This is a genomic window from Streptomyces sp. NPDC047022 (genome assembly GCF_040644155.1).
Taxonomy (GTDB): Bacteria; Actinomycetota; Actinomycetes; order Streptomycetales; family Streptomycetaceae; genus Streptomyces.
Genome location: NZ_JBEYVV010000001.1, coordinates 632,669 through 748,011 on the forward strand (window position 1 = coordinate 632,669; position 115,343 = coordinate 748,011).

Sequence of the window (115,343 nt, forward strand, 5' to 3'; positions counted from 1 at the left end):
AACGACTGGGGGCTGGGATTCGAGATCCGCGGCTCCAAGTCACCGCACTGGACGGGGAGTTCGTCCTCCCTTCGGACCTTCGGGCACTTCGGGCAGTCCGGCACCTTCCTGTGGATCGATCCGGACGCGGGGGTGGCATGCGTCGCCCTGACGGACCGGGCGTTCGGGCCGTGGGCGGTGGAGGCCTGGACGCCGTTCGCTGACGCGGTGCTGGCGGAGTTGGGGTAGCGCCCCTGGAGAGCGCGCTACGCGCGCATCTCCTGCGGCCTCAGGCGTACAGGGAGCTCGGGGTGTGGTTCATGCCATTTCCCAGAGCAGTAGCTCCGCCGGGGTGAAGGCCACCGCCTCCAGGTCCCTTCCGTTCGTGATCCGGACCGCGTCGCCCGGGCCCAGGTCCCTGTCCGCGAGCCGTACGTCTCCCCGTACCACGTGGAGGTAGACCCGCGGAGCGTCCGGGACCGCCGTGCGTTCGCCCCGGGCCAGGCGGCGTACGTGGAGCATCGCGCCCGCGTGCGGGAGTGCGTACGGGGTGGCGTCGGCGATGCCTCTGACCACCGCGTAGTCCGGGGCGCCGCCCGGTTTCCGGGGGGACAGCCACATCTGGACGAAGACCAGGGGGACGTCGGCCTCGTTGCGTTCCACATGGCGGACGCCGGCCGCCGCGCTCAGGTGCTGGACGTCTCCGGGACCGATCACCGATGTATGGCCCGCCGAGTCGCGGTGGGTCAGTTCGCCCCGCACCACCCAGGTGACGATCTCCGTGTGGCTGTGCGGGTGCTCATCGAAGCCGGCGCCGGGGGCGAGCCGCTCTTCGTTGCACGCGATGACCGCGCCGAAGCGGAGGTTGTCAGGGTCGTAATGCGGGCCGAAGCTGAAAGCGTGCAGGGATTCGATCCCAGCCTCCGGGTCCCCTCCGCGGTAGCGCTCTCCCGCGCGCCGTACGTCCATCACAGCCCCCACGGTAGCCCGCTGAACCCCTCCCTCCGGGACCCCGTCCGCACGGTCCCGGCCCGATAAGGCAGTCTTGTCCCCGTGCCCGAACCCGAAGTCAGCCACGCCGAACACGCAGCGCATTCCGTCCATCCACACGCCGCGACCCTGAAGCGGCTGGAGAAATCCTCCGGAAGTCTCGCCGCGCAGGCCATCGCGCGCATGGACGAGACGCTGACGTGGTACCGGGCGATGCCACCGGAGAACCGCTCATGGATCGGTCTGGTGGCCCAGGCCGGCATCGCCGCGTTCACCGAGTGGTTCCGCCACCCGGACTCGCCCCAGGCCATCTCCACCGACGTCTTCGGCACCGCGCCCCGCGAGCTGACACGGGCCATCACGCTGCGGCAGACCGTGGAGATGGTGCGGACCACCATCGAGGTCATGGAGTCCGCCATCGACGAGGTGGCGGCCCCCGGTGACGAGTCCGTGCTGCGCGAGGCGCTCCTCGTGTACGCCCGTGAGATCGCCTTCGCCACCGCGCAGGTCTACGCACAGGCCGCCGAGGCACGAGGCGCCTGGGACGCGCGCCTCGAGTCGCTCGTCGTCAACGCCGTGCTGAGCGGGGAGGCCGACGAGGGCGCCGTCAGCCGGGCCGCCGCGCTGGGCTGGAACTCTCCCGAACATGTATGCGTGGTGCTGGGTACGGCGCCCGACGGTGACAGCGAGCTGACGGTCGAGGCCATCCGGCGGGCCGCCCGGCACGCCAAGCTCCAGGTCCTCACCGGGGTGCTCGGGGACCGGCTCGTGGTGATCGCCGGGGGCAGCGACAACCCGATCGCCGTCGCCAAGTCGCTGATCGGTCCGTTCGCCGCGGGTCCCGTCGTCGCCGGGCCCGTCGTGCCCGATCTCCTCGCCGCGACCCGCTCCGCGCAGGCCGCCGCCGCGGGGCTCAAGGCGTGTTCCGCCTGGCAGGACGCACCGCGGCCGGTGCTGGCGGACGATCTGCTTCCGGAGCGCGCGATCGCCTCCGACCCGAGTGCGCGCGAACAGCTGGTGGAGGAGATCTACAGACCACTGGAGGAAGCGGGATCCGCCCTCCTGGAAACCCTCAGCGTGTATCTGGAACAGGCGTCCAGTCTCGAAGGGGCGGCGCGAATGTTGTTCGTTCACCCGAACACCGTGCGCTACCGGCTCCGACGTGTGACTGACGTCACCGGCTGGTCACCCTCTGATGTACGCTCCGCGTTCACCTTGCGGATTGCGCTCATTCTGGGTCGGCTGACCGAGGGGGATCCTCAGGCATAGGCTTTTGTCGAGGGTCCACAAAACCCCTTGCCGTTCTTCGTCCCTGTCCCCACGGGCGGCCCAGGCCGCCCTCAAGAGAGAGTGTGAGAGTGCTCGTACTCGTCGCTCCCGGCCAGGGCGCTCAGACGCCTGGCTTCCTGACTCCCTGGCTGGACCTGCCCGGTGCCGCCGACCGCATCGCCTCCTGGTCGGACGCCATCGGGCTCGACCTGGCTCACTACGGCACGCACGCGGACGCCGACGCCATCCGGGACACCGCCGTGGCCCAGCCGCTGCTGGTCGCCGCAGGTCTGCTGTCCGCCTCGGCACTCGGTACGGGACCGCTTGCCGCTGACGCGGCGGGTGCCCCGGGCGCCGTCGCCGGTCACAGCGTCGGTGAGATCACCGCCGCCGCCTTCGCGGGCGTCCTCGACGACACCTCCGCGCTGACGCTGGTCCGCCGCCGGGGACTTGCGATGGCCGACGCCGCCGCCATCACGCCCACGGGCATGTCGGCGCTGCTCGGCGGCGACCCCGAGACGACGATCCCGCATCTGGAGAAGCTGGGCCTGACCCCGGCGAATGTGAACGGTGCCGGGCAGATCGTCGCGGCCGGCACCCTGGAGCAGCTCGCCGCCCTGGCGGAGGACAAGCCGGAGGGTGTGCGCAAGGTCGTCGCGCTCAAGGTCGCCGGTGCCTTCCACACGCGCCACATGGCCCCCGCGGTCGACGCCCTCGCGCAGGCCGCCGAGGCGCTGACGCCCGCCGACCCCCGTCTCACCTACGTCTCGAACAAGGACGGGAAGGCCGTCGAGACCGGCGCCGAGGTGCTCCAGCGCCTGGTCGGCCAGGTCGCCAACCCGGTCCGCTGGGACCTGTGCATGGAGACTTTCGAGAAGCTCGGGGTGACCGCGCTGCTCGAGGTGTGCCCCGGCGGCACCCTCACCGGCCTCGCCAAGCGCGCGCTGCCCGGAGTCAAGACCCTTGCCCTGAAGACCCCTGACGACCTCGACGCCGCTCGCGCGCTCATCGCCGAGCACGGCGCCTGATAAGGAGCCCGTGAGCATCGTGAGCATGTCGAAGATCAAGGCGCACAAGGGCGCGCCGTACGCGCGCATCATCGGCGTGGGCGGCTACCGCCCGGTCCGGGTGGTGCCCAACGACGTGATCCTGGAGAAGATCGACTCCTCCGACGAGTGGATCCGCTCCCGCTCGGGCATCGAGACGCGGCACTGGGCGAACGACGAGGAGACCGTCGCCGCCATGTCCGTCGAGGCGGCGGGCAAGGCGCTCGCCGACGCGGGCATCGGCGCCGAGCGGATCGGCGCGGTGGTCGTCTCCACCGTCTCGCACTTCGCCCAGACCCCAGCCGTCGCCACCGAGATCGCCGACAAACTCGGCACGGACAAGGCCGCCGCCTTCGACATCTCGGCCGGCTGCGCGGGCTTCGGCTACGGCCTCACGCTCGCCAAGGGCATGGTCGTGGAGGGCTCCGCCGAGTACGTCCTCGTCATCGGCGTGGAGCGGCTGTCGGACCTGACGGACCTCGAGGACCGGGCCACCGCCTTCCTGTTCGGCGACGGCGCCGGTGCGGTCGTGGTCGGCCCGGCGCACGAGCCGCACATCGGCCCGACCGTGTGGGGCTCGGAGGGCGACAAGTCGGAGACGATCAAGCAGACGCTGCCCTGGAACGCGTACCGGGTCGGTGATCTCTCCGCGCTCCCGGTGGACGACGAGGGCAACCTCAAGTTCCCCGCGATCACCCAGGAGGGCCAGGCGGTGTTCCGCTGGGCCGTGTTCGAGATGGCGAAGGTCGCCCAGCAGGCGCTGGACGCGGCCGGGATCAGCGCGGACGACCTGGACGTCTTCATCCCGCACCAGGCCAATGTGCGGATCATCGACTCGATGGTGAAGACACTCAAGCTGCCGGAGCACGTCACGGTCGCGCGTGACATCCGTACCACCGGCAACACCTCGGCCGCCTCGATCCCGCTCGCGATGGAGCGGCTCCTGGCGACCGGCGAGGCGAAGAGCGGCGACACCGCGCTCGTCATCGGCTTCGGGGCGGGTCTCGCGTACGCCGCGACGGTCGTTACCCTCCCCTAGGCACTCCGCACCGGGATGCTGTGATCCGGTGCGGAAACCGCAGACACCCTGCCGCTCACGCGGCGGGCGCACACCCTCTGGATAGCTACGAAGGAGCGCCTGACATGGCCTTCACTCAGGAAGAGATCGTCGCCGGTCTCGCCGAGATCGTCAACGAGATCGCCGGCATCCCCACCGAGGACGTCCAGCTGGACAAGTCCTTCACCGACGACCTGGACGTCGACTCGCTGTCCATGGTCGAGGTGGTCGTCGCCGCCGAGGAGCGCTTCGACGTGAAGATCCCGGACGACGACGTCAAGAACCTCAAGACCGTCGGCGACGCCGCCGAGTACATCCTCAAGCACCAGGCCTGATCGACCGATCACCTGGGCGGACAGCCAGAGCAGTCAGCCCGGTGATCAGGCCGTTGCCCCGCCACCCGGCGGTGGCGCCGCTTAATCCTCGCATCCGTTGGAGAAAGAATTCCCGTGAGCTCGACCAATCGCACCGTGGTCGTCACCGGTATCGGCGCAACCACACCGCTGGGTGGCGACGCAGCCTCTACCTGGGAGGGTCTGGTCGCCGGCAAGTCCGGTGTCGGCCCCCTGGAGCAGGAGTGGGCCGCTGAGCAGGCAGTCCGTATCGCCGCGCAGATCGCCGTGGAGCCGACCGAGGTCATTCCGCGGCCCCAGGCGCGCAAGCTGGACCGCTCCGCGCAGTTCGCGCTGATCGCGGCCAAGGAAGCCTGGGCGGACGCCGGTTTCACCGACCGGGCGGGCGAGGACCCGAACGTCGACCCCGACCGTCTCGGCGCCGTGATCGCCTCCGGCATCGGCGGTGTGACCACCCTGCTCGACCAGTACGACATCCTGCGGGAGAAGGGCGTACGCCGCGTCTCCCCGCACACCGTACCGATGCTGATGCCGAACGGCCCCTCCGCCAACGTGGGTCTGACCGTGGGCGCCCGCGCCGGTGTGCACACCCCGGTCTCCGCCTGCGCGTCGGGCGCCGAGGCCATCGGCTACGCCATCGAGATGATCCGTACGGGCCGCGCCGACGTCGTCGTCGCCGGTGGTACGGAGGCGGCGATCCACCCGCTGCCGATCGCCGCGTTCGGCAACATGATGGCGATGTCCAAGAACAACGACGACCCGCAGGGCGCCTCGCGTCCCTACGACGTCGACCGCGACGGCTTCGTCCTCGGCGAGGGCGCGGGCGTCCTGGTCCTGGAGTCGGCCGAGCACGCCGCACGGCGCGGCGCCCGCGTCTACGCGGAGGCGGTCGGCCAGGGCATCTCCGCCGACGCGCACGACATCGTGCAGCCGGAGCCCGAGGGCCGCGGCATCTCGCACGCCCTGCAGAACCTGCTGCACAACACCGGCCTGAACCCGGCGGAGATCGTGCACGTGAACGCGCACGCCACCTCGACGCCGGCCGGTGACGTGGCCGAACTGAAGGCACTGCGCAAGGTGTTCGGCGATGACGCGGACCACATGGCGGTCTCCGCGACCAAGTCGATGACCGGTCACCTGCTCGGTGGCGCGGGCGGCGTGGAGTCGGTCGCGACCGTCCTCGCGCTGTACCACCGTGTCGCCCCGCCGACGATCAACGTGGAGAACCTCGACCCGGAGGCCGAGGCCTGCGCCGACGTCGTCCGCGGTGAGGCCCGCAAGCTGCCGGTCGAGGGCCGGATCGCCGCGCTGAACGACTCCTTCGGCTTCGGCGGCCACAACGTCGTGCTGGCGTTCCGCTCGGTCTGACCCGGACCCGAAGACCCGAAGACTCACACGAACTGGTGAAGGGCCCCACCACCCGGTGGGGCCCTTCACCTGTTGTTGTCCGGGGGCCTTCAGACGACCTGGTGCAGCCACCTCACCGGCGCGCCCTCGCCCGCGTACCGGAACGGCTCCAGCTCGTCGTCCCACGGCTTGCCCAGGAGCCGGGCGAGTTCGCCCTCCAGGTCCGTCTCGCCCTGCTGGGAGCGGACCAGGGCGGCGCGCAGCCGGTCCTCCGGGATCAGGATGTCGCCGTGGATGCCGGTGACCGCGTGGAAGATGCCGAGGTCGGGGGTGCAGCTGTAGCGCTCGCCCTCGGCGCTCGGGCAGGGTTCCGCGGTGACCTCGAAGCGCAGCAGCTGCCAGCCGCGCAGCGCCGAGGCCAGCTTGGAGGCGGTGGCGGGCTCGCCCTGCCAGGAGAACTCGGATCTCCAGGTGCCGGGGGCGGCGGGCTGCCGGATCCAGTCGAGGTTGACGCGCGTGCCCAGCACGCCCGCCACGGCCCACTCGACGTGCGGGCACAGTGCGCGTGGCGCGGAGTGTACGTACAGGACTCCACGTGTCGTCACCTGAACCTCCGGACAGAGCGCCGCTTCTTGTAACTTTACGGAACGGGCGTGGCAGGGCGGCCACGGGGCGAGGCTACCGTGCGGCGGCGCAAGGAGTGTGACGTACCGTCGGTCCGGACGGCACTCCACTCCGAGGTTTCACCCAAGGGGACGCGGGACGGGCCCGCCTTGTTCGAAATGCCGTCGAACGAAGGGGATCACGGATGCGGAAGCCACGCCACCGGTCACGGACGGTCATCGCCGCGCTCGCGGCGGCGGCCGTCGTGGGGCTCGCGGGGTGCGACGCCTCCGGTGGCGACAAGGCCGCCCCGCACACCACCGCGCGCCCGTCCCCCAAGCCGCTGTGGAACAGCTCGCCCCGTTCGGTCGCCGCGGTCGGCGACTCCATCACGCGCGGCTTCGACGCCTGCACGGTGCTGTCCGACTGCCCCGAGGTGTCATGGGCGACGGGCAGTGACACGACGGTCGACAGCCTCGCGGTACGGCTGCTCGGACCGGCCGGGGCCGCGGCGCACAGCTGGAACTACGCGGTGACCGGGGCCCGGATGTCCGATCTGCCGGGGCAGATGGCGCAGGCCGCGCGACGCGGGCCGGAACTGGTAACGGTGATGGCGGGCGCCAACGACGCCTGCCGCTCCTCCCTGTCCGCGATGACCCCGGTCGACGACTTCCGAACCCAGTTCCAGGAGGCGATGGCCGACCTGCGCAAGGCATCGCCGAAGACGCAGGTGTACGTCTCCAGCGTGCCGAACCTCAAGCGGCTGTGGTCGCAGGGGCGCAGCAGCGCGCTCGGCAAGGAGGTGTGGAAGCTGGGCATCTGCCCCTCGATGCTGAGCGACGCGGATGCCGTGGACAGCGCGGCCACGCAGCGGCGCGACGATGTGCAGGCTCGTGTGGAGGCGTACAACCGGGTCCTGAAGGAGGTCTGCGCCAAGGACCGGCGGTGCCGCTTCGACGGCAACGCGGTCTTCGACTTCCGCTTCGGTACGGACCAGTTGAGTCACTGGGACTGGTTCCATCCGAGCAGGAACGGTCAGGCTCGGCTTGCGGAGATCGCGTATCGCGCGGTTACGGCGAAGGAGCCGGTTGCCTAGCGGCTGCGGTGGGGGGGTTGCGCAGTTCCCCGCGCCCCTGATCAGGTGCGTTGGCGGGTGCGGGTGCGATGGGGGATTTGCGCAGTTCCCCGCGCCCCTGATCGGGGGTCAGGCTCTGTTGGGTTCGTTCTCTATGGGTTCTGTGGTCTCGTTCGTCTGCTCTCCCTGCAACTCCCGCGCCAGCAGCGTCGCCCCCGCCACCGCTCCCGGCATCAGGAACACGGCCACGAACGGGATCAGGAACGCGAGTCCGAGAGGGGTGCCGAATCCCCACACCAGCAATTTGCGTGAGCGCAACAGGGCGAGACGTTCCGGGAGTTCGACACCCCGGCGCTGGAGCGCGATCGCGGTCAGCTCCTCCGTGAGGAAGAAACCGGTGACGAAGAACCCGATGACCGGCACCACGGACTGGCCCACCACCGGAATGAACCCGGCCGCGAAGAGCAGGACCCCCCACACCGCGGCGCGCACGAGGATGCGGACGCTGTCCCGGACCGAGATCCACAGTTCGCGGTGCAGGGGCAGGTCCGAGCGCGGGGCCGTGCCGTCCGGCGAGACGTCGCGGTCGACCTGCTCCGAGAGGCTCTCGTAGAAGGGCTGGCCGACGAGCAGCGTGACGGCGGTGAAGGTGAGGACGGCCAGGAGGAGGGCGAGGGCGAAGAGGACCACGGTGAGGAAGCCGCGGAAAAGGCCCGGCCAAGGGCTCGGCCAGCCGTCCGCGAAGGGGGTGGCCCAGGCCACGGCGTCCTCGCCCCACACGGCCAGGGCGACCAGCGCCGCCGCGTACAGGACGAGAGTGATGAGCCCCGGAAGGAGGCCCGTCCCGTACTGCTTGCCGTGCCGAGCCACCCACCGCTGGCCGCCCAGAAGGTGGCCGAATCCCGCCCCGAGATCACGCATGGGAAGCACCCTACCCAGGCGGTCCATGCGCACGTTCGGGTGGTCTGCGGGCCAACTCCTCCCCACAGATGACGACATATCGGGCTCATCGTTACCTTGGCCGCCGTATCCCCACCCGATCCGAACGGTGATGAGTGAGAAGTTCGTGGACAGGCGTCGGCACCAGCCGTCGGCGCGGTCCTGACCCCGGTCAGGCGCTCAAGCTGCCCGCACACGACAAGAACACCGAGACCCCAGCCAGGTAGTCCCAGATGACGTCGACCGCGACGCCCGCGACACCCAGGTTCTCCGTCTTCACTCCGAGCCACCGGCCGCGATTCCTGGACGAGTGCCTGGCGACGCTCCAGGCGCAGTCCTGCCCGGACTGGGAGTGGATCGTCCTGCTCAACAACGGCGCCAGATGGCGGCCCGAGCATCCTGACGAGCGGGTCCGCGTGGAGATCGCCGACGAGGTGCGGGGCGTGGGCGCGGCGAAGCGCAGGGCCTGGGAACTCGCCCGCAGCGAGATCCTCGTGGAACTGGACCACGACGACCTGCTGACACGCGACTGCCTGGCCGAGGTCGGGAAGGCGTTCGACGAGCACCCGGACGTCGTCTTCGTCTACAGCAACACCGCCCAGATCACGGAGGACGGCGGGCGGGACGACTCCCGGTTCAACGAGACGCACGGCTGGCAGTACGAGGAGGTGCTCGTCGACGGCCGACGGCTGCTGGCCGCCAAGTCGATGGCGCCGACGCCGCACAACGTCTCCTACATCTGGTACGCCCCCAACCACGTGCGCGCGTTCCGCAGAGACGCTTACACGAAGGTCGGCGGCTACGACGCCACGCGCGCCGTTCTGGACGACCAGGACATGATGTGCCGCCTCTTCCAGGCGGGCGACTTCCACCACATCGAGCGCTGCCTCTACCTCCAGCGCATGCACTCGGAAAACACGCAGCGTGACGCGGAGATCAACGCACACATCCAGCGCGAGACGGTCGCCCTCTACGACAAGTACATCGAGGCGAACGCCCGGGCCTGGACCCGGCGCCACGGGCTGAAGGCGCTGGACCTCGGCGCGGCCCACCGGAAGCCGCCGGGCTACCTGGGCGTGGACCAGTACCCGGGAGACAGCGTGGACATCGTGGCGACGCTGCCCGACAGGCTGGACCTGCCGGACGGCTCGGTCGGCCTGATCCGGGCGGTGGACTTCCTGGAGCATGTGACCGCGAAGGTGCCGCTGATCAACGAGCTGTACCGGCTGCTGGCCCCCGGCGGCATGCTGCTGACCATGACGCCCAGCTCGGACGGGCGCGGCGCCTACCAGGACCCCACTCACGTCGCGTTCTACAACGAGAACTCGTTCTGGTACTACACCGACGACCAGTACCGGACGTTCGTCCCCGAGATCGAGGCGCGCTTCCAGAGCTCCCGTCCGGTGACGTACTTCCCGACGGAGTGGCACTCCACGAACAACATCTCCTACGTGGTGGCGAACCTCATCGCCATGAAGGAGGGCGCGACGCGCTGCGGCGGACCGCTGCTGGTCTGAGGTCCGCGCCGTGGCCCGGCCCTCACCCTGAGACGAGGGCCGGGGTGCGGGCGGCTGCGGCAAGTTCCGCGAAGCGGGACGTCTCCAGGGCCGCCGCGAGCTGGACCTGCCAGGCCGCCTGGCAGGGGACGCCGGTGCGCCGCCAGCGCCCGTGTCCCAGCACCCCGTACGCCGGCCGGGCGGCGGGCCTCGGGAACGCCTCCGAGCCGACGGGCCGGATCCGCTCGGGGTCGAGCCCGCTGAGCCGGTACGTCTCCCGGGCCAGCCCGTACCAGGTCGTGTGGCCGGCCGCCGTGCCGTGGTAAACGCCCGGCGGGGCCTGCCCGGCCAGCGCCGCGCGGCCGAGCGCGGCCAGTTGCCGGGCGAGCGCCCTCGACCAGGTCGGCTGGCCGTGCTGGTCCGCGACCACGTCCAATGTCTCGCGCCGACGGGCGAGGTCGAGCACGGTGGCGACGAAGTTGCGCCCGTGCGTGCCGTAGAGCCAGGCCGTGCGCACGGTGCAGCCGGTGTGCGGCAGCAGTTCGGCCACCGCCCGCTCCCCGAACAGTTTGCCGCGGCCGTAGGCGTTGAGCGGCCCGGTCGGCGCGTCCTCGGCGTAGGGGCGCCCGGCGTCGCCGGGGAACACGTAGTCGGTGGAGACGTGCAGCAGGACGGCCCCCGTCTCGGCGCAGGCGCGCGCGAGATGCCGTACGCCCGTGCCGTTGACGGCGGTCGCCGCCTCCTCGTCCGACTCGGCGCCGTCCACGTCCGTCCAGGCGGCGCAGTTGACGACCACGCGGTGCCCGGCGACGGTGGCGCGCACGGCCCGAGGGTCGGTGATGTCGAGTCCGGCGCGTGTCCGCCCGGTCACCTCGGCGTCCGGATCGGCGGCCAGCTCCGCCAGTACGTCCCGGCCGAGCATCCCGCCCGCGCCGGTCACCAGCCACGTGGTCATCCGAGCTCCGCCCTGGCCTTGAGCGGTTCCCACCAGCCGCGGTTGTCCCGGTACCAGGCGACCGTGGCCGCGAGCCCCTCCGCGAACGGGATCTTCGGCGCGTAGCCGAGCTGTTCACGGATCTTGCTGTCGTCCAGCGAGTAGCGCAGGTCGTGGCCCTTGCGGTCGGCCACATGCGTCACCTGGTCCCATCCGGCGCCTACGGCGTCCAGGAGCAGCCCGGTGAGCTTGTGATTGCTGACCTCGGTCCCGCCACCGATGTGGTAGGTCTCCCCGGGCCGCCCGCCGCGCAGGACGAGTTCGATGCCATGGCAGTGGTCCGAGACGTGCAACCAGTCGCGGATGTTGCGGCCGTCGCCGTAGAGGGGGACGCTCTTCCCTTCGATCAGGTGGGTGATGAACAGCGGGATGACCTTCTCGGGGAACTGGTAGGGCCCGTAGTTGTTGGTGCACCGGGTGATCACGACGTCCATGCGGTGAGTGCGGTGGTAGGCGCGTACGAGGAGGTCGGCGGCGCTTTTCGTCGCGGAGTACGGGGAGTTGGGCGCGAGCGGCCACTCCTCGGTCCACGAGCCCTCGCTGATCGAGCCGTACACCTCGTCCGTCGAGACCTGGAGGAACCGGCCCACGCGGTGGCGCAGTGCCGCGTCCAGCAGCACCTGGGTGCCGACGACGTTCGTCCGGACGAACGGCCCGGCTCCCCCGATCGACCGGTCCACATGCGACTCGGCCGCGAAGTGCACCACGGCGTCCTGGCCCGCCATCACCTGGTCGACCATGTCGGGATCGCAGATGTCGCCGCGGACGAAGCGGTATCCGGGGTGGTGCGCGACGGGCGCGAGATTCTCCTCCACCCCGGAATAAGTGAGTTTGTCGAGGACCGTGACATGTGCCGCCGGATCGGCATTCAGCCATCTGCGGACGAATTCCGAACCGATGAAGCCGGCCCCGCCGGTCACAAGGACACGCATGATTCTCCCTGAATTCCGACCGGCAGACCCCGCCGATGGCCGGTGCAGTCCTCGTAGGAGGGCAGCAGGCCCAGCAGCTCGGCTTCCGCCAGCGTGGGTGCCGCGGCGTCCTTCTCGGAGAGTTCCGGAGTGAGGTCCTCGGGCCATTCGATCGCCAGCATCGGGTCCAGCGGGTGAATCCCGAACTCCCTTTGCGGCGCGTATCCTTCGGAACAGAGGTAGACCACGGTGGAGCCGCCCTCCAATGCCATGAAGGCGTGGCCGAGCCCCTCCGAGAGGTAGACGGCCCGGTGCTCCCGGTCATCGAGGCGTACGGACTCCCAGGTTCCGAAGGTCGGGGAGCCGGTGCGGATGTCCACCACCACATCCAGCACCGCTCCGCTGACGCACGTCACGTATTTGGCCTGGCCCGGCGGGACCGTGGCGTAGTGGACGCCTCTCAGGGCGCCGCGCACGGACCGGGAGCAGTTCGCCTGCTCCAGCCGCAGTGCGTGACCGGTCATCTCGCGGAACCGGCCGGCCTTGAACCACTCGTGGAAGCGGCCCCTGCTGTCCGTGAACACCCGGGGGGTGTCCACCCAGACCCCGTCGATGCCAAGCGGTCTCACGTGTCGCGTCTTCCTTCCCTCACAAGACTTCTCTCACAAGGCCTTCCGCACAGCGCTTCCCTCACAGGGCCGCTACGGGCTGAGTCCGCGGTCCGCCGCCGCGCTGCGGTACGACGGTGCGTCGGCCGTCGTTGCCCTCGTTGCCGTCGCCCAGCAGGCCCAGCAGGTACTGCCCGTATCCGCTCCTGAGGAGCGGCTGAGCCAGGGCGCGCAGCCGGTCGTCGTCGATCAGGCCGAGCCGCCAGACCGCCTCCTCCACACAGCCGATCTTGAGGCCCTGGCGTTCCTCGATCACCCGGACGAACTCCGACGCCTGGACCATGGACGCGAAGGTGCCCGTGTCCAGCCAGGCGGTGCCCCGGTCGAGCCGGGTCACGCGGAGCTCACCGGTTTCCAGATAGGCGCGGTTGAGGTCGGTGATCTCCAGCTCGCCGCGTGCGCTGGGCCGCAGCCCGCGGGCGATCTCCACGACACGATTGTCGTAGAAGTACATTCCGGGCACGGCGTACCGGGACCTGGGCCGGGCCGGCTTCTCCTCGATGGACAGAGCCCTGCCCTGGTCGTCGAACTCGACCACGCCGTAGGCGGAGGGGTTCGCGACCTGGTACGCGAAGACATGGCCGCCGCGCATCGGATCCTCCTGCGCCAACCGGGCGCTGAGACCTGAGCCGTGGAAGATGTTGTCGCCGAGGATCAGCGCGACGGATTCGTCCCCGATGAACCTGGAGCCGAGCAGGAATGCCTGAGCGATGCCTTCCGGGCGATTCTGCGTGACGTAGTCGACGCGCAGACCCAACTGGCGGCCGTCGCCGAGGAGTGAGCGGAATTGCGCCTGATCCCCAGGGGTCGTGATGACGAGGATTTCGCTCACCCCCGCCAACACCAGCGTGGAAAGCGGGTAATAGACCATCGGCTTGTCGAACACGGGCAGAAGCTGTTTGGACACGGCGCGCGTCAGCGGCCAGAGCCGCGAACCAGTGCCGCCGGCCAGCAGAATTCCACGCATGGCGCCACCATAGAGGAATCGATCATGGCCCTTATGAGCTGACACGCAGCACAACTCGCGGTCGATCGAGGCTTTATGAAGGCCACTGCCTCTTCGGTTTGCCTACATTCTGCGCGAAGACCTTCAGGGCACCCGACCGGACAGCCGGAAGGCCGCACACCACGTCGAGGAGGGGTGCGGCCTTCGGCCCTGCGCGGTCGCGGTCGCCGTCAGAGCTTGACGATCATCTTCCCGATATTGTCGCCGCGCAGAACGCCGAAGAAGGCCTCGAGGTTGTTCTCGATGCCCTCGACCACGGTCTCGCGGTACTTCAGCTCGCCGGAGCGGACCCACGGCCCGACCTCCTGGACGAACTGCGGCTGGAGGTCGTAGTGGTCGGTGACGATGAAGCCCTCCATACGGCCACGGGTCTGGATGAGCCGGGTCAGGTTCTTCGGGCCGGGCGCGGGCTCGGTGTTGTTGTAGACGGAGATCATGCCGCAGACGGCGATACGACCGTTGTTGTTGAGGGAGCCGAGGGCGGCCTCCAGGTGCTCGCCGCCGACGTTCTCGAAGTACACGTCGATGCCGTCAGGCGCGGCTTCGCGCAGCTGCCGGCTCACGGGGCCGTTCTTGTAGTTGAAGGCCGCGTCGAAACCGTACTCCTCGACCAGCAGCTTGACCTTCTCGTCGGAGCCCGCGGAGCCGATGACCCGCGAGGCGCCCTTGAGTTTGGCGATCTGGCCGACCTGGCTGCCGACCGCTCCGGCGGCGCCCGACACGAAGACGGAGTCGCCCTCCTTGAAGGAGGCGACGCGCAGCAGACCGGCGTAGGCCGTGAGCCCCGTCATACCGAGCACGCCCAGGTACGTGGACAGCGGCGCGAGCTCGGGGTCCACCTTGACGACGTGCTTGGCGTCCAGCGCCACGTACTCGCGCCAGCCGAGGGGGTGCAGGACATGGTCCCCGGGCTCGATGCCCTCGGCGTTGGAGACGAGGACCTCGCCGACCGCGCCGCCCTGCATCGGCTGGTTCAGCTCGAACGGAGGGACGTAGGACTTGGCGTCGCTCATACGGCCGCGCATGTACGGATCGACCGAGACATACTCGTTCCGCACCAGCACCTGGCCCTCACCCGGCTGCGGTACCTCCGCCTCGACGAGGCTGAAGTCCTCGGGCTTGGGCCAGCCGACCGGGCGGCTGAGAAGGTGCCATTCACGGCTGACGGCGGGGAGGGTGGGGGTGTCGGACATGGACCTTTCCTCACGTGTGGCGGCAGGAAACTTCAGTACCTGAAACAACCATGCGCCTGAATATTTCAGGATGTCAAGTAAACGGGTACCCTGGGGCCCATGGCCACCCCAGAGAAGATCCGCCGCCCCGACCCGCTGACCGTCGAGATCGTCGACCTCATCGGGGATGTCGTGGCCCGGTTCTACGCGGACTACGAGGACGCGGCGGCGGAGCAGGCGCTCACGGGCGCGCAGGCGCGGCTGCTGAGCCTGCTGTCGCTGGAGCCACTGCCCATGCGGCGGCTGGCGCAGCGACTGAAGTGCGAGCCCTCCAATGTCACCGGGATCGTGGACCGCCTGGAGGCGCGCGGGCTGGTGGAACGGCGCCCGGACCCGGCGGACCGGAGGGTGAAGGTGGCGGCTGCGACGGAGGAGGGGCTCGGGGTGGCCGCGTCTTTGCGGGACTCCCTGAACTTCGCCCGCGAGCCCCTGGCCGGGTTGTCCCAGGACGAACGCCTGTCCCTGCGGGATCTGTTGCTGCGGATGCTGGAGGTCGCGCGATAACACCGCCGTCCCCCTGCGGGCGCTTCGGGGTTTTGCGCAGTTCCCCGCGCCCCCTGATCAGGTGCGCTGTCATCTGCGGGTGCGTTGTGGCTGGTCGCGCAGTTCCCCGCGCCCCTGAAGAGCGCGCTCCGCGCGCATCCCGACACAGGGGGGCGCCCCGATAGGGGCGCGGGGAACTGCGCGAGGAACCACAACGTGCCCGCACATGCCGACGCACGGAAGGTGCCCGACAGGGGCGCGGGGAACTGCGCGAAAACCCCCGAAGCGCCCGCAGGGGGACCGCGCGTGGTCAGGGGCGTGAGCCGCGGGCTAGCTGCACCACCACAAGAACCGTTTGCAGGTCTGCGTCGGCGACGGACGCGGTGTCGGGTTGGCCGACGGAGGGTTCGTCGAAGGGTGCGCGCTCGGGGCCGCCGGCGGCGGAGCCGTACGGGCCGGGGTCGCCCGCCCCGAGAGACTGGTCACCGTCACCGACGGGGTGGCCTTGTCCTTCTTGTCCTCGGACTTCTTCTTCGCGGAGGCCGACGCGGACGGAGACTCGGAGGCCGAAGCCGACACCCGCGCCCCACCGGCGGCACCCGTTCCCCCGGAGGGATCCGCCGACGGCGTGGACGCGTCCACCGCCTCTCCCCCGTCGGCGGCGGCCTTCGGCGCGACCCCCGGCGCCTCGATGCCGAGTTCGGCCACGGTCAGCGCACCGGCCGCCAGCAGCAGCCCGGCCCCCACGAGGAACACCCGGCGCCGGCGGCGCCGATGCGCGGCGGCCCTGCGGTTGCGCCGCGCGGACCGCGTCCCGGGCCGGTACTCGTCAGCCTCGCCCGCGTCGCCCGTGTCGTCCGCGTCGTCGTGACTCTCCTGCGTCTCCCGCCCGCCGAAGCCGTCGCCATCGGAACCCGCGTCCACAGGCGCGGGCACGCGTATCTCTTCGACCGGTGTGCCGCACCCCGGGCAGGCAAGCGCGCCGTTGAGGTGCCTGTGGCACGGGAGGCAGTAGTCCATGACGCCGGAAGACTAAATTCCTCGCGGGTAACGTTCCTAGGACCTGCTGTGAAAGTTGTGTGTTGAACCGTCTAACTCGGCGCGGCGCGTTGGGCGCGTCAGGGTTGAACGCTTCCCCTCCACCCTCCGTATGACTGTGCGGCCCGCGCTCCCCTGGCGGGCCACCCAGACCACGGAGGTTCCATGGCCGACAACGTCACCTCGCTGTTCCGCAGCGCGGCGGGGCACAGCCCCTCGATGGCCGCGCTGATCCGGCAGGGCGGCGACGGGACGGGCCCGGTGGACTTCTGCATTCCGTGCAACCCGTACTTCCCCACGCCCGCCATGTTCGAGGAGATGGCGGGCAGGCTGCGCGAGATCGCCACGTACTACCCGAGCAGCGCCGACACGATCACGGCGGAACTGTGCGGCCTGCTCCAGCTCCCCCCGCAGTGCGTGGCGATGGGCAACGGTTCGACCGAGCTGATCACCTGGATCGATCATCTCCTCGTCCGCGAGTCCCTCGCCATCCCCGTCCCCACCTTCGGCCGCTGGACCGACCAGCCCATGGAGACCGGCAAGCGGGTCGACATGTTCCCGCTCCAGGAATCCAGCGGCTTCGCGCTCGACCTGAACCAGTACGCCGAGTTCATCCGTAAACGCGGCACCCGCGTCGCCGTCATCTGCAACCCGAACAACCCCGACGGCGGCTTCGTGCACCGGCAGGCGCTCGTGCAGTTCATGGACGCGATGGCGGACCTGGACCTGATCGTGATCGACGAGTCCTTTCTGGAGTTCGCCGACGCGGAGGACGAGCCGAGCGTCGTCCAGGACGCGCTGCTGCGGCCGAACGTGATCGTGCTGCGCAGCCTCGGCAAGAACTTCGGCCTGCACGGCATCCGCTTCGGCTACCTGGTCGCCAACCCCTCCCTTGCGGGCCACGTACGCGCGATGCTGCCGAAGTGGAACCTGAACTCCTTCGCGGAGCACGTGGTGTTCATGCTGAAGGAGCACGGCGCCGAGTACCAGGAGAGCCTGCACCAGATCCGCCGGGACCGACTGGACATGGCGCGGCAGCTCTCCCATCTCCCCGGCCTGACGGTCTACCCCTCGCAGGGCAATTTCCTCTTCGTGCGCCTTCCCGTGGGCGCCGAAGGCACCGTGGTGCGCGACCGGCTGCTGTCCGAGCACCGGATCCTGGTCCGCGACTGCGGCAACAAGATCGGTTCATCCAGCCGCTTCCTGCGACTCGTGGTGCGCCCCGAGGTGGACGTGCGTCGCCTGGTGTCCGCCATGGAGCAGGTGTTCTACGGGACCAGGAGGGGAGCCGCCGTGCCCGAGCCGAGCACAGGGACCAGCTACAGCTCGGGCACGGCGGCCGTGGACCGCCTGATGAACGAGAGCAACGGGGCGGGGGTCGCCGGACTCGCCGCCCAGACCGCGGCGATGCCGTCCCTGACTCCTGGCTCCACACCGGCACCCGCGCCCGCCCCGGCCCCGATGCCGGTTCCGCTCCCCGCCGCCGCGCCCGCCCCGATGCCGGCACCGGCACCCGCACTCACCCCGTCACCTTTCCCGGCCCCCGTACCGGCACCCGCGCCCCTGCCCGTACCGGCACCCGCACCCGCCCTCCCCGCCGCGCCCGCCTTCGTCCCCGCCCCCGCCGCGGGCCTCCAGGCCGTCCCCCAGACCGGTGTGCCGGGGCTCGCCCCCGTGCCGCCTCAGTACCGCCCCGGTGTGCCCGCTGCGGGCGGCCTCACGGCGGCCCAGGTCCGTGGCCGCACCCAGCCGGAGCCGGCGATGCCCGAGCCCACCGCCTGGCCGGCCGCGGGCGGGATGTACAACCAGGTCGGCTGACGGCCCGACACCCCCTCGACACCTTCCCGACACCTCCGCGACACCCATGCACTATGTCCGGAATTGGGTTGAAAACGAATACTTAAATGTCCGTTTTGATACGTTAAATCCGGAAGTATTCCAAAGTCACCCTTTAAAGCATTAGGTGGCGTGACGCAAAACGCGTGATGCACCTCACTTACGAAGCACCCTAGTGCTTTAGATGTCCCTTACGCGCCCGATTGGCGCGACTCGTGCCGTCGGCGCGACCGGGAGAACAACTAGCCCGCTTAGTAAATAGGGGAATTGTCGATTTATTCCCCGCGGCTAACAATGACTTCGCCGCAGGACACCGCATTCCGAAATGCGATGCCGTTTGCCGATGGGAACCGGCGACTGCGGGTCATGTATTCCCCGGAAAAGGACCGCACCATGCCCCTTCATGCCGCCAAGAGCACGTCCCTGACGCGCCGTATCTCCGCCGGTGGCGCTGTCACCGTCGGCGCGTTCGCCCTGGCCTGCACGGTCGCACTGGGTACGGCCCAAGCCGCCAGCGCCGCTCCCGCCGCAGCCCCCACCACGACCAAGCCCGCCGCAGCCCCCACGGCGACCAAGCCCGCCGCCGCCGCTCCCGCCACGTACACCGTCGTACGGGGCGACCACCTGGCCTCGATCGCCCGCGCCCTCAAGGTGCAGGGCGGCTGGCCGGCCATCGCCGCGGCGAACGGCCTCTCCGCCCCCTACACGATCTACCCCGGCCAGGTCCTGACCCTGCCGGGCGGCACCAAGCCGGTCGCCGCCGCTCCGGTCAAGCCCACGACCCCGACGGCCCCCGCCACCACGGCGGCCATCACGACCGCCCTCAACGGCGGCTACGCCAACAACCTCGACGGCTGGATCAAGACCTCCCTCGCGGTCATGGCGAAGCGCGGCATCCCGGGCTCCTACAACGGCATCTACCGCAACGTGATCCGTGAGTCCTCCGGCAACCCCAAGGCGATCAACCTCTGGGACTCCAACGCCGCCGCCGGCATCCCGTCCAAGGGCCTGCTCCAGGTGATCGACCCCACCTTCAAGGCGTACCACGTGACGGGCACGTCCTGGGACATCTACGAGCCGGTCGCCAACCTCACGGCCGCGTGCAACTACGCGTACCACCGCTACGGCTCGATCGACAACGTGAACGGTCCTTACTGACGAGGTCCGTGACGCGATGCGGGGTGGTGACGGCGCTGTGCCGTCACCACCCCGCCTTTGTCTTTGCTCAAGGGAATTGATCAGCGAATGACCCGCTGATCAATTCCCTTTTTCATGACTGCCGACGACGACAAATCCGTTCCCGTCGTCGTCCAGAGCGCCCGGCCGCCGTACCTCGCCCGCCCTGCGGGTGCGGCGGACTGCCCTCTCAGCCCGTGCAGTTCATGACCGGCCGCGGGCTCGGCAGACAGTGCTCACGGGTTCTCCCAGGCCGCCGGTTCCTCCGCCAGTTCCCGCACCGGTGCCGGGAGCGTGCCGGACGCGATGTCCGCGAGGGTGACGCCCTCCAGGATCCGGCGGACGTTCGCGCGCACCGCCACCCACAGCGGCAGCAGCGGCTCGGCGGAGCCGGTGTAGGTGAGCTGGGTCGGACGTTCGCCGCGTACGGACACGATCGGGCCGTCCACCGCGCGGATGACGTCCGCGACGGTGATCTCGCCGGCCGGCCGGCCGAGCCGGTAGCCGCCGTTGCCGCCGCGCCTGCTGTCCACGAGGCCGGCCCGGCGCAGATCGCCGAGGATCCCCTCCAGGAACTTGTGCGGAATGCCCTGCGCCGCTGCGACCGTCTCCGCCTTCACGGGGGCGCCGTCACCCCGGACGGTCAGCTCCAGTGCCGCCCGTACCGCGTAATCCGCCCGTGCCGAGATCCTCATATGCCTATTGTCCGCGCCGCGGGCGGTGACAATGGCCGCACCCCGCCGCTCCCGGAGGAGACTCCCTTGGTGTTGAGCAGACGTACCTTCAGCACGATCGTCGGCACCACCGCGATCGGCCTCTCACTCGCGGGAAGCGGTGAACGGTGCGCCGCCGCCCCCACCGCCCCGACCGGGGCCGCCCCCGCGCCGCCGACGGCGGACGGGCGCGGGCACACGGTGGGCTTCGACCGGTACTCGATGCTCGTCGACGGCAAGCGGGTGGTGCTGTGGTCCGGCGAGATGCATCCGTTCCGGCTGCCGAGCCGGTCGCTGTGGCGGGACGTGCTCCAGAAGATGCGCGCCCACGGCTACAACACCGTCAGCGTCTATGTCGCCTGGAACTACCACTCCCCCGCCCCGGGCTCGTACGACTTCACGGGCGTCCGCGACCTGAGCCTGTTCCTGCGCATCGCCGCCGAGACGGGACTGTATGTGATCCTGCGCCCGGGGCCGTACATCAACGCCGAGGTCGACGCGGGCGGCTTTCCCGGCTGGCTGACCGCGACCAAGGGGACGGCCCGCACCGCCGACCCGACGTACCTCGAGCACGTGGACGAGTGGCTGACCGCCGTGAACCGGATCGCGGCACGGCATCTGTACACCAAGGGCACGGGCACGATCGTGCTCTACCAGCTGGAGAACGAGTACGCGAACCACGTCACCCAGGCGACGGGCCGCTCCTACATGGCCCACCTGTACCGGAAGGTACGGGCGGACGGCGTGGACGTGCCGCTGTTCCACAACGACAAGGGCAGCAACGGTGATTGGGCACCAGGAACCTTCGACACCGGTGCCGAGCGGGGGCGTTGGCTGTATGGCTTCGACGGCTATCCGTCGCCGTCCGACACGCCGCCGGACTGGGGGTACTTCGGGCCGGGCGGAGTGAAGGGCGGTTCGACCGCCAGCCCCGGGACCCCGGGATTTCTGGCGGAGTTCGGGGGCGGGTGGTTCGATCCGTGGGGCGGGGCCGAGTTCGGCGGGAAGGGGTACGAGGAATCTCGCCGGACGCGGGACGCGGCGTACGAGCGGCGTTTCTGCCTGACCAATCTCGCCAACGGGATCAAGATCCACAACGTCTATATGACCTTCGGCGGCACCTCGTGGGGCTGGCTGCCCGCGCCGGTCGTCTACACGTCGTACGACTACGGGGCGGCGATCGACGAGGCGCGGCAGCCGACGGCCAAGCTGGTGCCGATGCGTCAGCTCGGTTATCTGGTGCAGAGCGTGCCGGATCTGGCGAAGCTGGAGAGGGCGGAGGATGCCGGGGTCGGTTCGGGACTGAGGGCGTACCACCTGCTGAACCCGGACACGAAGGCACACGTGTACGTGGTGCGGAACGACACGGACGGCGAACTGACCGCCGAGGTACCGCTCGGGGGAACGGTGCGCGTGCCGGTCGGCGGCCGGGACGCGCGGCTGCTGGCGGCCGGGATCTCGCTCGGGGGCCGTACGCTGCGGTATTCGTCCGCCCAGCCCATGCTGCGGGTGGCCGTCGGGCGGCAGGACGTCGCCGTGTTCACCGGGCGGTCGGGGGAGACGACGGAGACCGTCGTCGAGTGCGCCGGGAAGCCGGGTGTGACCGTGCTGGAGGGGGACGCCGGCAGCGAGTACCGGGACGGTGTGCTGCGGGTGACGGCGCGGCTGGGCGGGCTGACTCGGGTGCTGGTGGAGGGCGGAGGTGTCGAGCGTCCGCTGCTCGTGCTGCTCGCGGATGACGAGACGTCCCTACGGCTGTGGTGGCTGGAGACGCCGTCGGGGGCGGTGGTGGTGTACGGGCCCGCGCTGGTGCGGGGCGCCGAGGTGCGGGGCACGGCCCTGCGTCTGGCCGGTGACACGGTCGGGGAGGCGGAGCTGGAGGTGTGGGGGCCGCGGGGGGCGACGGAGGTCTTCTGGAACGAACGGGCGATCCAGACACGGGCCACCGCCTCGGGCGGCCTGCGGGCGGCTGCGCGGCTGCCGGGGGTGGGGGACGTCGTACTGCCCACGCTGACTGCGTGGCGCCGCAAGGCGGAGAACCCGGAGTCGGCCGCGGGCTTCGATGACTCGGGATGGCGCAAGGCGGACCGGACGTCGACGTACAGCACGACGAAGGTGCCGGCCGGGGAGCCGGTGCTGCTGGCGGACGACTACGGATTCCACTACGGGGACGTCTGGTACCGGGGCCGCTTCTCGACGGATGCGGCGGGGGCGGGTGCCGTGTCGTTCTCTTATGTGACCGGCACACAGGGCCTGTTGATGGCTTGGCTGGACGGCAGGCCGCTCGGGACGCATCGGATGCCGGTGCCGGACGAGAAGACGGTGCGCAAAGGTACGTGGTCGGCGAAGGCGAGGTTCCCGGTGGAGGCGGGTGCGGGCAAGGGCCCGCATGTGCTGTCGGTCCTGGTGCGCCGGATGCAGCACGACATGGACGGCCGGGCGAACGACACGCACAAGGCGGGGCGTGGGCTGGTGTCCGTCTCCTTCGACGGGGCCTCGCCGAAGGTGGAGTGGCGCATCCAGGGCGAGGGGGCACCTGATCCGGTGCGGGGCCCGCTCAACAACGGAGGGCTGTACGGGGAGCGGCACGGGTGGCATCTGCCGGAGTTCGCGGACGACGGGTGGAAGCCGACGGGTCCCCCGAGTGAGGAGCGGCGGCAGGGGGTGGTCTGGTACCGGACGCGGTTCCGGCTGGGGGTCGGTCCCGGGACGGACGCGTCGCTCGGGCTGACGCTGACGGACGATCCTGCTCGCGCGTACCGGGCGCAGATCTTCCTCAACGGCTGGAACATGGGGCAGTACGTGAACGACGTGGGCCCGCAGCACACATTTGTCCTGCCGAACGGGGTGCTGGACCCTCACGGGGACAACACGCTGGCGCTGGCGGTCCTTTCGGACGGCACGACCGCGGCGGGTCCGGACAAGGCGGAACTCACGCTGCTGGGGCGGGCGGCGGGGGGTGTGCGGTGACCGGCGGGTGCGTGGCGGGTTTCCCGCCCGTCACGGCGCCGCCCGAGGTCAGTCGTCGCGTGCGTTCTCGCCGCGGCCACGGCCGAGGCCCAGCCGTTCGGCGAGCAGCCCCACCACGACGCCGACAGTGGCCACGGCCGGCGCGGGCATCATCGAGTGGGCGTGCACTCCCGGTGTCCACGCCAGCAGCATCAGACCGACGACGAAGTACGTCACCCAGCTGAAAGCCGCGTCCATGGCATTGCCGATGGCGGGTGAAAAGCTGAATGCCCCGCGCACGAGGCGCCGCATGGGCACCGTGATCGCCATGGCGATGACCGAGCACGGAGCGAGAAGCAGCAGCGCCCAGAAAACGGGGGCCATGCCTTCGAGTTCTATCGCACCGGGGAAAAGGGCAGCGGTGACGAGCAGTACCAGGAGGAACATCAGGCCGACGGGCAGCACCGCGAACAGCAGCACCCCGCCGAGGGCGGTCCGGGCCAGTAGTTTTTCCCCGGAGGTCATCGGCTCGTCGTCGTCACCGCTGCTTTTGATGTCATCGGTGTCATCCGCAGGCAGGGATCGCTTGTCCATGCAGGATTCCGCTTCCGCATTCTCTGTGGGGGGCCGGGACGGCCCAGGACACGGCCACTTCGCACGGCCGTGTCCTGGGACCCCGAAAGGTGCTGGAACGCCTGACGCCAGTGCCGCGGCGCTAGAACGCGACGAGCATGATGGCGACGGCCAGGTCGTGCGCCACGTCAGTGGGGACTCCCGCCCTGACCAGAGCGATGGCCAGGGCATGCTCGCTCCAGCCCTCCACGCTCTCGATGGTGTCGGCGATCTTGGACGCGTGCTTGCCCAGGAACTTGGCCGCCTTCGGCGACAGCTTCTTGAGGACCTTGCTGGCCCATACGCCGCCGTGCCTGATGCCGGCCACGATCAGCTTCCGCATGATGGTTCCCTGGCCGAGGAACGAACTGCCGGGCGTTCCGGCTTCCAGGGAATGCGCGTAAGCCTCGAACTGCGCGATATCGGCCTGATTCGCGCCGTCGGCCTTCATCTGCTTGATGAGATCGCGCACGTCGGCCGCGGTGAAGTCCAGTTCGGACGACTTGGCCAAAGCGACCGCGGGAGCGGCCTGGGACACTGCCGGACCCGCGTCCCGCGACTCCGCCGCCTCCGCGAGTGGAGCCATGGCCCCCAGCGCCATGGCCACGGTGGCCGCCACGGCGGCCGTACGCAGTCCACCCATGCGGCCCGGCTTCGACACCGGACCCTGCTTGGCTATGGACAGCCTCATATTGTTTTTCCCCTTTGTGCTTTTGTCCACCGTTGGTCAGACAGGCAGACGTCACCACGACCTCACAGAAGTCGCAGAAGGTTGATCTGTGTATTCGATCTACAGCGCCGTTGCGGACATACCGCGGTGACGAGTGGCCACGTCGGCTCGAAATGAGAGCGATGGCGCGCATCGATACATGTGAATTTCCCCCGTGAACATTGAGCGGCTCCTGGTCAGGGAGCAGCAGGCGCGCACCCGGCTTTTCTCGCGAGCCGAGCCGCGCTCTCATTATTTGTACATGCTGTGGATCTTGTGATGCAAGCGAAGGTGGCGTGAATGCGCTTTGAAGGCCCCATATCTGAGGTCTACTTGAGCATTCGTCTATCGGGCACGGCCCAAGGTGCCCCGTAAGCGCTGGGCCCGCAGGACCAGTTCCAGTTCGAAGCGGTGGTCGGGGTTGTCGATGGTGTCGCCCCAGAGTTCTCTGATCTGGCGGAGGCGGTAGCGGACCGTCTGGGGATGCACGCCCAGGCGTGCCGCCACCTCTGGGGCTCCGCCCCGGGTCTCCAGCCAGGCCAGAAGGGTTTCGGCCAGGCGTCGGGCGTGGGTCGGGCCGCACTGGGTCAGGGGGGCCAGGCAGCGCAGGGCCAGGTCGTCCATCAGTTCTTCCGGCTGCAACAGGACCAGGGCCTGCGTGTGTTCGGTGCAGTGGAGGACCTCGCCGGCGGGCAGCAGGGCGCGTTCCATCAGCCGTACCGCCGCCTCCGCCCAGCGCAGCGACTTCGCCGCCTCGGCCAGCGGTACCGGCGGCCCGATCGCCCCGGACCAGCCGGACAGCGCCCTGTGCAGCAGTTCGGGGCGGCCCGCCGCGTGCGGGTCCGGAACCACCATGCGCGGCTGCTCGCACTCCATGTCCAGCAGGACGTCGTGCGCGACCGGCGGTGCCATCGCCTCCCGTGCCGGGCGCAGCAGGACCCCGACCGCCACCCGGTCCGGCAGCGGCCATCCCACGCGTGTGGCGCGTTCGGCGAACGCGTCGGCGGGGTCGGTTCTGTGATGTTCGGTCAGGAGCAGTTCCATCAGCCGTCGTTGGAGTCGTAAGCGTTCGCCCGCCTGCCGGGCGGCGGCTTCGGCGTATCCGCGCACCGACTGCTCCACCAGGCCGTCCAGGTACTCGTAGCCCGCGTCCACGAGTTCGTACATCGCCGGGGGCGGGATCTCCACGCGCTGGCCGATGTCCGCCAGTCGCCGCCATGCCAGCCGGACGCCGAGGCGGTAGATGGCCTGGAGCGAGTTGAGGCTGCGACCGTGCAGGCCCTGGCCCCGCCCGAATTCCTGGAAGACCTCGGGGTGCATCCGGGGGCGGCTCTCCGAGGACTCCAGCTGCTGGATGAAGACCTCGATCGCCCGGCGGATGCCGACCAGGGCGATCGGTTCGCCGGAGTCGTCGAGCACGACGGGAAGTCGTGGGTACTCCGCGCGGATGTCCCGCAGGATCTCCTCGGCGAGGGCCGGTGCCTCGGCGAGCGCCAGCGCGACGAAGCGCCGTACCTGGACGCGGGGCACGTCACGCCAGGCCGAGCGGGACGTGACGGTCACCGGGCGCGTGGACACCGGTCAGCGCCCCTGGCCGGTGTTCTCGTGGTTCTCGTACGTGACCATCGGCGTGTTCGGCTGATTCGGGGACGCCTCCAGCGCCGCGACGATGCCGAGCGCCGCGCCGACGGCGAGCGCGGCGGAGACCAGCACGGTGAGCAGTGATGCCAGGGTTCTGGGCATCGCGGTTGCGGACATCACGGGTCAGCCTCTCTGTCGAGGTCGTCCCCCAGTTCCCGGCGGCCCTAGCCAGCAAGTGCCCAGTGTCTGCGCGACATTGACAGTCCGTCAAGAGGCGCCTACGGTTCCCGGCCCAGATCGCACGCGCACGTTCTCCCCACCCCTGGAGTGCCCGGATGCGCCGTAAAGTCTCGCCGTTCGCCCTGGTCCTGCTGGGTCTCGGCACCTTCCTTCTGGTCCTGGCCCCGCTGCTCACGTGGTACGTGACGCCACGGGCCGCCGTCACTCCCGTCGGGCTCGACACCACCGCCGTCTACACCGGAACCGGCAGTGTCTTCGACACCACGAAGCTCAAGGCCGTACCCGGGCAGCGGATCACCGTGACCCAGCATGTGCGCGGCGACGTCGCCGACAGCGAGCGCAGCGGGGACGCGGTGTGGGACGTGGCCCTCGCCGTGGACACGGGCACGCCCCCGTCCGTGTCCATCGACCCGCACACCGCGCTGGACTTCACCTCGGAGCGCTGGGTCACCGACCGCAGGACCAACCGGCCGGTGCACTGCTGTCACGAACAGCCGTACCACGAGGGCGACGCCTATCTGAAGTTCCCCTTCGACGTGCGCAAACAGTCCTACCAGTGGTGGGACAGCACGCTGCGCTCGACCGTCACCCTGCGCTACGGCGGCACCCGGAAGGTCCAGGGCTACACCGGCTACCTCTTCACCGGCAGGGCCGAACCGGCCAGGACAGGCACACGGCTGGTGCCCGGAACCCTGGTCGGCCGGCCGGCCGCCGGTCAGGTGGCGGCCGAGGAGTGGTACTCCGACCACGGCATCGAGCTGGTCGTGGACCAGCGCACCGGCCGGGTGCTCTACGCCCAGCTCGGCCCGCGCCGCACCCTGCGCGCCCCCGGCTCCACGAAGGACGCGGTGGTCCTCCTCGACAGCCAGAAGATCGCGTTCACCGCGGCCACCCAGAAGCAGCAGGTCAAGCTGGCGAAGCGGGAGAGCGGACTGCTGCGGCTGACCGGGCGGACGCTGCCGGTGGGTGCCGCGGCGGCCGGAAGCGTGCTCGCGGCGGCGGGAGCGGTGTGGGTGGTTCGGGGGCGTCGGGATGGTCCCCGTACGTCTGGATCGTCCGAGGCGTCACTCACGATGTGACGATACGTCAGACTTATGCGGCGCTCATTTTGTCATCCCGGTGAGTAGCCGCAGGCGTACTGGTGGGCGAAAACTGTCCATCTCGCGACCCTGAGCAACCCCCGACGCCCACGTCCCGAGCCCCGACGCCCACGTTCCAGGTCGCCGACGCCCACGTTCCAAGTCGCCAGCACGACAGCTCGTCTCCACCCCACCCCCCACCGTGAGTCTCTCCACCCCCACCGTGAGTCTCCGCACCCTGAGAACGAGTTGGAGCGCACATGCCCCAGCACGTACCGTCCCCGCCGCGCGCCCACCCCCCACGCGCGGTCCAGTCGCCGCAGGCACTCCCCAGGGGCCCCCGCCACATCGTCTTTCTCGCCCGCCGTGATCTCGGCAATCCCGCCGCGGGCGGTTCGGAACTGCTGGTCGACCGGCTCGCCGACGGTCTCACCCGCCTGGGCCACCAGGTCACCCTGCTGTGCGGCGGCCCCGCCTGCTACCGGGACTACCGGGTCGTCTCGGCGGGCGGCGACCTCGCCCACTACCTGCGTGCCCGGACCGCCTTGCAGCACCGGGTCGGCGACTGCGACCTCCTGGTCGAGGTCTGCAACGGCATGCCCTACCTCGCCCCGCTGTGGCACCGCGGCCCGACCCTGTGCCTGGTCAACCATGTGCACACGGATCTGTGGCAGATGCGGTTCGCGGGGCCTCTCGCGCCCGCCGCGCGGATCGGCCGGAGGCTCGAGCACTGGGCCCTGGCCGGGGCGCAGCGCCGCAACCTGATGGTGGCCGTCTCCCCGTCCACCGCGCACGCGCTGTCCGCCCTCGGCGTCGAGCGCGAGCGGATCCGGGTCGTGCACAACGGCGTCGAGGAGCCGGGGCCCCTCGCCGAGAAGTCGCCGACGCCGCTGTTCGTGGCGATGGGTCGGCTTGTCGAGTACAAGCGGATCGATCTTCTGCTGCGGCTGTGGGAGCGGGTCCGTCCGGTCACCGGCGGACGCCTGGTCATCGTCGGCGACGGGCCGCAGCGACGCCGGCTGGAGCGACTCGCCGGCCCCGATGTCCAGTTCACGGGCCATGTCCCTGAGAGCGAGAAGCACCGGCTGCTGTGCGCCTCCTGGATTCTGCTGCATCCCTCGGCGGTCGAGGGGTGGGGGCTGGTGGTGACGGAGGCGGCGGTGCGCGGCACCCCGGCCGTCGCGTTCGACGTGCCCGGGCTCCGGGACTCCGTCGCCGACGGGCAGACAGGTGTGCTGGCGCGCGGCGAGTCGTCCTTCGCGGCGGCCTGGTGCACCCTCACGCTGAGCGACGAGCGGCGCCGGCTCATGGGCAAGGCGGCGGCCGAGCTCGCCGCCCGGTACCGCTGGGACCGTACCGTCCACCGGTTCCAGGCGGTGGCGGCGGAGGCGGCCAAGGGCTGGGCGCGTTGACCACGCCTGCGCGGGAGCCGGTCCCGGACTCCACGACAGCGCCCCGGGCCCGGCCCCTGAAGGAGTCGTCCCTCAAGGATCCGTCCCTGCGGCGTTCCCTCGCCCTCTTCCGTGCCTTCCGGCACGAGCAGGACGACCCCGTCACGTGCTACTCGCTCCTCGCCCGCGACGCCGCCGACCAGGTGGAGGCGTACGGCGGCCCGGTCGGGGGCCGCACGGTCGTGGACGTCGGCGGCGGGGGCGGGTACTTCACCGCCGAGTTCCGGCGGCGCGGCGCACACGCGTACCTCTTCGAACCGGACGTACGGGAACTGGGCCCGCGGCCTCCCTCCGGCGCGGTGGTCGCGGACGGCTATCTGCTGCCTCTGGCGGAGGGGTCCGCGGACGTCACCTTCTCCTCCAACGTCCTTGAGCACGTGGCCGATCCGGGGACCTTCCTCAGCGAGCTGGTGCGGGTGACCCGCCCCGGCGGGCTGATCTACGTCTCGTTCACCAACTGGTACTCCCCGTGGGGCGGTCACGAGTGGGCGCCCTGGCACTACCTGGGCGCCGAACGGGCCGCGGCCCGCTACCGCCGCCGTACGGGGAGGCCCGCCAAGCACACCCTCGGCGAGAACCTCTTCGCCGTGCACATAGGACCCACCCTGCGGCAGGTGCGTGCCCGCGACGACGTCACGGTCGTCGCGGCACGTTCCCGCTACTGGCCGTTCCTCGCCTCCGCCGTCGCGAAAGTGCCGGGGCTGCGCGAGGTCGCCACCTGGAACCTCCTCCTCATCCTCCGGCGGTGTCCCCCATGACCAGCAGCACGGTCCAGGCTCCTCCTCCGGCAGCCGTCCGCACCACCGTCGCGTCCGGGGGTCCGCCGCCGCGCCCCCGGTCGCGGCGCTGGCTGCTGGGGTTCTGGGCCGTGATGCTCGTGCTGTTCCTGGCGGTGCGGCCGGGGCGGCAGACCTTCGACACCAAGCTCGGGGTCACCGTGGACCCGTGGCAATTCCTCGCCGACCTGGGCCAGTTGTGGCACGACCGGGGCGGGTTCGGCGGTATCCAGGACCAGTACGCGGGCTATCTGTGGCCGATGCTGCCGTACTACGGCCTGGCGAAGCTGGTCCATCTGCCGGTGTGGCTCGCGGAACGGCTGTGGATGTCGCTCATCGTGTCCGTCGCCTTCTGGGGCTGCCTGCGGCTGGCCGAACGGCTGCGCGTCGGGGGCCCCGCCTCCCGGCTGCTCGGCGCGACGGCGTACGCGCTGTGGCCGGTGTTCACCGTCGTCATCGGCTCGACGTCCGCCGCCGCGCTGCCCGGCGCGTTCCTTCCCTGGGTGCTGCTGCCGCTGGCCGACGAACGCCACAGCGCCCGGGTCGCCGCCTTCCGCTCGGCCCTGCTCGTGGCGTTCATGGGCGGCGTCAACGCGGCCTCCACCCTGGCCTCCCTGCTCCCCGTGGGTCTCTTTCTCCTCACCCGGCCGCGCGGGCCACGGCGGCGCAAGCTGATCGGCTGGTGGGTGCTCGGCGTGGTCCTCGCGACCGCGTGGTGGGTGGTCCCGCTGCTGTTGCTCGGCGTCTACGGCGAGAACTTCCTCCCCTACGTGGAGAGCGCGCGGACGACCACGGACACCATGTCGGCGGTCGAGTCGCTGCGCGGCGCCGGGAACTGGGTGGCGTACCTCCACTTCGGTGAGGCCTGGCTGCCGGCCGGCTGGACCGTGGCCTCGTCCGTGGCCGTGATCGTGTGCTCCGCGCTCGCCGCCGGGCTGGGGCTCGCGGGCCTGGCCCGGCGCGATCTGCCCGAGCGACGCTGGCTGGTGCTGACGGTGATGCTGGTCGCGCTGCTCACCCTCGCCGGGTACGGCGGCGCGTTCGGCGCGCCCTTCCACGGCCTGGTGCGCAGCTGGCTGGACGGCGGGCTCGCGCCCTTCCGCAACATCTACAAGTTCCAGACGGGTTCGGCGCTCGCCCTGGCTCTCGGGCTCATGCATCTCGTGGGCGTCGCAGCCGAGCCGCGCGGGGCCCGGCCGGTCGCGGGCCGCCGGTTCGTCCCGCTGATCGCGGCGGTGCTCGTGCTGCCCGGGCTCGCCCTCCCGTACCTCAACGGCTCGATCCTCCAGCCCGGTTCCTTCCAGCGGCTCCCGGCCTACTGGAGCACCACGGCCGGCTGGCTCGGGAAGCACTCCCCCGACTCCCGCGCCCTTGTCGTCCCGGCGACCGCGCACGGCCTCTACACCTGGGGTTCGCCCATCGACGAGCCCCTCGACGTGCTCGCCGAATCCCCGTGGGCGGAAAGGGACTTCGTGCCCTTCGGGACGCCCGGCAACCGGCGTGCGATGGACGCGGTGGAGCAGGCGCTGGAGACCGGGAGCCAGGTCCCGGGGCTGGCCGACTACCTGGCCCGGGCCGGGCTGTACTACGTCGTGGTCCGCAACGACCTGGACCCCGACCAGCTCGGCTACGTGCCCACGACCACCGTCAGGCGGACGCTGGAGCAGTCCGGCTACCGGCAAGTGACCGGATTCGGGCCGCTGATGACCGGGGGCCGGATCGCGCACGGCACGCCCCTCCAGGTCGAGGGTCTGTACGCGCGCCGGCGGGCGGTGGAGATCTACGCGCCGGCGAGCGAATCCGGGACCGGGACCGGGGTGGTGACCCGGCCGGGTCAGGCCCGGCTGCTGCCGGTCGCCGGCACCGCCGTCGTCTCCGGCGGCCCGGAGGCACTGCTGCCGCTCGCCGCCGACCCGGCGCTGCGGGACCGTGCCGCCGTCCTCACCGGCGACAACACCCCCGGGCTCGGCACGGCGGCGGTCCAGGTGGTGGGTGACGGGCTGCGCCGCGCGGACACCCGTTTCGGCCTGGTCGACGCCAACACGTCGTACACGTACACGGGCGACGAGAGGAATGCCTCCGGTGCCGTGCAGGACCCGGGGGCGCAGCCGCACCAGATCCTGCCGTCGAAGGGCGAGGACCATCAGACCGTCGCGGAGTTGCGGGGCGCCCGTTCGGTGACCGCGTCCTCCAGCGGCAACTGGCTGTTCCACCTGCCGCAGTACGACCCGGTGAACGCCTTCGACGGCGATCCGGACACGGCCTGGGCGGAGGGTGCGCCCGGGTCGGCGGACGGACAGTGGCTGCGGATCGGGTTCACGAGGTCCGTCGACGTACCGCCGTCGTTCACGGTGACGCCGCTGCCGCAGGACGGGGTGCGGTCGGCCGCCACGCGGATCCGGGTGGAGACCGCCAAGGGCTCGGTGACGGATTTCCTGCGGCCGGACGGCTCGACGCAGAGCGTCACATCGCCTGCGGGAGCCACGAGCTGGCTGAAGATCACGATCGTCGACTCGGTGGAGCGGAAGACGGGGCTGACCGGTGCGGGATTCTCGGAGGTCAGGATTCCGGGTGTGCAGGTGACCCGTCTGCTCCGGCTGCCGACGGACGCCGTCCGGTCCGGGGCCGATGCGAGCGCGAGCGCCGAGATCGTCTCGCTGCACCGCGCCGCCGACCCCACCGGGCTCTCCGCGACGGGCACGGAGGCGGGCCTGCACCGGGTGTTCTCGGTCTCGTCGGCGGGGACGTACGAGGTGCGGGCGAGCGCGGTGCCGGTCGCGGGCCAGGCGCTGGACAAGCTGCTGTACCAGGTGGCGCCCGAGCAGGCGAACCGCGTCACCGCGACAGCCGACTCCACGGCGGCCATGGGACCGGATCTGTCCGCCCGCAATCTCACGGACGGCGATCTGACCACGGCGTGGATCGCCGGGGACAAACCGACCATCCACCTTCGCTGGAACGGCAGACAGCCGGTGAGCTCGCTCGTGCTGGCAGCCGCCGGGGGACTCTCGAGCCGCCCCACGAAGGTGGAGATCAGCTCACCGGACGGCGCGGCGATCGCGGGCGTGGACGACAACGGCTGGGTCCGCTTCGACCCGATCACCACCGACCGGCTCGACATCACGGTCACCGGGACGGCCCCTGTCACTGTCAACAACCCGGTCGCGAACGACGACCTGCGGCTGCCGGTCGGGCTCACGGAGGCATACATCCCGGCGCTGGAGGCCCTCCGCACCCCGCAGCCGCCCGCCGCACTGGAATTCTCCCTGCCGTGCGGGCAGGGGCCGGAGCTGGCCATCGACGGGACGCTGTACGCGACCGGCGTGCGAGGGGCCGTGCGGGACCTGGTGCAGCGCCGGGAGGTCGAGCTGACGCTGTGTCAACAGGGAGGTTCGGCGGTGAGTCTCGGCGCCGGTTCGCACCGCGTCGAGGCGGCGGGCGACGCCGGTCCGCTGGCGGTGACGGACGTGACGCTGACGCGGGGCACGATCGGGGCCGTCGACGGGGGCGCCGGGCGCGCACTGCGGGTGGTCGACTGGGCGGGCGACCACCGCTCGGTGACGGTCGGCTCGGGCACGGCGTCGTACCTGACGACGTACGAGAACTACAACGAGGGCTGGCAGGCCACCCTGAACGGCAGGAAGCTCACCCCGGTACGGCTGGACGGCTGGCAGCAGGGCTGGCGGATCCCGGCCGGGGCGGGCGGCACGGTCGAGCTGTCGTACGGTCCCGCGACGACGTACGAAGCCGGTCTGATCGGCGGCGGGGCGGCAATCGCGGTGCTCGCGTTCTTCGTGGTGTGGCGACGCCGCTCGCCGAACCCGGACGGGGCCTCTCCTGCGCCTGCGGGGGCTGGGCCGTGGCTGGGCACGGTGGCGCTGACGCTGGTCGGCGTCGTGATCGCGGGGCCGCTGGCACTGCTGGTTCCGCTGCTGGCGGCCGTCGCGTGGAGGCGGCACGCGCTGCTCGTCCCGATCGCGTTCGCCGCGCTTGCGGGGGCGGGGGTCGCGGCGGCGGTGCCGGTCGGCGGGAGGTCGGGGGCGTTCGGTCCCCTGCCTCAAGTCCTGGCGCTGCTGGGGCTGTTCGCGGCGCTGGTGAGCGTGCGGGAGCGGGGGCCCGCGGGCACGGGCCCGGAATCGTACGAGAGCGGGAGCGGGAACGAGGGCGGCGGCAAGAACGGCCTCCGGGGGGAGAGCGCATGACAGCGTTGGAGCGGCCTCGCGCCGAGGAACCCGTACGGCGGCCCGTGCGCATCCCGTTCCCCGTGGTGGACGAGGTGTCCCGGCACTGTGCGCAGGAGGAGGAGCCGGAGACGGTCCACATCGAGGTCCACCTCCCCGGCCAACTCGCCTCCGGCCGGCTGCGCACGGCGTTCACCGAGGCCCTGCGCCGCCACCCGCGCATCCTGATGCGTGAGACGCCGCGCCACTGGTACAGCCGCCGCTACGAATGGGAGCTCACGCCCGGCCCCGAGGCGGAGGTGGTGACCTTCCCGCCGCCGGGCAAGGACGCACTGCGGGACGCGAGGGCACGGGCGCTGTCCAGGGTGCCGCCGCTGACCCTGTCCCCGCCGGTGCGGCTGGAGGTGGTGAGAGGCGCGGCCCCGGACACCGGCACCGTCCTGTTGCTCACCATCAACCACACCGCGCTGGACGGCCCGGCCTGCCTGCGCGTCCTGGCCACGGCAGCGGAGCTGTACGGCGGCAAGGACAACTCCCCCGCCGCACCCCCCGTACGCTCGCCCGAACCCGTCCGCGACCCTCCGGACGTGCCCTCGCCCTGGACCCCGCCCGCCCGTGTGGCGCCGGGCGCCCCCGAGTCCTCCCCGGGCAACGGCCTTCTCGTCACCGAACTGCCCCTCCCCCACCGCCCCAAGGGCTCGCCCTACACGGTCAACGACCAGCTGATGGCCGCCACCGCGCTCACCGTGGCCCACTGGAACGCCGAACAGGGCGCGCGCCCACGCCCGTTGCGCATCACGATGCCGGTGGACGACCGGCCCCGGGACGCCACGATGCCCATCGGAAACGGGACCCGGCTGGTCGACGTCACCTTCATGCCCGAGGAGTTGAATCAGGAGCTGTCCGTCCTGCTGCGGCGCACCGCTCACCGGACCCGGGCCCTCAAGTCCATGCCACGCCCCCAACTCGGCCACGGCGCCGCGCTGCTCACGGCGCCCGTGCTCCCGGTCGCCTGGCGGGCCGCCGCCACACGTGCCCTGCGACGCGCCGCCACCCCCTGGACCTCGACCACTCTGCTCAGCAACATCGGCCGCATCCCGTACGCCCTGGACTTCGGTGAGGAGGCCGGACGCGCCCACGCCGTCTGGTTCTCGGCGCCGGCGCGCATGCCGCGCGGCCTCACCGTCACCACCGCCTCCACCGCCGGCCGGCTCCATCTCGCCCTGCGCTGGTCCCGCGCCCTGCTCGGCCACGGGGACGGCGCCCATCTCCGCGACCTCTTCGAGCACTACCTGCACTCGACCGAGGAGGGCCACCAGTGACCACTACGACCACGACGACCACCGCTGTCCGCCGAGGACTGCGCGACTTCTACGAGGACCCGTCCGTCCCCGTCGCCTCCGGCGCCGGCCGCAGCCTGCGCCAGGCCCGGATGCTCGCCGAAGCCCTGGGACCGGCCACCAAGGGCGCGCGGACCGTCCTCGACATCGGCTGCGGCGACGGCAGCGCGGCAGCCACCGCCGCGCCCTGTCTGTCCGGTCACAGGATCGTCGGCGTCGACTGGTCGCAGGACGCCCTCAGACGGGCGCGCACCAGACTTCCGTACACGGTGCGCGGCGAACTCACCGACGGCGGACTGCCGTTCCGTACCGCTGCGGCGGACGCGGTTTTGTTCAGCGAGGTCATCGAGCACCTCGTGGACCCGGACTCGGCCCTGGACGAGATCCGCCGGGTGCTGCGCCCCGGGGGCCACTTGATGCTGTCCACCCCGAACCTCGCCGCCTGGTACAACCGCGCCCTGCTGCTGGCCGGGGTCCAGCCCGTCTTCACGGAGGTGAGCCTGCGCGCGGTCCACGGCCGCCCGGGGTCACAGGTCGTCGGGCATCTGCGGCTGGCGACCGCCCGCGCGCTGCGGGAGTTCGTGACAGCGGCGGGCTTCGAGGTCGTACGCGTCAAGGGGGCGCCGTTCCACGGCGTTCCGCGCCCGCTGCGGGGCCTGGACCGCCTGGCCTGCCGTGTGCCCTCGACGGCTTCCATCCTCCTCCTGCACGCGCGAAGGACGTAGGCGTGATGTGGTGGGGAGTGGCCGCGGCCCTGCTGGCGAACCTGCTGTACAGCTGCGGGTTCGTGCTGGAGAAGAAGGCGCTCGCGGCGCTGCCGGAGGTGAACTTCCGCCGTCCGGTCAGGCTGCTGCGCCTGGTCCTCGGCAGCCCGCTGTGGATCGGCGGCTCGCTGGCGCTGGCCGCCGGTTTCGGGGCACAGCTCGCCGTCTACCGGACCCTGCCGATAGCCGCCGCGCAGGGCATTTTCGTATCGGGACTGGTGCTGCTGGTGCTGCTGTCGGCGCGGCTGCTGGGCGAGGAGACGACGGGCCGGGAGCGATACGCGCTCGGGGCCATCGTCCTCGCCCTGCTGATGGTGGTGCTGTCGCTGGACGAGCACGCCGACAGGGTCAGCCGGGGCGCCCCCTACGCACTGATCCTCACGGTGTGCCTGCCGTCGCTGGCGCTGGCCGTGCGGCTGTACGGGGCCGCCGAGCGCCGCACCCGGCGCCGGCACCGGCCGCCGACGACGGGAGTGGAGTACGGGGTGGCGGTGGGGCTGCTGTACGGCGTCAGCTCGCTGGCCATCAAGGGCGTCTCCGGCTATCTGACGGCGGGCGGACTCGGCAGCGCGGTGACCGGACTGCTGCGCTCCCCCTATCCGTATCTGCTCCTGTTCACCGGCGGCTTCGGCCTGGTCATGTCGCAGGCGGCCCTGCAGCGCTGCCGAGCCTCACTGATCGTCCCGGTGTGCACGACGGTGACCTCCTTGTTCACGGCGGTACTGGGCACCCTGGCCTTCGGCGAGGCACTGCCGCACCAGCCGCTGCGGCTCGCGCTGCGCCTGGCGGGCACGGCGCTGGCGGTGACGGTGCTGCTGCTGATGCCGAGACACGACACGACAGACCCCGAACCCGACCTTTCCGCAGAGGAGTTGCGCGTCCATGCCTCCGACCTCCGACGACCCGCTCATGGAGATGCTGAAGATCCTGGCCTGCCCCCTGGACAAGGGCCCGTTGCACCTGATCCGCACGGAGACCGCACCCGAGGGCGCGGCTGAAGGCGCACCGGAGGCCCTCTACAACCCCCGGCTGCACCGCCGTTACCCGATCACCGACGGAATCCCCCAGTTACTGCCCACCTCCGGTGAGCAGGTGGGCGAGGACGAACACGAACGTCTGCTGAAGCGCATCACCCCATGACCACGTTCGCCGAAAACATGAGTACGGATACTCAGTCCCCGTGGTGACTGACGCCGATACGGTACGGCGATCTTCCGGCTACGGTATGAGTCGATCACCGCATTGCGGTACTGCGGACACGGGGGAGGAAACACTCATGGCGTGGGATGAGTGGGAGCAGCTCAAGACTGCCGCGGCCAACGGGCACGGCGCGCAAATGCAGTTGAACCATGTGCCGTCGGACCCGGGTGGACCCGGCACTCTGGTGTCCAACAAACCGGCCTGGTCCAAGGCAGGCCAGGCCGTCGGCTCGCTCAGCGGCTCCATCACCACGGCGCTCGGAAAGCTGACCGACGGGCAGAAGGGCTTTGTCACGGAACCCGGCTGCCAGACGTCCGGGGCTCAGAAGGAAGTCCACGACTCGTGGGATCGCTACGTCAAGGCCGTGAGCGGGCGCTGCGGAAGGCTCTCCGACCTGCTGGAGAAGGCCGGTAACGACCAGTTGAAGACCGATGAGTCCATCAAGGCGGAGATCGGCAACCTCAAGGTGGACTACGCGGATACGCCGGCGGTCGGCGGCCAGGACAAGGGGCGGTAACCAGAAGTCATGGACCTCGCAACCCTGAAGGCGCTCGACCCCAAAGAGTTTCTGGACGCGGCCGACGGATACCGCAGCACCGGTGACATGGCAAGCGCGGCCAAGGACCGCATCGAGAACGAGATCTCCGTGGCCATGAGGAACTCCCTCAACAGCGAGGCCGCGACCGCGGCGATCGGCCAGCTGTCGGAGCTGGGCAAGAACTTCCACTACATCCAGATCGAATGCGGACTCGTCAGTACGGCTCTCCAGGCGTTCTCGTACGAGATCGAAGCGGCCAAGAAGAAGCTCCAGGCGGCCCTCGACGGCGCACAGGCGGCGAAGCTCACCGTGAACGCCGACGGCTCGGTCACCTATCCGGCGGGCGGGGAGAAGAGCACGGACGGAAAGGTTCCCGAGGGCGGCACGGTCAGCGGCACGACGGGCGGCCTGTTCGAAGGCGTAGTCGAGGCAGTGAGCCGTCAGTCGGCCAACCTGGACCCCAACCCCAACCACCGCCTCGCACTGGACTACGCGGATGAGATCGCCGGCGCCGTCAAGGAGGCGACGGAGTCCGACGAGAAGTGGGCTCCGAAGCTGCGGGCACTGAAGGCGGACGACGATCTGACCGTCTCCGACAAGGACCTTGCCGACGCGTCCTCGGACACCAGCGGCGTGCGCGACGCGGGCAAGGAGTACCTCGACTCGCTGCCCCAGCCGCCCAAGAACGGCGAACCGACGGACAACGCGAAATGGTGGAAGGGGCTCAGCCCGGAGGAGCAGGCCGCGTGGATCTCCATGCGTCCCGACTCCGTCGGCGCGCTCGACGGGCTCCCTGCCACGGTTCGGGACGAGGCCAACCGGACAGTTCTCTCCGAGGCGCACGGTGTCGCGCAGGTCAGATACGACGACTGGCTGAAGAGCCACCCGGAGCCTCCGCGTTACCAGGACCACATCAACCTGCACACCGGGAGGAAGGAGGGCAAGGAAGAACTCCCGGCGTGGGAGGAGTGGGAGGAGGAGCGCAAGAAGATGCACAAGGGGATCGACGGCATGAACGCGATTCAGGGCCGTTTCGACGCGACGGGTAGTTCCGACGCGACGGGCGCCAACAAACTGCCCGAGGCATACCTGCTCGGCTTCAGCGAGGCAGGAGACGGTCGCGCGATCATCGCCAACGGTAACCCGGACACCGCGGATCACCAGGCGGTCTATGTGCCGGGTACGACTTCGGACTTGGACAGCATCGGGGGGAACATCAACCGGATGACCAGTCTCTGGCAGACAGCCCACCCTGTATCTGATGGAAAATCCGTCTCCACGATCACCTGGCTCGGCTACGACGCACCTAACGACGTCGTAAAAGACGCGACTTTCACCCACTACGCATACGATGGCGCACCGGCCTTCGATAAATTCCTCGATGGACTCGACGCATCGCATTCCGGCGACTCGGCACCGCACCGAACCGTGATCGGCCACTCGTACGGATCGAGCCTCGTGGGTGCCGCGGCCCAGACCGGGGATCTCCACACCAACGACATCGTCTTCGCGGGCAGTCCTGGCGTGGAGGTTTCCCGCGCCGATCAGCTGGACGTTCCGAAGGGGCATGTGTGGAACGAGACGCCGACGGTGACCCGGTTCCAGAGCTCGGCCGCATGATCCATGGCGGAGGTTTCGGGCGCGAAATTCCCGCCGATTCAGGCTTCGGCGCCAACCAGATGGCCACGGACACCCAGGGGCACGGCGGTTACTGGAACGCGGGCTCCGAGAGCCTGAAAAACCAGGCCCTGGTGGTCGTCGGCAAATACGACGACGTGAAGGCGGCACCTGAGCCGACCAGACCGTATACACCGCACGCAGGGTGGGAAAGATAGGAACGCCCACATAGAGGTGCCGGTACGCAGGCGATGAGACGATGACCGACCCACAGCCCAGTCCGACGGAATAAGGCTCCCTGCCATGAAGGAAAAGCTGAGCACTCTTGTGCTCGCCGCGCCCCTTGCAATCATTACTCTCACGGGATGCAGTATGTCTGACCAGAGCTCCGATGAAACCAAGTCCGCCGGCACGAGCACCACAAGGGATGCCTCTGATGCGCTGCTGAAGGTATCCAGCGGCATATACGACTTGATCGGCGTCAAGGGAAAGGCGTCCGACGGTTCCGCAGGGGTCCAGGAATGCCCGGGAAAGGATCCGAAAAAATACTTCCAGATCTTTCACCCGTGGAGTTTGCACCCCGCCTCGGCGAGTGATGTCGAAAAGGCGATGGAGAATCTCAGGACGGAACTGCCGAAACATGGCTGGAAGATCGTCGAATACGGTCCGGACACCAGCAAGAACAAGAACATCAATCTGACCGCCGACAATGACGAGAAGAAGGCCGGCGTAAACGTCGTTCAGATGTTGAAGGACAACCCGCCGATGCTGAGCCTGACCGTCGTGTCCGGCTGCTACAAGGTCCCGGACGGCCAGAAGGTCGAGTACTACTGAGGGCGGCTGGTACGAGCGCCTCAAGGGACGGCTCCGAGGCAACCGTCCCCGCCGTACGCCAGGATGGACCGCATGCCGCCCGCGAAGCGCCCCACCGGCCCCTTCACGCCCCTCGACTTCCAGCTGGTCCTGCTGCGCCGCATGGCCGACCACAACCCGGAGCTCGTCGAGACCGCGCGTCACGAGCTGGGCGTCTCCGTCGCCGGGATGCGTGAGGCGAACCGCCGCTGGCAGGCCATGCTGCACTCCCCGCACGCCCGCGCCGCCGCCTCCCGGTACCGCTCGATCCTGGGCGAGCCCGAGTCGGCGCAGGCCCGACGGATCGGCGACCTGGACTGTCAGGCGCTGCTGTGGCCCGTCCCGCTCTGGCCGGACCTGCGTTTCGAGATCCTGCTCGCGCCGGACGGGGCGGTGTGGAACGAGTGGCTCGTACGGGCCCCTGGGGCGCCCGCGCCCCGGCTGGAGACCCTGGAGGACCTGACTCCCTGGTCCGCCACGGTCGACGAGGTGGCTCGCGCCTTCGCCCCCGCCCGCCCCCTGGAGGGCACGGCCCCCACCCGCTGGGGCCTGGCCTTCACCGCCCCGGACGCCTCGGGCGAACGGCACGCGTGCGCCGCGGAGTTCACCTGGGGGCTGCTGCAGCGGACGGGCGTCAGCGGGCGGCAGCCCTGAGGATCGCCTCCGCCACCGCGGGCACCGAGTCCGGGTGCAGGGAGAGGAAGAGGTTCGGCTCGACCAGTTCCAGTTCCATCACGCACGGCAGGCCGTCCGGCCCGTCCACGAGGTCGACGCGGGCGTACAGGAGGTCCGGCGTGCCCGGTACGGCGTTCAGGGCCCGTTCGGCGACGGCCGTCTCCACCGCCGTGGGCTTCCATGCCTCCAGGCGCGGGTGGGCCACCTTCGCCTCGTCGTACACCGTGCCGGGCGTGAGGACGGCGCCTTTGCGGCTGGCATGCACGAGCCGCCCGCCGACGTACTGAAGGGCGCGCTCCCCGCTGATGTCTATGCCGCTCAGATACGGCTGCACCATCGCCGTCAGCCCCTCGGCGTGCATCCGCTCGATGTGCGCCGCGGCGGTCTCACGCTCCGCGGGCGTGTAACGGGCGGCATAGCGGGCGCCCGCCCCCGAGGTGGGCTTGATGACGTACTCATGGTCCGTGGGCAGGTCCGCAGGGTCGCCCGGGACCCGGTAGCGCGTGGGGACGGTCGGGACGCCCGCGGCGGCGAGGTCTCCGAGGTAGCGCTTGTCGGTGTTCCAGCGGACGACGTCCGCCGGGTTGGCCAGCCGTGTGGCCTTCCCGCACCGCTCGGCCCAGGCGGTGAACTCCGCCGCCCGCCAGCTGTAGTCCCAGGTGGAGCGGATCACAGCGAGGTCGTACGCCGCCCAGTCGGCGTCCGGCTCGTCCCAGTACTCGGCGGTGGCGTCCGCCCCCGCCGCCCTCAACTCGGCGACCAGGCCCGGCAGGTCGCCGTCGGCCGCGACGTCCGGACCGGGACGGCAGGTCACGAGCGCGATTCGGGGGGCTGCGGTGCGGGACACGTCCGGGGACTCCTGTCATGGGTGGCCTTTGCGCGCAGGCTAACAACGGGGACTGCGGCGGCCGGGGGCGAGGGTGAGTTCCATGAGGTCCGCGTCACTTCGTGGGCGGGTTTTCGGGCGGCGTGAGGTAGGAACGGTCCTTGAGTCGGTACGTCGTACGTCCTCTTCGACGCAAGGAGCAGCCGCGTGTCCTCCCTCTTTCCGGCCCTGACCGAGCCCTCGGCCGGGCGGCGGCCCGCCCTGGGCTTTGGTGAGCGGTCCCTGACCTACGCCGAGCTGGCCGCGGCGGCGGGCGCGCTCGCCGAGCGGATCGCGGGGGCGGGGAGGGTCGCCTTGTGGGCCACACCCTCCCTGGAGACCGCCGTCGGGGTGGTCGCCGCGCTTACCGCCGGCGTGCCCGTCGTCCCGCTGAATCCGAAGTCCGGGGAGAGCGAACTGGGGCACATCCTGGGTGACAGCGCTCCGGCGGTGGTGCTCGCCGCCCCTGGGGACCATCTTCCGGCAGCGGTGAGCGCGCTGGAGCGCCTCGACGTCGACGTGCGCGCCGCGGGCGTGTTCGCCCCCGCCGCCGTGGACGACGAGAGCCCCGCGCTCGTCGTCTACACCTCCGGGACCACCGGCCCGCCCAAGGGTGCCCTCATCCCCCGCCGGGCCCTGGCCGTCACGCTCGACGCGCTCGCGGACGCCTGGCAGTGGACCGGGGAGGACGTCCTCGTGCACGGGCTGCCGCTGTTCCATGTGCACGGACTGGTGCTGGGCACCCTGGGCCCGCTGCGGCGCGGCGGATCCGTACGGCACCTGGGGCGCTTCAGCACGGACGGTGTGTCGCGGGAGCTGGGCACGGGGGCCACCATGCTGTTCGGCGTCCCCACGATGTACCACCGCATCGCCGAGGCCCTGCCCTCCGACCCGGAACTAGCCAAGGCGCTGGCCGGGGCCCGGCTGCTGGTCTCCGGTTCCGCCGCGCTCCCGGTGCACGACCACGAGCGGATCGCCGCGGCGACCGGCCGCCGGGTCATCGAGCGGTACGGGATGACCGAGACGCTGATGAACACGAGCGTGCGGGCGGACGGGGAGCCGCGCCCGGGCACGGTCGGTGTGCCGCTGCCCGGGGTCGAGCTGCGGCTCGTGGAGGAGGACGGTTCGCCGATCGCGTCGTACGACGGTGAGACGGTCGGCGAGATCCAGGTGCGCGGCCCGAACCTGTTCACCGGGTATCTGAACCGGCCCGACGCAACCGCCGCCGCGTTCACCGACGACGGCTGGTTCCGCACGGGCGACATGGCGGTGCGGGAGAGCGACGGGTACGTGCGCATCGTGGGACGCAAGGCCACCGACCTCATCAAGAGCGGCGGCTACAAGATCGGGGCGGGCGAGATCGAGAACGCGCTGCTCGAACACCCGGGGGTGCGGGAGGCCGCCGTCACCGGGGAACCGGACGAGGATCTGGGCGAACGGATCGTCGCCTGGGTGGTGCCGGCCGACCCCGACGCCCCGCCCGGCACGGACGAACTCGCCGACCATGTGGCCCGCCGGCTCGCCCCGCACAAGCGTCCGCGCGTCGTACGGCACCTCGCCGCGCTGCCCCGCAACGACATGGGGAAGATCATGAAGCGGGCGCTGGGCGATCAGCGGACTCCGGGCGACGCACGGGCGACGGGCGACGAGCGGACTCAGGGCGATGACTGAGCGCGCCACGGCACGGGAGGCACTCGCCCTCGTCACCGACGACTTCCGTGAACTTCCTCATCCGGCCGGGGAGTCCGCATCCGATGGCCCACTGGGCTGGTCCGGCTACGACGCCTCGCGTGCCCGCGCCGCCGCGCGTACCGGCGAGGACGAGTCCGTCGTCTGCGGTCGCGCGAGCGTCGGCGGCACCCCGGCGGTGCTGATCGCTTTCGAGTTCGGTTTCCTCGGCGGCTCGCTCGGCGAGCGCACCGGGGACCGGATCGAGACGGCGCACAGGTACGCCCGCGCGAACCGGCTGCCGGTCGTGTCGCTGGTGGCTACCGGAGGCAGCCGGATGCAGGAGGGCATGCTCGCGCTCACCCAACTCCAGCGTGTGGCCCGGCAGTCGGCGCTCACCCGCGCGGCCGGGCTGCCGCAGATCGCGGTCCTGCGCGACCCGACGACCGGCGGCGGCTGGGCCACGCTGGGCGCCGGAGCGGATGTGGTGCTGGCGCTGCCGGGTGTCCAGGTCGGGTTCGCGGGCTCCCGGGTACGGCCGGCCGACGCGGATCCGGAGGCGTACACCGCGGAGGCCCAGCTGGCCGCGGGAACCATCGACGTGGTGGTTCCCGCCGGGGACCTGCGCGAGCAACTCGGCCTGTGGCTCGCACTGCTGACCGCGCCGTCGGCCGAACCGGCCCCCGTACCCGCGGCGTTGGGCACCGCCGACCTCCCGGCCACCGGCTGGGACGCCGTACTCGGCGCCCGCGCCCCGGAGCGCCCCCGCGCGGGGGCCTACCTGGACGCGTACTTCACCCGCCGCACCACCCTCAGCGGCGACCGCTGCGGGGGCACCGACGAGGGCATGCTGTGCGGTTTCGGCAGCCATGACGGCCGTACGGTCGCCTACGCGGCCCAGACCGGCACCCCGACCCGCCCCGCGGGGTACCGCACGGCCGCGCGTCTTGTCCGGCTGGCCGACGCCCTTTCCATCCCCGTGCTGACGCTGGTGGACACCCCGGGTGCGGCCAATGACGCCGAGGCGGAACGGCAGGGCGCGGGCGCCGCGATCGCGGACCTGTTCGCCGCGGTCGCCACCGCCCGTACGCCCCTGACCACCCTGGTGATCGGCGAGGGCGGCTCCGGCGGGGCACTCGCCCTGGCCGCTCCAGGCAACACCTGGGCCACCCCGGACAGTTACTTCTCGGTCATAGCCCCCGAGCTGGCCGCCGCGATCCTCAAGCGCCCGCCCGGGCAGATCCGGGCAACGGCGGACCAGCTGCGCGTACGGCCCCAGGACCTGGTGGAGCTGGGAGCCGTACAAGGAGTCGTATGACGGTCGCGCGAGGAGCCGTACGGCGATGCCGCGGCGGCGGTGCGACGCACAAACCGTCACCCGAACGGCCCACCCCTCCCGGCCCACCTCGACAGGCGCGGCCCTTCTTCTCGGCACACGATGGGGGAGGAAGGGCCCGCCGACCGGCGGTCCCCCTGCGGTCTGTCCTCGGAAGGTACCGCCATGACCGTCAGACTGGACCAGCTGCGCCGCTGCCACTTCGCCGTTGATCTGGGAGCGGCCCGGACCCGTGTCTACGTCAAGGGCGCCGGGCTCGTCGTCGACCAGCCCAGCGCAGCCGCCGTGAACACCAGGACCGGTGCGCTGATAGCGGTCGGGGAGCTCGCCGAGAAGATGACGGGACGCACGCCCTCGTACATCCGTGTGACCCGGCCCGTGTCCGGAGGCACCGTCGTGGACATCGAGATGGCCCAGCGCATGCTGCGCCAGCTCCTCGGGGAGAAGCTGCGCCGCCGGCTGCGCCGCAAGCCCCGGCTGCGGGCCGCCGCCTGCACACCGCACGACGCCGATCCGCTGGCCCAGCGCGCGGCCATCGAGACCCTGGTCGGGCTCGGGGCGCGGCGGGTGGAGCTGGTCGACACGCTCGTGGCCGCCGCCGTGGGGTGCGGTCTGCCGGTCGAGCAGCCCGAGGCCTCGATGATCATGGTGTGCGGGGCAGCCGCCACCCAGATCGCCGTACTGTCGCTGGGCAACATCGTAACCGCCGAACGGGTCCCCGTGGGTGGCGAGGCGGTCGACCACGCGATCGTGCAGCATCTGCGCCACGCGCACGCGTTGATGCTGCCGAGCCAGTCCGTACGGCCTCTGCAGATCGCCCTCTCCGGCAACGGGCTCACCTCGCACGGCCCCGCCTCCACCGAAATCCTGGGCAGGGACGTGGCGACCGGGCTCGCGCGCTCCGTGCGGGTCGACACGGCCGCCGTACGGGACGCCATCCAGACCCCGCTCACCGCCGTGCTCGACGGTATCGGCAGAGTACTGCGGGACTGCCCGCCGGATCTGGTGGCCGACCTCGCCGACCGCGGCGTCATGATGGTGGGCGGAAGCGCGCTGCTGCCGGGCCTGGACCAGATGCTCCGCCAGGCGACCGGTATGCCGGTGCACATCGCCGAGCGGCCCGACATCTGCGCCGTGCAGGGGCTGGGGGAGATGCTGGAGGGGAGGATCCAGCCGCTGGTTCTCAACCCCTTGGCCGCCTGACGGAATCCATTACGGTGAAGGGACAGTGAAGGCGTCGGCCACATACGGGGGGCGTGATGGTCGTGTCTCAGAACGACGTCATCGGCGTGACCGGCGTCATCGGCGTCACCGGACACCGTCACCTTCCCCCGGACGTCCTGCCCGCAGTCCGCCACGGCATGACCGCCGAGCTGTGCGCGGCCACGACGGCCGGGGCGCTCAGCTGCCTGGCGGCCGGCGCCGACCAGCTCTTCGCCGGGCTCGCCCTGGACCGCGGCGTCCCGGTGACCGCGGTGATCCCCGGCATGGACTACGAGGCCCATCTCGGCGACGAGGACATACGGGCGTCGTACCGCCGGCTGCTCACGTCCTGCGCCGCGCGCGTCGACCTGCCGAGGGAGCCCACGCACGAGGAGGCGTACTACGCGGCGGGCCGCTGGATCGTCGACCACGCGGACCGCCTGCTCGCCGTATGGGACGGGCGCCCGGCACGCGGACTGGGCGGCACCGCCGACGTGGTCGCGTACGCGCGCCGCACGGGAGTGCCGGTCACGGTGCTGTGGAGCCCCGGGGCGACCCGGGAGTGAAGCGCCCCGCCACTCAGGACCCGAAGCGCACCAGCCAGTCCGTGTGCTGCGGGCTCACCAGCCGCTCCGCCTCCGCCACCGCCTCCGCCCACCCCTCCTCGGTGACCGTGGTGCCCATGGCCACCCGCAGGGTGTCCAGGTCCTGCTCGATGAGCGAGTGCGCGTACGTCAGCGGACGGTGCCTGCGCACCTCCTGCCAGGCGACGGCCGCCGCGGCGCCCGCGCTCAGCAGTCCCGCGACGTCCCAGTTGCCGATCACTCCCGCGGCCCTGAGCGCCGCCGCGAGCAGCGCGAGGGACGTCAGCGAGGCCGTGACGGAGGACCAGCGGACCGAGGAGCGATGGGCCTGGGAGGCACGGTTGCCGTACCAGACCAGCTGTTCGAGCACCCGGTCCCGCAGATAGATGTCCCGCCGCGCGGCGAACGACTTGGCCCGCACCGCGCGCATCCCGGGCGTGATCTGCCCGACGACGCCCGTGCCCGCGCCGTCCCGGGATTCCCGGGAGTCCTCCCAGCCCACCTTCCTCAGCTCCCGCAGCCGCTCCTCGAGGCGGTCCGCGAACATGCCGTCGGGGTTGCGGACCCGGGAGTGGAAGGGCCCGCCGTGCACCATGTACTGCCACGCGAGCGACTTGAGGGTCTCCGCGGCGGCCCGGTGCGCCTGCCAGTGGGCGCGGGCGCGGCGGCGGGAGGTGTGGAGCCCGATGGCGGTCGTCAGGGCGTACAGGACGGCGGCGCCCGCCGACGCGAGGTGACTGCGCATGTGTTCGGCCAGCGCCGCCGCGGCGGTGGCGAGCATCAGAAAGGTCAGCTGGGTGCGGACGGCGCGGATCGATTCACTCTGCCGGGCCAGCGCACGGCGGTCGTTGTAGACATACAGGGGCGGTAATTCCGCATCACCTATGGTCGTGCTCGGTCCCGTTACGGTCACGTTGGCACCTCGCGTGGTCGAGGGCCTCCATCTTGCGGGTCCGGCCGGAGTAGTTCCAGGGCCTGAAGGGACTTACGAGCGGCCGGTTCGCGTCGCCTGGTGTATGTTTCGCTATCAGACCCGGCATAGGTTTCGCAATCACCCCTGCTCGGGTCGGGCTGTCTCAAGCGCCACACGTCGAACCAACCCGCAGCACCCACTGTGTGGCAGCGACCTCTGTGACAGAGGCCGCCCATTCACCTCCGCGAGTTCGACGACAGACCAGAACGAGGCCGTCATGATCCTTCAGGTTAAGACGAGCGGTATGGCCCCCTCCCACCGGGAGCCGAAGCAGCACGCGCCGCTCTCCCCCGCAGCCCGTCACCACGCCCCGGCCCAGTCGGCGCGCCCTCAGGCCCCCGTCAACGCCACCTTCAACTCCTCGATCTGAGTACGCACACCACGTACGCAGAGCGCGCACCGCGTACTCGGACCGAGTACACAACTGAAGAGCTGGGCCCACTCCCCCCGGTGCGCCGGCGCACATCCGCGCCACCGAACGAGTGATCAACAAACCTTGTATACTGGCGAGTTGCCTCGGCCCAGCCCTTCATACCGACTAAAGTGGGGGCAGTGACGACTGCGCCCGCGCTACAGCAACTGGTCCTCAAGGTGCACTCCCGGTGCGATCTGGCATGCGATCACTGCTATGTCTACGAGCACGCCGACCAGAGCTGGAGCCGACGGCCGAAGATCATCTCGCAGGACACCGTGGACCAGGTCGCCTACCGGCTGGCGACATACGCCAAGGAGCGTGAGCTCCCCTCCGTCTCGGTGATCCTCCACGGCGGCGAGCCCCTCCTCGCCGGACCCCTGCGCCTGCGCGCCATCTGCGAGGCGCTCACGACCGCCCTCGCCCCGGTGACGACCCTCGATCTGCGCATCCACACCAACGGCGTGCAGTTGAGCCCGCGCCATCTCGATGTGTTCCGGGACTTCGGCGTCAAGGTCGGAATCAGCCTGGACGGTGACCGCGCGGCGAACGACCGCCATCGCCTGGACCGCAGGGGCCGCAGCAGCTACGACCGGGTACTGCGGGCGGTGGAACGACTGCGGGCACCGCGCAACCGCCATCTCTTCGCGGGACTGCTGTGCACCGTGGACGTGGCGAACGACCCGGTCGCCGTCCACGACGCGCTGACCGCCCTTGAGCCCCCGCGCATCGACTATCTGCTGCCCCACTCCACCTGGGACAGCCCGCCGCCCAGGCCGGAGGGGTCCCGGGTGCCCTACGCCGACTGGCTGCTGGCGGTGTACGACCGCTGGGCGCAGCAGGGGCGGAGCGTGCCGGTGCGGATCTTCGAGTCGGTGCACAGCACGCTGAACGGCGGCCCCAGCCTGACCGAGGCGCTCGGGCTCGCGCCGTCCGATCTCGCGGTGGTGGAGACCGACGGCACGTTCGAGCAGGCGGACTCGCTCAAGACCGCGTTCGACGGTGCCGCCGAGACCGGCTACGACGTCCTCCGGCACAGCTTCGCGGAGCTCGCCGAACACCCCGGGGTGCGGGCCCGGCAGCTCGGCATCGACGGGGTCAGCGAGACCTGCCGCGCCTGCCCGGTCGTCGAGTCCTGCGGGGGCGGGCTCTACGCGCACCGCTACAGCGGCACACGCGGCTTCGACAACCCGAGCGTCTTCTGCGAGGACCTGCGCACGTTCATCGAGGGCGTGGCGGAACGGGAACGGGCCAGAGGGCGCACCCACTCCCCCCAGGAGGGCGTATCCAGCCCCCAGGAGCGCACACCCACACCGCACGAACAGGCGCCCGCACCCCGCTCACGCGACGAACTGTACTTCTCACACGTCGAGTTGGCCCGTCGTCTGATCACCACTCAGTTCCACCGGCTCGTCGCACAGCCCGGCGGCAAGGACGCATGGCGCCTGCTGGAGGAGTTGGACGCCGACGACCGGAGCCGCCGGCACGTCAACGCGGTCCTCGGCCACCCGTATCTGCTGCCCGTGCTCAGCAGTCTGGGGCTGCTCCCCGGCGGGAGCGCGCTGTTCATGGCGATCGTGGCCGCCTGCGCCGTACGCGCGGGGGCAACCGCGACGCTCTCCTGGGACCAGCCGCACCCGGACCTCCACCTCCCCACCCTGGGCACCGTGACGCTGCCCGGCCCGGGGCCCGTCGAGGTCACGGTCGCCGAGGACGGGTTCCAGATCCGCAGCGGGCCGGACACGGCGGCGGGATCCTGGCGCCCGCTGGCGAGCGCCGTCCTCACCGACGGCACGACCGTGCTCGTGGACGACGCCGATCCGCTGCGCCGCGACTCCTACCCCGTACCCGTCTCCGCCCCGCTGACCGCCGACGCGCTGGACGCCTTCCGTGAGCGCCTGCTGGCCGCGTACTCCCTGCTGGAGACCCGGACGCCCGACTGGCGAGACGGGCCCGACGCACTGGACGTCACCACCGTCACCCCCCTGCCGCCTGGCTCGGGGCTGCACCTGGGCAGCCACGGGTACGGGGCGCTGGGCCTGGCCGTCGACTTCGCGCCGGAGGAGTTCACTCGCGAACTGCCCCGCCTGGGGCGGCGGGTGGGACAGCCGGCCACCCCGGTCCCGCCGGAAGGCGCGGGCACCCATGACTGACTTACATGCGCTCGCCGGGTTGGGGATCCGCCGAGGCGGCGTCCTCGTGGTCCACTCCTCGCTCAGCGGCACCCGTCTGCGGGCAACCGTCGTGCGGGACAAGCTCCTTGACGTGCTCGGCCCGCACGGCACGCTCGTGGTGCCCGCCTTCACGCCCGAGAACTCGACCACCTCGACCGCGCATCTGGAGCGTGTCGCGCGTATGCCGGACCGTGAAGTGGCCGAATTCCGCGCGAAGATGCCGCCCTTCGAACCGGACACCACCCCCTGCCCGTCGATGGGCATGCTCGCCGAGTGCGTAAGGATCACGCCCGGCGCCGTGCGCAGCGCACACCCCCAGACCTCCTTCGCGGCGCTCGGCCCGCGCGCCGCCGAGCTGATGGACGGCCACCACCCCCACTGCCACCTCGGCGAGCACTCGCCCCTGGCCAGGCTGTACGAGGCTGACGCCCAAGTCCTGCTGCTGCGCGTGGGGTTCGGGGTCTGTACGGCCTTCCATCTGGCCGAGTACCGGAGCGTCCCGCCCCCACCGCGACGTCCGTACCACTGCGTCATGGGGGCCATCGGGAACTGGATCACCTATGAGGATCTCGCCCTGGACGACAGCGATTTCACCGAGATCGGGGCGTCGTTCCCGCCCGGGCTGCTCACCGCCGCCGACGTTGCCGGGCGGCCTGCCACACTGTTCGGTTTGAGGGCCGCGGTCGACCACGCGCGACGCACAATGACTGAAATCAGACGATGAATGGCCCGAAAAATGCCCGGTGTTACGGCACCTCGTCGGGCACATTTGATTACTCCCGGCGGGGGGTGCGTGCACCCCTCACCGGACGGGTGACGTGCCGCGGGTGCGCGTACCGGTCGTCGGGCGGGGGGTCGTGTGGATTACCCAGGACAGGGATGGTTGTCCGACACCAGGCCCTACTTCTTCCTGAGTTACGCGCACACACCTACCTGGGGTTCGACCCGCGGCGACCCCGACCACTGGGTGCATGTGCTGTACAAGGACCTGTGCGACAACATCATGCACCTCACCGACCTGCCCGCCGGCGCCTCCGCGGGCTTCATGGACCGTGAGATGCACTCCGGCGACGGCTGGCCCGAAACGCTCGCCGAACACCTGTCGATCTGCCGGGTGTTCGTGCCGCTGTTCTCCCCGCGCTACTTCACGAGCGAGATGTGCGGGCGCGAGTGGTACGCCTTCAACGAGCGGATCCTGCGCGCCCGGGCCGCCGGCGCGGGCAGCCTCCCCGCCATCGTCCCGGCGCTGTGGGCACATGTGGACTACGAACAGCTCCCCGAATCCGTACGGCACATCCACGTGGACCACGCCGCGTTCGGGGCTCGTTACGCGGACGAGGGGATCTTCAGCCTCATCAAGCTGAACCGGCTGCGCGACGAGTACGAGGAGACCGTGATGCAGCTGGCCCGGCGCATCGTCCAGGTCGCCCACGACTCCCCCCTGCCCCCCAGCCAGCCGCGCCGCTACGAGAACACACCCAGCGCGTTCAAGCCGCGCGGCCAGAGCACACGCAGCATCCACCTCACCATCGCCGCGCCCACCCGCCACTCCATTCCGGAGCACCGCGACCCCCGTCCCTACGGCGAGCACGCCCACGACTGGAACCCCTATCCGCAGGAGGCCGCGCGCTCCCTGCCCTCGCTCGCCGAGGAACTGATCCGCTCCCTGGACTACCGGGTCACCGTCGCCTCCTTCGACGACGAGGACACGGGGCCCGAACCGCTCGGCCCTGCCGAGGACGACAAGCCGCCGGGGCGGCCCGGCATCCTCCTGATCGACCCGTGGGCGCTCAGAGACGACGAACGGTGCCGCAGGCTCTCGGTGTTCGACACCAACACCCGTCCCTGGATCAACGCCATCGTCCCCTGGGACCGCAGCGACCGGCAGTGCCAGAGCGAGGAGGGCAAGCAGCTCACCGCGAAGCTGGAGAGGACGCTTCCGCTGATCCTGGACCGGGGCCGCCGTACGGACTGCCGTATCGCCGTCAACGGCGTACCCACGCTCACGGCCTTCACGGATGTGCTGCCCAAGGTCGTGGCGCACGCCACCAAGCAGTTCTTCAAGCACGCGACACCTCACCCGGTGGCCGGACCGCATGTCCCGAGGCCCCGTCTGACGGGTCCTACGCCCTCGACACTCCCGCCCGCGCGGGACACCACGATGGAGGAGAAGCATGACGGCGGCTCCTGACGGACGCATCATCACCTTCTACTCGTACAAGGGCGGGACCGGTCGCACCATGGCCCTGGCCAACACGGCGTGGATCCTCGCCGCCAACGGCAAGCGTGTGCTCGCCGTGGACTGGGACCTGGAGGCACCCGGACTGCACCGCTTCTTCCACCCGTTCCTGGACGCGGACGTCCTGGCCTCCACCACCGGTGTCATCGACATCATCACCGAGTTCCACTGGGCCGCCACGACCGGTGCGCCGCGCAGCGGAGACTGGCACCGGGCCTACGCGCGCGTCCAGCGGCACGCCGTGTCCCTGCACCCCGAACGGCTCGGCTGGATCTTTCCCGACGGCGGCACTCTCGACTTCCTGTCGGCCGGACGCCAGGACCGCGCGTACTCGGCGACCGTGTCCTCCTTCGAGTGGGACAACTTCTACGAGCGCCTGGGCGGCGGGCAGTTCCTTGACGCGCTGCGCGACGACATGAAGGCGAACTACGACTACGTCCTCATCGACAGCCGCACCGGACTGTCCGACAACGCGGACATCTGCACCATGCAGATGCCCGACGTCCTGGTCGACTGCTTCACTCTCAGCGACCAGTCGATGGAGGGCGCCGCCGCCGTGGCGCGCAGTGTCGAGGAGGGCTACCACCCGCACGAGATCAGAGTCCTGCCCGTTCCCATGCGGATCGACGAGGGCGAGAAGGAGAAGGTCGACGCGGGCCGCGCGCTGGCCCGGCTCAAGTTCGACGGGCTGCCCAAGGGGCTCGCGGGCGAGGAGCTGACCAGGTACTGGGGTGCCGTGGAAATCCCTTACAGGCCTTATTACGCATATGAAGAGACCCTTGCCACCGTCAGCGACGAGAAAGGCCTTGCCAACTCCCTGCTGTCCGCGTTCGAGCGGCTCACCGGCGTGGTGTCGGACGGTGAGATCACCCAGCTCCCGACCGTTCCCGAGTCGGTGCGGCTGCGCTGCAAGGACGCCTATGTGCGGCGGCGGCCGATGGCGAAGGTGGCCGAGGTCGTCATCGCTTATGTGGCGGAGAACCGTATGTGGGCCGAGTGGATGGAGTCGGTCCTCATCCGCTCCGGATGCAGCGTCGTGCTGCGCGATGTGTCGACCGCCGCGATGGAACGGCCGGGACCCGGCACCCGGACCCTGGTCCTGCTGTCCACTCCGTTCCTCAACTCCCGTCACGCTCAGGACACCTGGCGTGCCCTCGCGGACGCGTCGGCGGCCGGGGCACCCGTCCAGTTCGTACCGCTGCGGGTGGACGACGCCCGGCTGCACTCCTCCCACCTGGAGTACAACCCGGTCGATCTGCACCGCCTGGACGAGGCGCACTGCATCGCCGGAGTGCTGCGTGCCCTCGAACTGCCCGTCCAGCCGCTGGACGCCGGAGCGGCGGCTCCCCGCTTCCCGGGCAGCGTGCCGCGGATCTGGAACGCCCCGCAGCGCAACGTCACCTTCACCGGCCGCAGCCTGGTCCTGGAGAGGCTGCGCGACCAGCTCGGCGGCGGCAGCATGTCCGTCGTCCTGCCGCTGCCCCAGTCGCAGGCCCTGTTCGGGCTCGGCGGCGTAGGCAAGACGCAGCTCGCCAACGAGTACGTACACCGCTTCATGGCCGACTACGACCTGGTGTGGTGGATCTCCGCCGAGCACAGCGACAACGTTGTGGCCTCCCTCGCCGAACTCGCCGCCCGGCTCGGCGCGCCCGTCGGCGACGACATCTCCATGGCCTGCCAGGAAGCCCTCCAGCGGCTCGGGCGGGGCATACCGGGCCGCTGGATCCTCGTCTTCGACAACGCCGACGACCCCGAGGACCTCAAGCCGTACTTCCCCCGGGGAGGCGGCGGCCACATCCTCATCACCTCCCGCAACCAGACCTGGGCCCAGCAGGGACCCTCGCTGCCCATCGACGTCTTCCTGCGCGAGGAGAGCGTCGAGCACCTGATGCGCCGCGCCAGGAGCCTCGGCCCCGAGGACGCCGACCGGGTGGCGACCGCCGTGGGCGACCTGCCGCTGGCCGTCGCGCAGGCCGCGGCGTGGCTCGCCGAGACCGCCATGCCCATCGACGACTACCTGGAGCAGCTCGACCGTCAGACCACCGACGTCCTCGCCCTCAACCAGCCCGCCGACTACCCGCAGCCCGTCGCCGCTACCTGGAACATCTCCATCGCACGCCTGCGGGAGCGTTCACCCGCCTCGGTGCGCCTGCTCGAACTGTGCGCTTTCATGGCCGCCGAGCCGATCGCGGCCCAGCTGCTGTACAGCAAGGAGATGATCGACGCGCTCAAGCCGTACGACCCCGCGTTGCAGGAGAAGCTCGTCCTCGGGCGGGTCATCCGGGAGATCGGCCGGTTCGCCCTCGCCAAGATCGACTCGATGGGCACCAGCATCCAGGTGCACCGTCTGGTGCAGGCCGTCATCCGCTCCCAGCTCTCCGAGGAGCAGCAGGAGGAGACCCGCCGGGTCGTGCACACCGTGCTCGCCGGTGCCCGCCCCGACGAGGACGAGCCGATCGACGACCCGGCGACCTGGCCCCGGTTCGACCTCATCTGGCCCCACCTGGACGCCTCGGACGCCCGGGGCAGTACGGAGCCCGAGACCCGGCGGCTGATGATCGACCGCGTGCGCTACCGCTGGAAGCGCGGCGACTTCGCGCGCGCCATGCAGCTCGCCGAGGAACTCCTCGCCGACTGGAAGGATCTGCTGGGCGAGGACGACGTGCAGTATCTGTATCTGCGCTGTCAGCTCGCCAACATCCAGCGCTCGCAGGGGCGTTACGTCGAGGCGCGGGCGATCGACGAGGAACTCCTCGAACGGCAGCGGACCGTGCTCGGCGACGACCACCCGCACACGTACGTCACCACCTCCAGCCTCTCCAGCGACCTGGCCGCGCTCGGCGACTACCGCAACGCCGTGGAACTGGCCCGCGAGGCGCACGAGGGCTTCAGCCAGATCTTCCACGAGTCCCATCCGCGCACGCTCAACGCCGCCAACAACCTCGCCCTCGCCCTGCGCATGGTCGGCCGCTACGGCGAGGCCCGCGCCCTCGATCAGGACGTCCTGGACCGCCGTATGGAGGTGCTGGGCCCGGACCACATCTACACGCTGTCCTCGGCCGCGTCCCTCGGCCGCGACCTGCGCGAGGTGGGCCGCTACGACGAGTCGGTGTCCCTGCTGTCACGGACCTACGAGGCGCACAAGCGGATCCTGGGCAAGAGCTTCCCCGGCACGCTGGCCTGCGCCAAGTCGCTCGCGGTGTCCCTGCGCCGGGCGGGCCAGTTCGAGGACGCCCGGCGGCTCACGACGGCGACGCGGACGCAGTACCGCGCCCAGTACGAGGCCCCGAACCCGGACTGGCTGGCCTGCGACCTCAACATGGCGGCCGACCTGTACGCCTCCGACGACCGGGAGGCGGCGCGCGAGGTGGCCCTCGAGGCGCTGGCGGAGTACATGAAGGTGCCGGGCGAGGCCCACCCCTACACCCAGGCGGCGCTGAACAACCTCGGGATCTTCCACTGGGGCTGCGGCGACACCGAGGAGGCCGAGGCCGTGTTCCTCCAGGTGCTGCCGCGGATGACGGAGGTGCTGGGCGAGCAGCATCCGCACACGCTGTTCACGGGCATCAACTACGCCAACGTGCTGGCCGACATGGGCCGTCTGGAGGAGGCGCGGGAGCTGGAGGACGAGGCCGCCACCGCGCTGCGCACCGTACTGGGTGCGCACCACCCGGAGACACTGGCCGTGGTCACCAACCTGGCGCTGACGATGGGCGCCCTGGGCCTCGAGGAGGAAGCGCGGGCCATGCACGACGAAGCCCTGACGGAGCTGCGCCTGCTGCTGGGCGACGACAACGGGATCACTCGGCTGGCGAGCCAGGACCGCCGGGTGTACCGGGACCTCGAGCCCCTGGCGGTGTGAGGCCGAACGGCACTGGAGCGCTGCTGCGCTACGGCGCTCCGGGGTCCGTCAGCAGCCAGCCGAGCACCGTCGGCAGCGCGCTGTACGCGGCGAAGTGGGCGGCCTCCGGGTCCAGGACGGCGGTGGCGCTGGGGATGCGGGCCGCCAGCCACGAGGAGTGGGAGGCCGGTGTGAAGACGTCCTGTTCGCCGTGCCACAGCAGGACCGGCACCCGGATGTCGGCGGGATCGAAGCCCCAGGGCCGGCACAGGGCGAGGACGTCGTCGATCCATCCGTAGGCTGAAATCCGCAGGGCCTCGCGGTAGTTGAGCAATAACATCGTGCGGATGCCGGTGTCCGAGACGATCAGCCGGTCCGCGTCGGGCAGTTCGCTGCGCAGTTCGTCGAGGAGGCGGACGGGGTCGCTGCGGATCGCGTCCGAACGCGGGATGAGACGGGCCGCGAAGCCCTCGGGGTCCCGGCCGGCGCTGCGGAACTCGCTGACGTTCGACGGCGCCATCCCCTCGAACCAGTCGAGTCCCTCCGCGTCCCGGGGAGCGAGGCCCACCATCGCGGCGGCACGCGTCACCCGGGCCGGCAGCAGGGCGGCGCAGGCCAGGGCGTGCGGTGCGCCGCCGGAGCGGCCCGCCACCGCGAAACGGCCGATGCCGAGGGCGTCGGCGACATCGGTCACGTCCTTGACGACATCCACGACCTGCCGTCCCGGACTCCGGTCGGAGCCGCCGTATCCGGGACGGTCGTAGCTGATGAGCCAGGCGCCGCGCTGGTAGAGGAACATCGAGCGGGGCCGGGGACCGACGCGGCTGCCGGGCATGCCGTGCAGGAGGAACACCGGGCGGCCTCGCGGGTCCCCCGTGCACTCGACCCGTAACAGCCTGCCGTCGGCTGTCCGTACATGGTCGACCGTGCGCACCTGCTCCCGCACAGCGCTCCCCCTCCCTCGGTCCGCGGACCGGGACGACGCTGTTCCGAGATTGCCCCAAGTCCCGTTCCATGAAACGAATCAGCAGGTCAACGAGGTCTCGGATCGGCCATCTCGGGGCGGCGCGGGGCAGGCCGGGGCCTGTGCCGTGCACGGCCCGGCCACCCCTTCGTCCGGGGCGCCGGGACCGTGGTGCGGTGCGGTGTGTCAGGCCGGGGCGCCCTTGATGAAGTCGAGCAGGTCCCGGTTGATCTGGTCGGCGTGGGTGATGAAGAAGCCGTGGCCGGCCGCGGGGTACTCCTTGTACACGTTGTCCGGCACCAGTTTCGCCAGCCGCCTCCCGCTGAGGCCGATCAGAGCGGACGCGTCGGCGTCGCCGTGCAGGATCAGGGCGGGCACCGGGAGCGCGGCGGCTTCCTCACGCAGGTCGGTACAGAACCCTGTCCTGATCACCTCGACGGCCGCCTTCGCCGAGCAGTCGAGGCACTTGTTCACTGTCCACTGGATGAGTTCGGAGGAGATCTTGTTGCCCAGATGCGTGGCGAAGAACGCCTGCGCGTTCTGGGCCATCCACAGCGGCCTGTCCGCGGTCCGCTCCGCCATGAGGGCGTCGAAGAGACCCTGTTCGATCCCCTCCGGGTTGTCCGGCGCCCAGATCATCAACGGCGCGGTGACCGCCATCAGCACCACCCGGCTCACCCGGTCGCTGCCGTGCCGGGAGAGGTAGCGGATCACTTCGCCGCCGCCCATCGAGTGCGCGACCAGGGTCACCTCCCGCAGATCGAGGTGGTCGAGCAGCGCGGCGAGATCATCGGCCAGGGTGTCGTAGTCGAAGCCATGGCCGACCCAGTCCGAGCGGCCGTGGCCCCGCTTGTCGAACGCGATGCAGCGCAGGCCCTGCTCGGACAGCGGGAGCATCTGGAACTCCCATGAGCTGCTGGCCAGCCAGGCCCCGGTCACGAACACCACCGGCTTGCCCTGCCCCCAGTCGGTGTAGAACAGGCTGGTCCCGCCGGATCCCTCGAAGTACGGCATCGTGCGTCCTTCCCCGTTGATGTGGCGCCCTCGCGCTGATCCAACTCTCGCCCGGGTCAGGCCGTTCAGTCGATTACCCCGGAGGTAAGTGACGGAAGTGGCAGGCGTGATTCCTGACACCTGATGCGGGATGCCGGATGCCGGATGCCGGATACGACACGTCTACGGCGCCGGATCTGTCACCGCCCGGTCCACGGCGGCCTGGGCGCGTGCCGCGTACCTGCCCGCGATGACGAAGGGGAGCGCGAAGGCGAGCACCTGGACGGTGATGAGCGCCACCGGCTCGGAACGGTCGTAGCCGACTATCAGGGCGCACACGATGGCCGCGGCGCTGAAGGCGGCGGTCCAGATGCCGGTGAGAACGTTGTTGACGTGGATGAAGCGGGGAGCGTTCCAGAACTCCCGCGGGACCTGTTCGCGTGCGATGGAGAGCGTGAAGGGCTTTCCGACGGCGAGTGAGGCGAGCGCCATGACCGCCAGGGTCCCGTTGGCCAGCGCGCAGGTCCACCGGTGCAGTCCCGATGCCGGATCGGCCAGCGCGATCACCGCCATCACCACGAAGAACGCGCAGGTGGCGGTCGACAGCAGGTCGGCGCCCTGCCGACGCCGCGCACCGACGAGCAGAAGCACGGCGGCGGTGGCGGCCGTGCACATGCCCAGGCGCCAGTCGAAGGCGCTCAGGGCCGCATAGCAGAGCCAAGGGGCAAAGCCTCGGAGGTAGTTCACCGCAACGATCTCCTTTTGGAGTGGTCTCCGGAGTGATTCACACTCCAAAGTTGGACTGTCAAAAGCTTACCTGTCGAAGTTGCTCTGTCCAGAGTTGCTCTGTCCAGAGTTGACGTGTCAGCCAGGTAGTAAAATCGCGGCATGAGCCTGCGCCACGCCGTCCTGGGCCTGCTGGCCGAGGCCCCCAGAAGCGGATACGACCTGATCAAGGAGTTCGAGTCCTCGCTCGCCTTCGTCTGGCCCGCGAAGCCGAGCCAGGTCTACGGAGAGCTCACCAAGCTCAATGAGATGGGCCTGATCGAGATCACCGGCACCGGCGCCCGAAACCGCCGGGAGTACGGCATCACCGACGCGGGCCGCGCGGAGCTGAAGGAGTGGCTGTCCGGGCCCGGCATCGACAGCGCCTACCGCAGCGCCGCGCTCCTGCGCGTCTTCTTCCTGTGGATGCTGCCGCGCGAGGAAGGCGCCGCGTATCTGAAGGAGTTCGCCCGCCGCAACCAGGAGCGCCGCGCCGGTCTTGAGCGCGTGCGCGACGAGGCGAAGTGGGTCGGCGACCCGGTCCAGGTCTGCCAGTGGCTGGCCCTGGAGTTCGGAATCCGCGGCTCCCAGTCCGCCGGGGAATGGGCGGACTGGGCAGCCGAGGCGCTGAACGAGCATCTCTGACCCGCGCGCCCGGCACGGCTCGTAACACCGGCGGCGTCCCCGGCCGTTCCGCCGGGAAGGCGGTGATCTCGTCCCCGGCTCGCACGGTGGGGTGGCCTGCCGACGCCGGGCCGGCCACGCTCGGCGTGCGCCGGGCGGGCGAGGGACCCTCGCCTAAACTGCCCCGATGATCAAGCCGATTGAACTCGTCATCTTCGACTGCGACGGCGTGCTGGTCGACAGCGAACGCATCGCCGCCCGCGTCCAGGTGGCCCTCGGCGCGGAGCTGGGCTGGCCCCTCACCGAGGACGAGGTGGTGGACCGCTTCATCGGGCGATCGCACGCCTCCATCCGGGAGCAGGTCGCCGCCCGCCTCGGCGAGGAGACCGCAGCCGTCTGGTCGAAGCGGTTCGAACAGCTCCACCGCGAGGCCGTGGACGCCGGGCTCGCCCCCGTCGAGGGGCTGCCCGAGGCACTCGACGCGATCACTCTGCCGACCTGTGTGGCTTCCAGCGGCTCCCACGACAAGATGCGCCACACCCTGGGCCGCACCGGTCTCTACGACCGCTTCGCGGGCCGCATCTACAGCGCCACCGAAGTCGCCCGCGGCAAACCCGCCCCGGACCTGTTCCTGTACGCCGCCCGCCGCATGGGAGTCGATCCCGCCGCATGCGTGGTGGTCGAGGACAGCGGGCCCGGAGTCCGGGCGGCCCGCGCCGCGGGTATGCGCGCCTTCGGCTACGCCGGCGGACTCACCCCGGCCGAACGGCTCGAAGGCCCCGGCACCACCGTCTTCAACGCCATGCGCGAGCTGCCCGCTCTCGTCGCCGGACGGCACGAGTAGTCGCCCTCGCCGTCGGCACGGGCGAACGGCCGTGACCTCGCACTCCCGGCGTGGACAGGAAGTCCGCGTTCCGGGTTGATGAACCGTCAACTTGTGTTTGGCTGTGCCCGATCGGCATCACCTATCTCAACCACAAGGAGCACGGGCCGCGATGCGCAAGTCGTACTACGCAGCACATGTCTACATGATCGTGGGGGTGGTTTCCGGGCTGTTCTACCGGGAATTCACGAAGGCCAACGACTTCACCGGTGACACCCAGCTGGCTCTCATGCACACCCATCTGCTGGCCCTGGGCATGCTGGGCTTTCTGATCGTCCTCGCACTCGACAAGCAGTTTCAGCTGTCCGGGACACGGCTGTTCACGTCGTTCTTCTGGTTCTACAACGCGGGCATCGCCGTCACCGTGGGCATGATGGGTGTCCACGGGTGCCTGACCGTACTCGGCGACGACGTACCGGAGGCCGTCCCGCTCATAGCGGGTCTGGGGCACATCCTGCTGACCGTCGGGCTGATCCTGCTCTTCGTGCTGCTGGGCAAGCGCCTGAACGAGGCGGTGGCGAAGCCGTCGCCCACGGATCCTGAGCGGACCGGGACCTCGGTCTAGAGCCGGCCGGCCAGGCACCGGCGACCGCGCTGGTGGCGGTCGTGCGGGTGTGCCGGTGGAGCGTGGCCGGTAGTCCCCACCGTGTCGCGGAAGAGGCTGGTGCCGCCGATGTCGCTTTCGAGCGAGTCGGTCAGCCGCACGTAGCATGCCTCCATGTCGTCCACGAGCCACCGTCGGCTTTGGGTGTTGACGGTCTGTTGTACGGGCTTGCTGATCGTCAGTCTGGATGCCACCGTCCTCAACATCGCCTTGCCCTCGATCCGCAAGGAACTGGGCACGAATGTGGCGGGCCTGCAGTGGACGGTCGACGCTTACACCGTCGTTCTCGCTTCCCTGCTGGTTCTGGCAGGCTCCACCGCCGACCGCATCGGCCGGCGCAGGGTCTTGAATACCGGGCTGGCCCTCTTCACCTTCGGCTCGGTGCTCTGCTCCCTCGCGCCGGCCCTCTCCTGGCTCGTGGCCTTCCGCATGGTTCAGGCGGTGGGCGGTTCGATGCTCTCACCCGTCACCATGTCGATCATCACCAACACCTTCACCGCCCCTCGGGAACGGGCCCGTGCCATCGGAGTCTGGAGCGGCGCCAACGGCATCTCCATGGCGGCGGGCCCGGTCATCGGCGGCCTGCTGGTCGAAACGGTCGGCTGGCGTTCCATTTTCTGGATCAACGTCCCGATCGGTCTCACCGCACTGCTGCTCACCTGGCGATACGTCCCCGAGTCCCGCGCGGCCAAGCCCCGTCGGCCCGATCCGGTCGGTCAGCTCCTCGTCATCGCGCTTCTCGGCTCGGTCACCTACGCCATCATCGAGGCGCCCGGCAGCGGAGCCGGCACCCTGCTGCCCCTGGCCGCGGTGGCCGTGGCCGCCCTGACGGGGCTGCTGGTGTACGAGCCCCGCCGGGACGAGCCGCTGATCGACCTTCGCTTCTTCCGCTCAGCGCCCTTCAGCGGAGCGACGGTCATCGCGATCAGTGCCTTCGCCGCCCTCACCGGCTTTCTGTTCCTCAACACCATCTACCTGCAGAACGTCCGTGGGCTGTCTCCCCTGCAGGCCGGGCTCTACATGCTCCCCATGGCTGTCATGACCTTCGCCGGCGCCCAGCTCTCGGGACGGCTCGTAGCCGCCTACGGACCGCGCCCGCCATTGGCCGCCGCCGGAGTCTCGATGGCCGCGTGCGGACTGCTCTTCGCCGCCTTCGATGCCGGGTCGACCACGGTTCTCCTCTTCACCGGCTACATCACGTTCGGTCTGGGCTTCGGCTTGGTCAACGCCCCGATCGCCAACACCGTCGTCTCCGAGATGCCCGTCTCGCAGGCAGGCGTCGCCTCCGCCATCGCGTCCACCAGCCGCCAGACCGGCGCCACCCTGGGCGTCGCCGTCATCGGGTCGGTCCTGGCGGCAGGCACCCACGGCGTCATCACGGCGGGGTTCACCGCCGCCGGCCGCCCCGCCTGGTGGATCATCATGGGATGCGGCCTGTGCGTGCTGCTGGTGGGCCTGGCGACCAGTGGGCGCTGGGCACGCCGGACGGCTCGACGCGCCGCCGAGAGGCTGGAGTCGACGACAGAGCGTGTGTGAGGTCACCACGCACCGCATCCGGTGGCCGCTCGGTCCGCCGCGTGCGTCCGCTGCGCACCTGTGCACCATGGAAAACGAACGTTCCCTGACACACCTCGGGGGCCCGGTGAACCGGAATCCGCTCACCGCCGCACGGGGCATCTGGCGCGGCACGCTACGGCGCAACACCGGCGCGCTGCGACTTGCCGGGGGTCTGAGGGCAGCCGTGGTGGTGGTCCTGCCTGTGGTCGTCGGCACGGTGAGGGATCAACCCGTGGAGGGCATGCTGGGCTGTCTGGGGGCGCTCAACGTCACCCTCGCGGACATCTTCGGTGACCGCCGATCGCGGATGGCGACGCTGGGCCTGGTCGCCGTGGCCAACACGCTGAGCATCGGGGCGGGGCTGCTCGCCTCCCTCACCGGGCTGTGGGCCGTACCGCTCATGTTCTGCTGGGTGTTCGTGGTGATCGGGCTGGGTGTTCTGGGGCCGACCGCCGATCGCGTCACCTGGTTCGCGGTCGTGATGTTCAGCATCGGGCTGGGGGTGAGCGCCTCCTCGGTTCCTCAGGCCGCCTGGTCCACCCTGATGGTCCTGCTGGGCGGACTGTGGGCTCTCGCTGCCCTCACCCTTGTTCCCGGCCGTCAGGAACGGCTCGTCCTGCGTGCACTGGGGCAGTGCTTCGCCTCTGTCGGGCACTTCTCACGCATGTCCGGCGGGGCGGTTCCGTCGAGTGCGGAAGCACTCGACCGCGAGACGATCCGCATGCACGACTGGCTGGACGAGGCTCGAACCGTCTGCGGACGCCGTGAAGTCGGAGGACGCCTGAGAGCGCTGCTCCATTCGGCCGACCTGGCGTCCGCATGCGTGGACGTTCTCCACGAGAACGGGCAGGCGAGCAGGGGCCGGGAGAAGACTTCCGACCGGACTTCCCGGACATCGGAGCGCCTGACCCACCTCGGGTCGGGCTTCCTGCTCCTCGGCGGACAGCTGGCACGGGGGAGATCCCCCGCGCCCCTCGTACTGGAACCTGAGCGCGTCGCCGCGCGACCCCCATGCGGGGTGCTGCCCGACACGGGCACCCGGACACTCGCCGTCGGACGTCTTCAGGAGGCCTTGGATCACGCGGCCGGGGGCACGGGCGCCGCGGAACCCACCGCGGTGGCACACGCCGCCAAGGGAGCTGAGCCCGCGGCATGGGACCTCCTCAGAGGCAACATGACCCCGTCCTCGATCCGCTTCCGGTACGCCCTGCGCTTCGCGACGGCCGCGACGTCCGGCCTCGCCCTGGCTTACCTCTTGGGCCTGGAAAAGGGGTACTGGGTTGTGATCACCGTAGCCGTGGTGGTGAAACCCGAACTCAGTCTCTCCCTCGTCGCGACGGAGCAGCGTGTCCTCGGCACCGTCCTCGGTGCGCTGCTGGGTGTCTCGGTCATCATTCTCTGCCCGACCTCATGGGCCCTGATCATCGCGCTCTTCGTGGCAACCGCACTCGCCGTCGCCACCGTCCGTGTCAACTACGGGCTGTCCGTGGTCTTCGTGACGCCGCTGGTCCTGATTCTCCTCAACGTGCCGCATCCAGGGGACTGGCGGCTCGCCGACATCAGGGTCCTCGACACCCTGCTCGGTGTCGGCATCGGTCTCCTGGTCAGCGTCACCGTACTGCGAGCCTCCGAACACGGCGTCCTGCGCGACCACGCCGCCAGAGCGATGGACGCCGCGGCCGACTACCTGCACGCCGCCGCGTTCAGTCCCCGCCATGTGCGGTCGCAGGCACGGCGTACCGCGTCGCGAACGGCGCGCGAGTACGCCGCGGCGGTGGAACGGGCCGTGGCGGAAACACACACCGAGAGCGTTCGGTGCACCAGCCCCGCCTTGCGGCTCAGCGCTGCCCTGGACCGGCTGTGGAAGCACACCGCGGCCCTGTCCCTGATCGTGGGCGATGCGCCGCTCCCGAGCCGGAATGCCGCGGAGGCCACCCGACTCGAGCTACGCGTCCGAAAGGCTCGGGGCCTGCTCGCGGAACCAACGGCCGACGATGCTCTCCGACCGCTCCCCAAGGCAACGGCAACGGGCCTCTTCCGAGAAGAAGCAGCCCGGCTCCGGCTGCTGGTGGACGAACTCGTCTCCTCCGCGGCGTCATTCGGCCTGTGCTCCTCCTCCAGCGGCGCCTCGCACGCAGCAGGCCGGAGCGACGGCACAGCAACGCGCTGACTCCGTCCGGAGGATGAGGCCGACCGGCGGCGCGGCTGCCGGATCCTCGTCGTGGGCGACGTCAGCCGCGGAACGTGTCCCCGAGGGCAAATCTCACGGTATACGCAAGCAGACGCGACACAGTCCCGTGTCGGCCTCGGCGCCGTGGCCAATCATCGGCTGCATGAGACCGGTCATCGATCACCGGTCTCGTCATCGCAGTGCGACAACTCCCCACAGCACCATGGAGGATCACATGAAGCAGAATCGAGTGCGCCGTCGGCTGCTGCTCGTTCTGGCCGCGACAGGCACGGCCACCATGTTCGCCTCGGGCACGTCCCAGGCCGCGGTCATGTCGGACACCATATTGCGGAGCTGGGCCACAGGCGTGTGCGTGGACAGCAACGGCAGCGGGGCCGCCTATGCGATCGGCTGCAACGGGGGCACCTACCAGACGTGGTTCGTCGCCGGAACAGGCCTCAGGGGATGTGGCCACTACGGCTGCGGTCCGTTCGTGGTCCTCCGGAACGACGCGACGGACCGCGTGCTCGACAGCAACTCAGCCGGGGCGGTCTACACGAACCCGTCCAACGGCGGGCCCTATCAGAAGTGGGTGATGACCGGAAACGACACGGTCACCCAGTTCGAGAACGTGCAGACCGAGCTCTGCCTCCAGACCAATGGTGACGGCCGGCTCTTCACCACCGGATGCGGGTCGAACTACCAGGACTGGAAGCAGGGCTTCTGATCAGCCCGCGCGGGGACCTGCCAGGCGCGAGCGGTCGGCGCCGGTAGCCGCGCAGTTAGCCGGCTGCCGCTCAGCCCATGACCCGGGCCACCATGCGTTTCCGGTCGGCGCACGACCAGTGCGACCTCGGTGATGCATGGTGGCCTGTCCCCGGCCGATGCGCCGCGGGCAAGGTTCGGCGGGTCCGGACCTATTGGGGCGCACGGCATCGGTCACGTCTGTTGCGGGACGCCGCGTGATGACCGGAGAGTGAGCATGCCACCGGGCCCGTGGTCGAGCCGCGAACCGAAGCGACGGCTGACCTTGTCCAGAGCGGTCCGCAGCCACTCGGAGTCCTCCGCTGGAGCATGTTCCAGCCGCATCCGTCGTGCTTGGAGAGGCACCATCCGCACCCTGAGCAACGTGCCGTCTCCGGGCTCCGCGGCAACGAGGAACAGCAGCCTCAGATCGTCCCGGTACCGTTCGTAACCGCCGATCCCCTCGTAGTCGTCGACGAAGTCGCCGCATCCGTACAGGACGAGCTTTCCCCGGTACACCTCCACCGGGCGCGGATGGTGCGAGGAATGTCCGTGCACCACGTCCGCCCCGCCGTCGACCAGGGCATGGGCGAAGCGGACTTCGTCGCGGGAGACGCCGTAGCCCCAGTTGGCTCCCCAGTGGATCGAGACGACCGCGATGTCGCCCGGCCGTTTCGCCTCTCGCACGCGGCCGGTGAGCTCGGCTGCCGCGGCGACGGTCGGACCGGCCACGAAGTCCACGCCGCCGCGCCGACCGGTCGCGGCCCACTCGTGCGGGATGCCGCTGGTCGGCATGCCGCAAGCGAAGACCAGCACTCTGCCGCCACCGTCCATCGGGACGATCGCCGGCCGCCGCGCCTCCGCGGCGTTCAGGCCGGCCCCCGCCGTCCGGAGCCGCGCGCCCGCGAGGGAAGCGAGCGTCTCATCGAGCCCGACGCGCCCGAAATCCAGAACGTGGTTGTTGGCCAGTACACAGACGTCCGGGCGGGCAGCGACCAGGCACGGTAGGTTGGCGGGGTTCATGCGGTAGTGGATTCCCTTGCCGGGCATGAAGGAGCCGTCCTGTGTGACGCTGGTTTCCAGATTGACGATCCGGGCGTCGGGCGCGGTCTGGTCGAGGACCTCGAGTGCCTCGCCCCAGGGCCAGGAGTAGCCCACCGGCCGGGGGATCGGTCCGTGCACCGCCTCGGCCAGTTCCACATAGGCACGGGCATCGTGGATGTACGTCTCTTGCAGCGCCGGGTCACCCGGGTGCGGAAGGATCTGATCTACGCCCCGGCCGAGCATCACGTCACCGCAGAAAGAGAGGGTGACCGGGCCCTCGCGCATGGTTCCAGGTTAAAACGGCCAGGGCGGTGCTGGTCCAGCGGCCGCAGCGTCGGCCCGCGAGCGAGCAGACAGGTGGATGAATGAGCAACAACGCAACGTCGGCTCCACGCATCGCGCGAAATCGTCTGCTGCGGCCAAGATGCACAGCCGAGCGTGTCACTTGAGAATGGTCTGGGCGCACGTTCCGGCCTCGGATGCGCTGTCTGGCGCCTTCCCCCACGGCAGGCAGTAGCGAGTCGCACACCCATCGGTCCGGTACGGGAAGGCGGTGGCGTCCGATGACGTATGTCTCTGTGAGTGCGCTGAGCCATCCGGGACTGATCCGCGATCAGAACGAGGACAGTCTCGTCGTCGGGCCGTGGACACTGTGCGCGACCACGACCGAGAGCCCGCAGACCCTGGTGTTCCCGCTCGGTACTCCGCTCGTCGTCGCCGTCGCGGACGGGATCGGCGGCCAACCCGGCGGAGAGGTGGCCAGTGCCCTGGCCGTCCGCCGACTCGCGTCGACCGGGCCTGTCCTGACCGATGAGGACCACGTCCGCGAGGCACTGCACGCCTGCAACCGCGAGCTGTACGCGGCCGCAGCCGGCAACGGACCGGCCACGATGGGCACGACCGTCGCGGGCGCCGTCGTACTGCCCCGATCGCTCCTGGCGTTCAACGTGGGCGACAGCCGAGTCTTCACCGCGGCCCGGGACGGGCTGCTCCAGGTCAGCGTGGACGACAGCCCGCCGCTCGAGCCGGGCCAGCGCACCACCTCCCTCGTGACCCAGGCCCTTGGCGGCACCTCGAAGTACCTCGCCATCGCCCCCCATGTGACGACCGCCCCCCTGGCCCCCGGAGACAGGTACCTGATCTGCACCGACGGCCTTACCGATCCGCTGCCGAACGACGTCATCGACGGCCTGCTGCGGGAGTACGACGACGGCCGGGCCGCCTTCGAACTGTGGAAGGCCGCCATCGCGGCCGGCGGGCCCGACAACATCACGCTCGCCCTGGTACGCATCGCGGACCAATAGCCACTCGTCAGCCCTTACGCCGTGCTCCTCACTCCGGCGGGGCGAACCGACTCGTCCCTCGCATAGGGCCGGCGGGCCGCGGCCTTGCGGGAAGCACCGCCGGCGCGAGCCCCCGGTCCGGCGCGGTCCGCAGAGCTCAGGAGGGCTCAGGAGGGGAACCCGTACCGTCCATGCAGGCGGACGAAATGCGCGGGCGTCAGCAGCCGTCTGCGCTCCAGCCCCGTCGGGGTGCGCAGGAAGGACACGACCTGCTCCTGGCCGCCTGGCCCGATGGGCTGTACGAGGCTGCCGCCGAGACGCAGTTGCTCGGCCAGCGGCGCAGGAACCTCCGGGAACGCGGCGGACACGATGACCGCATCGTACGGAGCGCGGTCCGGCACGCCGCCACTGCCGTCCCCGACGCGCAGCTCGACGTTCCGGATGCCCTGCCGGGCGAGGTTGCTCCGTGCCTGATGCGCGATGTCCGGCCACCTCTCGATGGTCACGACACCGGCGGCCAGCCGGGCCAGTAGTGCGGTCTGGAAGCCGAGGCCGGTGCCGATCTCAAGGACGTGCTCGTCCCCGCTCAGATCAAGGCCCTCGATCATCATCGCCGAGAGCGAGGGCTGCGTGGTCACCTGTCCGTGCCCGATCGGAATGGGCACGTCATGGTAGGCGTGCGCCTGATGGCCGGCGGGGAGGAATGCCGCTCGGGGCGTCACCCGCACAGCCTGGAGCAGGCGCTCGTCTCTGATGCCGGCCGCTCGAACGGCCCGTACGAGATCCTCGGGTGGATGGGCGGCTTCGGTCATGTCCGCTGCCTTCCGAGCGATGACCAGAGGGTGAGTGTGCCGTCGGGCTCACGGTTGATGCGGGGGCCGCAGAGGCAGCTCAACCGATCCAGGGTCGCCGGTCACCCGCAGCCATCGCCGCGACAGGCGACGTTCGCTCCGGGTAAACGCTACCTGCCGCGGCACTAGACTGTGAACGTGGTCCGGCCCAACGACGAGGTCGAGGCACTCCTGCGGGAGTACGCGGACCTCATCGCCATCACCGGAGGCGACGCGTTCAAGGCGCGCGCCTACGAAAAGGCCGCCCGTGCGATCGGCGGCTACCCCGCCGATGTCTCCCATCTGGATGCCGCGGGTCTCAAAGAGATCCCGGGCGTGGGCAAATCAATCGCCGAAAAGATCACCGAGTACTTCCGCACCGGCAAGGTCACGGTGGTCGAGGAGACCCGGGCCAGGATTCCCCCAGGGGTGCGGCAGCTCATCACCATCCCCACCCTCGGCCCCAGGAAGGCGATGGCACTCTACGAGGATCTGCACATCTCCTCGGTCGGCGAGCTGGCCGACGCCATCAAGGCGGAGAAGCTACGCGACCTGAAGGGCTTCGGGGAGAAGACCGAGGAGAACATCCTGCACGGCATCGCTCTCATGCAGCAGGCAGGGGGCCGGATTCCGCTGAGCGCGGCCATGGAATCCGCCGAGGACATCGTCGCCGAACTCTCCCGGATCACAGGCTGTGAACACTGTGCCTACGCCGGTTCGCTGCGCCGCATGAAGGAAACCATCGGCGACATCGACATCCTCGTCGCCGCCGACCGGTCGGCCCCCTTCATGGACGCGCTCACCGCACTGCCCTCGACCGCAGAAGTCATCGCACACGGCGCGAAGAAGACCTCGATCCGTACCGTCAAGGGCATCCAGGTCGACCTGCGCGTAGTGCGGCCGGACTCGTGGGGCGCCGGCCTGCAGTACTTCACCGGCTCGAAGGCGCACAACATCCGCACCCGCACGATCGCCGTCCACCTCGGGCTCAAGCTCTCCGAGTACGGCCTGTTCGAGACCGAGGGCGGAGAGCGGGTCGCCTCCCGCTCCGAGGGCGAGGTGTACGCCAGGCTCGGCCTGCCATGGATCCCGCCCACGCTGCGCGAGGACGGAGGGGAGATCGAAGCCGGCCTGCGCGGCGAGCTGCCCGAGGTCGTGACGGAGAGCGACATCAAAGGCGACCTGCACACCCACACCGACCTGACCGACGGCCTCGCTCCGCTGGAGGAGATGGTGGCAGCGGCCGCCGAACGGGGCTACGCGTACTACGCGGTCACCGACCACGCGCCGGACCTGTACATGCAGCGCATGACCGACGAGAAGGTCCTCGCCCAGCGCGAGGGTTTGCGGGCCCTGGACGGCAGGCACCACAGGATGCGACTGCTGCACGGCACCGAGCTCAACATCGGCCCCGACGGGGAGGTGGACTGGCCCGACGAGTTCCTCCAGGGCTTCGACATCTGCGTGGCCTCCGTGCACTCCCACTTCAGCCTCGACCGTAAGGCGATGACCCGGCGGCTCGTACGCGCCTGCGAGAACCCCCACATCAACGTCATCGGCCACCCCACCACCCGCCTGATCGGCAAACGGCCAGGCATCGACGCCGACCTCGACGAGGTGTTCGCCACCTGCGCCCGCACCGGCACAGCCCTGGAGATCAACGCCCAGCCCGACCGACTCGACCTGGGCGACGAGGAGATCCTCCGGGCCAGAAGTCACGGGGCGAAGTTCGCCATCGACACCGACGCCCACTCGATCCCCCAGCTCGCGTACCTCCGCTACGGAATCGGCACGGCACAACGCGGCTGGCTCACCCCGGACGATGTGATCAACACGTGGCCGCTGCGGCGACTGCGCCGGTTCCTGCGCAAGGACCGGGCGTGCTGAGACCCACTTCTCAGCGCGTCACCGGCAACGCTGAAGCGAACCGCGGCCCATCCCCCCGGTGCTGCACCGGAAACGTCACCTTGAGCCCCTTCTCCTGGCCGGCCACCGTCAGGTGGGTGACGTACTGCAGGCCCAGGAACGCCTTCTTCGAACCGCCCGCCGAGACATAGGGGCGGGGAAGGTTCAGTAGCAGCTTGCCCGGTTTGCCACCCCGGTTGCCGTCGAAGAACAGTACCCGTTGGTCGGTCAGGACTATGTACATCGGGCGGGGTGTGATCGTGGCCATCACCGTGCCCGCGCTCAGCACGCCGACCACGGCCGCAGTGAGCGCCAGTTTACGGACCGACACCGAGCCGACGCCCGCCAGAGTTGTCATCTCCACCTGCTCGCCCTGAAGCAGCAGGGGGGTGGCCCCTTCGATCAGCTGGCGCGTGCGGCGGGTGTTCAGCGACATGGGGACTCCGTACGGAAGAGGATGCGGAAGGAAGGCGCAAGGAAGGCGCCCTCTGTCGAACAGACGGCCGCATCGGGACGCGCGGACAGTATGGAGCACTGGTGAACGGCAGGTGTCCGGATGCCATAGGAAAGGTCAAGCCAGAGTTGTGATTCCGTCGCTTCGGCCTCGGCGATCCCGGAGAACTCCGGTCTGACACCTCTCCCTTAGGATCCGGCCATGTCGCTCGTTTCCGCCTCCTCCCTGCCGCCACCCGACTTCGAGGTGGCCTCTGCCTTCCCCGAGGCCGGCTGGCTGCGGCAGGTGGCCGCGGCGTGGGACTGGGCGGCCATCCGGCAGTACATCGACGGGCTGCCCCAGGGCACTGACCGTACTTTCGCCGTCGGCGTGCTGAGCAAGGTGCCCGGTATCGAGAGGTGGTTGCGTGATGTCCTCGCCGCCGCGCCCGACGACGTGCTCGCGCTCACCGTCCTCGGCGCGCGCGAGGTGCGTATCGGCTGGGAGATCCGGACCGACGCGCCCGCCAAGCAGGTCAGCCGGGAACAGTTCGGCGGGCTGCACGCGCACCTTCGGCAGGCCGAACAGCTGCTGATCCGGGCCACGGCCCTCGACCCCTCGTACGACGCAGCCTGGGCCGAGCGGCTCACCACCGCCATGGGACTGCAGCTCGGGCAGAACGAGTCGCGACGCCGGTATGACCGGCTGGCCGCCTACCACCCGCACCACTACAGCGCGCAGGGCCGGTTGCTGCAGAAGTTGTGTCCGAAGTGGGGCGGCAGCTGGGAGGCCGCCCACGGCTTCGCCCGCGAGTGTCTGCTGGGCGCACCCGAAGGTGCGATGAACGGTGGTCTGGTGGCCGAGGCGCACATGGAGCACTGGCTCGCCTTGCGGGGAAAGAGCCGCGAGGAGTATCTGCGCCAGGACTCCGTGCGGGCCGAACTCGTCGAGGCCGCCGACCGCTCCGCGCTCCATCCGAACTTCCACCGCGGCTACGGCTGGGTCACGGTTCAGGGCTACTTCGCCGCCGTGTTCTCCCTCATGGGCGACACCGCACGGGCCGCCGCCTGCTTCCGAGCCCTCGGCAACCTCGCCTCCGAGTACCCCTGGGCCGAGCTGGACCGCGACGCCGCCGCGGCCTACGTCAAACACCGTGACAACGCGCTGTCCCGAGGATGACCGCCCATGCAGATGATGCAGATGCCGAACCGAGGCCGAAGATGAACCCACTGGCCGCCGTCCACGCCACCGAGGTCGACGGCATACCCACGCTCTTCGCCCATGCCACCGGCCCGATGCGCGCCGGGCTCGTCTTCCGCGTCGGCGTCGCCGACGAGACGCTCGCCCGGGCCGGCATCACGCACCTCGTCGAGCACCTCGCCCTGCACCGCCAGGGCCTGGCCGACTACCACTTCAACGGCGCGACCAAGGCCGCCTTCACCCACTTCCACGTGGAAGGCGCCGAGCACGAGATCGCCGCCTACCTGAACGGCGTCTGCGCCTCCCTCACCGACCTGCCCATGGAGCGCCTGGAGACCGAGAAGGAGATCCTGCGCACCGAGGAGTCCCGGCGCGACAACCCCCAACTTCCCTTGTGGCGCTACGGCGCCCAGGGCTACGGCCTGGTCAGCTACCCGGAGTGGGGCGTACGGAGCCTGCGGCCCGACGACGTACAGCAGTGGGCGCAGACCTGGTTCACCCAGGGCAACGCCGTGCTGTGGATCGCCGGCGAGCGCCTCCCGGCCGGGCTCATGCTGAAACTGCCCTCCGGTCCGCGCCGCCCCTTGCCTGCTGTCACCTCCGCCCTCCCCACCACACCCGCCTACTTCGCCGACGGCAAGGGCGGTGTCCTGCTCGACGCCGTCGTCACCGACACGACCGCAGCCCGGCTGTACGCGGGTGTCCTGGAACGCGAACTCTCCCGCGCCCTGCGCCAGGAGGACGGGGCGTCCTACACGACGGCCACCGACTACGCCGCGCGCCGTGACGGCTTCGCCCTCGTGACCGCCTTCGCGGACGCCCTGCCCGCCAAGCAGGACGCCGTACTCGGCGGCTTCCTCGACGTCTTCGCCGGACTCCAGGTGGGCCGGATCGCGCAGGCGGACGTAGAGGTGGTGCGCACGCGGGCCGACGGGGCGCTGACCGCTCCCGACGCGGCCGCACGACGGCTGCCCGGAGCGGCGGAAGACCTCCTTGCCGGACGGCCCTTGCGGGGCCTCGACGAACTGCGGTCCGAACTGTGGGCGGTGACGCCAGGCCATCTGCACGCGGTGGCCCTGGAGGCCGCCGGAGGCGCCCTGCTGCAGGTACCCGCGGGACACAGCGCCGACTGGGCCGGGTACACGGCGGCCCCCACCAGCTCGTCGTACGCAGTGACCGGGCGGCGTTTCGACTCGAGGCGAGGCGACGGTTCGGCGCTCGTTGCGGGCGACGACGGCGTCAGTGTCACGGCCCGGGACAAGGAGGGAGAGCGGGCCGCGACCGTGCACTACCAAGCCTGCGCCGCAATGATGAGCTGGCCCGACGGCGGCCGCAGGCTCTTCGGCACCGACGGCCTGGTCGTCGACGTGGAACCGGATCTGTACGGCATCGACGCGCACACAATGGCGACGATCGACGCGGCGGTGCCGCCGAACGCGGTCGTATGGCTGCCGCCCCGGCAACAGCGGCCGAAGCCGGAAGCGGCCACGGTGTCGTCAGGCAACGGCGAGACCCCGGCCGCCGGAGGCGCCGCCCCGACAGCACGGCGCACCGGGCAGCAGACGGCGGCTCTTGTCGTCTTCGGGCTCCTCGGCGGCCTCTGCGCCCTTCTGGCCCTCGCGGTCACGGTCTTCGGCGACGACGACCCGGGGACCAGCACCGGTGAGTGGATCGCGATCGCCGGCTTCCTGTGGGGCGTGACCGCACTCGTCGCCTGGCCCGCCGTACGCATCCTGCGGCGCACCCGACGGGAGTGAGTCCCATCGAACCGATTCAGAACGTCCTCTCATACCGCCCTCTGACACGCCCCCTGTCCGGGACTTCCCACCGTTCACCGTGCAGACCGAGCTTGCCGCGGATCTGGTCGGTGTAGGGCTGATCGAGTTCGGTGAGGATGTCCAGGGCATGTTGCCAAGCGTCGTGGGCTGCGTCGGGGTAGTGCGCAGCATGTTGGGCGTCGCCGAAGCGATTGAGGATGTCTGCTTCCAGCGGGCGGTCGCCGAGGTCGCGGCACAGATCAAGGGCGAGTCTGTAGCACGCGACGGCTTGGGAGTGCTGACCCAGGTAGCTGTGGGCGTAGGCAATGCTGTCCCAGGCATGGGCTTGCCGTTCACGGTCGTCGAATGCTTCAAGGACAGGCAGAGCCTGTCGGCAGCAGGTCAAGGCCTGTGCATAGTCGCCAAGGCGCGCGTGCGACCAGCCGATGGCGGTCAGAGTCTGGGCCTGCCCCAGCCGGTGACCACAGGACTGGTACAAGGCATGGGCTTGACGGGCAAGCGCAAGTGCTTCGGCAATGGCAGGAGGGCTCTGCCATGCCTTCACTCTGGCGAGTTCGATGTACGTATCGGCCTGCCCATCCAGTTTACCGATCCGGCCGAACAGGTCGAGGGCGTGGCGCAGGTGATGCTGGGCGCCCTCACAGTTGCCATGGCGGCGGTGGGCGCGGGCGACGATATTGTGGGCGATGGCCTTCCCGAGGGGGTCGGCCAGCCGGTCGGCCGCGTCCATTGCGGTGTTGCCGACAACGGCAAGGTCGTGCCAGTTCCCGCGCCGATCGAGGTAGGTGGCGAGGGCGTAGGCCAGCTGCCAGGTATGGGCGTCGAAACCGGTGGCGGCGGCGTGGCCTACGGCGCTTAGCAGCACGCCATGTTCGGTGGTGAACCAGGCCAGCGCCCGCTCGTGATCGGCGAAGTGTTCCAGGGAGACCCTCGGTTGCGGCGGGGGCAGGTTCAGCGGGTCCCGGCCCCGTTCCAACAGCAGGGCGGCGTCGTGCGCGGTATGCACATAGTGATCCAGCATCCGGCGCACTGCAGCGCGGCACTCCTGGTCAGAGTCAATGGAGTTGGCCTGCTCATTGGCGTAGGCGCGGAGCAGGTCGTGGAGTTCGAAGCGTCCGCTGTGCTTTTGCTGGAGCAGGTGTTCGTCCAGGAGCAGTTCCAGTACCTTGGCGGCCTCGCCGGCGGTGATGCCCGCCAAAGCGGCGGCCGCCGCTGCGCTGAAGTCCGGGCCGGGGTGAAGGCCGATGAGGCGGAACACCTGCTGTGCCCTGTCTGGGAGTGCCTGGTAGGACGCGTCGAACACAGGGCGTATTGCGCGGCCACCGGCGCTGATCGCCTCCAGACGCCCGGCCTGCATCCGGTCGGCGAGTTCGGCCAGGCTCCAGGCGGGCCGGGAGCGGAGCCGGGCGGCGGTCAGCGCCAGGGCGAGTGGGAGGCGGTCACAGTACTCGATGACTCGTGCGGCAGCTTCGGGTTCGGCGGCCACACGGTCGTGTCCGGCGATCCGGGTGAGCAGCTCGAGTGCTTCGGTTTCGGTGAAAGTGCCGAGCAAGTGCGGAGTGGCACCGTCGAGTCCGGCGAGACTGCGGCGGCTGGTGATCAGGACCAGGCACCCGGCGCCGGCGGGGATGAGGTCGCGGACCTGGTCCTCGTCGGCGGCGTTGTCCAGCAGGATCAGCGCGCTGCGTTCGCGCAGCCGGTCGCGGTACATCGCCGCGCGCTCGTCGCGGCTGGTCGGGATCTGCTGCGCCGACACGCCCAACTGTCGCAGGAAGGACTCCAGGACGGCGGACGGGTCGGCGGGTGCGAGTTCGGGGTCGAATCCACGCAGGTTCACGTACAGCTGCACGTCGGTGAAGTGGCCGGCGCCGACGAGCTCGTGGGCGGTGTGGACGGCGAGTTGGGTCTTGCCCACGCCGGCCATGCCTTCGATCGCGGAGATCACCACCGTGTTCGCGCGGTCGGCGTCGTGGTGGTGCGTCGCCGCGGCGGTCAGGCGGGCGAGTTCCTCGCGGCGCCCGGTGAACGTCGCGAGATCCGTGGGCAACTGACCGAACACCCCGACCGGGCCGCCGCTCTTGACCAGCCCGTGCACCTTGACGCACGCCGCGCGCCAGCGGGCCGTTCCGGGCTCGTCCACGCCGAGCGCCCGTACGATCGCCACCACCAGGTCCAGATCCAGGCGCCGCCGCTCCGGCTTGAAGGCGTCCACGACCGTGGACAGCGACACGACGCGCGGCGGCCGCAACAGCGGCCCGGCCCGCTTGGCCAACTCCCGGTACGAGGGGATCCCCGCCCACGCGCGCAGCTCGCCTAAGAGGCCGACGAACTCCGCCAGGTCCTCGGCTCGGTCCGGATCCGGCATTGCGCCCCGCTGCTCACCCACGATGCCCCCCCGTGAAGCCATGCTCCTGACAGGAAGAGTCTATGAGTGGGCTGTACGGATTCGTACGGGAAACGTGCCTCCGCACAGTCACCCGAGGCAGCCTGGTCACGCCGCTTCACGTCAGGCCGGTCCAAGCGGCGAAGTGTCAGGGGAACATCTGTCTCACAAGGAGGAATCGTGCATCTTCGCGCTCTGGCCGTCACCGCGGCTGCCGTGGCCGCGCTCGGCCTCGGAACCGCCGGCACAGCCCAAGCCCAGCCCAAGGCCGGCACCGCCTGCACCTGGTTCCAGGTCGGCGACAAGATGCCCTATGGCGCCAACGGGATGACCGCCGGCTGGATCTCGCAGTGGTACAGCACCTGCAACCGTTACACCTACGGCCGCTGGGACTGGAACACGAACTTCATGCTGGCACACCCCGGCCGCCAGGTCGTGTTCGGCGTGGAGTCGGACAGCATCGACGAGGGCCAGCCGCACTTCGGCGGCGTGCTGAACTCCACTCCTGGAAACCCCCTGTTCGCCTACTGGGGAAAGCCCCACACCGACGCTCCGGACAACATCTGGCGCGCGGGCGCCGAGCTGGACAACAGCGGCTGCGTGGCGTGGAGCTCCGCGCACAACTACAACAACGGCGGCGAGGTTGCCGGGCCGTACGCAGGCTGCAACGACAGAAACTGGAGCCAGATCCCGTGGACTGCGCCCTGAGCAAGGTCGGAGACATCCTCGGAACGTCTGGCTGAAGTGAATCCAGGGTCTGATGGTTGTACAGGCAATGTGACGTCAGGACGACCACGGCGGACACGGCCGTCGACGCATCCGGAGTCGGCCGAGCCGACCGAAGACGACTGAGGCCCGAACGAGTGAGGCACCGCTGCCCACGATGGGCGGCGGTGCCTTGCGCGCTGGTCGGGGACAACCGCGGACGGACGTTCTCGGCCTGCGGGCCCTTCCGGCCCTGGATCACCCCTGTAGCCCTGCGCCTCGCCCACCATCGACAACCGGCTCAACGGCTATGTCTATGTGGGCGACCCGAACGGGCTCGACATCGACGTGTGCGCCCAGGTCCTCCGAGTCAACCCGGATGGCTCCACAACGGAGGTGGCGGACCTCCACTGCGCCGGCTGGAGTAAGCAACCCTGGGCCTTCCTGCCGGGCTTCCTCTCGATAGCTCCCGGCAAGTACGTAGTGCAGGCCGGCTTCTGGGCCACCATCAACGGCCACTACGGCTACCAGGGCTTCGTGCGGTCCCCGCGCGTCGACATACCCTGACGGAATCCGAGCGGGCCCCACGTCGGCACTGCGCACCAGGGGTTGTTTGAGGTTCGGAGCTGGATGACTGATGCCAAGGGGTCTCTGGCGCGCATGACCTGGCCTGCGGTGGATGAATCCGGTTGACGGCTCGTGGGCTGAGCGGTTCTCCTGCTGCGATGTCTGAGATCAGCTTCGCGCAGCCCATGGACGACGCCATGCTCGCCGACTGGCAGCACGTCCACAACGTGATCATCCCGACTGGCGTCCTGTCACTCGACGAGGTGCGCGAGCGTGCCGGGCGCAATCACCTTGAGGTTGCGTACCTCGACGGCGAGCCGGTGGGCTGCACGACCGTGCGCCCGCCCTCTGCGGGCAGCCCGTCCACCGCTACCGTGATCGCCCGCATCCTGCCCGCTCACCGCCGCCAGGGCTTCGGCGCGCAGCTCTACCAGCGCGGACTGGAGCGTGCCCACGCGCTGGGCGCCACCGTCATCGAGACCGTCGTTCTGGCATCCAACGAGGACGGCCTGCGCTTCGCCGCGGCCCATGGCTTCGTCGAGATCGACCGCTACGTTCTTCCGGGCGACACCATCGCTTACATCGACCTGCGGCTCGTCTGACAGCCGGTCTCAGGATCACGGACGCGCTCCCTGGGCGCCCTTCGCCTGCGGCGCAGTGGCCAGTGGGCTGCGGGTCCCTCCGCCTCTCATCCATGGAGGGGCGGCAGTTCGAGACCCGTGTCGTGCCTGAGGCGTCGGCCGGGTGGAGGTCGACGGTCCCCGCGGGATGCGCATGACCTGAAGTGAGGGAGCCCAAAGACCGGTTGTGACGCCGGCCCTGGACACGCCAAGCCACGCGCCGCGCGTACCAGACGCCAACGCCGCGCTCCGCGAAGGCCGCAAGGGTAAGAGGAAGATCACCAGCACCGCCACGATGCACCGCATCAACGCCACCCTCAGGTGCGGATGAGGCTGCCGATACGGGCGGGGACGATGAGGGCGATGCGCCGGACGAGGGACTTCGGCCCGTCGCATGAGCCGCGTCCCGGCTTTGTCCCGCCACGCGTGATTTCATGATCGGGCCGGGCTGCCAAGATCTTCTGGCCAACGCCCCGACCGGCTGATCGCCTGGTCGGGACGTTTCTGCGCTGCCATTCGATGGTGGGGCGGGTGGGACTCGAACCCACGGCCGACGGATTATGAGTCCGCTGCTCTAACCGGCTGAGCTACCGCCCCGTTACGGCGCGCCGCGCACAAGTGTGCGCGCCGTCTGCCGCAGCATAGCCGCTCATACGATCTCCTGCCTCGGCTGGGGCGGCTACTCATGACCTTGAGGACACCGCCGAGGGCGCGACGGTTCCTGCGGGCATGCAATGGGCACGAAAAAGGACCCCGGAGGGTCCTCGTTCTGCAAGCTCCCCCGACTGGACTCGAACCAGTAACCTGCCGGTTAACAGCCGGCTGCTCTGCCAATTGAGCTACGGAGGACCGAGCTCCCCCGACTGGACTCGAACCAGTAACCTGCCGGTTAACAGCCGGCTGCTCTGCCAATTGAGCTACGGAGGAATGCCTCGTTGCATCGAACGTACCTCCCCGGGTATCCGCCAGGGGGCGCTCGCTCGCTGCGACACATACATTAGCGCAAGCAGGGGGGTGCTCCGCCAATCAGTACTCTCCGCGACCGATGCCCACGCAAGGGACGACGCAGACGCAAGGGAAGGATGGCCGCCATGCGCTATCGACTCACGTTCGTCGCCGGGCTGGCTCTGGGCTACGTGCTGGGCACGCGGGCCGGGCGCGAACGGTACGAGCAGCTGAAGAAGACCGCTCGCCAGATCGCGCAGAACCCCGCCGTGCGCAACACCACCGAGACCGCCGCCCAGCAGGGCCGCGAGATCGCGGGCAAGGCGTTCCACACCGTGAGCCACAAGGTGGGCGAGCACATGCCCGACTCGGTCGCGGGCCGGGTGCGCTCGCTGCGGGAACGGAACGCGAACGGCAGCCTCGACGACGACTGGGGCACGAGCAATACATAGGAGCGGCCACCCCTCCGCGTACGGCAGAATTTCCGTCATGGGGATAGTCGCCGGGTTGGACAGTGCGTCCGATTTCACTCGTATCGTCGTCTGCGACACGGACACAGGTGCCGTGCTCAGGCAGGGATATGCGCCGCATCCGGTGGAAGGCACCGACGGGGGCGGTCGCCCCTCCGACGTCGACCCGCAGGCCTGGCTGCTGTCCCTCGGGGACGCGGCCGGCGGCGGGCTCCTCGAGGGCGTGCAGGCCATCGGGGTCTCCGCGCAGCAGAACGCCCTGGTCCCGCTCGACGCCCAGGGCTCCGGCGTACGGCCCGCGCTGGTCGGCGTGGACAAGCGGGCGCAGGTCCCGGCCGCCGAACTCATCGACGCCCTCGGCGGACGGCAGGCCTGGGCCGAGGCCGTCGGCTGCGTGCCGCAGGCCGCGCAGCCCGTGGCCAAGCTGCGCTGGCTCGCCAAGACCGAACCGGACAGCGCACGGCGCACCGCCATCCTGATGCAGGCCCACGACTGGCTCGTATGGCAGCTGCTGGGACGGCCCGCGCGCAGGACCACGGACCGCGGCGGCGCGTCGGGCACCGGCTACTGGTCGGCGGCGGCCGGCGGCTACCGCCCGGACCTCGTGGAGCTGGCGCTCGGGCACCCCGCCGGGCTGCCCGAGGTGCTCGGGCCGTCCGAGGCGGCCGGTACGACCCCGGAGGGGCTGCTGATCTCCGCCGGCACCGGCGAGACCATGGCCGCCGCACTGGGCCTCGGCATCGGGCTCGGCGACGCGGTCGTCTCGCTCGGCGCCTCAGGCTCCGTGATGGCCGTGCACCCCGAGGCCCTCGTCGACTCGACCGGCATGATCACCTCATTGGCCGACGCGACCGGCATGCACCTGCCCGTGGTGACCACCCTCAACGCCGTGCGCACCCTGCGTGGCGCCGCCGAACTTCTCGGCGCGCCCGACCTGGAGTCCCTGTCCGACCTCGCCATGAAGTCGACACCGGGCTCCCACGGCCTGGTGCTCCTGCCCTATCTGGAGGGCGAGCGGACCCCCAATCTGCCGCACACCGCGGGCACCCTGGTCGGGCTGCGGCGCGAGTCGATGAAGCCGGAGCACCTCGCGCGCGCCGCGTTCGAGGGCATGCTGTGCGGGCTCGCGGACGCCCTGGACGTGCTGCGGGGGCGCGGCGTCGACGTACGGCGGGTCTTCCTGCTCGGTGCCGCCGCGGAGCTGCCCGCGGTGCAGGCGGTGGCCCCCGGGCTGTTCGGCGCCCCGGTCGTGGTGCCCCAGCCCGCGGACTACGCCGCGATCGGCGCGGCCCGGCAGGCGGCCTGGGCCCTCGGCGTGTCGCAGGGCACCCTCGACCCGCGGACCCCACCCGCCTGGCAGGGCGCCGCCGCCCAGTTCCTGGAGCCGGGCGAGGATCTGGCGGTCGGCCAGGCCGTGCGCCAGCAGTACGTGTCGGTGCGGGAACAGACACACCCCGGTGCGTTTCGGGCATAACGCCCATAGGTGAGCGTCAGTGCCAGTCGGCGCCCAACGGTGCGCGAACCACCGCCGGCTCACGGATTAATGGGTTGAGGTAACACGGGTGGAGTGCCCGACGATAGGTGGGTGGTACTCCACCCACCGCCACGCCGTCCGTCGACGACTCCGAGAGATCTCGCGTGCTCATACGACTCCTGAGGGCTCACCTGCGCCCGTACAAGAAATCCATCATCCTGCTGGTGCTGCTGCAGTTCCTGCAGACCTGCGCCACGCTCTATCTGCCCACCCTCAACGCGCACATCATCGACAACGGTGTGGTGAAGGGGGACACGAACTACATCCTGACCTTCGGCGGCCTCATGATCGGGGTCTCGCTCTGCCAGGTGGCGTGCAACACGGGCGCTGTCTACTTCGGAGCCCGTACGGCCTCGGCGGCCGGCCGGGACATGCGGGCCGCGATCTTCGACCGCGTGCAGTCCTTCTCCTCACGTGAGGTGAGTCACTTCGGTGCGCCCTCACTGATCACCCGCACCACGAACGACGTCCAGCAGGTGCAGACACTGGCCCTGATGACCTTCACCCTGATGGTGTCGGCGCCGATCATGTGTGTGGGCGGCATCGTCCTGGCACTCGGCCTGGACGTTCCGCTGTCCAGCGTCCTGGTGGCCGTGGTGCCGGTGCTCGGCATCTGCGTGACGCTGATCGTGCGCCGGCTGCGCCCGCTGTTCCGCACCATGCAGACCCGCCTCGACACGGTGAACCGGGTGCTGCGCGAGCAGATCTCCGGCAACCGCGTCATCCGTGCTTTCGTCCGCGACGATTACGAGCAGGGCCGCTTCCGGGGTGCCAACACCGAACTCACCGAGGTCTCCCTCAACACCGGCCGCACGCTGGCGCTGATGTTCCCCATGGTGATGACGGTCGTGAACCTCTCGTCGATCGCCGTGGTCTGGTTCGGCGCGCACCGCATAGCGAGCGGCGGTATGCAGATCGGCGATCTGACGGCGTTCCTCGCCTATCTGATGCAGATCGTGATGTCCGTGATGATGGCCACCTTCATGTTCATGATGGTGCCGCGCGCCGAGGTCTGCGCCGAGCGTATCCAGGAGGTGCTGGGGACCGAGTCGAGCGTCGTACCGCCCAGCGCTCCCGTGGTCGAACTGCGGCGCCACGGCCATCTGGAGGTCCGCGGTGCCGGGTTCCGCTACCCGGGCGCCGAGGAGCCGGTGCTCAAGTCCATCGACCTGGTGGCCAGGCCCGGCGAGGTCACGGCCGTCATCGGGTCCACCGGCAGCGGCAAGTCGACCCTGCTCGGGCTGATCCCGCGCCTCTTCGACGCCACCGAGGGCGAGGTGCTCGTGGACGGCGAGAAGGTCTCGGAGGTCGAACCGAGGCTGCTGGCCAGGACGGTCGGGCTCGTCCCGCAGAAGCCCTACCTGTTCGGCGGAACGGTCGCCACGAACCTGCGGTACGGCAATCCGGACGCCACCGACGAGGAGCTGTGGCACGCGCTGGAGGTGGCGCAGGCCAAGGAGTTCGTCCAGGCGCTGGAGAACGGCCTCGACTCCCCCATCGCACAGGGCGGCACCAATGTGTCGGGCGGCCAGCGGCAGCGCCTGGCCATCGCCCGCACCCTCGTCCAGCGGCCGGAGATCTACCTGTTCGACGACTCGTTCTCCGCGCTCGACTACGCGACCGACGCCGCCCTGCGCGCCGCGCTCGCGCAGGAGACCGCCGAGGCGACCGTGGTGATCGTCGCCCAGCGCGTGGCGACCATCAGGGAAGCCGACCGGATCGTGGTCCTGGACGAGGGCCGGGTCGTCGGCACCGGACGCCACCACGAGCTGATGGCAAGCAACGAGACGTACCGGGAGATCGTGCTCTCCCAGCTCACGGAAGCGGAGGCTGCCTGATGGCCGGGCCCATGGGACGCATGATGGCCGGGGGTGGCCCCGACCAGCGCTCGATGGACTTCAAGGGGTCCGGAAAGCGGCTTCTCGCGCAGTTCAAGCCCGAGCGCGCCACCATGTTCGCCATGCTGGCGTGCGGTGTGCTGAGCGTCGGTCTCTCGGTGATCGGGCCGAAGATCCTCGGCAAGGCGACCGACCTCGTCTTCGCCGGGATCATCGGCCGCCAGATGCCGGCGGGTGTGACCAAGCAGCAGGTCCTCGACTCCATGCACAAGCGGGGCCAGGGCGGCATAGCCGACATGCTCTCCGGCACGGACTTCACCCCGGGCAAGGGCATCGACTTCACGGCCGTGGGCAACATCCTGCTGCTCGCTCTGTCCACGTTCCTGGTGTCCGGTCTGCTGATGGCGGTGGCCACCAGGCTCTCCAACCATGCCATCAACAAGACCGTCTACCGCCTGCGCGAGCAGGTGCAGGTGAAGCTGTCCCGGCTCCCGCTGTCGTACTTCGACAAGCGGCAGCGGGGCGAGGTGCTCAGCCGCGCCACCAACGACATCGACAACATCCAGCAGACGCTCTCGCAGTCGATGGGCCAGCTCATCAACTCGCTGCTGACGATCGTCGGCGTGCTCGTGGTCATGTTCTGGGTGTCGTGGCTGCTGGCGCTGGTGGCGCTGGTGACCGTGCCGCTCTCGTTCGTCGTGGCCACCCGGATCGGCAAGCGCTCGCAGCCGCACTTCGTGCAGCAGTGGCGCACCACCGGCAAGCTCAACGCGCACATCGAGGAGATGTACACCGGGCACACGCTGGTGAAGGTGTTCGGCCGGCAGGACGAGTCGGCCGCGCAGTTCGCCGAGCAGAACGAGAAGCTGTACGAGGCCGGGTTCAAGGCGCAGTTCAACAGCGGTGTGATGCAGCCGCTGATGATGTTCGTGTCGAACCTGAACTATGTGCTGGTGGCCGTGGTCGGTGGCCTGAGGGTCGCCTCCGGCGCCCTGTCCATCGGTGACGTCCAGGCCTTCATCCAGTACTCCCGGCAGTTCTCGATGCCGCTGACGCAGGTCGCCTCGATGGCGAACCTCGTGCAGTCGGGTGTCGCCTCCGCCGAACGCGTCTTCGACCTGCTGGACGCGGAGGAGCAGGACGCCGACCCGGAGGAGGGCCTGCGACCGGAGGAGCTGCGCGGCAGGGTCGCGCTGGAGAACGTGTCGTTCCGCTACGACCCGGAGAAGCCGCTCATCGAGGACCTCTCCCTGAAGGTGGAGCCGGGGCACACGGTCGCGATCGTCGGCCCCACCGGCGCAGGCAAGACGACGCTCGTGAACCTGCTGATGCGGTTCTACGAGGTCACCGGCGGGCGGATCACGCTCGACGGGGTCGACATCGCGAAGATGTCCCGCGACGAGCTGCGGGCCTCCATCGGCATGGTCCTCCAGGACACCTGGCTGTTCGGGGGCACGATCGCGGAGAACATCGCCTACGGCGCCTCGCGCGAGGTCACCCGGGGTGAGATCGAGGAGGCGGCGCGGGCGGCGCACGCGGACCGGTTCGTCCGTACGCTGCCGGACGGCTACGACACCGTGCTCGACGACGAGGGCACCGGGGTCAGCGCGGGTGAGAAGCAGCTCATCACCATCGCCCGGGCGTTCCTGTCCGACCCCGTGATCCTGGTCCTGGACGAGGCGACGAGCTCGGTGGACACCCGGACGGAGGTCCTGATCCAGAAGGCGATGGCGAAGCTGGCGCACGGCAGGACGTCGTTCGTGATCGCCCATCGTCTGTCGACCATCCGGGACGCGGACACGATCCTGGTGATGGAGAACGGCTCGATCGTGGAGCAGGGCACGCACGCGGACCTGCTGGCCTCCGACGGGGCGTACGCACGGCTGTACAAGGCGCAGTTCGCGCAGGCTGTGGCCGAGGTCGACTGACCGGTCGGGTTCATCGGGTTCATCGGGTTCATCGGGTTCGTCCGAGGGGGTCGCTCCACTTCAGGGGCGGCCCCCTTCCCTCAGTCCAGATAGCCCCTCAGCTGGTCGGCGAAGGCGTGGTCGCGAAGCTTGCCCAGGGTCTTCGACTCGATCTGGCGGATCCGTTCGCGGGTCACCCCGAAGAGGCGGCCGATCTCCTCCAGCGTGCGGGGGCGTCCGTCCACGAGTCCGTAGCGCAGCTGGACCACCTTCCGCTCCCGCTCGCCGAGCGTGGAGAGCACCGCCTCCAGATGCTCCCTGAGCAGCAGGAACGCGGCGGACTCGACCGGGCTCGCGGCGTCGCCGTCCTCGATGAGGTCGCCGAGCGCCACATCGTCCTCCTCGCCCACGGGCGCATGCAGAGAGACGGGCTCCTGGGCGAGCCGCAGCACCTCACTGACGCGCTCGCCGGTCAGGTCGAGATGGGCGGCGACCTCTTCCGGCGTCGGTTCGTAGCCGCGCTCCTGGAGCATGCGGCGCTGCACGCGGATGACGCGGTTGATGAGCTCGACGACATGGACCGGGACACGGATGGTGCGGGCCTGGTCGGCCAGGGCGCGGGACATGGCCTGGCGGATCCACCAGGTCGCGTACGTGGAGAACTTGTACCCGCGGGCGTAGTCGAACTTCTCCACGGCCCTGATCAGTCCGAGGTTCCCCTCCTGGACCAGGTCGAGCATGGTCAGCCCACGGCCCACGTACCGTTTGGCGACGGAGACGACCAGCCGCAGGTTGGCCTCGATCAGCCGGCGCTTGGCCATCCGGCCCATGACCACCAGCCGGTCCAGGTCATGGGCGAGCCGGCTGTCCAGGTCGGGGGTGTTGCCGAGCTTCTCCTCGGCGAAGAGGCCCGCCTCGACGCGGCGGGCCAGCTCGACCTCCTCGGCGGCCGTGAGGAGGGGGATCCTGCCGATCTCGCGCAGGTACTGGCGGAAGAGGTCCGAGGAGGGGCCGGTGGTGTCGGCGCGTTCCCGGGAGGGTCCGGCGGGCTCGGGCTCATCGTCGTCGGTGTCGAGGGCCTCCACCGCACCGGTAGGTGGCCCGTCCGGCTCGGGTTCCGGCCCGGACTCCGGCTCGGGGTGGTGCGTGCGCCGGCCCTGCGAGGGCATCGCCGCGAGGCCGTCGCTCTCGAGATCCGGCTCGGACTCCGGCTCGGACTCCGGCTCGCCGGGCCGTACTTCGGTCTGGGTGAGGGTCTGGGTCTGCACGGGGGCGACCTCCAGGGATGTCGCTGCTGAGGCAGGCGGCAGCGGTACGTCGGGGATGGGGCCGACGGTCCGTCCGTCGGCCATCCCGTAGTCGTTGAACGGAACCGCGGGGGTGTCGGACCCGCCATGGGCGGATCGGCCGCGCTCCGAGGACTCAGGCACCGCCCCCAGTGTGGGGTACGACACATCGCTGCCACGAGGGGCGTGCGACCACTTTTTGAGTCCGGTCCGTGACCGTGCGGTTACCCACGCGGAAACCCGGGGGCCGCCGACCGCCGCTGTCCGCCTCGCATATGCCAGACGCCCGTGACCAGTTGGCACTCGGCTCGTTCGATCATCAGACGGGCCGTCTGAAACATCCGGGACTACGGGAAGGGCCGCTCGGGCAAGATGGGGACCATGAGCGAGTACGACGAGCTGCGGCATCGCCTCGAGGCAGTCGAGGCGCGCGTCGAGGAGGTCGTGCAGCAGCACGCCGCGACACGGAACCTCGCCGTCGGCAGCGACCAGGATGTGGCCGCTCTGCAGCAACAGCGCCGGGCCGACATGCAGCTGATCCACGCATTGCGGGACACGCAGCTGGAGCAGGGCAGGACGCTGAAGCAGCACAGCGAGCTGCTGGGAGCGCTCGTCGCCGGGCAGGTCGAGCATGGCGGCGTCCTGGCCGAGCACAGCAAGATCCTGGCCGACCACAGCAAGATCCTTGGAGAACACAGCAAGATCCTGGGGGAGCACAGCAAGACCCTGGCCGAGCACGGCAAGACACTGGGGGAGCACAGCCAGATGCTGCGGTCACTGACCGCAGGCCAGGCCGCCATCCTGGAGCACCTCGGGCTCGCCCCGTCCATGCCGAAGCAGAGCCACTAGGGTCTCTCGTTTGGATCAGACCGGGCTCGCGGGCCCTGACACCGCTCCCTGATCCGGCCTGATCCAAACGAAAGACCCCAGGGCGCCGCGCGCGGCGGTGCTAGAGCGCCGCCGCGCCCCGCTCCCGCAGCGCCTGGTCGTACTGCTGGAGGACCCACAGTTCGTTCTGCACGGCCGACAGGTGCGCCGGATCCCCGTGGGAGCCCAGGCGTGTCAGAGCGCTCTGGACATCGCGCACGCGGCGTTCGACCGCGCGGCGGCGGACCGTGACGAGCTGGGCGCCCGCGTACGACTCGTCCACCTCCTTGCGGAGCAGGATCGCCTCGACCGCCAGTTCCGTGACCATGGAGCGGACCGTGTCATCGGGGGCCGCCTCGCGGACACGCACCAGGTACTCCTGCGGATCCTGGACGCCGTACTCCGCACCGCCCGCCTCCAGGATCGCCTGGCGCACGGCCGCGTACGGCGCCGCGGTGAACTCGTCCACCCCATAGGCGTCGAACGCCGGGGAGACCAGCTCCGGCTTCTGGAGGGCGAGCTTGAGCAGTTCGCGTTCGGTCGCGTAGACCGGGTTGCGCAGGGTGAGCGCCGGGCCCCCCAGGGCGGAGGGGCGGGGCGCCGCCTGGTACGGCTGCGCGGGGCGCTGCCCGTCGGGCGCGGGGCCTCGGCCGCCCCGGTCGCGCGCCCAACGGGCCAGCTGCGCCACCCGCTTGACCACGAACTGGGTGTCGAGGATGCCGAGCATGCCCGCGAGCTGGACCGCGACCTCGTGCTGGGCGCCGCTGTTCTTGATACGGGCGACGACCGGCGCCGCCTCATCTAGCGCGGCGGCGCGGCCGGCGGGGGTCTCCAGGTCGTAGCGGCTCACGATCTGGCGCAGCGCGAACTCGAACAGCGGTGTGCGGGGTTCGACGAGCCCGGCGACCGCCTCGTCACCCTTGGCCAGCCGCAGCTCGCAGGGGTCCATGCCGTCCGGCGCGATGGCGATGTACGTCTCGGCGGCGAACTTCTGGTCGTCCTCGAAGGCACGCAGGGCCGCCTTCTGGCCGGCCGCGTCACCGTCGAAGGTGAAGATCACCCGCGCCGAGCCGTTGTCCATCAGCAGCCGCCGCAGGATCTTGATGTGCTCGCCGCCGAAGGCCGTACCGCAGGTCGCGATCGCCGTGGTGACGCCCGCGAGATGGCAGGCCATGACGTCCGTGTAGCCCTCGACCACCACCGCCCGGCTCGCCTTGGCGATCTCCTTCTTCGCCAGGTCGATGCCGTACAGGACCTGCGACTTCTTGTAGATCGCCGTGTCGGGGGTGTTCAGGTACTTCGGTCCGTTGTCGGCCTCGTACAGCTTCCTGGCGCCGAAGCCCACCACATCGCCGCCGATGTCGCGGATCGGCCACATCAGCCGGCCGCGGAAGCGGTCGATGGGGCCGCGGCGGCCCTCCTGGGCGAGACCGGACAGGAGCAACTCCTTGTCCGAGAAGCCCTTGCCGCGCAGATGGCGGGTGAGGTGGTCCCAGCCCTGCGGGCTGTAGCCGACGCCGAAGTGGATCGCGGAGGCCTGGTCGAAGCCGCGCTCGGCCAGGAACGCGCGCCCCGTCTCGGCCTCGGCGCTGGTGCCGAGCTGCTCGGCGTACCACTCGGCGGCGAGCTTGTGGGCCTCGATCAGGCGGATGCGCTCGCCGCGCTGATGGGTCGGGTTGTACCCGCCCTCCTCGTAGCGCAGCGTGATGCCGACTCGGGCGGCCAGGCGTTCGACCGCCTCGGAGAAGGAGAGGTGGTCGACCTTCATCACGAAGGTGATGGTGTCGCCGCCCTCCTGGCAGCCGAAGCAGTGGAACAGGCCCTTGCTCGGGCTGACCTGGAAGGAGGGGGACTTCTCATCATGAAACGGACAGAGGCCCTTGAAATTGCCGCCGCCCGCATTGCGCAGCTGGAGGTACTCGGACACGACGGAGTCGATCGGGACCGCGTCCCGTACCGCCTTCACGTCCTCGTCGTTGATCCGCCCTGCCACGCAAAGATTCTACGGCCCCCCACCGACAGCCCGAGGTCCCGAGGGTCCCGGCAGCGCGCCCCACAGGGTCAGGGGGCCGTGCCGGCATACGGCTGCCTCGCGCCCCGACAGGGGCGCGGGGAACCGCGGAATACCCCACGTCGCACCCGGAAGGGACAACGCGCGAACCGGACCGTCACGCCGAAAGGCGCTCCAACGGCACCCCGGGATCGGCCAGGGCCTCCGCATCCACCCGCACCCTGGCCCGAATCAGCTTCTGGATCGGCTCTGTGACGTCCCACACGTTCACATTCATCCCCGCGAGCACCCTCCCCTCCTTCAGCCAGAACGCGATGAACTGCCGCTTCCCGGCATCCCCGCGGATCACCACCTCGTCGTACGACCCCGGCGGCGCCCACCCCGAGTACTCCATGCCCACGTCGTACTGGTCGGAGAAGAAGTACGGCACCCGGTCGTACGTCATCTGCCGGCCGAGCATCGCCCGCGCCGCGGCCGGGCCGCCGTTGAGCGCGTTCGCCCAGTGCTCCACGCGCAGCCGGGTGCCGAACAGGTCGAGCGGGAACGACGCCACGTCACCCGCCGCGTAGATATACGGGTCGGAGGTCCTCAGCCGCTCGTCGACCACGACGCCCCCGCCGAGCGCGCGGTCGGCGATCTCCAGCCCCGCCCCCTCCGCGAGAGCGACCCGCGGCGCGGCGCCGATCGCGGCGAGCACGTCGTGCGCGGGGTGCTCCTCGCCGTCGTCGGTGCGGGCGGCCAGCACCATGCCGTCCTGGCCCACGATCTCGGTGAGCCGCACGCCGAAGCGGAAGCGGACGCCGTGCTCGCGGTGCAGCTCGGCGAAGACGTTGCCCAGCTCCGGGCCGAGGACCGAGTGGAGCGGGGTCGGCTGCGGCTCGACGACGGTGACCTCCGCCCCGTACTCGCGGGCCGCCGCCGCGACCTCCAGACCGATCCAGCCGGCGCCCGCGATCACGAGGTGGCCGTTGTCCCGGCCGAGGGAGGTGAGGACGTTCTTGAGGCGTTCGGCGTGGGCGAGGCGACGCAGATGGTGGACTCCGGCCAGGTCCGTGCCAGGGATGTCCAGGCGGCGCGGCTCGGCGCCGGTCACGAGGAGCAGCTTGTCGTAGTGGACGAGCGTGCCGTCGTCGCCGAAGCGGACCGTACGGGCGTCGCGGTCGATGGCGTCGACGGTCTGGCCGAGGTGCAGCTCGATGTCGTTCTGCGCGTACCAGGCGGGCTCGTGCACGAAGACGCTGTCGCGCTCCTCCTTCCCGAGCAGATAGCCCTTGGACAGGGGCGGCCTCTCATACGGGTGGTCGCGTTCGTCGCAGATCAGTATCACGCGGCCGGTGAAGCCCTCCGCTCGGAGCGTCTCGGCCGCCTTCGCGCCGGCGAGACCGCCTCCGACGATGACGAATGTCTGATCCGCGTCGACCACTTGATGCCTCCTCGTAAGGATGTCGCCACATGGGAGCCTCCCGCACGGAGCGTGATGCGGGAAGAGGGAGTGCCCCGATCGAGCCACTTCGGGGTCACATCCAGGTCATCTGTGTCTCATCGTCGCCCGTGCCGCGTCGTCGTCCGTGCCTCAGCCGGCTCCGGTGAGCCGAGCGTGCAGAGAGCGTGCCGAGGCGTCCGTGAGCGAGGCTATCTGGTCGACGATCACCCGTTTGCGGGCGCGGTCGTCGGCCGCCTCGTGGAACAGGGCCTGGAACCGCGGGTCGAGTCCGTCGGGCGCGCGGGCGGTGAGCGCCTCGGCCAGTTCGGCGACCACGACCCGCTGGTCGGCGCGCAGCCGCGTCTGTTCGGCGCGCTGCATCACATACCGGTCCGCGACCGCCTTGAGGACCGCGCACTCCATACGGGTGCTGCGCGGTACGACGAGTTCGGCCTCGTACCGTGTCAGGCGACCGCCCCCGTACGCCGCCCGTGTCGCGCCCTCGGCGGCCAGGCAGAAGCGCCCGATGAGCTGACTGGTGGTGTCCTTCAGACGGGCCTGGGCGACCGCGGAGCCGTCGTAGCCGCTCGGCCACCACTCCTGCGCGAGGAGCCGGTCGAGGGCCTCGGCGAATTCCTCGGGGTCGGTGTCGGCGGGCGCGTACCGCCCCAGGGCGACGGCGAAGACGTCCTGCCGCTCGGGTTCGGAGAGGAGACAGGACGGGTCGATGTGGGCGGCGTGCAGACCGTCCTCGACGTCGTGCACCGAGTAGGCGACGTCGTCGGACCAGTCCATGACCTGGGCCTCGAAGCAGCTGCGGTGTCCGGGGGCGCCCTTGCGGACCCAGTCGAAGACGGGGCGGTCGTCCTCGTAGACCCCGAACTTGCGCGAGTCGGGGTCGTCCGGGTGGTCACCACGCGCCCAGGGGTACTTGGTGGCGGCGTCCAGCGCGGCGCGCGTGAGGTTGAGGCCCACGCTGACGAGTTCGCCGGTGCCCACCGTCCGCACGAACCGTTTGGGTTCGAGCCGGGCGAGCAGGCGCAGGGACTGGGCGTTGCCCTCGAAGCCGCCGCAGTCCTGGGCGAACTCGTTGAGCGCCTGTTCGCCGTTGTGCCCGAAGGGCGGGTGGCCGAGGTCGTGGGAGAGACAGGCGGCCTCCACGAGGTCGGGGTCGCAGCCGAGTGCGGCGCCCAGCTCCCGGCCGACCTGCGCGCACTCCAGCGAGTGGGTGAGCCGGGTGCGGGGGCTCGCGTCCCAGTCCGGACTGTGGCTGCCCGGTGTGACGACCTGGGTCTTGCCCGCCAGACGGCGCAGCGCGGCCGAGTGCAGCACTCGGGCGCGGTCGCGCTGGAAGGCGGTGCGGCCCGGCCGCTTGTCGGGCTCGGGCGCCCAGCGCTCGACGGCCGCCGCGTCGTACGCCGCCATCTCGTGCTCCGGGCGGGCCGGGCCGTCGCCGGGCCGCGCGGAGGTGTCGCGGGACTTCGGTGCAGTGCCGTCCATGCACCGACAGTAAACGCAGCCGGTGACAATCGGGATGTGGTCGTCCGTTTCCGGCCGGGGGGTTTCGCGGTCGGGGTCTCCCGGGGTCTTTCGTCTGGACCAGGCGGTTCAGGCCGAGGCCAGCGCGGGTGCGGCGGACGGCTCCCAGGCCGCGAGTGCCCGGTCGTAGCGGTGCACGACGAGGCGGGCCATCGCCGGATGGGCGCCGAGCGGGTCCGCGGCGATCCACGGGGCGGCCCCCGCGCACTCGGTGGCGAAGCGGCCGGGCGCGGCGAAGCAGGAGGCGAGGGCGATCCGGTGGCGGCCACGGGCGGTGAGCGCGCGCACCGCCTCGGGCACGGTGGGCGTGGCGGCCGAGGCGTAGGCCGGTACGACCGGGACGCCCAGGCGTTCGGCGAGGAGTCGCGCGGTGCGGCGGGTGTCGGCGGCTGAGTCGGGGGCCCGGGAGCCCGCGGCGGCGAGGACGACGGCGCTCGCCCGGCGCCGCCCGGCGCTGAGCGTGCCGGGCCAGCCCGCTTGGACCAGCCGGGCGTAGAGCGTCTCCACCAGCAGGGGGTGCGGGCCGAGCGGGGCCGCCGTGACCGTGTCCGCGCGCGCCGCCGCGGCGGCCTCGGGGATGTCGTACTTGACGTGGTGGCCTCGGGTGAGGAGCAGCGGCACGAGGACGGCACGGCGCGTGCCGAGCGAGGCGAGCGTGTCGGGGAGCAGAGGCTCGTTCAGCTCGATGTGGCCGAGGTGGACGGGCAGCTGGGGGCGCAGTTCGCGGACCCGCTCGACCAGGGTCAGCACGGTCGCCAGGGCGCGCGGGTCGCGGCTGCCATGAGCGACGAGGACGAGCGCGGGCGGGGTCGGGCGTCGGGTGCCGTCGAGGGACACGAGGCTGAGCTGGCTGCCGAGCTGCCGGGTGATCCGGTTCATCAGCTGCGACGTGGTGCCCAGGTGGACGCCGGGGACCGGCTGCCCGTGGCCGGGGCGGGGGTAGGGGTGGGACTCGTCGTAAAGGGGGTTCGACGCCGTCATGGACCGATCCTCGCGGCAGGAGGTTGCGGCGCCGTTGCGTGGCAATGACGATGTTGTTTTCCGGGGCTTCACGGACCGGGGGCGCATGGTGTGAGGGGCCCGCGCGAACCGGATCACCGTACGCTGCGTCTGAACGGGCAAGAGTGGTGCAGCGATCGACCTGGGGGGAAGCGACTCGATGGGCCTGCCGCGCCTGAACATCCGCGGACGCATGACTGGTTCGAGGCCCCCGCTGAGGGGTTTGAGGCTGCCGCGCACACGTGCCGGGCAGCGCCGGGCCGTGCAGGGCGTCGTCCTGCTGTGCGTGCTGGCGCTGCTCCCCGCGACCTGGCTGTTCCTGACCACGGGCAGCCGGCTGCGCACCACCGAGGATGTGCCGCGCACGGACGTCGCCATGGTCTTCGGCGCGGGCCTGTGGGACGGCGAGCCGTCCCCGTACCTCGCCCACCGCCTGGACGCCGCGGCGCGGCTGTACCGGGCGGGCCGCGTCAGGGTGGTCCTGGTCACCGGCGACAACAGCCGCACGGACTACGACGAGCCGGACGCGATGCGCGCCTACCTCGCGAAGCACGGCGTGCCGGCCGGGCGGATCGTCCGCGACTACGCGGGCTTCGACACCTGGGACTCCTGCGTCCGTGCGAAGAAGATCTTCGGGGTTGACCGGGCGGTCCTGATCAGCCAGGGCTTCCACATCCGCCGCGCCGTCGCCCTGTGCCAGGCGGCGGGTGTGACGTCGTACGGGGTCGGCGTCGGCGACAAGCACGACGTGACCTGGTACTACGGTGGCACCCGCGAGGTCTTCGCCGCGGGCAAGGCGGCGGTGGACGCGCTGTTCCACCCGGATCCCCAGTTCCTAGGGCCGAAGGAGCGGGGCGTCGCCCAGGCGCTCGCTTCGGGGCGGGGCTGAGGCGGGACTCGGCGTGAATATCTCAGACATATCGGATATCGAGGATCTGACGCCGGCCGAGCGCCGCGTCTGGGAGGCGTTCCCGCTCGGCGAGGGTGTCGACTTCCGGGAGGACCCCGACGAGGACCCGGCGGCGGGCGCCTCCTGGGGCCCTGAGCGCACCGTACGGGCCGAGGTGCTGCGGGCAATGCTGCTCGACGGGCCGGTGCGGGACGGCCGGACAGCCGGGCTGAAGGTGTGGGGTGCGCGGATCACCGGGGTGCTCCACCTCATGTACGGGACTGTCGGCCACCCCGTCCGGCTGCGCTCGTGCCACTTCGACGACGTCCCGAACCTGTACGGGGCACAGATCCCCACCCTGGTGCTGACGGACTCGGTCCTTCCGGGGCTGACCGCGGGCAACCTCCGTGTCGAGAACGTCGTGCGGATCACCTGCTGCCGCATCCGGGGCCCGGTGCGGCTCGCGGGAGCGAGGATCACCGGCGCGGTCTTCGCCAACCAGGCTCGGCTGGGCACTCCCGGGGAGCCGGCCGAGGAACCCCTCCTCCAGCTCAACCACGCGGAGATCGGCACGGATGTATGGGCCGAGGGGCTCGTCTCCCACGGCCAGGTGCGGTTGAACGGGGCCACCGTCGGCGGGCAGGTGAACCTGCACAACGCGCAAGTGCTCGACCCCGGCGGCACCGCCCTGCACGCCGAGACCCTGACGGTGGGCACCGACGTGCACGCCACGGGCTTCACGGCCCGGGGGCGGGTCAATCTCAGCGGCGCCCGGATCCCCCGCCACCTCAGTTTCGCCCACGCCGACCTGTCCAATCCGGGCGGGACGGCGCTGCGGGCGAGCAGCTGTGTCGTCGGAGAACTGTGGCTGCGCGACGCGGCGCCCGTGGTGGGCGAGGTCAATCTGCGCCGCGCGCAGGTGGACGTACTCCATGTGCCTCCCCAGGTATGGCCCGGACGCGTCTGGATCGACGGACTCAGCTACCGCGTCCTCGCCCCGCACCTGCCCGCCGAACAGCGGCTGCCGCTGCTGGAACGTGAAGCTGAGGGGTATCTCCCTTACGCCTACGAGCAGTTGACCACGGCGTACCGCACCGTGGGCGACGACGCCGCGGCACGCGCCGTGCAGTTGGCCAAGCTGCGCCGGCACCGGCGCACCCTGCCGCGGCACGCCCGGCTGTGGGGCTATCTGCAGGACGCGGCGGTCGGTTACGGCTTCCGGCCGATGCGGGCCGCGGGCTGGCTGCTGTTGCTGCTGTGCACGGGCACCGCCGCCTTCGCCCTGCACCATCCACCCGCCCTGAAGCCGTCCGAGGCGCCCGGATTCAACCCGCTCTTCTACACCCTGGACCTGCTGTTGCCGATCATCGACTTCGGCCAGGAGGGGGCGTTCGCGCCGCACGGGTGGTACCAGTGGCTGGCGTACCTGCTGATCGTCATGGGCTGGATCCTGGCGACGACGATCGCGGCGGGCGTCACACGCTCCCTCAACCGGCAATAACCGGAACCTCAGTCGCGGCGGCGATCGCGGTCGCGGTCGAGCCAGTCACCGCCCTCGATCGCCCGCCCGTGGGCGCGCAGCCGGGCCGCGACGGGCGGCGCGGCGACGTACACCCAGGCCCGTACGGTCCTGCCGTCGGCGGCCGTCACCTCCCGGTCCAGGCGCTCGTAGAGGCCCCGGGGATCGCCCGGCACGCATTCCTCCAACCGGTCGAGAGCGGCGAGGAGTTCGGGGTACGCCTCGGGCAGGGCGGTGACGATCTCCCCGTGGACCGTGCCTCCGGCCTGCTCCACGGCGTACGGGTATCCGGGGCCCTCGTACAGCACCGCGCCGGACAGCACACCGGATTCCTCGTGGCAGGCGCTGCCGCGGAGGAAGAGATCGTGGTTGCGCTCTCCGGGGCGCAGCGTCCCGTAGACGAAGAACGGCAGGGCCTCGCCCACGTGCCCTTTCACCCTTGTGCCCTCATGCCTTTTCACCGTCACACCCTCACACGGATCTCCACACACATCTCCTCTGCAGCGCCATAGACATGACATCCGGGGGTCCCCTGAAATCGGAGGACGCCAGGGGTCGCCCACCCCTCCCCCCACCTGCGCCCCCACAAAGGCCGTCCCCCTGCGGCCCCAACGCGCCCTCCCCGAGGAGACCGATGAGTCGGATACGGCACATCCGAGAGTCCCGTCTTGCCGCAGCCGGCACCGTGGCGACCACCGCGGCCCTGCTGGCCGCGGCTCTCGCCCCGGCCCCCGGCGCCGCCGCGGCCGACAGGCCCAGCCGGGCCACCGCGATCAGCAACGCCGCCGCCGCACTGCTGCACCAGGCCGCGCGCCTGGGCCTGACACCCGCGCAGGGCACCAGCGTCCGGGACGTCATCGTGGACGCGGACGGCAGCCAGCATGTGCGCTACGACCGCACATATCTTCATCTGCCCGTTCTCGGCGGCGACTTCGTTGTCCATCTCGCGCCGGGCGGATCCTTCCGCAGCGCCGATCGGGCCACCAGGCGCGCCATCTCGGTGCCGACGACCACCCCCGCCATCAAGGCTCCCCAGGCCGCCGATCTGGCCTCGACCGCGCTGCGCGCCGCGAACGTCGGAGAGCTGCTGAAGAACGTGACCGCCAAGCCCCGGCTCGTCGTGGACGCCCTGCACGGCACGCCCCGGCTCGCCTGGCGCACCGACGCGGCGGGCCAGGACTCGCTCGGCAACCCGGTCGCCCGCACCGTCCTCACGGACGCCCTCACCGGCGAGCAGATCGACGCCTGGGACAACATCGAGACCGCGACCGGCGACGGCAAGTCCCTCTACAGCGGCACGGTTCCGCTGGAGACGACGCTGTCCGGATCGACGTACCAGCTCAAGGACCCCACGCGCGGCGGCACTTACACGGGCGACGCCTCCAACAAGACGGATCTGTGTTTCCTCACCACCATCTGCATCAGCCGCGCGCCCGCGGCCGTCTTCACCGACTCCGACAACCACTGGGGCACGGGTACGGTCTCCGACCGCGCGTCGGCCGCCGTGGACGCGCAGTACGGAACGAACGAGACCTGGGACTACTACAAGAACGTCCACGGCCGCAACGGGATCGCGGGCGACGGCAAGGGCTCGTACAACCGCGTGCACTACGGGACGAACTACAACAACGCCTTCTGGGACGACGACTGCTTCTGCATGACGTACGGCGACGGCGACGGGACGACGTTCGGACCGCTGGTGGCGCTGGACGTGGCGGGCCACGAGATGACGCACGGCGTGACGTCGAAGACGGCGGCGCTGACGTACTCCGGGGAGTCGGGCGGCCTGAACGAGGCGACCTCGGACATCTTCGGCACACTGGTGGAGTGGTACGCGAACAGCCCTTCCGACCCCGCTGACTACCGCATCGGCGAGAAGATCGTCCGCTCGGGATTCGGCAAGCCGGCCCTGCGGTTCATGGACAAGCCGTCCAAGGACGGGAATTCGGCGGACTGCTGGAGTTCGTCGGTCGGGAACCTCGACGTCCACTACTCGTCCGGCGTCGCGAACCACTTCGCGTATCTGCTCGCCGAGGGCAGCGGCGCGAAGACCATCAACGGCGTCTCCTACGACTCCCCCACCTGCGACGGCGCCTCGGTCACCGGGATCGGCCGGGACAAGCTCGGGCAGATCTGGTACCGGGCGCTGACGGTCTACATGACCTCGTCGACGAACTACGCGGGCGCGCGCACGGCGACGCTGAACGCGGCGAAGGACCTGTACGGGGCGGGAAGTACCGAATACAACGCGGTGGCGGCGGCGTGGAGCGCGGTCGATGTGAACTGACCACCGGGCAGAAGTCAGGGGGCACACCCGCCATCGGGGCGACGCGGGCGGCCAGGGGGCCGGAGCTCCAGTGCTCCGGCCCCCGTCACGGCCCCGCGTGATCACCCGTTCAGTGCCCTCCCTACGCCCTCCGGGGGGCTCCCTCGCCACTTGTCGGGCGTGCGTCCGTGACCTGCTGGAATGCCGTCACGTTCACCCGTAGGGACCTCTCGACCTGCACCCGTTCACCGTATGTGTGGCGGACCGTCGGCATGCGGGCCGCGTCGGTCGCCCCCAGCCTCGGAAGGGCAAGGGCACGACCGACGCAGCGGCACACTGGGGGTGCCGCGGGCCGTGTCTCCCGGAGGAGCACCACGATGCGACGAACGGCCCGCCTGCTCACCGGCTCCGCGCTCGCCGTCGCCATCGCGGGGCTCGCCTCCGTACCCGCGTACGCCGCTGACACCCGGAGCCTGGAGGTCGTTCCCGCCACCGCCGTACCCGGCTCCGAGGTCACCGTCAACACGGCGGCGTGCGGCGCGGACGGTTCCGCGGCCGGTGACGCCACCGCGGTCGGGGCCGGCACGTTCACTCTCATGCCCAGCACCCACGAGCAGGACGCGATCGGGCGGTTCCGGGTGCCGCCGGGCGCGCAGCCGGGGACGTACGAGATCGTCGCCAAGTGCTCCGGCGCCCGGCAGACGACCGTGACCGGCGATCTGATGGTCTCCCTGACCGCGCTCAAGGATCCCGCGCTTCCGCGCGGGAGCGTGCACACGGGAGTCGGCGGCGCGCTCGGCCCCGACCCCGTGAAATCCGCGGCCGGCGTGGCGGCTCTCGCCATCGCCGCCGCGGGCGGCACCTGGCTCCTGCACCGCCGTGTGCGAGACGACAGGACCTGACGCCGGTACCGCCCCTCCCGCTCCCCCTCCGGGTCCGATGCCCCTCGCGGCCCGGAGGGGGCCTTGAGCCCCCTTTCACGTGAGGAGTCCGACGTGCGCAAGGTCGGCATATCCGGCACCGTCGGCGACGCCGCGATAGCGACCGCGACGCTGGTCGCCCTCGGTTCCGGCATATGGCTGCTGCACGGCGGCACCGCGCCCAAGGCGCCGCCGCAGCCGCCTGCCGCGCAGTCGGTCACGGCGACGGACCGGACGGATTCCGGGGCCCCCGCACTGCCGCCCTCGCCCCCGGACCGCATCCGCATCCCATCGATCCGCGTCGACGCCCCCCTGACGGACCTCGGCCTGTCCGGCACCGGCCGTCTCCAGGCCCCTCCCCCGACGGACCAGAACCTCGCGGGCTGGTACCGCGGGGGCGCCACCCCCGGCGAGACGGGAACGTCGATCGTCGCCGGTCATGTCGACACCGCGGCGGGCCCCGCCGTCTTCTACAACCTCGGTGTACTGCAGAAGGGCAACACGATCGAGGTGCACCGCCAGGACGGCTCGACCGCCGTCTTCACCGTCTACGCGGTCCGGGTCTTCGAGGCCAGGAACTTCCCCGACCGGACGGTGTACGGGGCGGCGTACCGCCCCGAGCTGCGGGTGATCACCTGCGGGGGCGGATACGCGCCGGGGACGGGCTACCAGGGGAACGTGGTCGCCTTCGCGTATCTCACGGGCCGCCGCTGATCCCCACCCTGTCCGGCATCAGGCGCCCATCGGCCCTCACAGCCCCGTCCCGGCCCTGCTGAGGGCAGCGTTCCTCCTGGGAAACAGCCGTGATGCGGCCGGGTAACGTCGGCACCGCACGCTGCGGGACATGACCTCGGACACTCCCACGATCGTGCTCGTCGGCCATGGCATGGTCGGCCAGCGTTTCCTCGAAGCGCTCGCCGAGCGCGGCCTGACCGCCACGCACCGGGTGGTCGTGCTGTGCGAGGAGCCCCGCCCAGCCTACGACCGCGTCCGGCTCACCTCGTACTTCTCCGGCACCACACCCGACGAACTGTCCCTCACCGACACTGAGTTCATCCGGGCGCACGGCATCGAGCTCCATCTCGCCGACCCCGCCGTAGCGGTCGACCGCACCGCCCGGACGGTCACCGCCCGCTCCGGGATGAGCATCGCCTACGACACCCTCGTCCTCGCCACCGGCTCCAGCCCGTTCGTCCCCCCGGTCCCCGGCAAGGACACCGAGGGCTGCTTCGTCTACCGCACCCTCGACGATCTGCTGGCCATCGAGACGTACGCGAAGTCGAACGCCACGACGGGCGCGGTGGTCGGCGGCGGCCTGCTCGGGCTCGAGGCGGCCGGCGCGCTGAAGGGACTCGGACTCGCCACGCACATCGTGGAGTTCGCGCCGCGCCTGATGCCGGTGCAGGTGGACGAGCAGGGCGGCGCCGCGCTCCTGCGCACCATCGAGGACATGGGACTGAACGTGCACACGGGCACGGGCACCCAGGAGGTCGTCGCCGGTGACAACGGCGCCGTGCGTGCCATGCGGCTGTCTGACGGCTCCGAACTCGCCACGGACCTGGTCGTGTTCTCGGCGGGCGTCCGCCCCCGCGACCAGCTCGCCCGCGACTGCGGTCTCGCCGTCGGCGAGCGCGGGGGCGTCGTGGTGGACGAGCGGTGCCGCACGGTCTCCGACCCGCGGGTGTTCGCGATCGGCGAGTGCGCGCAGGCCGCCGACGGCCGGGTGTACGGGCTGGTCGCGCCGGGCTATGAAATGGCCGGGACGGCGGCGGCGGCCATCGCCGACGAGGAGTCCGCGTTCACCGGCGCGGACCTGTCCACCAAGCTGAAGCTGCTCGGCGTGGACGTGGCCTCCTTCGGCGACGCGCACGGCACCACCGAGGACTGCCTGGACGTCGTCTACGCCGACGCGCGCTCCGGCACGTACAAGAAGCTGGTCGTCGGCCGTGACGGGACGCTGCTCGGCGGCATCCTGGTCGGCGACGCGGAGGCGTACGGGACGCTGCGGGCGCTCACCGGCACCGTACCGCCCGTCGCCCCCGAGCAGTTGGTGCTGCCCGCCGCGACGGGTGCCCCGGCCGGGCTCGGGCCGTCGGCGCTGCCGGACGAGGCGGTCGTCTGCTCCTGCCACAACGTCACCAAGGGCGCGATCCGCGGCGCGGTGGCCGAGCACGAGTGCACGAGCGTGGCCGAGGTGAAGAAGTGCACCAAGGCCGGCACGGGCTGCGGCAGTTGCGTCAAGGTACTGGACGGGTTGGTCTCCGCCGAGCTGGAGGAGAGGGGCGTCGAGACCGACAAGGGCCTGTGCGACTGCTTCCCGCAGACCCGCGAGGAGCTGTACGAGATCGTCCTGACCCTGCGTATCGCCTCCTACCGGCAGCTGCTGGACCGGTTCGGACGCGAGGGTGCGCGCGGCGGCGACGGCTGCGAGACCTGCAAGCCCGCCCTCGCCTCGATCATCGCCTCCCTCGCCCCGGCCATCGGCGCCGACGGCTACGTCCTGGACGGCGAACAGGCGGCCCTCCAGGACACCAACGACCACTTCCTCGCCAACCTCCAGAGGAACGGCTCGTATTCGGTGGTTCCGCGTATCCCCGGCGGTGAGATCACACCGGAGAAGCTGATCGTCATCGGCGAGATCGCCCGCGACTTCGGCCTCTACACAAAGATCACCGGAGGCCAGCGGATCGACCTGTTCGGCGCCAGGGTCGAACAACTGCCCGTGATCTGGACCCGGTTGGTGGACGCGGGCTTCGAGTCGGGGCACGCCTACGGCAAGGCGCTGCGCACCGTGAAGTCCTGCGTCGGCCAGACCTGGTGCCGCTACGGCGTCCAGGACTCCGTCCGCATGGCCATCGACCTGGAGCTGCGCTACCGGGGCCTGCGATCTCCGCACAAGCTGAAGTCGGCGGTGTCCGGCTGCGCCCGCGAGTGCGCCGAGGCCCGGTCGAAGGACTTCGGTGTCATCGCCACCGCGAGCGGCTGGAACCTGTACGTGGGCGGCAACGGCGGAGCGACCCCCCGCCACGCGGACCTGCTGGCCCAGGACCTGTCCGACGCCGAGCTGGTCCGCCTGATCGACCGGTTCCTGATGTTCTACATCCGCACGGCCGAGCGCCTGGAGCGCACCTCGGCCTGGCTGGAGCGCATCCCCGGCGGTCTCGGCCACGTCCGGGACGTCGTCGTGGACGACTCGCTCGGCATCTGCGAGGAGTTGGAGGCGCTGATGGCCGCGCATATCGCGGGGTACCGCGACGAGTGGGCCGAGACCATCGACGACCCCGAGAAGCTGGCCCGGTTCGTGTCGTTCGTCAATGCCCCCGGCACCCCGGACCCGGTCGTCGGTTTCGTCCCCGAGCGGGACCAGATCAAGCCCGACCTGCCCCTGCTGTCCATCGGCCCACGCCCCCTGGCCCTGGAAGGAAGCGCCCAGCGATGACCCTGGCACCCGAGACGACCGATCTGAAAGTGCAGTTGAGGCCGGACAGCGATGCCGGCGACTGGTTCACGGTCTGCGACCTGAGCCGGCTGACCCCGGGCCGTGGAGTGGCGGCGCTGCTGCCGGACGGCCGCCAGGTGGCACTGTTCCGCGACCGCGCGGACCGGCTCTACGGCATCGACAACCGCGATCCGTTCACCGGCGCCGCCGTGCTCTCCCGGGGCCTCACCGGTTCCCACCAGGGCCGCCCGTTCGTCGCCTCACCGCTGCTCAAGCAGCGCTTCGACCTGGCCTCCGGGCAGTGTCTGGACGACGAGACGGTGCGGGTGGCGACGTACGAGGTGCGCGGCACCTGACAGCGGTGTGCGCGGCACCTGACAGCGGTGTGCGCGCCACCGGACAGCGGCGTGCGCGGCGCCCGAGGTGCGGCAGGGGCGGGTCCCTACCGCTTCAGCCCGTCGTACACCACGCCCGTCAGCTCCTCGGAGGCCGCCCACAGCCGCTGCCCCTTCGTATCGTCCAGGGTCCGCGCCGCCCGCCAGGAAGGCGCGGGTCCGCCACGCCACATCGCGAGGGAGGGGCCGGTGAAGGAGTCGGGGCGGACGCCGGGTGCGGTCGCCGCGTACAGGCTGGGCAGCGCGCCCGACTCCGCCGACTGGGCGAAGACCCGGTTGCTCAGTTCCATCGCCCGCTCGGCGACCTTGCGCCCTTCGGCCCGTGGCCCGGCAGCCATCAGATCGGTGGACGCGTATCCCGGGTGGGCTGCCGCGGCGACCACGTCGGCGCCGGTCGCGGCGAGCCTGCGCGCCAGTTCGTGCGTGAACAACAGGTTGGCGGTCTTGGAGCGGGCGTAGGCGACCCAGCGCCGGTACCGGCGCTCGCTGTTGAGGTCACCGAAGTCGACGTCGGCCAGTGCGTGCATCATGCTCGACACGGACACCACACGTGCCCCGGGCGCCGCCAGCAGCGCGGGCAGCAGCAGTCCCGTGAGCGCGAAGTGCCCGAGGTGGTTGACCCCGAACTGCGTCTCGAACCCGTCCGACGTCCGCCCGTACGGCAGCGCCATCACCCCGGCGTTGTTGACGAGCAGATCGAGTCTCCCGTACGGGAACCAGTCGGCGAACTCCCGTGCCGAGTCAAGGTTTCCGAGGTCGAGCGGAATGTACTCGGCGTCCGCGCCCGGCACCTCGCGGCCGATCCGCCCGGCCGCCTCCCGCCCCCGCTCCTCGCTGCGGCAGGCGAGCACCACGCGCGCCCCGGCGCGGGCGAGCTCCCGCGCGGTGACATACCCGAGCCCGCTGTTGGCCCCGGTGACGACGGCCGTGCGACCGCCCAGGTCAGGAATGTCGTGCGTGTTCCAGCCGGACATGAACAGACTCCTTCCGCGAAAGAGCGACGCCCCACCCTACGAGCACGTCCCGACCTGGGCGAGACCCGACTCGGCCGCTGACATGGACACAGTTGACGCGGTCGATCCGGATCACGCGGCCATGCACTTACCGCAGGCGAACCATCCCGGTCACAGCACTGGATAGAGTCGTCCCGTTACAACTGGTTGTGGGGACAACCACCGCGCCTTGGGGAGGGTCTGCACCATATGAGTCGTCGCTCTGGTGGCCTGGTCGGCGTCTGGGCCGAGATGCAGAGGCAGCAGCAGCGCCAGGCCGAGGCCGAAGCCCGACGGCGCAGACAAGAGGCGCAGCAAGCGCGTGCTTTCGAGCGGCGAGCTGCCCAGAATCATCGCGAGTACCGGCAGGCAGAGGCACTGCGCCGCACAGAGGAACTGGACGCACAGGTTGCGTCGCTGCAAGGTCTTCTCGCCTCGGGCTGTCAGGCGCCGGCTTTCAGGGCTTCCTCCCTCATACGCCCGGAGGAGATCCCGCCCTTCGCTCCGGGCTCATTGGCACAGCCCGTGCCCATGCCGAACTTCGACCATTACCAGGCTCAGACGGGCTGGAGTGCCCATCGCCGGGCTCAGGCACAAGCCGAGGCCCGGGAGCGGTTCGAGCGGGACCTGCACGCGGCCCAGGCAGCCGAGGTCCAGCGGCAACACCAGTTGGCGGCATACCAGCGGGACTACCGGCAGTGGGCAGATACTCGGCTGGCCGAGGTGCGACGACACAACACCGGCCTCGCCGATCTCACCGAAGGAGTCAGGCGCCGCGATCCCGACTCCGTGGTCGAGTACTTCTCAGCCGCTCTCTACGCCTCGTCCGCGTGGCCGGAGGGGTTCCCACGACAGGTGCTGGCAGCCTATGACCCGGCAGCCGGACAACTGGTGCTGGACTGGGAACTGCCCTCCTTCAGCGTCGTCCCTGAAACCAAGTCCGTTCGGTACATGCCCAGCGTGGACCAGGACAAGGAGACTCCCCGGCCGGTCGGCCGGCGCCGGGCCCTGTACCGGGAGGTACTCGCGCAGTGCGTGCTGCTGGCCCTGCATGAGCTCTTCGCCGCGGATGAGACGGGCGCTCTCGAGTCCGTGACCCTGAACGGCTTCGTGGACGGGCATGACCCCACGACGGGCCGGCCGGGTCATCTCTACCTGGCAACTGTAATGGCTCCACGCTCGACGTTCCGCGACCTGCACCTGGCGCAGGTGGACGCCTGTAGCTGCCTTGCCGATGCCCTGCGGGGGCAACTCTCCGCCCGTCCTGACCAGCTCACACCCGTGCGGCCGAGTCGCCGGCCACAGGATGTGGGGAACCATGTGGTCGCGCACGGCAACCGTGAGGAGCCCGACCTCTACGAGATGGATCCGATCGACTTCGAGAATCTTGTCGCCGATCTGTTCCGCGCCATGGGAATGCAGGCGGTCACCACCCAGCGCTCCAACGACGGCGGGGTGGATGTGGACGCGCTGGATCCGGCCCCGATCCGAGGCGGCAAGATCGTCGTGCAGGTGAAGCGCTACCGCAACACCGTGCCGCCCACTGCCGTGCGTGACTTGTACGGCACCGTGCAGGACACCGGCGCCAACAAGGGTGTCCTGGTGACGACGTCGAAGTTCGGTCCTGGCTCGCACACCTTCGCCAACGGCAAGCCCCTGGAACTGATCCCGGGAACCGAACTCGTCGACCTGCTGCACCGTCATGGACTCCGTGGTCGTCTGGGCGGTGCTGCCGGTCGTGCCGCGGTGCAGCGGACGCCGACGGTTCCGGACACTCGCCTGCCCGCCGACTACAACATCCTGGGCATGTCCTGGACCGGCAGTGTCGCCCTGGACGTGTGTGCTCTCGTCTGCCGCGGCAACCGCGTTCTGAGCGACGACCACTTCATCTTCTTCAACAACCATCAGACGCCCGATGGAACCGTTCGGGCCCTTCCTCCTGCCGCGCCCGACAAGGCCGCGATCTGTGTGGCCTTCGACGGCTTGCCGGAAGCCGCCGACAGACTCGTGCTCGTGGCCGCCATCGACCCGGAGATCAACCCCCATTCGGACCTCTCCGGCTTCACGGACGCGTGCATCCGGCTCCTTGACCCAGGGATGACCGAACTGGGACGGCTCGACGTCTCCGACGGCCGGCCCGGCGAGACCGCCTTGATACTCGGCTCCTTCCGTCGAAGGTCCAACGGCGACTGGGACTTCGTCCTCGGCGGCAAGGGCTACACGGGCGGCTTGGAGGAACTCGTCATCGACTACGGCGTGGAAGTGGAGTGACCCGGCCGTCCGGCCGGTGCCGTACGGCGGTTCCTGACGGGCGTACGAGAGATCACGGTCGCGGACCACGGGGAAGACACGGGGTAGGGGAATCATGGTCGCGTTCCACGCATCCGCGCTGGACGGAGTCGCCCGCAATCCGGCGCTGCCGATACCGCTGCTGCTGCGCTTGCTCGCCCCCGACGGCGGCGACGACGGTCCGCGCCGTCACGCCCTCCAGCGAGCCGGACTCCCCGAGCCGGCCGTCGCGGTGATCCTGGCCCACCCGGACCCGGGCGTCCGGATCGACTTCGCGATGAGCACCAGGGCCGAGCCTGCGCAGCGGGCCCGGCTCGCGGACGACCCCTCCCCCGAGGTGCGGGCTGCTCTCGCGTACGGACCCGAGAGGCGCGTCCCGCGTACGACCGTCGCGCCGCTGCCGGACGCCGTGTGCGCCCGCTTGCTCGACGACCCTGACCCTTCGGTAAGGGCGGCCCTGCTGGACTCGCCCCATCTGGTGCCGTCGTTCGTGGCCTCGCTGGCTACGCACCACGATCCGGCGGCGCGCCGGGGTGCGGTGCGTGCGTGGGAGATCCTGCCGCCGGGCGAGCGTTCGGCGCTCCTGGCCGACCCCGACCCCGAGGTGCGGCGGGCCGCCGCGCTGTGGGAGTGCAGACAGGACGCACGCGTCACCGCCGAACTCCTCCGGGATCCGGAGTCCGCCGCCGAGGCGCTGCGCCGCGGGCTCCTCCTTCGCGCCGACGCCGAACGGTGCGTCGCCGAGCGGACGCACCTGGCCGCCCTCGCCGAGAACCCGTCGCTGCCCACCGACCTCGTGGAGCGGCTCGCCGTCGACCCCGACGAGGCCGTACGGCTCGCGGTCTCCCTCAGGCCTGAACTGGGCGAGACGCGGCGCATGGCGATCGACTTCACGGTGGGGGACTTCGCCAGGGGGGACGTGGAGTGGGTACGGGACGGGCTCGCCGACCCCGACGTGCTGCGTCGGGCCGCGGCCTCCGCCCATCCGCTGCTCCGGCGCACCGCCGCCCAGAGCCCCCACCTGCCGCCCGGCCTTCTGCACCTGCTCGCACGCGCCGAGGACCCCCTGGTGGAGGACCTCTTGAGCGTGCACCACCCCGACACCCCGGAGGAGGTCCTGATGCGTGTGTACGCGCGGCTCGGCGGGACGTTCTCCGCCTGGATGGCGGAGACGCACCCCCGCTTTCCCCGCGGGGGTCTCGCCGCGCGCTACGCGGATCACCCGGACGGGAACTACCGTCGGCTGGCCGTCCGGGACCCGGCCGCCACGCCCGCACTGATCGAACGGCTCAGCCATGACCCCGCAGTCTGGACGCGCCAGGCGGCGGCCTCCGACCCGCGCCTCCCGCTCCACCGGCTCCGCGAGGTCCTTCACGTCCCTGAACTGGCCTCCAGCGCGGGTGCCAACCCCGCGCTCCCCGAGGACGAGATGGGCGGCGTCCTGGACCGGGCCGGCGTTCCGGCCTGACCACCGAGCGGAACCGCCCCGCGCTGCGGAGAGCGTGGGCTCTCACGACTCCCTCAGGCCCCCGGCATCCCCGTTCTCGGAGGAGACAGCGCTGAGCGAAGGTGCCTGCGGGAACTTACGCCGAGCTTGGCGAATACGTTGCCGAGGTGCCACTCCACCGTGCGAGGGCTGATGAACAACTGTGCGGCGATCTCCGAGTTGGTGTGGTCTCCGGCCAGCCTGGCGATCTGGGCTTCCTGGCTGGTGAGTTCGGCGTCGGCGCCTGGCGTTCGCTTGCGCACGGTTTCTCCCGTTGCCAGCAGCTCCCTGCGGGCGCGTTCGGCGAAGCCGCCGGCTCCGAACCGGCTGAATGCCTCGTGGGCGCAGCGTAGTTGAGCGCGGCTCTCCTGACGGCGGTTCCGGCGGCGCAGCCACTCGCCGTACAGCAGGCGCGCACGGGCCAGTTGGACGACGATGCGGCAGTGTCCGAGACGCTCGATCGCCTCCCGGTAGAGCGCGTCGGCGGCCTGATCGTCGCTCAGCAACGCGCGCGAACAGGCCGCCGTGCCCAACGCCCACTCGGTGCCGGTCGCACGCGTACGCTCGGTGAGCTCGTCCAGTGCCGCCTCGCCGGACTGCGGCTGCCCGCTGCGGACGGCCGCCTCTATGAGTTCGGCGAGCGACCACCCGAAGAAGCCCAGGTCCTCGTACTGGCATGCGCGCGTCGCGGCTGCCAGCGCGGCGTCGTAGCGGCCCAGTCCGTTGTAGAGCACTGCGGTCGCGTACTCGGCCAGGCTGAGAACGCGTCCCTCACCTCTGGCACGCACCTCTTCGATGCTGGTCTCGATGAGGTCCAGTGCCGGGGACGCGTGTCCTCGCCAGGCGGCGAGAATCAGGGATGTGTACATCATCGGTACGCCGCCCACCGCCTCCGAGATCGCCGTGGCCTCGTCGATCAGAGCCTCAGCCGTGTCGAATTCGCCGGCATGGACGTGGGAGCACGCCTGGTAGGTCAGCGTCATCGGGAGGACGGTGAGCACCCCCGCCTCGCGGGCGAGGCCGGCTGCGCCCAGCGCCATCTCGTGCCACGCGTCGTCGTCCCACAGCTCCGGTGCGAGAGGCTCGGGTGCCACCCGGAACGCCAGCCACAACCAGCGTCTCTCCGCCTCCGTCGCACCGGCTCTCTGCTCCTGCCGGACGACGTGCATTGCATGCCTGAGGGCGGCGACTCCGGCGACGTAGCCATCAAGGATCCGGCCGACGATGCTGTCCAGAAGAACGTCCACCGTCCGCGGCGGTGTCCTGGCCGGGGGTCCGGCGCGGGCCGCCTCGGCCACCTCCCGCAGCCCGGGTCCTTCGCCCAGGCGGCCGGCGAAACTCGCCGCGCCGAGCGCCTCCAGGAAGGTGTCACGGGCAAGGGCGGCGTCGAGCGGTGCCAGCCGTTGTGCGGCATCGAGCAGGAGCCGGGGCGCTGCGCTGCCGCGCACCTGGGAGAACACCAGCCGGGCGCGCAGCCGCTCGAGTCGGGCGCGCTGAAGGCCGTCGAGCGGGCCGGCCTCCGCGATGGCCAGCAGGGACTGGGCCTGGTCGGCACCGCCCGCGTCGATGTGGGCCTGAGCGGCGGCCAGTGCACGGCTGACTCTGCGTGCGGCATCGGGGGTCAGTTCCGTCGCCTGCTGCAGGAACGAGGCCGCGGCAGCGATTCCTCCCCTGCCCTGGGCCCGACCGGCCGAGAGCTCCAGGTCAACGGCAACGCCCTCGTCAGGCCGGTCGGTGGCGTGAGCGAGATGCCACGCCTTGCGATCAGGATCAAGGTGGGGATCGGTGGCCTCTGCCAGCGCCCGGTGCGCCGCCCGACGCCCCGGCGCGGACGCCCCCCGGTAGACGGCCGAGCGCACCAGGGGGTGGTGGAATCGCACCCTGGTACCGAACTCGACCAGTCCCGCGGTCTCGGCCGACGCTGCGGCATCAACCGGTATTCCCTGCAGAACGGCTGCGCGCCACAACAGATCCGCGTCTCCGGTCGGCTCGGCCGCGGCAGTCAGCAGAAGACGCCGGCTGTCCACCGGAAGCGTTCGGAACTGCTGGTGAAAGGCACTTTCGATGCGGCTTGCCAGGGGACGCCTGCCGGGCAACCAGAAGCCACCCGCCAGCTCGGCGGGTGCCAGCGCGTGTGGCAGTTGCAGCAGGGCCATCGGGTTGCCGTGCGTCTCGGCGACGATCCGGTCCCGTACCAGCGGGTCGAGTGGGACGCGGACCGCCGAGGCCAGCAGAGCACGCGCATCGTGCTCGTTCAGGCCCTCGACGATCAGCTCCGGCAGACCGGCCAGCTCACGACCGTCGTCGGAATCCCGCAGGGCGAAGATCAAGGCTGTCGATTCGGCGACCAACCGCCTGGCCACGAATGCCAGCACCTGCAGGGACTCCTCATCCAGCCACTGCGCATCATCGACGAGGCAGGCGAGTGGCCCGTCCTCGGCGGCGCCGGACAGCAGACCGAGCACGGCCAGACCCACCAGGAACCGATTCGGTGCCTCACCCTTCTGTAGTCCGAGCGCGACGGACAGTGCATCGCGCTGCGGATCAGGCAGCCGGTGGAGCCTGCCCAGCACGGGTGCGCAAAGTTGGTGAAGGCTCGCGAAGGGAAGCTCCATCTCCCACTCGATGCCCGCCATGGCGAGGGTGCGGAACCCGACGGCCTGGCCGACCGCGTGGTCCAGCAACGCGGTCTTGCCGATCCCGGCTTCACCACGCAGGACCAGGACCGCACTATTGCCCGCCCGGGCTGTGGCCAGTGCCCGCTCCAGCGCCGCCAGCTCCTGGTCGCGCCCCCGTAGCGCGATCTGAGAATCCATGGACGGTACACCCATAGGTCGATCTTCCTGGAACGCGGCTTTGACTTACTTTGACGCGCTGTTTCGACCGTATTCCCTTTTGGACGCTTTCAGTAGTTGTACGCGGATCGGCCCGCCCCCGGGGTTCGGCCACGGGCACACCCCGGGGGTTTCCCTGGGGCGAAGCACGCAGACCCGGACCACTGTGGACGAGCCGGCGGCAGAGGGTCGCCGACATTGCAAGGAGTACCCCCCACATGTCTGACACTTCCGCATCGACGACTGTCCGCCCGTTCACGTTCGAATTCCCCGAGGCGGAGCTCCAGGACCTGCGTGCGCGCATCGAGGCGACGCGCTTCCCCGAGAAGGAGACCGTCGACGATCAGTCCCAGGGCACCCAGCTCGCCACCGTCAAGGAGCTGGCGCGCTACTGGGCGACCGAGTACGACTGGCGCAAGGTCGAGGCGCGACTGAACTCCTACCCGCAGTTCATCACCGAGATCGACGGCCTGGACATCCATTTCATCCATGTCCGCTCGAAGCACGAGAACGCGCTGCCGGTGATCGTCACGCACGGCTGGCCGGGTTCGGTCATCGAACAGCTGAAGATCATCGAGCCGCTCACGAACCCGACGGCCCACGGTGGTGACGTCTCGGACGCCTTCCACGTGGTGATCCCGTCGATGCCCGGCTACGGCTTCTCCGGCAAGCCGACCACGTCCGGCTGGGGCCCCGAGCGTATCGCCCGCGCCTGGGGCGAGCTGATGAAGCGCCTGGGCTACACCAGGTACGTCGCACAGGGCGGCGACTGGGGCGCCGTCGTCACCGACCTCATGGGCGTCCAGGAGCCCGAGGGCCTGGTCGGCATCCACACCAACATGCCCAAGGTGATTCCGCCCGCCGTCGAGCAGGCCATCATCGCCGGCAACCCGCTCCCGTCCGACGTCGTCCTCGCCGACGACGAGCAAAGGCGCGCCGTCGAGCAGCTGGACTTCGTCTACCGGCACGTCTACTACGCCTACATGATGGCCTCGCGCCCGCAGTCCCTCACGGCGCTCGCGGACTCCCCCGTCGGCCTGGCCGCCTTTCTGCTCGACCACGACAAGGCCAGCCTGGAGCTGATCACCCGGTCCTTCAACGGAGTGAGTGAGGGCCTGACGCGGGACGACGTCCTGGACAACATCACGCTCTTCTGGCTGACGAACACGGCGATCTCCGCGGCCCGCCTCTACGCGGAGAACACGACTCCGTTCTTCGGTTCGAAGGGCGTCGAACTCCCGGTTGCCGTGAGCGTCTTCCCCGACGAGCTCTACCAGGCCCCCAAGAGCTGGTCGGAGCAGGCGTACCCGAACCTCGTCCACTACAACAGGCTGCCCAAGGGCGGACACTTCGCCGCCTGGGAGCAGCCGGAGCTCTTCGTCGGGGAACTCCGCGCGGGCTTCCGGTCACTTCGATAGTCAACCGTGTCCCGGCCGCCTGCACGGGCGACGGCCGGAGGGGCGGCCCACACCTGGAGGGCACAACGAGGGCACAACAGCGTCACACGGGTTCAACGGCAACCAGCGCCGACAAACGCCGTTTTGCCTGGTCAGTGACTTAGCTCGACAGTCTCCCCAGATGATGCTGAAGAGGCGGCACCCCCGCACAGGGTGTGCCGCCCTCCCCCTGAGCTGGGAACTTGGCATTCCCTGTGCCCCAGAGGGCACTCTCAGGGCACATCGTTCAGGGCTGCCTCCATCATGTCGGCGGTCTCATCCGCCTCCGCCTCCCATAGATGGGTGTAGACGTTCAGCGTGATCGATGGCTTAGCGTGACCGAGGCGTATCTGCACTTTCTTCGGCGTCGCCCCATTCTTGATCAGGACCGAGGCATAGAAGTGCCGCAGATCGTGAAGCGTCGTGTCGTCGGGGACTCGGGCCTTGCTGCCGGACTTCTCCAGGTATGCGTTCGCCCGCGCGACGTTCCGGCCCCACACTTTCGCCCAGCTCCCACGCCGAATCGCTCCGCCGGTCTCGCTGGTGTACAGCAAGCGAGCCCGGCGCCACACGGGCTTCCTCAGGTTCGTCCGGTCCTCGATGTGCACGACCTGCGGCGGGAACTCTTTGCGGTGTCGTGTGATCTCGTCTACGACCGAAGCCCCTTGAGGAACAGACCGGTAGCTCTGGTTGGTCTTCGGCTCCCCGAGGTACGGCACTCCTTTGTCGGGGCCGATCAACTGCTGTTTGACCGTCACAGTCTGGGCAGGCTCTTCGTCCTCCAGCCCGAACAGCTCACCCTGCCGCAGCCCCGTCGACGCGGCTTGCCTCACCAGGGCGCGGTACCGAAGAGACGCGGTCACGATGAGCGCCCTCACTGCCTCCGGGGCGAGCGGGTGAACCTCTGGATAGAAGACCTCAGGGGGTTTCAGCCCCTCCCATGGGTACTTCGGGATGATCCCCTCTTGGTGGGCCATCTTCAGGATGCTGGTGCAGACATTCCAAGGTGTCGCGAAGGTCGACGGAGCAATGACCGCAGACCTTTCCTTGATCCACCTCTGTCCGTCTGCACGCTGAATCCGGCCGATCTCCCGATTGCCGAACATCGGGTAGATGTGGAGCCGTAGAGCCCGCTCAACGTTCGTCTGGGTCCGCTCGCGGTGTATGGCCGTCTCCTGCCAGCGTTCAGCAATGGCTCTGAACTTCTGCTTGCCCAACTCCCGGTTCACGAACGTGCTGTCATCAAGTTGAGCCGTCACCTTGGCAGCTCGGGATTCCGCAGCAGTCTTCTTCCCGAAGTTCTCCTTGCACTGCTTGCCAGCCAAGTCCCGGTAGCGCACCTGCCAGCGTTGCCCTGTGCCGTGCTCGGTGCTGGGATACACCGTTTGAGTCTTGCTGCTGTGCGCCTTGCACGGCTCGGCGTCGGCCGACGGGCGGGACAGGTGCCAGCGGTCATACACGTCAGCCATCAGTTCCCCTCCCCCGTAAAACAAGCCGAGTCAGCCATGAGGTGGCGTTCTTTCTGGTGGGCGTTGCTGTTTCGGTCATGCTGCGCGTCGGCCTCCGATCTCTTCGGCGTCGTACATGTCGAGCGCTTGGGCGTCGTACAGAACATGTCGACCGCGCCTGATGAAGCACTGCGGGCCGGTTCCGGCGTAGCGCCAGTAGCGGACGGTTGCGGGCGATGTGCGGTATCGCTCGGCGACTTCCGCGGTCGTCAGGTACTTCTTCATGACGTCCTTCCTGTGGCTAGCGACTGCTCGCGCAGTCACCGCCTCGGAGCTGACTTCCTGAGCGAGTGGCGCCGCACAAACCGCAAAATCCGCAGAAACAGCAAGGATGGCCGCTGACCTGCGGCGATGCGGTGGTGTCTGTGTCGGCGTGGGCGCCCCGCAAAAATCCGCGATATTCCGCAAAAATCAGCGGCGCCGCGCGGACAGCTCGGGCCGGTGGGACGAGGCCGGGATTTTTGCGGAATATTGCGGGATTGTGCGGCGGGACCTGTCGCGAGGTGACGCGGGGTCGCGCCGCAGGTCAGCGGGCATGCCGAGGGTTATTGCGGATTTTGCGGTTAATGCGGGAGGGAGTGGACGGTCTCGGAGCTAGTGCCCGACGTCACGCAAGGCGGGGTGCACCTGCATGCGGGGAGCCGGTGGGCGTCCGCGCTTGCCGGTTCGCTCGGGCTGGTAGGACCGCAGGTATCCGTGGTCTTCCAGCAGCGCGAGGGCGGGTTCCAGGTCGGCGACGGTCGGCACATCGCTGCGGGACAGGACGCTGAAGACGTCCCGTCGGCTAACGTCCTCCCATCCATTGTCCCTCAGTGCTTCGAGCACGCTGCGGGCGCGGGACACGACCGGGTCGGCGCCCATGGCGTCGAACACGGCGAGGGCGTGGGCGGTGTAGTACTCCCCCAGCTCGATGGCCGCGCGCATGGTGGCCTCGGCGACGGGGTGGGCGTAGCCGTTGCCGCCGTGTTCGGCGAGGTGCAGCAGTGCGGCCATGCGGGCGGTCGCTCCGACGAGTTTCCCGGCCCAATCGGTGATGTGGCCCAGTTTCCCGCCGCGCGTCTTGAGCCAGGGTTCCACCCGTTCCTGATAGGCGATCAGGGCTGCATCCGCCTCGGGCGAGAGCTGGATGACGGCCGGGTCGATCCACTCCGCGAGCGCCAAGGTGAGTTCGATGATCCGGGCGGTGTAGGTGGCGGCCGTCTGTTCGGGGACTGGGTCGGTGATGACCTTCCGCTCGCCGACCGTCGACACCGGCAGCGAGTACAGGAAACGGCCCAGTAGGCCGCGCCCTTTGGCGCCCTTGATCCTGCCGATGGCTTCCAGTACCTCCGGCTGTACGGCCAGTCCCATGGTCAGGGCGGGGGCGTCGATGTACTCGCGGCGGGTCTGCCGGTTCACCCTCATGCGTCCTCCGGCATGGCCCTTGAGGAAGACTTCCATGTTGGGGGCACCCGAGGAGTACCGGCCGGCGATGATGTCGAAGATTCCTCCCTCGTCGCTCATCACCGACAGCCGGCCTCCCTGTTCGGCAATGAGCGAGGTGACCGCCTCCGGGGTGGCGTCGTCGGCCAAGAGCACGGGTTCGGCCGGCACGGTAAGCGTGTCGACGGTCTGCGCGAGGCCGATAGCGGTGGCCACGATCTCATCGCGCTTGTCGGCGTCGGCGGACGCGGCTTTGGCGGCGGCCTTGTCCGCTGACTCCTTCGCCATCCGCGCCGTCAGCTCAGCTTCAACAATGACCGGCCGCATCGCCGTCTTGAGCTGCTTCTCAGCCTCGTACAGAGGGTTGGTCAGCAGGGTGAAGACGGCTGTCTTGCGGTTGCCGGGCGGGAGCGCGACCACCGTGTAGAGGTTGGTGGGCTCACGCCAGTTCCCGCGTACGTGGACCACCGACCGGCCGCCGGCCGCCGTGGCGAGCACCGCGAGGGCGATCGACCCCGCGAGGTCCACGGGGGTCTGCGTCTCTTCCGCGACGGCCGCCACGAACTCCCCCAACCACGCGGGGAAGACTTGGTCGGGGAACGGCGGACGACGGCGCTGCCCGGTGAGGGGAATGGGGTCCTCCCACACGTCCGGTACCGCGTCGTCCTCGCCTGGCGGTTCTTCTCGCAGGGTGGGCAGTCCGGCCCACAGGTCGGGGCTGTCCACAGGCTGTGGAGTCATGAGGCCGCCCTCCCTTCGGCGGTGGCGGTATGCGGGCAAATGCCCACGCGAACGCGGGCGGTCAGCCTGATGACGGCGGCACGGCCCCGGACGTGTTCGTGATGCCCGCAGGCACAGAGCCAGTCCGCGACCGGGAGGCCCTCGCACTGGATCTGAAGACCCGGGGTGCCCTCCCGGCTCAGGGAAGGACACCATCACCGCTGAGCTCACCCGGCTACGGCCTGAGTTCGCGCTCTTCGAGCGGCTCAAGGCCGGGCCCGGCCGTA

The 115,343-nt window shown here is 70.3% G+C and carries 97 protein-coding genes and 3 tRNA genes (2 of these 100 running past the window's edge); 62 read left to right on the top strand and 38 right to left on the bottom strand.

The window, feature by feature from the left end:
- Positions 1–228, top strand: the final stretch of a protein-coding gene (locus ABZ845_RS02845) for a serine hydrolase domain-containing protein (RefSeq protein ID WP_360972186.1). The gene continues 594 nt to the left of window position 1, outside the view; the window shows 228 of its 822 coding nt (coding positions 595–822); its start codon lies off the left edge, out of view; its stop codon occupies positions 226–228.
- A gap of 69 nt (positions 229–297) precedes the next feature.
- Here ABZ845_RS02845 and ABZ845_RS02850 read toward each other — a convergent pair whose 3' ends face one another.
- Positions 298–948 carry a pirin family protein gene (locus tag ABZ845_RS02850; protein ID WP_360972458.1) on the bottom strand — a complete coding sequence of 217 codons (651 nt, stop codon included), beginning with the start codon at positions 946–948 and terminating at the stop codon, positions 298–300.
- Positions 949–1,032: 84 nt separating this feature from the next.
- Between ABZ845_RS02850 and fasR the strand changes: the two genes are divergently transcribed.
- The 5 genes from fasR to fabF all read left to right on the top strand — a co-directional run bounded on the left by fasR (position 1,033) and on the right by fabF (position 6,062).
- A complete protein-coding gene (gene fasR / locus ABZ845_RS02855) occupies positions 1,033–2,238 on the top strand; it encodes a fatty acid biosynthesis transcriptional regulator FasR (RefSeq protein ID WP_360972188.1) in 1,206 nt (401 codons plus the stop codon).
- A gap of 89 nt (positions 2,239–2,327) precedes the next feature.
- Positions 2,328–3,266 carry an ACP S-malonyltransferase gene (locus ABZ845_RS02860; RefSeq protein WP_360972190.1) on the top strand — a complete coding sequence of 313 codons (939 nt, stop codon included), beginning with the start codon at positions 2,328–2,330 and terminating at the stop codon, positions 3,264–3,266.
- A gap of 25 nt (positions 3,267–3,291) precedes the next feature.
- On the top strand, positions 3,292–4,323 hold the full coding sequence (locus tag ABZ845_RS02865; RefSeq protein WP_360972460.1) for a ketoacyl-ACP synthase III: 1,032 nt from the start codon (positions 3,292–3,294) through the stop codon (positions 4,321–4,323).
- Between the two features lie 104 nt (positions 4,324–4,427).
- Positions 4,428–4,676, top strand: a complete 249-nt coding sequence (locus ABZ845_RS02870; protein ID WP_360972192.1) for an acyl carrier protein — start codon at positions 4,428–4,430, stop codon at positions 4,674–4,676.
- A gap of 114 nt (positions 4,677–4,790) precedes the next feature.
- Entirely contained in the window at positions 4,791–6,062 is a 1,272-nt protein-coding gene (fabF, locus tag ABZ845_RS02875; protein WP_360972194.1) for a beta-ketoacyl-ACP synthase II, read from the top strand.
- Between the two features lie 89 nt (positions 6,063–6,151).
- Here the strand turns inward: fabF and ABZ845_RS02880 are convergent, their stop codons facing one another.
- Positions 6,152–6,646 (bottom strand): DUF3145 domain-containing protein, encoded by a 495-nt coding sequence (locus ABZ845_RS02880; RefSeq protein ID WP_360972196.1) that lies wholly within the window; start codon positions 6,644–6,646, stop codon positions 6,152–6,154.
- Positions 6,647–6,849: 203 nt separating this feature from the next.
- On the opposite strand from ABZ845_RS02880, the gene ABZ845_RS02885 reads away from it, so the two are divergent.
- Positions 6,850–7,740: an SGNH/GDSL hydrolase family protein gene (locus tag ABZ845_RS02885; RefSeq protein ID WP_360972198.1), complete on the top strand. Its 891-nt coding sequence runs from the start codon at positions 6,850–6,852 to the stop codon at positions 7,738–7,740.
- Positions 7,741–7,848: 108 nt separating this feature from the next.
- Here the strand turns inward: ABZ845_RS02885 and ABZ845_RS02890 are convergent, their stop codons facing one another.
- Positions 7,849–8,640: an EI24 domain-containing protein gene (locus ABZ845_RS02890; RefSeq protein ID WP_360972200.1), complete on the bottom strand. Its 792-nt coding sequence runs from the start codon at positions 8,638–8,640 to the stop codon at positions 7,849–7,851.
- Positions 8,641–8,891: 251 nt separating this feature from the next.
- On the opposite strand from ABZ845_RS02890, the gene ABZ845_RS02895 reads away from it, so the two are divergent.
- Positions 8,892–10,175, top strand: coding sequence for a glycosyltransferase (locus ABZ845_RS02895; protein WP_360972202.1), 1,284 nt, complete (start codon positions 8,892–8,894; stop codon positions 10,173–10,175).
- A gap of 22 nt (positions 10,176–10,197) precedes the next feature.
- On the opposite strand, the gene rfbD is transcribed toward ABZ845_RS02895, so the two are convergent.
- The 5 genes from rfbD to ABZ845_RS02920 all read right to left on the bottom strand — a co-directional run bounded on the left by rfbD (position 10,198) and on the right by ABZ845_RS02920 (position 14,926).
- Positions 10,198–11,109 carry a dTDP-4-dehydrorhamnose reductase gene (gene rfbD / locus ABZ845_RS02900; protein WP_360972204.1) on the bottom strand — a complete coding sequence of 304 codons (912 nt, stop codon included), beginning with the start codon at positions 11,107–11,109 and terminating at the stop codon, positions 10,198–10,200.
- Positions 11,106–12,080 carry a dTDP-glucose 4,6-dehydratase gene (gene rfbB / locus ABZ845_RS02905; RefSeq protein ID WP_360972206.1) on the bottom strand — a complete coding sequence of 325 codons (975 nt, stop codon included), beginning with the start codon at positions 12,078–12,080 and terminating at the stop codon, positions 11,106–11,108. Before rfbB ends, rfbD begins: the two co-directional genes overlap by 4 nt.
- A complete protein-coding gene (rfbC, locus tag ABZ845_RS02910) occupies positions 12,065–12,688 on the bottom strand; it encodes a dTDP-4-dehydrorhamnose 3,5-epimerase (protein ID WP_360972208.1) in 624 nt (207 codons plus the stop codon). The genes rfbB and rfbC overlap by 16 nt, the downstream gene beginning before the upstream one ends.
- A 61-nt stretch (positions 12,689–12,749) precedes the next feature.
- Positions 12,750–13,694 carry a glucose-1-phosphate thymidylyltransferase RfbA gene (gene rfbA / locus ABZ845_RS02915; RefSeq protein WP_360972210.1) on the bottom strand — a complete coding sequence of 315 codons (945 nt, stop codon included), beginning with the start codon at positions 13,692–13,694 and terminating at the stop codon, positions 12,750–12,752.
- Positions 13,695–13,903: 209 nt separating this feature from the next.
- On the bottom strand, positions 13,904–14,926 hold the full coding sequence (locus ABZ845_RS02920) for an NADP-dependent oxidoreductase (RefSeq protein ID WP_360972212.1): 1,023 nt from the start codon (positions 14,924–14,926) through the stop codon (positions 13,904–13,906).
- A gap of 99 nt (positions 14,927–15,025) precedes the next feature.
- Here ABZ845_RS02920 and ABZ845_RS02925 point away from each other — a divergent pair, with 99 nt between their 5' ends.
- On the top strand, positions 15,026–15,469 hold the full coding sequence (locus ABZ845_RS02925) for a MarR family transcriptional regulator (protein ID WP_360972214.1): 444 nt from the start codon (positions 15,026–15,028) through the stop codon (positions 15,467–15,469).
- A 309-nt stretch (positions 15,470–15,778) separates the two neighbouring features.
- Here the strand turns inward: ABZ845_RS02925 and ABZ845_RS02930 are convergent, their stop codons facing one another.
- Positions 15,779–16,384 (bottom strand): hypothetical protein, encoded by a 606-nt coding sequence (locus tag ABZ845_RS02930; RefSeq protein WP_360972216.1) that lies wholly within the window; start codon positions 16,382–16,384, stop codon positions 15,779–15,781.
- A gap of 267 nt (positions 16,385–16,651) precedes the next feature.
- Here ABZ845_RS02930 and ABZ845_RS02935 point away from each other — a divergent pair, with 267 nt between their 5' ends.
- Complete coding sequence (locus ABZ845_RS02935) at positions 16,652–18,304, top strand: histidinol-phosphate transaminase (protein WP_360972218.1); 1,653 nt, start codon at positions 16,652–16,654, stop codon at positions 18,302–18,304.
- Between the two features lie 411 nt (positions 18,305–18,715).
- Positions 18,716–19,480, top strand: a complete 765-nt coding sequence (locus tag ABZ845_RS02940; RefSeq protein ID WP_360972220.1) for a LysM peptidoglycan-binding domain-containing protein — start codon at positions 18,716–18,718, stop codon at positions 19,478–19,480.
- Between the two features lie 254 nt (positions 19,481–19,734).
- Here the strand turns inward: ABZ845_RS02940 and ABZ845_RS02945 are convergent, their stop codons facing one another.
- Positions 19,735–20,193, bottom strand: coding sequence for an Rrf2 family transcriptional regulator (locus tag ABZ845_RS02945; RefSeq protein WP_360972222.1), 459 nt, complete (start codon positions 20,191–20,193; stop codon positions 19,735–19,737).
- A 66-nt stretch (positions 20,194–20,259) separates the two neighbouring features.
- On the opposite strand from ABZ845_RS02945, the gene ABZ845_RS02950 reads away from it, so the two are divergent.
- Entirely contained in the window at positions 20,260–23,181 is a 2,922-nt protein-coding gene (locus ABZ845_RS02950) for a beta-galactosidase (protein ID WP_360972224.1), read from the top strand.
- 48 nt (positions 23,182–23,229) lie between these two features.
- Here ABZ845_RS02950 and ABZ845_RS02955 read toward each other — a convergent pair whose 3' ends face one another.
- The 4 genes from ABZ845_RS02955 to ABZ845_RS02970 form a co-directional block, all read right to left on the bottom strand.
- Complete coding sequence (locus ABZ845_RS02955) at positions 23,230–23,754, bottom strand: hypothetical protein (RefSeq protein WP_360972226.1); 525 nt, start codon at positions 23,752–23,754, stop codon at positions 23,230–23,232.
- Between the two features lie 121 nt (positions 23,755–23,875).
- Positions 23,876–24,463, bottom strand: coding sequence for a hypothetical protein (locus tag ABZ845_RS02960; protein WP_360972228.1), 588 nt, complete (start codon positions 24,461–24,463; stop codon positions 23,876–23,878).
- Positions 24,464–24,826: 363 nt separating this feature from the next.
- A complete protein-coding gene (locus ABZ845_RS02965; RefSeq protein ID WP_360972230.1) occupies positions 24,827–26,059 on the bottom strand; it encodes a helix-turn-helix domain-containing protein in 1,233 nt (410 codons plus the stop codon).
- A gap of 3 nt (positions 26,060–26,062) precedes the next feature.
- Positions 26,063–26,224, bottom strand: coding sequence for a hypothetical protein (locus ABZ845_RS02970; RefSeq protein ID WP_360972232.1), 162 nt, complete (start codon positions 26,222–26,224; stop codon positions 26,063–26,065).
- Positions 26,225–26,397: 173 nt separating this feature from the next.
- On the opposite strand from ABZ845_RS02970, the gene ABZ845_RS02975 reads away from it, so the two are divergent.
- The 13 genes from ABZ845_RS02975 (at position 26,398) to ABZ845_RS03035 (ending at position 40,754) form a co-directional block, all read left to right on the top strand.
- Positions 26,398–27,381: a DUF3068 domain-containing protein gene (locus ABZ845_RS02975; protein WP_360972234.1), complete on the top strand. Its 984-nt coding sequence runs from the start codon at positions 26,398–26,400 to the stop codon at positions 27,379–27,381.
- A gap of 260 nt (positions 27,382–27,641) precedes the next feature.
- Positions 27,642–28,793, top strand: coding sequence for a glycosyltransferase family 4 protein (locus tag ABZ845_RS02980; protein ID WP_360972236.1), 1,152 nt, complete (start codon positions 27,642–27,644; stop codon positions 28,791–28,793).
- A gap of 56 nt (positions 28,794–28,849) precedes the next feature.
- Positions 28,850–29,590 (top strand): class I SAM-dependent methyltransferase, encoded by a 741-nt coding sequence (locus ABZ845_RS02985; protein WP_360972462.1) that lies wholly within the window; start codon positions 28,850–28,852, stop codon positions 29,588–29,590.
- Complete coding sequence (locus tag ABZ845_RS02990) at positions 29,587–33,810, top strand: alpha-(1->3)-arabinofuranosyltransferase (RefSeq protein ID WP_360972238.1); 4,224 nt, start codon at positions 29,587–29,589, stop codon at positions 33,808–33,810. The genes ABZ845_RS02985 and ABZ845_RS02990 overlap by 4 nt, the downstream gene beginning before the upstream one ends.
- The gene (locus tag ABZ845_RS02995; RefSeq protein ID WP_360972240.1) at positions 33,807–35,111 is read left to right on the top strand and encodes a condensation protein; all 1,305 of its coding nucleotides are present in this window, start codon (positions 33,807–33,809) and stop codon (positions 35,109–35,111) included. The genes ABZ845_RS02990 and ABZ845_RS02995 overlap by 4 nt, the downstream gene beginning before the upstream one ends.
- On the top strand, positions 35,108–35,854 hold the full coding sequence (locus tag ABZ845_RS03000; protein WP_360972242.1) for a methyltransferase domain-containing protein: 747 nt from the start codon (positions 35,108–35,110) through the stop codon (positions 35,852–35,854). Before ABZ845_RS02995 ends, ABZ845_RS03000 begins: the two co-directional genes overlap by 4 nt.
- 17 nt (positions 35,855–35,871) lie before the next feature.
- On the top strand, positions 35,872–36,891 hold the full coding sequence (locus tag ABZ845_RS03005) for a hypothetical protein (RefSeq protein ID WP_360972464.1): 1,020 nt from the start codon (positions 35,872–35,874) through the stop codon (positions 36,889–36,891).
- A complete protein-coding gene (locus ABZ845_RS03010) occupies positions 36,776–37,033 on the top strand; it encodes a Trm112 family protein (protein WP_360972244.1) in 258 nt (85 codons plus the stop codon). Before ABZ845_RS03005 ends, ABZ845_RS03010 begins: the two co-directional genes overlap by 116 nt.
- Before the next feature lie 136 nt (positions 37,034–37,169).
- Positions 37,170–37,610, top strand: coding sequence for a hypothetical protein (locus ABZ845_RS03015; RefSeq protein WP_360972246.1), 441 nt, complete (start codon positions 37,170–37,172; stop codon positions 37,608–37,610).
- A gap of 9 nt (positions 37,611–37,619) precedes the next feature.
- Positions 37,620–39,251, top strand: coding sequence for an alpha/beta hydrolase (locus ABZ845_RS03020; RefSeq protein ID WP_360972248.1), 1,632 nt, complete (start codon positions 37,620–37,622; stop codon positions 39,249–39,251).
- Complete coding sequence (locus ABZ845_RS03025) at positions 39,203–39,466, top strand: hypothetical protein (protein WP_360972250.1); 264 nt, start codon at positions 39,203–39,205, stop codon at positions 39,464–39,466. The genes ABZ845_RS03020 and ABZ845_RS03025 overlap by 49 nt, the downstream gene beginning before the upstream one ends.
- 85 nt (positions 39,467–39,551) lie before the next feature.
- Complete coding sequence (locus tag ABZ845_RS03030; protein ID WP_360972252.1) at positions 39,552–40,082, top strand: hypothetical protein; 531 nt, start codon at positions 39,552–39,554, stop codon at positions 40,080–40,082.
- Positions 40,083–40,154: 72 nt separating this feature from the next.
- Positions 40,155–40,754 carry a hypothetical protein gene (locus ABZ845_RS03035; RefSeq protein ID WP_360972254.1) on the top strand — a complete coding sequence of 200 codons (600 nt, stop codon included), beginning with the start codon at positions 40,155–40,157 and terminating at the stop codon, positions 40,752–40,754.
- On the opposite strand, the gene ABZ845_RS03040 is transcribed toward ABZ845_RS03035, so the two are convergent.
- Positions 40,735–41,622 (bottom strand): hypothetical protein, encoded by an 888-nt coding sequence (locus ABZ845_RS03040; RefSeq protein ID WP_360972256.1) that lies wholly within the window; start codon positions 41,620–41,622, stop codon positions 40,735–40,737. The genes ABZ845_RS03035 and ABZ845_RS03040 overlap by 20 nt on opposite strands.
- Before the next feature lie 186 nt (positions 41,623–41,808).
- Between ABZ845_RS03040 and ABZ845_RS03045 the strand changes: the two genes are divergently transcribed.
- The 4 genes from ABZ845_RS03045 (at position 41,809) to ABZ845_RS03060 (ending at position 46,413) form a co-directional block, all read left to right on the top strand.
- On the top strand, positions 41,809–43,311 hold the full coding sequence (locus tag ABZ845_RS03045) for an acyl-CoA synthetase (protein ID WP_360972258.1): 1,503 nt from the start codon (positions 41,809–41,811) through the stop codon (positions 43,309–43,311).
- Positions 43,304–44,626, top strand: a complete 1,323-nt coding sequence (locus ABZ845_RS03050; RefSeq protein WP_360972260.1) for a carboxyl transferase domain-containing protein — start codon at positions 43,304–43,306, stop codon at positions 44,624–44,626. The genes ABZ845_RS03045 and ABZ845_RS03050 overlap by 8 nt, the downstream gene beginning before the upstream one ends.
- Positions 44,627–44,809: 183 nt before the next feature.
- On the top strand, positions 44,810–45,847 hold the full coding sequence (locus ABZ845_RS03055; RefSeq protein ID WP_360972262.1) for a rod shape-determining protein: 1,038 nt from the start codon (positions 44,810–44,812) through the stop codon (positions 45,845–45,847).
- A 56-nt stretch (positions 45,848–45,903) separates the two neighbouring features.
- The gene (locus tag ABZ845_RS03060; protein ID WP_360972264.1) at positions 45,904–46,413 is read left to right on the top strand and encodes a hypothetical protein; all 510 of its coding nucleotides are present in this window, start codon (positions 45,904–45,906) and stop codon (positions 46,411–46,413) included.
- 13 nt (positions 46,414–46,426) lie between these two features.
- Here the strand turns inward: ABZ845_RS03060 and ABZ845_RS03065 are convergent, their stop codons facing one another.
- The gene (locus ABZ845_RS03065; RefSeq protein WP_360972266.1) at positions 46,427–47,344 is read right to left on the bottom strand and encodes a DUF4231 domain-containing protein; all 918 of its coding nucleotides are present in this window, start codon (positions 47,342–47,344) and stop codon (positions 46,427–46,429) included.
- Between the two features lie 277 nt (positions 47,345–47,621).
- Between ABZ845_RS03065 and ABZ845_RS03070 the strand changes: the two genes are divergently transcribed.
- From ABZ845_RS03070 to fxsT, 5 genes are all read left to right on the top strand, one after another.
- Entirely contained in the window at positions 47,622–47,774 is a 153-nt protein-coding gene (locus ABZ845_RS03070; protein WP_360972268.1) for a hypothetical protein, read from the top strand.
- 182 nt (positions 47,775–47,956) lie between these two features.
- A complete protein-coding gene (locus tag ABZ845_RS03075; RefSeq protein WP_360972270.1) occupies positions 47,957–49,969 on the top strand; it encodes an FxsB family cyclophane-forming radical SAM/SPASM peptide maturase in 2,013 nt (670 codons plus the stop codon).
- On the top strand, positions 49,962–50,714 hold the full coding sequence (locus tag ABZ845_RS03080; RefSeq protein WP_360972272.1) for an AAC(3) family N-acetyltransferase: 753 nt from the start codon (positions 49,962–49,964) through the stop codon (positions 50,712–50,714). Before ABZ845_RS03075 ends, ABZ845_RS03080 begins: the two co-directional genes overlap by 8 nt.
- 159 nt (positions 50,715–50,873) lie before the next feature.
- A complete protein-coding gene (locus ABZ845_RS03085; RefSeq protein ID WP_360972274.1) occupies positions 50,874–52,181 on the top strand; it encodes a TIR-like protein FxsC in 1,308 nt (435 codons plus the stop codon).
- Entirely contained in the window at positions 52,165–56,091 is a 3,927-nt protein-coding gene (gene fxsT, locus ABZ845_RS03090; RefSeq protein ID WP_360972276.1) for an FxSxx-COOH system tetratricopeptide repeat protein, read from the top strand. The genes ABZ845_RS03085 and fxsT overlap by 17 nt, the downstream gene beginning before the upstream one ends.
- Positions 56,092–56,119: 28 nt before the next feature.
- Here the strand turns inward: fxsT and ABZ845_RS03095 are convergent, their stop codons facing one another.
- The 3 genes from ABZ845_RS03095 to ABZ845_RS03105 form a co-directional block, all read right to left on the bottom strand.
- Positions 56,120–57,016 carry an alpha/beta hydrolase gene (locus ABZ845_RS03095; RefSeq protein ID WP_360972278.1) on the bottom strand — a complete coding sequence of 299 codons (897 nt, stop codon included), beginning with the start codon at positions 57,014–57,016 and terminating at the stop codon, positions 56,120–56,122.
- Between the two features lie 204 nt (positions 57,017–57,220).
- On the bottom strand, positions 57,221–58,048 hold the full coding sequence (locus ABZ845_RS03100) for an alpha/beta hydrolase (protein WP_360972279.1): 828 nt from the start codon (positions 58,046–58,048) through the stop codon (positions 57,221–57,223).
- A 162-nt stretch (positions 58,049–58,210) separates the two neighbouring features.
- Entirely contained in the window at positions 58,211–58,774 is a 564-nt protein-coding gene (locus tag ABZ845_RS03105) for a hypothetical protein (protein ID WP_360972281.1), read from the bottom strand.
- Between the two features lie 141 nt (positions 58,775–58,915).
- Here ABZ845_RS03105 and ABZ845_RS03110 point away from each other — a divergent pair, with 141 nt between their 5' ends.
- From ABZ845_RS03110 to ABZ845_RS03135, 6 genes are all read left to right on the top strand, one after another.
- On the top strand, positions 58,916–59,437 hold the full coding sequence (locus ABZ845_RS03110) for a PadR family transcriptional regulator (protein WP_360972283.1): 522 nt from the start codon (positions 58,916–58,918) through the stop codon (positions 59,435–59,437).
- A gap of 166 nt (positions 59,438–59,603) precedes the next feature.
- Positions 59,604–60,260, top strand: a complete 657-nt coding sequence (locus ABZ845_RS03115; RefSeq protein ID WP_360972285.1) for an HAD family hydrolase — start codon at positions 59,604–59,606, stop codon at positions 60,258–60,260.
- 151 nt (positions 60,261–60,411) lie between these two features.
- Positions 60,412–60,864, top strand: coding sequence for a DUF2871 domain-containing protein (locus ABZ845_RS03120; RefSeq protein ID WP_360972287.1), 453 nt, complete (start codon positions 60,412–60,414; stop codon positions 60,862–60,864).
- A gap of 153 nt (positions 60,865–61,017) precedes the next feature.
- On the top strand, positions 61,018–62,439 hold the full coding sequence (locus ABZ845_RS03125) for an MFS transporter (RefSeq protein WP_360972289.1): 1,422 nt from the start codon (positions 61,018–61,020) through the stop codon (positions 62,437–62,439).
- A gap of 67 nt (positions 62,440–62,506) precedes the next feature.
- Entirely contained in the window at positions 62,507–64,630 is a 2,124-nt protein-coding gene (locus ABZ845_RS03130) for an FUSC family protein (protein ID WP_360972291.1), read from the top strand.
- Between the two features lie 235 nt (positions 64,631–64,865).
- Positions 64,866–65,357 carry a hypothetical protein gene (locus ABZ845_RS03135; protein WP_360972293.1) on the top strand — a complete coding sequence of 164 codons (492 nt, stop codon included), beginning with the start codon at positions 64,866–64,868 and terminating at the stop codon, positions 65,355–65,357.
- A 212-nt stretch (positions 65,358–65,569) separates the two neighbouring features.
- Here ABZ845_RS03135 and ABZ845_RS03140 read toward each other — a convergent pair whose 3' ends face one another.
- Positions 65,570–66,703 (bottom strand): CapA family protein, encoded by a 1,134-nt coding sequence (locus ABZ845_RS03140; protein ID WP_360972295.1) that lies wholly within the window; start codon positions 66,701–66,703, stop codon positions 65,570–65,572.
- A 278-nt stretch (positions 66,704–66,981) separates the two neighbouring features.
- Here ABZ845_RS03140 and ABZ845_RS03145 point away from each other — a divergent pair, with 278 nt between their 5' ends.
- A complete protein-coding gene (locus ABZ845_RS03145) occupies positions 66,982–67,722 on the top strand; it encodes a PP2C family serine/threonine-protein phosphatase (RefSeq protein WP_360972297.1) in 741 nt (246 codons plus the stop codon).
- A 146-nt stretch (positions 67,723–67,868) separates the two neighbouring features.
- On the opposite strand, the gene ABZ845_RS03150 is transcribed toward ABZ845_RS03145, so the two are convergent.
- Entirely contained in the window at positions 67,869–68,513 is a 645-nt protein-coding gene (locus ABZ845_RS03150) for a protein-L-isoaspartate(D-aspartate) O-methyltransferase (RefSeq protein WP_360972299.1), read from the bottom strand.
- Positions 68,514–68,690: 177 nt separating this feature from the next.
- On the opposite strand from ABZ845_RS03150, the gene polX reads away from it, so the two are divergent.
- Entirely contained in the window at positions 68,691–70,418 is a 1,728-nt protein-coding gene (gene polX / locus ABZ845_RS03155) for a DNA polymerase/3'-5' exonuclease PolX (RefSeq protein ID WP_360972302.1), read from the top strand.
- A gap of 10 nt (positions 70,419–70,428) precedes the next feature.
- Here polX and ABZ845_RS03160 read toward each other — a convergent pair whose 3' ends face one another.
- A complete protein-coding gene (locus tag ABZ845_RS03160; RefSeq protein WP_360972304.1) occupies positions 70,429–70,872 on the bottom strand; it encodes a hypothetical protein in 444 nt (147 codons plus the stop codon).
- A 219-nt stretch (positions 70,873–71,091) separates the two neighbouring features.
- Here ABZ845_RS03160 and ABZ845_RS03165 point away from each other — a divergent pair, with 219 nt between their 5' ends.
- Positions 71,092–72,048, top strand: coding sequence for a hypothetical protein (locus tag ABZ845_RS03165; RefSeq protein ID WP_360972306.1), 957 nt, complete (start codon positions 71,092–71,094; stop codon positions 72,046–72,048).
- Positions 72,049–72,089: 41 nt separating this feature from the next.
- Positions 72,090–73,826 (top strand): insulinase family protein, encoded by a 1,737-nt coding sequence (locus tag ABZ845_RS03170; protein ID WP_360972308.1) that lies wholly within the window; start codon positions 72,090–72,092, stop codon positions 73,824–73,826.
- A 16-nt stretch (positions 73,827–73,842) separates the two neighbouring features.
- Here ABZ845_RS03170 and ABZ845_RS03175 read toward each other — a convergent pair whose 3' ends face one another.
- The gene (locus tag ABZ845_RS03175) at positions 73,843–76,233 is read right to left on the bottom strand and encodes a tetratricopeptide repeat protein (protein ID WP_360972310.1); all 2,391 of its coding nucleotides are present in this window, start codon (positions 76,231–76,233) and stop codon (positions 73,843–73,845) included.
- A gap of 177 nt (positions 76,234–76,410) precedes the next feature.
- On the opposite strand from ABZ845_RS03175, the gene ABZ845_RS03180 reads away from it, so the two are divergent.
- The 3 genes from ABZ845_RS03180 (at position 76,411) to ABZ845_RS03190 (ending at position 78,104) form a co-directional block, all read left to right on the top strand.
- Positions 76,411–76,938: a hypothetical protein gene (locus tag ABZ845_RS03180; protein ID WP_360972312.1), complete on the top strand. Its 528-nt coding sequence runs from the start codon at positions 76,411–76,413 to the stop codon at positions 76,936–76,938.
- A 315-nt stretch (positions 76,939–77,253) separates the two neighbouring features.
- Positions 77,254–77,502: a hypothetical protein gene (locus tag ABZ845_RS03185; protein ID WP_360972314.1), complete on the top strand. Its 249-nt coding sequence runs from the start codon at positions 77,254–77,256 to the stop codon at positions 77,500–77,502.
- A gap of 158 nt (positions 77,503–77,660) precedes the next feature.
- Complete coding sequence (locus tag ABZ845_RS03190) at positions 77,661–78,104, top strand: GNAT family N-acetyltransferase (protein WP_360972316.1); 444 nt, start codon at positions 77,661–77,663, stop codon at positions 78,102–78,104.
- 538 nt (positions 78,105–78,642) lie between these two features.
- Here ABZ845_RS03190 and ABZ845_RS03195 read toward each other — a convergent pair.
- From ABZ845_RS03195 to ABZ845_RS03205, 3 genes are all read right to left on the bottom strand, one after another.
- Positions 78,643–78,719: transfer RNA gene (locus tag ABZ845_RS03195), tRNA-Ile, on the bottom strand.
- 179 nt (positions 78,720–78,898) lie between these two features.
- Positions 78,899–78,971 (bottom strand) — tRNA-Asn (locus ABZ845_RS03200).
- 5 nt (positions 78,972–78,976) lie between these two features.
- Positions 78,977–79,049: transfer RNA gene (locus tag ABZ845_RS03205), tRNA-Asn, on the bottom strand.
- Between the two features lie 155 nt (positions 79,050–79,204).
- Between ABZ845_RS03205 and ABZ845_RS03210 the strand changes: the two genes are divergently transcribed.
- The 4 genes from ABZ845_RS03210 to ABZ845_RS03225 all read left to right on the top strand — a co-directional run bounded on the left by ABZ845_RS03210 (position 79,205) and on the right by ABZ845_RS03225 (position 84,837).
- Complete coding sequence (locus ABZ845_RS03210; RefSeq protein ID WP_360972318.1) at positions 79,205–79,519, top strand: YtxH domain-containing protein; 315 nt, start codon at positions 79,205–79,207, stop codon at positions 79,517–79,519.
- Positions 79,520–79,556: 37 nt separating this feature from the next.
- A complete protein-coding gene (locus tag ABZ845_RS03215; RefSeq protein WP_360972320.1) occupies positions 79,557–81,011 on the top strand; it encodes an FGGY family carbohydrate kinase in 1,455 nt (484 codons plus the stop codon).
- Between the two features lie 164 nt (positions 81,012–81,175).
- Positions 81,176–82,909, top strand: a complete 1,734-nt coding sequence (locus ABZ845_RS03220) for an ABC transporter ATP-binding protein (protein WP_360972322.1) — start codon at positions 81,176–81,178, stop codon at positions 82,907–82,909.
- On the top strand, positions 82,909–84,837 hold the full coding sequence (locus ABZ845_RS03225) for an ABC transporter ATP-binding protein (RefSeq protein WP_360972324.1): 1,929 nt from the start codon (positions 82,909–82,911) through the stop codon (positions 84,835–84,837). Before ABZ845_RS03220 ends, ABZ845_RS03225 begins: the two co-directional genes overlap by 1 nt.
- 80 nt (positions 84,838–84,917) lie before the next feature.
- On the opposite strand, the gene ABZ845_RS03230 is transcribed toward ABZ845_RS03225, so the two are convergent.
- Complete coding sequence (locus tag ABZ845_RS03230) at positions 84,918–86,246, bottom strand: RNA polymerase sigma factor (protein WP_360972326.1); 1,329 nt, start codon at positions 86,244–86,246, stop codon at positions 84,918–84,920.
- Between the two features lie 237 nt (positions 86,247–86,483).
- On the opposite strand from ABZ845_RS03230, the gene ABZ845_RS03235 reads away from it, so the two are divergent.
- Positions 86,484–86,951, top strand: a complete 468-nt coding sequence (locus ABZ845_RS03235; protein WP_360972328.1) for a hypothetical protein — start codon at positions 86,484–86,486, stop codon at positions 86,949–86,951.
- A gap of 100 nt (positions 86,952–87,051) precedes the next feature.
- Here the strand turns inward: ABZ845_RS03235 and dnaG are convergent, their stop codons facing one another.
- The 4 genes from dnaG to ABZ845_RS03255 all read right to left on the bottom strand — a co-directional run bounded on the left by dnaG (position 87,052) and on the right by ABZ845_RS03255 (position 92,923).
- Entirely contained in the window at positions 87,052–88,962 is a 1,911-nt protein-coding gene (gene dnaG, locus ABZ845_RS03240; RefSeq protein ID WP_360972330.1) for a DNA primase, read from the bottom strand.
- 175 nt (positions 88,963–89,137) lie between these two features.
- Positions 89,138–90,403 (bottom strand): FAD-dependent oxidoreductase, encoded by a 1,266-nt coding sequence (locus tag ABZ845_RS03245; protein WP_360972332.1) that lies wholly within the window; start codon positions 90,401–90,403, stop codon positions 89,138–89,140.
- Positions 90,404–90,553: 150 nt separating this feature from the next.
- On the bottom strand, positions 90,554–91,828 hold the full coding sequence (locus tag ABZ845_RS03250) for a deoxyguanosinetriphosphate triphosphohydrolase (RefSeq protein ID WP_360972466.1): 1,275 nt from the start codon (positions 91,826–91,828) through the stop codon (positions 90,554–90,556).
- A 183-nt stretch (positions 91,829–92,011) separates the two neighbouring features.
- Complete coding sequence (locus tag ABZ845_RS03255) at positions 92,012–92,923, bottom strand: sirohydrochlorin chelatase (protein WP_360972334.1); 912 nt, start codon at positions 92,921–92,923, stop codon at positions 92,012–92,014.
- 211 nt (positions 92,924–93,134) lie between these two features.
- Between ABZ845_RS03255 and ABZ845_RS03260 the strand changes: the two genes are divergently transcribed.
- Positions 93,135–93,830 (top strand): ElyC/SanA/YdcF family protein, encoded by a 696-nt coding sequence (locus ABZ845_RS03260; RefSeq protein WP_360972336.1) that lies wholly within the window; start codon positions 93,135–93,137, stop codon positions 93,828–93,830.
- A 13-nt stretch (positions 93,831–93,843) separates the two neighbouring features.
- Positions 93,844–95,331, top strand: coding sequence for a membrane-associated oxidoreductase (locus tag ABZ845_RS03265; RefSeq protein WP_360972338.1), 1,488 nt, complete (start codon positions 93,844–93,846; stop codon positions 95,329–95,331).
- Positions 95,332–95,339: 8 nt separating this feature from the next.
- Here ABZ845_RS03265 and ABZ845_RS03270 read toward each other — a convergent pair whose 3' ends face one another.
- Positions 95,340–95,774 carry a gamma-glutamylcyclotransferase family protein gene (locus ABZ845_RS03270; RefSeq protein ID WP_360972340.1) on the bottom strand — a complete coding sequence of 145 codons (435 nt, stop codon included), beginning with the start codon at positions 95,772–95,774 and terminating at the stop codon, positions 95,340–95,342.
- A gap of 209 nt (positions 95,775–95,983) precedes the next feature.
- Between ABZ845_RS03270 and ABZ845_RS03275 the strand changes: the two genes are divergently transcribed.
- From ABZ845_RS03275 to nirD, 5 genes are all read left to right on the top strand, one after another.
- Entirely contained in the window at positions 95,984–97,636 is a 1,653-nt protein-coding gene (locus ABZ845_RS03275) for a M4 family metallopeptidase (RefSeq protein WP_360972342.1), read from the top strand.
- 356 nt (positions 97,637–97,992) lie between these two features.
- The gene (locus ABZ845_RS03280) at positions 97,993–98,517 is read left to right on the top strand and encodes a hypothetical protein (RefSeq protein ID WP_360972344.1); all 525 of its coding nucleotides are present in this window, start codon (positions 97,993–97,995) and stop codon (positions 98,515–98,517) included.
- Positions 98,518–98,580: 63 nt separating this feature from the next.
- Positions 98,581–99,249 (top strand): class F sortase, encoded by a 669-nt coding sequence (locus ABZ845_RS03285; RefSeq protein WP_360972346.1) that lies wholly within the window; start codon positions 98,581–98,583, stop codon positions 99,247–99,249.
- Positions 99,250–99,379: 130 nt separating this feature from the next.
- Positions 99,380–101,974, top strand: a complete 2,595-nt coding sequence (gene nirB, locus ABZ845_RS03290; protein WP_360972348.1) for a nitrite reductase large subunit NirB — start codon at positions 99,380–99,382, stop codon at positions 101,972–101,974.
- Entirely contained in the window at positions 101,971–102,330 is a 360-nt protein-coding gene (gene nirD / locus ABZ845_RS03295; protein ID WP_360972350.1) for a nitrite reductase small subunit NirD, read from the top strand. The genes nirB and nirD overlap by 4 nt, the downstream gene beginning before the upstream one ends.
- 86 nt (positions 102,331–102,416) lie before the next feature.
- Here the strand turns inward: nirD and ABZ845_RS03300 are convergent, their stop codons facing one another.
- The gene (locus tag ABZ845_RS03300) at positions 102,417–103,343 is read right to left on the bottom strand and encodes an oxidoreductase (RefSeq protein WP_360972352.1); all 927 of its coding nucleotides are present in this window, start codon (positions 103,341–103,343) and stop codon (positions 102,417–102,419) included.
- 228 nt (positions 103,344–103,571) lie between these two features.
- Between ABZ845_RS03300 and ABZ845_RS03305 the strand changes: the two genes are divergently transcribed.
- Together ABZ845_RS03305 and ABZ845_RS03310 are read left to right on the top strand one after the other, a co-directional pair.
- Positions 103,572–105,632 carry a restriction endonuclease gene (locus ABZ845_RS03305; RefSeq protein ID WP_360972354.1) on the top strand — a complete coding sequence of 687 codons (2,061 nt, stop codon included), beginning with the start codon at positions 103,572–103,574 and terminating at the stop codon, positions 105,630–105,632.
- Between the two features lie 94 nt (positions 105,633–105,726).
- Positions 105,727–107,118 (top strand): Mucin-2, encoded by a 1,392-nt coding sequence (locus ABZ845_RS03310; protein ID WP_360972356.1) that lies wholly within the window; start codon positions 105,727–105,729, stop codon positions 107,116–107,118.
- 53 nt (positions 107,119–107,171) lie between these two features.
- On the opposite strand, the gene ABZ845_RS03315 is transcribed toward ABZ845_RS03310, so the two are convergent.
- Positions 107,172–109,952, bottom strand: coding sequence for an AAA family ATPase (locus ABZ845_RS03315; RefSeq protein ID WP_360972358.1), 2,781 nt, complete (start codon positions 109,950–109,952; stop codon positions 107,172–107,174).
- A 236-nt stretch (positions 109,953–110,188) separates the two neighbouring features.
- Here ABZ845_RS03315 and ABZ845_RS03320 point away from each other — a divergent pair, with 236 nt between their 5' ends.
- Positions 110,189–111,388 carry an epoxide hydrolase family protein gene (locus ABZ845_RS03320; RefSeq protein WP_360972360.1) on the top strand — a complete coding sequence of 400 codons (1,200 nt, stop codon included), beginning with the start codon at positions 110,189–110,191 and terminating at the stop codon, positions 111,386–111,388.
- A gap of 251 nt (positions 111,389–111,639) precedes the next feature.
- Here the strand turns inward: ABZ845_RS03320 and ABZ845_RS03325 are convergent, their stop codons facing one another.
- The 4 genes from ABZ845_RS03325 to ABZ845_RS03340 form a co-directional block, all read right to left on the bottom strand.
- Positions 111,640–112,875, bottom strand: coding sequence for a tyrosine-type recombinase/integrase (locus ABZ845_RS03325; RefSeq protein WP_360972362.1), 1,236 nt, complete (start codon positions 112,873–112,875; stop codon positions 111,640–111,642).
- 75 nt (positions 112,876–112,950) lie between these two features.
- Positions 112,951–113,139 (bottom strand): helix-turn-helix domain-containing protein, encoded by a 189-nt coding sequence (locus ABZ845_RS03330; RefSeq protein ID WP_360972364.1) that lies wholly within the window; start codon positions 113,137–113,139, stop codon positions 112,951–112,953.
- A gap of 369 nt (positions 113,140–113,508) precedes the next feature.
- Complete coding sequence (locus tag ABZ845_RS03335) at positions 113,509–115,062, bottom strand: YfjI family protein (RefSeq protein ID WP_360972468.1); 1,554 nt, start codon at positions 115,060–115,062, stop codon at positions 113,509–113,511.
- 229 nt (positions 115,063–115,291) lie between these two features.
- Positions 115,292–115,343, bottom strand: the end of a protein-coding gene (locus ABZ845_RS03340; protein WP_360972366.1) for a hypothetical protein. It continues 203 nt past the right edge of the window; 52 of the gene's 255 nt are visible here — the last part of the coding sequence; its start codon lies off the right edge, out of view; it ends in the stop codon at positions 115,292–115,294.

Coding starts and splice junctions, on each gene's coding strand:
- ABZ845_RS03030 (WP_360972252.1), top strand. CDS start 39,552: ATGAAGGAAAAGCTGAGCACTCTTGTGCTCGCCGCGCCCCTTGCAATC.
- rfbA (WP_360972210.1), bottom strand. CDS start 13,694: ATGCGTGGAATTCTGCTGGCCGGCGGCACTGGTTCGCGGCTCTGGCCG.
- rfbD (WP_360972204.1), bottom strand. CDS start 11,109: ATGACCACGTGGCTGGTGACCGGCGCGGGCGGGATGCTCGGCCGGGAC.
- ABZ845_RS02920 (WP_360972212.1), bottom strand. CDS start 14,926: ATGTCCGACACCCCCACCCTCCCCGCCGTCAGCCGTGAATGGCACCTT.
- nirD (WP_360972350.1), top strand. CDS start 101,971: ATGACCCTGGCACCCGAGACGACCGATCTGAAAGTGCAGTTGAGGCCG.
- ABZ845_RS03035 (WP_360972254.1), top strand. CDS start 40,155: ATGCCGCCCGCGAAGCGCCCCACCGGCCCCTTCACGCCCCTCGACTTC.
- ABZ845_RS02865 (WP_360972460.1), top strand. CDS start 3,292: ATGTCGAAGATCAAGGCGCACAAGGGCGCGCCGTACGCGCGCATCATC.
- ABZ845_RS03125 (WP_360972289.1), top strand. CDS start 61,018: ATGTCGTCCACGAGCCACCGTCGGCTTTGGGTGTTGACGGTCTGTTGT.
- ABZ845_RS03140 (WP_360972295.1), bottom strand. CDS start 66,703: ATGCGCGAGGGCCCGGTCACCCTCTCTTTCTGCGGTGACGTGATGCTC.
- ABZ845_RS03210 (WP_360972318.1), top strand. CDS start 79,205: ATGGCCGCCATGCGCTATCGACTCACGTTCGTCGCCGGGCTGGCTCTG.
- ABZ845_RS03115 (WP_360972285.1), top strand. CDS start 59,604: ATGATCAAGCCGATTGAACTCGTCATCTTCGACTGCGACGGCGTGCTG.
- ABZ845_RS02970 (WP_360972232.1), bottom strand. CDS start 26,224: ATGCCCAGAACCCTGGCATCACTGCTCACCGTGCTGGTCTCCGCCGCG.
- ABZ845_RS02885 (WP_360972198.1), top strand. CDS start 6,850: ATGCGGAAGCCACGCCACCGGTCACGGACGGTCATCGCCGCGCTCGCG.
- ABZ845_RS03160 (WP_360972304.1), bottom strand. CDS start 70,872: ATGTCGCTGAACACCCGCCGCACGCGCCAGCTGATCGAAGGGGCCACC.
- ABZ845_RS03330 (WP_360972364.1), bottom strand. CDS start 113,139: ATGAAGAAGTACCTGACGACCGCGGAAGTCGCCGAGCGATACCGCACA.
- nirB (WP_360972348.1), top strand. CDS start 99,380: ATGACCTCGGACACTCCCACGATCGTGCTCGTCGGCCATGGCATGGTC.
- ABZ845_RS03015 (WP_360972246.1), top strand. CDS start 37,170: ATGGCGTGGGATGAGTGGGAGCAGCTCAAGACTGCCGCGGCCAACGGG.
- rfbB (WP_360972206.1), bottom strand. CDS start 12,080: ATGCGTGTCCTTGTGACCGGCGGGGCCGGCTTCATCGGTTCGGAATTC.
- ABZ845_RS02890 (WP_360972200.1), bottom strand. CDS start 8,640: ATGCGTGATCTCGGGGCGGGATTCGGCCACCTTCTGGGCGGCCAGCGG.
- ABZ845_RS02955 (WP_360972226.1), bottom strand. CDS start 23,754: ATGGACAAGCGATCCCTGCCTGCGGATGACACCGATGACATCAAAAGC.
- ABZ845_RS02945 (WP_360972222.1), bottom strand. CDS start 20,193: ATGAGGATCTCGGCACGGGCGGATTACGCGGTACGGGCGGCACTGGAG.
- ABZ845_RS02895 (WP_360972202.1), top strand. CDS start 8,892: ATGACGTCGACCGCGACGCCCGCGACACCCAGGTTCTCCGTCTTCACT.
- ABZ845_RS03325 (WP_360972362.1), bottom strand. CDS start 112,875: ATGGCTGACGTGTATGACCGCTGGCACCTGTCCCGCCCGTCGGCCGAC.
- ABZ845_RS02975 (WP_360972234.1), top strand. CDS start 26,398: ATGCGCCGTAAAGTCTCGCCGTTCGCCCTGGTCCTGCTGGGTCTCGGC.
- ABZ845_RS03060 (WP_360972264.1), top strand. CDS start 45,904: ATGGTCGTGTCTCAGAACGACGTCATCGGCGTGACCGGCGTCATCGGC.
- ABZ845_RS02960 (WP_360972228.1), bottom strand. CDS start 24,463: ATGAGGCTGTCCATAGCCAAGCAGGGTCCGGTGTCGAAGCCGGGCCGC.
- ABZ845_RS03110 (WP_360972283.1), top strand. CDS start 58,916: ATGAGCCTGCGCCACGCCGTCCTGGGCCTGCTGGCCGAGGCCCCCAGA.
- ABZ845_RS02990 (WP_360972238.1), top strand. CDS start 29,587: ATGACCAGCAGCACGGTCCAGGCTCCTCCTCCGGCAGCCGTCCGCACC.
- ABZ845_RS03310 (WP_360972356.1), top strand. CDS start 105,727: ATGGTCGCGTTCCACGCATCCGCGCTGGACGGAGTCGCCCGCAATCCG.
- ABZ845_RS03250 (WP_360972466.1), bottom strand. CDS start 91,828: ATGGCGGCGTACGACGCGGCGGCCGTCGAGCGCTGGGCGCCCGAGCCC.
- ABZ845_RS02940 (WP_360972220.1), top strand. CDS start 18,716: ATGCCCCTTCATGCCGCCAAGAGCACGTCCCTGACGCGCCGTATCTCC.
- ABZ845_RS03150 (WP_360972299.1), bottom strand. CDS start 68,513: ATGACCGAAGCCGCCCATCCACCCGAGGATCTCGTACGGGCCGTTCGA.
- ABZ845_RS03080 (WP_360972272.1), top strand. CDS start 49,962: ATGACTGACTTACATGCGCTCGCCGGGTTGGGGATCCGCCGAGGCGGC.
- ABZ845_RS03305 (WP_360972354.1), top strand. CDS start 103,572: ATGAGTCGTCGCTCTGGTGGCCTGGTCGGCGTCTGGGCCGAGATGCAG.
- ABZ845_RS03070 (WP_360972268.1), top strand. CDS start 47,622: ATGATCCTTCAGGTTAAGACGAGCGGTATGGCCCCCTCCCACCGGGAG.
- ABZ845_RS03255 (WP_360972334.1), bottom strand. CDS start 92,923: ATGACGGCGTCGAACCCCCTTTACGACGAGTCCCACCCCTACCCCCGC.
- ABZ845_RS03135 (WP_360972293.1), top strand. CDS start 64,866: ATGAAGCAGAATCGAGTGCGCCGTCGGCTGCTGCTCGTTCTGGCCGCG.
- ABZ845_RS02980 (WP_360972236.1), top strand. CDS start 27,642: ATGCCCCAGCACGTACCGTCCCCGCCGCGCGCCCACCCCCCACGCGCG.
- ABZ845_RS03055 (WP_360972262.1), top strand. CDS start 44,810: ATGACCGTCAGACTGGACCAGCTGCGCCGCTGCCACTTCGCCGTTGAT.
- ABZ845_RS03130 (WP_360972291.1), top strand. CDS start 62,507: ATGGAAAACGAACGTTCCCTGACACACCTCGGGGGCCCGGTGAACCGG.
- ABZ845_RS03190 (WP_360972316.1), top strand. CDS start 77,661: ATGTCTGAGATCAGCTTCGCGCAGCCCATGGACGACGCCATGCTCGCC.
- ABZ845_RS03275 (WP_360972342.1), top strand. CDS start 95,984: ATGAGTCGGATACGGCACATCCGAGAGTCCCGTCTTGCCGCAGCCGGC.
- ABZ845_RS02925 (WP_360972214.1), top strand. CDS start 15,026: ATGGCCACCCCAGAGAAGATCCGCCGCCCCGACCCGCTGACCGTCGAG.
- ABZ845_RS03300 (WP_360972352.1), bottom strand. CDS start 103,343: ATGTCCGGCTGGAACACGCACGACATTCCTGACCTGGGCGGTCGCACG.
- ABZ845_RS03145 (WP_360972297.1), top strand. CDS start 66,982: ATGACGTATGTCTCTGTGAGTGCGCTGAGCCATCCGGGACTGATCCGC.
- ABZ845_RS03050 (WP_360972260.1), top strand. CDS start 43,304: ATGACTGAGCGCGCCACGGCACGGGAGGCACTCGCCCTCGTCACCGAC.
- ABZ845_RS02935 (WP_360972218.1), top strand. CDS start 16,652: ATGGCCGACAACGTCACCTCGCTGTTCCGCAGCGCGGCGGGGCACAGC.
- ABZ845_RS03165 (WP_360972306.1), top strand. CDS start 71,092: ATGTCGCTCGTTTCCGCCTCCTCCCTGCCGCCACCCGACTTCGAGGTG.
- ABZ845_RS02870 (WP_360972192.1), top strand. CDS start 4,428: ATGGCCTTCACTCAGGAAGAGATCGTCGCCGGTCTCGCCGAGATCGTC.
- ABZ845_RS03100 (WP_360972279.1), bottom strand. CDS start 58,048: ATGCCGTACTTCGAGGGATCCGGCGGGACCAGCCTGTTCTACACCGAC.
- ABZ845_RS03010 (WP_360972244.1), top strand. CDS start 36,776: ATGCCTCCGACCTCCGACGACCCGCTCATGGAGATGCTGAAGATCCTG.
- ABZ845_RS02995 (WP_360972240.1), top strand. CDS start 33,807: ATGACAGCGTTGGAGCGGCCTCGCGCCGAGGAACCCGTACGGCGGCCC.
- ABZ845_RS02850 (WP_360972458.1), bottom strand. CDS start 948: ATGGACGTACGGCGCGCGGGAGAGCGCTACCGCGGAGGGGACCCGGAG.
- ABZ845_RS03260 (WP_360972336.1), top strand. CDS start 93,135: ATGACTGGTTCGAGGCCCCCGCTGAGGGGTTTGAGGCTGCCGCGCACA.
- ABZ845_RS03315 (WP_360972358.1), bottom strand. CDS start 109,952: ATGGATTCTCAGATCGCGCTACGGGGGCGCGACCAGGAGCTGGCGGCG.
- ABZ845_RS03120 (WP_360972287.1), top strand. CDS start 60,412: ATGCGCAAGTCGTACTACGCAGCACATGTCTACATGATCGTGGGGGTG.
- fxsT (WP_360972276.1), top strand. CDS start 52,165: ATGACGGCGGCTCCTGACGGACGCATCATCACCTTCTACTCGTACAAG.
- ABZ845_RS03225 (WP_360972324.1), top strand. CDS start 82,909: ATGGCCGGGCCCATGGGACGCATGATGGCCGGGGGTGGCCCCGACCAG.
- ABZ845_RS03020 (WP_360972248.1), top strand. CDS start 37,620: ATGGACCTCGCAACCCTGAAGGCGCTCGACCCCAAAGAGTTTCTGGAC.
- ABZ845_RS03280 (WP_360972344.1), top strand. CDS start 97,993: ATGCGACGAACGGCCCGCCTGCTCACCGGCTCCGCGCTCGCCGTCGCC.
- ABZ845_RS03170 (WP_360972308.1), top strand. CDS start 72,090: ATGAACCCACTGGCCGCCGTCCACGCCACCGAGGTCGACGGCATACCC.
- ABZ845_RS03235 (WP_360972328.1), top strand. CDS start 86,484: ATGAGCGAGTACGACGAGCTGCGGCATCGCCTCGAGGCAGTCGAGGCG.
- ABZ845_RS03215 (WP_360972320.1), top strand. CDS start 79,557: ATGGGGATAGTCGCCGGGTTGGACAGTGCGTCCGATTTCACTCGTATC.
- ABZ845_RS03320 (WP_360972360.1), top strand. CDS start 110,189: ATGTCTGACACTTCCGCATCGACGACTGTCCGCCCGTTCACGTTCGAA.